General features: G+C 41.9%; 123 protein-coding genes, 1 pseudogene and 1 riboswitch (1 of these 125 cut by a window edge). Of the genes and pseudogenes, 22 read left to right on the top strand and 102 right to left on the bottom strand.

The window, feature by feature from the left end:
* The 51 genes and pseudogenes from HMPREF9184_RS08170 to HMPREF9184_RS07925 form a co-directional block, all read right to left on the bottom strand.
* Positions 1-291, bottom strand: partial view of a DNA-directed RNA polymerase subunit alpha gene (locus HMPREF9184_RS08170; RefSeq protein WP_000568995.1) — the start only. The gene continues 645 nt to the left of window position 1, outside the view; only the first 291 of its 936 coding nucleotides appear in the window; its start codon is at positions 289-291; its stop codon lies beyond the left edge, outside the window.
* A gap of 42 nt (positions 292-333) precedes the next feature.
* Positions 334-717, bottom strand: coding sequence for a 30S ribosomal protein S11 (gene rpsK / locus HMPREF9184_RS08165; RefSeq protein ID WP_001118385.1), 384 nt, complete (start codon positions 715-717; stop codon positions 334-336).
* A gap of 17 nt (positions 718-734) precedes the next feature.
* On the bottom strand, positions 735-1,100 hold the full coding sequence (rpsM, locus tag HMPREF9184_RS08160) for a 30S ribosomal protein S13 (protein WP_000090781.1): 366 nt from the start codon (positions 1,098-1,100) through the stop codon (positions 735-737).
* A gap of 17 nt (positions 1,101-1,117) precedes the next feature.
* Positions 1,118-1,234, bottom strand: a complete 117-nt coding sequence (gene rpmJ / locus HMPREF9184_RS08155; RefSeq protein WP_001808836.1) for a 50S ribosomal protein L36 — start codon at positions 1,232-1,234, stop codon at positions 1,118-1,120.
* Positions 1,235-1,258: 24 nt separating this feature from the next.
* Complete coding sequence (gene infA, locus HMPREF9184_RS08150; RefSeq protein ID WP_001029883.1) at positions 1,259-1,477, bottom strand: translation initiation factor IF-1; 219 nt, start codon at positions 1,475-1,477, stop codon at positions 1,259-1,261.
* 116 nt (positions 1,478-1,593) lie between these two features.
* A complete protein-coding gene (locus tag HMPREF9184_RS08145; RefSeq protein ID WP_001050433.1) occupies positions 1,594-2,232 on the bottom strand; it encodes an adenylate kinase in 639 nt (212 codons plus the stop codon).
* A gap of 147 nt (positions 2,233-2,379) precedes the next feature.
* Positions 2,380-3,690, bottom strand: coding sequence for a preprotein translocase subunit SecY (gene secY, locus HMPREF9184_RS08140; RefSeq protein WP_000465382.1), 1,311 nt, complete (start codon positions 3,688-3,690; stop codon positions 2,380-2,382).
* An 11-nt stretch (positions 3,691-3,701) separates the two neighbouring features.
* Positions 3,702-4,142 (bottom strand): 50S ribosomal protein L15, encoded by a 441-nt coding sequence (rplO, locus tag HMPREF9184_RS08135; protein WP_000766092.1) that lies wholly within the window; start codon positions 4,140-4,142, stop codon positions 3,702-3,704.
* A gap of 145 nt (positions 4,143-4,287) precedes the next feature.
* A complete protein-coding gene (gene rpmD, locus HMPREF9184_RS08130; protein WP_000057241.1) occupies positions 4,288-4,470 on the bottom strand; it encodes a 50S ribosomal protein L30 in 183 nt (60 codons plus the stop codon).
* A 13-nt stretch (positions 4,471-4,483) separates the two neighbouring features.
* Positions 4,484-4,978: a 30S ribosomal protein S5 gene (rpsE, locus tag HMPREF9184_RS08125; protein WP_000874204.1), complete on the bottom strand. Its 495-nt coding sequence runs from the start codon at positions 4,976-4,978 to the stop codon at positions 4,484-4,486.
* 17 nt (positions 4,979-4,995) lie between these two features.
* Complete coding sequence (gene rplR / locus HMPREF9184_RS08120; RefSeq protein ID WP_004244055.1) at positions 4,996-5,352, bottom strand: 50S ribosomal protein L18; 357 nt, start codon at positions 5,350-5,352, stop codon at positions 4,996-4,998.
* An 83-nt stretch (positions 5,353-5,435) separates the two neighbouring features.
* The gene (gene rplF / locus HMPREF9184_RS08115) at positions 5,436-5,972 is read right to left on the bottom strand and encodes a 50S ribosomal protein L6 (protein WP_000086638.1); all 537 of its coding nucleotides are present in this window, start codon (positions 5,970-5,972) and stop codon (positions 5,436-5,438) included.
* Between the two features lie 192 nt (positions 5,973-6,164).
* On the bottom strand, positions 6,165-6,563 hold the full coding sequence (gene rpsH, locus HMPREF9184_RS08110; protein ID WP_000245504.1) for a 30S ribosomal protein S8: 399 nt from the start codon (positions 6,561-6,563) through the stop codon (positions 6,165-6,167).
* A 283-nt stretch (positions 6,564-6,846) separates the two neighbouring features.
* Positions 6,847-7,032: a type Z 30S ribosomal protein S14 gene (locus HMPREF9184_RS08105; protein ID WP_001085697.1), complete on the bottom strand. Its 186-nt coding sequence runs from the start codon at positions 7,030-7,032 to the stop codon at positions 6,847-6,849.
* A gap of 17 nt (positions 7,033-7,049) precedes the next feature.
* Entirely contained in the window at positions 7,050-7,592 is a 543-nt protein-coding gene (rplE, locus tag HMPREF9184_RS08100; protein ID WP_000013542.1) for a 50S ribosomal protein L5, read from the bottom strand.
* A 23-nt stretch (positions 7,593-7,615) separates the two neighbouring features.
* Positions 7,616-7,921, bottom strand: coding sequence for a 50S ribosomal protein L24 (rplX, locus tag HMPREF9184_RS08095; RefSeq protein ID WP_000497690.1), 306 nt, complete (start codon positions 7,919-7,921; stop codon positions 7,616-7,618).
* 77 nt (positions 7,922-7,998) lie between these two features.
* Entirely contained in the window at positions 7,999-8,367 is a 369-nt protein-coding gene (rplN, locus tag HMPREF9184_RS08090) for a 50S ribosomal protein L14 (RefSeq protein WP_000616548.1), read from the bottom strand.
* A 25-nt stretch (positions 8,368-8,392) separates the two neighbouring features.
* Positions 8,393-8,653 (bottom strand): 30S ribosomal protein S17, encoded by a 261-nt coding sequence (rpsQ, locus tag HMPREF9184_RS08085; protein ID WP_000440801.1) that lies wholly within the window; start codon positions 8,651-8,653, stop codon positions 8,393-8,395.
* Between the two features lie 24 nt (positions 8,654-8,677).
* Complete coding sequence (gene rpmC / locus HMPREF9184_RS08080; RefSeq protein ID WP_000772918.1) at positions 8,678-8,884, bottom strand: 50S ribosomal protein L29; 207 nt, start codon at positions 8,882-8,884, stop codon at positions 8,678-8,680.
* Between the two features lie 9 nt (positions 8,885-8,893).
* The gene (rplP, locus tag HMPREF9184_RS08075; protein ID WP_000960948.1) at positions 8,894-9,307 is read right to left on the bottom strand and encodes a 50S ribosomal protein L16; all 414 of its coding nucleotides are present in this window, start codon (positions 9,305-9,307) and stop codon (positions 8,894-8,896) included.
* 3 nt (positions 9,308-9,310) lie between these two features.
* On the bottom strand, positions 9,311-9,964 hold the full coding sequence (rpsC, locus tag HMPREF9184_RS08070; protein WP_000529936.1) for a 30S ribosomal protein S3: 654 nt from the start codon (positions 9,962-9,964) through the stop codon (positions 9,311-9,313).
* A gap of 12 nt (positions 9,965-9,976) precedes the next feature.
* The gene (gene rplV, locus HMPREF9184_RS08065) at positions 9,977-10,321 is read right to left on the bottom strand and encodes a 50S ribosomal protein L22 (RefSeq protein ID WP_000818137.1); all 345 of its coding nucleotides are present in this window, start codon (positions 10,319-10,321) and stop codon (positions 9,977-9,979) included.
* 11 nt (positions 10,322-10,332) lie between these two features.
* The gene (gene rpsS / locus HMPREF9184_RS08060; protein ID WP_000533766.1) at positions 10,333-10,614 is read right to left on the bottom strand and encodes a 30S ribosomal protein S19; all 282 of its coding nucleotides are present in this window, start codon (positions 10,612-10,614) and stop codon (positions 10,333-10,335) included.
* 103 nt (positions 10,615-10,717) lie between these two features.
* Positions 10,718-11,551, bottom strand: a complete 834-nt coding sequence (gene rplB, locus HMPREF9184_RS08055; protein ID WP_000512905.1) for a 50S ribosomal protein L2 — start codon at positions 11,549-11,551, stop codon at positions 10,718-10,720.
* 17 nt (positions 11,552-11,568) lie between these two features.
* Entirely contained in the window at positions 11,569-11,865 is a 297-nt protein-coding gene (locus HMPREF9184_RS08050; RefSeq protein WP_001055347.1) for a 50S ribosomal protein L23, read from the bottom strand.
* Positions 11,865-12,488, bottom strand: coding sequence for a 50S ribosomal protein L4 (gene rplD / locus HMPREF9184_RS08045; RefSeq protein WP_000024537.1), 624 nt, complete (start codon positions 12,486-12,488; stop codon positions 11,865-11,867). The genes HMPREF9184_RS08050 and rplD overlap by 1 nt, the downstream gene beginning before the upstream one ends.
* Before the next feature lie 24 nt (positions 12,489-12,512).
* Entirely contained in the window at positions 12,513-13,139 is a 627-nt protein-coding gene (rplC, locus tag HMPREF9184_RS08040; RefSeq protein ID WP_000160197.1) for a 50S ribosomal protein L3, read from the bottom strand.
* 82 nt (positions 13,140-13,221) lie between these two features.
* A complete protein-coding gene (gene rpsJ, locus HMPREF9184_RS08035; protein ID WP_001284513.1) occupies positions 13,222-13,530 on the bottom strand; it encodes a 30S ribosomal protein S10 in 309 nt (102 codons plus the stop codon).
* Between the two features lie 265 nt (positions 13,531-13,795).
* Complete coding sequence (locus HMPREF9184_RS08030) at positions 13,796-14,422, bottom strand: uridine kinase family protein (RefSeq protein ID WP_000823134.1); 627 nt, start codon at positions 14,420-14,422, stop codon at positions 13,796-13,798.
* Complete coding sequence (nrdG, locus tag HMPREF9184_RS08025) at positions 14,419-15,015, bottom strand: anaerobic ribonucleoside-triphosphate reductase activating protein (protein ID WP_000220154.1); 597 nt, start codon at positions 15,013-15,015, stop codon at positions 14,419-14,421. Before nrdG ends, HMPREF9184_RS08030 begins: the two co-directional genes overlap by 4 nt.
* A gap of 4 nt (positions 15,016-15,019) precedes the next feature.
* Positions 15,020-15,520, bottom strand: coding sequence for a GNAT family N-acetyltransferase (locus tag HMPREF9184_RS08020; protein WP_000603390.1), 501 nt, complete (start codon positions 15,518-15,520; stop codon positions 15,020-15,022).
* Between the two features lie 43 nt (positions 15,521-15,563).
* A complete protein-coding gene (locus HMPREF9184_RS09685) occupies positions 15,564-15,704 on the bottom strand; it encodes a hypothetical protein (RefSeq protein WP_000521623.1) in 141 nt (46 codons plus the stop codon).
* Positions 15,705-15,715: 11 nt separating this feature from the next.
* Positions 15,716-17,923 (bottom strand): anaerobic ribonucleoside-triphosphate reductase, encoded by a 2,208-nt coding sequence (gene nrdD / locus HMPREF9184_RS08010; protein ID WP_033586048.1) that lies wholly within the window; start codon positions 17,921-17,923, stop codon positions 15,716-15,718.
* Positions 17,924-18,039: 116 nt separating this feature from the next.
* A complete protein-coding gene (locus HMPREF9184_RS08005; RefSeq protein WP_001103704.1) occupies positions 18,040-19,596 on the bottom strand; it encodes a hypothetical protein in 1,557 nt (518 codons plus the stop codon).
* Positions 19,597-19,632: 36 nt separating this feature from the next.
* On the bottom strand, positions 19,633-19,776 hold the full coding sequence (locus HMPREF9184_RS09770; RefSeq protein ID WP_000934022.1) for a hypothetical protein: 144 nt from the start codon (positions 19,774-19,776) through the stop codon (positions 19,633-19,635).
* A 76-nt stretch (positions 19,777-19,852) separates the two neighbouring features.
* Positions 19,853-21,385, bottom strand: coding sequence for a cardiolipin synthase (cls, locus tag HMPREF9184_RS08000; RefSeq protein WP_000126969.1), 1,533 nt, complete (start codon positions 21,383-21,385; stop codon positions 19,853-19,855).
* 135 nt (positions 21,386-21,520) lie between these two features.
* The gene (locus tag HMPREF9184_RS07995; protein ID WP_000141291.1) at positions 21,521-22,465 is read right to left on the bottom strand and encodes a 3-oxoacyl-[acyl-carrier-protein] synthase III C-terminal domain-containing protein; all 945 of its coding nucleotides are present in this window, start codon (positions 22,463-22,465) and stop codon (positions 21,521-21,523) included.
* Positions 22,466-22,479: 14 nt separating this feature from the next.
* Positions 22,480-23,742 carry a F390 synthetase-related protein gene (locus tag HMPREF9184_RS07990; protein WP_000736946.1) on the bottom strand — a complete coding sequence of 421 codons (1,263 nt, stop codon included), beginning with the start codon at positions 23,740-23,742 and terminating at the stop codon, positions 22,480-22,482.
* On the bottom strand, positions 23,720-24,535 hold the full coding sequence (locus tag HMPREF9184_RS07985) for an MBL fold metallo-hydrolase (RefSeq protein WP_000034637.1): 816 nt from the start codon (positions 24,533-24,535) through the stop codon (positions 23,720-23,722). Before HMPREF9184_RS07985 ends, HMPREF9184_RS07990 begins: the two co-directional genes overlap by 23 nt.
* Positions 24,510-25,490, bottom strand: coding sequence for an NAD-dependent epimerase/dehydratase family protein (locus HMPREF9184_RS07980; protein ID WP_000757299.1), 981 nt, complete (start codon positions 25,488-25,490; stop codon positions 24,510-24,512). Before HMPREF9184_RS07980 ends, HMPREF9184_RS07985 begins: the two co-directional genes overlap by 26 nt.
* Positions 25,491-25,494: 4 nt before the next feature.
* Positions 25,495-26,763: a glycosyltransferase gene (locus HMPREF9184_RS07975; RefSeq protein ID WP_033586047.1), complete on the bottom strand. Its 1,269-nt coding sequence runs from the start codon at positions 26,761-26,763 to the stop codon at positions 25,495-25,497.
* Positions 26,764-26,849: 86 nt separating this feature from the next.
* Positions 26,850-28,000 (bottom strand): annotated as a pseudogene (locus HMPREF9184_RS07970) (iron-containing alcohol dehydrogenase).
* 184 nt (positions 28,001-28,184) lie between these two features.
* A complete protein-coding gene (locus HMPREF9184_RS07965) occupies positions 28,185-28,640 on the bottom strand; it encodes an SP_0198 family lipoprotein (RefSeq protein WP_000853133.1) in 456 nt (151 codons plus the stop codon).
* Between the two features lie 91 nt (positions 28,641-28,731).
* Positions 28,732-29,982, bottom strand: a complete 1,251-nt coding sequence (locus HMPREF9184_RS07960; protein WP_000464347.1) for a bifunctional folylpolyglutamate synthase/dihydrofolate synthase — start codon at positions 29,980-29,982, stop codon at positions 28,732-28,734.
* 256 nt (positions 29,983-30,238) lie between these two features.
* On the bottom strand, positions 30,239-30,544 hold the full coding sequence (locus tag HMPREF9184_RS07955; RefSeq protein WP_000017627.1) for a DUF1292 domain-containing protein: 306 nt from the start codon (positions 30,542-30,544) through the stop codon (positions 30,239-30,241).
* Positions 30,545-30,559: 15 nt separating this feature from the next.
* On the bottom strand, positions 30,560-30,979 hold the full coding sequence (gene ruvX / locus HMPREF9184_RS07950) for a Holliday junction resolvase RuvX (RefSeq protein ID WP_009444369.1): 420 nt from the start codon (positions 30,977-30,979) through the stop codon (positions 30,560-30,562).
* Between the two features lie 3 nt (positions 30,980-30,982).
* The gene (locus tag HMPREF9184_RS07945; RefSeq protein ID WP_000507060.1) at positions 30,983-31,249 is read right to left on the bottom strand and encodes an IreB family regulatory phosphoprotein; all 267 of its coding nucleotides are present in this window, start codon (positions 31,247-31,249) and stop codon (positions 30,983-30,985) included.
* Between the two features lie 87 nt (positions 31,250-31,336).
* A complete protein-coding gene (locus HMPREF9184_RS07940) occupies positions 31,337-31,906 on the bottom strand; it encodes an SP0191 family lipoprotein (RefSeq protein ID WP_000724880.1) in 570 nt (189 codons plus the stop codon).
* Positions 31,907-31,969: 63 nt separating this feature from the next.
* Positions 31,970-32,368, bottom strand: coding sequence for a transcriptional regulator Spx (gene spx, locus HMPREF9184_RS07935; protein ID WP_000591165.1), 399 nt, complete (start codon positions 32,366-32,368; stop codon positions 31,970-31,972).
* Between the two features lie 134 nt (positions 32,369-32,502).
* Entirely contained in the window at positions 32,503-35,163 is a 2,661-nt protein-coding gene (gene mgtA, locus HMPREF9184_RS07930; protein ID WP_000858840.1) for a magnesium-translocating P-type ATPase, read from the bottom strand.
* Positions 35,164-35,358: 195 nt separating this feature from the next.
* Positions 35,359-35,510: riboswitch (M-box (ykoK) riboswitch) on the bottom strand.
* A 55-nt stretch (positions 35,511-35,565) separates the two neighbouring features.
* Entirely contained in the window at positions 35,566-36,630 is a 1,065-nt protein-coding gene (locus HMPREF9184_RS07925) for a M24 family metallopeptidase (protein WP_000952767.1), read from the bottom strand.
* A 146-nt stretch (positions 36,631-36,776) separates the two neighbouring features.
* Between HMPREF9184_RS07925 and HMPREF9184_RS07920 the strand changes: the two genes are divergently transcribed.
* A complete protein-coding gene (locus tag HMPREF9184_RS07920) occupies positions 36,777-37,532 on the top strand; it encodes a hypothetical protein (RefSeq protein WP_001043928.1) in 756 nt (251 codons plus the stop codon).
* Positions 37,533-37,569: 37 nt separating this feature from the next.
* Here the strand turns inward: HMPREF9184_RS07920 and uvrA are convergent, their stop codons facing one another.
* Complete coding sequence (uvrA, locus tag HMPREF9184_RS07915) at positions 37,570-40,395, bottom strand: excinuclease ABC subunit UvrA (RefSeq protein ID WP_001152860.1); 2,826 nt, start codon at positions 40,393-40,395, stop codon at positions 37,570-37,572.
* Between the two features lie 136 nt (positions 40,396-40,531).
* On the opposite strand from uvrA, the gene HMPREF9184_RS07910 reads away from it, so the two are divergent.
* From HMPREF9184_RS07910 to HMPREF9184_RS07900, 3 genes are all read left to right on the top strand, one after another.
* A complete protein-coding gene (locus HMPREF9184_RS07910; RefSeq protein ID WP_000815619.1) occupies positions 40,532-41,476 on the top strand; it encodes a magnesium transporter CorA family protein in 945 nt (314 codons plus the stop codon).
* Between the two features lie 11 nt (positions 41,477-41,487).
* Positions 41,488-42,165: a DUF1129 domain-containing protein gene (locus tag HMPREF9184_RS07905; RefSeq protein ID WP_000078008.1), complete on the top strand. Its 678-nt coding sequence runs from the start codon at positions 41,488-41,490 to the stop codon at positions 42,163-42,165.
* A gap of 133 nt (positions 42,166-42,298) precedes the next feature.
* The gene (locus HMPREF9184_RS07900; protein WP_000255138.1) at positions 42,299-43,336 is read left to right on the top strand and encodes a S66 family peptidase; all 1,038 of its coding nucleotides are present in this window, start codon (positions 42,299-42,301) and stop codon (positions 43,334-43,336) included.
* A gap of 42 nt (positions 43,337-43,378) precedes the next feature.
* Here HMPREF9184_RS07900 and HMPREF9184_RS07895 read toward each other — a convergent pair whose 3' ends face one another.
* Genes HMPREF9184_RS07895 through ruvA form a run of 4 tightly spaced genes read right to left on the bottom strand, consistent with a single transcriptional unit; the run spans position 43,379 to position 45,786 of the window.
* On the bottom strand, positions 43,379-44,062 hold the full coding sequence (locus tag HMPREF9184_RS07895) for a CPBP family intramembrane glutamic endopeptidase (protein ID WP_000625083.1): 684 nt from the start codon (positions 44,060-44,062) through the stop codon (positions 43,379-43,381).
* Entirely contained in the window at positions 44,059-44,622 is a 564-nt protein-coding gene (locus HMPREF9184_RS07890) for a DNA-3-methyladenine glycosylase I (protein ID WP_001126064.1), read from the bottom strand. The genes HMPREF9184_RS07895 and HMPREF9184_RS07890 overlap by 4 nt, the downstream gene beginning before the upstream one ends.
* A 1-nt stretch (position 44,623) precedes the next feature.
* Positions 44,624-45,193, bottom strand: a complete 570-nt coding sequence (locus tag HMPREF9184_RS07885) for a hypothetical protein (protein ID WP_000510437.1) — start codon at positions 45,191-45,193, stop codon at positions 44,624-44,626.
* The gene (ruvA, locus tag HMPREF9184_RS07880) at positions 45,193-45,786 is read right to left on the bottom strand and encodes a Holliday junction branch migration protein RuvA (RefSeq protein ID WP_000273408.1); all 594 of its coding nucleotides are present in this window, start codon (positions 45,784-45,786) and stop codon (positions 45,193-45,195) included. Before ruvA ends, HMPREF9184_RS07885 begins: the two co-directional genes overlap by 1 nt.
* Positions 45,787-45,945: 159 nt before the next feature.
* On the opposite strand from ruvA, the gene HMPREF9184_RS07875 reads away from it, so the two are divergent.
* The gene (locus HMPREF9184_RS07875; RefSeq protein WP_000761366.1) at positions 45,946-46,443 is read left to right on the top strand and encodes a helix-turn-helix domain-containing protein; all 498 of its coding nucleotides are present in this window, start codon (positions 45,946-45,948) and stop codon (positions 46,441-46,443) included.
* A gap of 151 nt (positions 46,444-46,594) precedes the next feature.
* Here HMPREF9184_RS07875 and mutL read toward each other — a convergent pair whose 3' ends face one another.
* On the bottom strand, positions 46,595-48,544 hold the full coding sequence (gene mutL / locus HMPREF9184_RS07870; RefSeq protein ID WP_000018188.1) for a DNA mismatch repair endonuclease MutL: 1,950 nt from the start codon (positions 48,542-48,544) through the stop codon (positions 46,595-46,597).
* A 204-nt stretch (positions 48,545-48,748) separates the two neighbouring features.
* Here mutL and HMPREF9184_RS07865 point away from each other — a divergent pair, with 204 nt between their 5' ends.
* A complete protein-coding gene (locus tag HMPREF9184_RS07865) occupies positions 48,749-49,189 on the top strand; it encodes a LytTR family DNA-binding domain-containing protein (RefSeq protein WP_000861942.1) in 441 nt (146 codons plus the stop codon).
* Complete coding sequence (locus HMPREF9184_RS07860; RefSeq protein WP_000743964.1) at positions 49,186-49,644, top strand: DUF3021 domain-containing protein; 459 nt, start codon at positions 49,186-49,188, stop codon at positions 49,642-49,644. Before HMPREF9184_RS07865 ends, HMPREF9184_RS07860 begins: the two co-directional genes overlap by 4 nt.
* A gap of 41 nt (positions 49,645-49,685) precedes the next feature.
* Here HMPREF9184_RS07860 and mutS read toward each other — a convergent pair whose 3' ends face one another.
* Together mutS and argR are read right to left on the bottom strand one after the other, a co-directional pair.
* Positions 49,686-52,220, bottom strand: a complete 2,535-nt coding sequence (gene mutS, locus HMPREF9184_RS07855; RefSeq protein ID WP_000206071.1) for a DNA mismatch repair protein MutS — start codon at positions 52,218-52,220, stop codon at positions 49,686-49,688.
* Positions 52,221-52,270: 50 nt separating this feature from the next.
* A complete protein-coding gene (gene argR, locus HMPREF9184_RS07850) occupies positions 52,271-52,717 on the bottom strand; it encodes an arginine repressor (protein ID WP_001227368.1) in 447 nt (148 codons plus the stop codon).
* Between the two features lie 147 nt (positions 52,718-52,864).
* Here argR and argS point away from each other — a divergent pair, with 147 nt between their 5' ends.
* The 3 genes from argS (at position 52,865) to HMPREF9184_RS07835 (ending at position 56,597) form a co-directional block, all read left to right on the top strand.
* Positions 52,865-54,553 carry an arginine--tRNA ligase gene (gene argS, locus HMPREF9184_RS07845; protein WP_000104867.1) on the top strand — a complete coding sequence of 563 codons (1,689 nt, stop codon included), beginning with the start codon at positions 52,865-52,867 and terminating at the stop codon, positions 54,551-54,553.
* A 341-nt stretch (positions 54,554-54,894) separates the two neighbouring features.
* Complete coding sequence (locus HMPREF9184_RS07840; protein ID WP_000084855.1) at positions 54,895-55,140, top strand: hypothetical protein; 246 nt, start codon at positions 54,895-54,897, stop codon at positions 55,138-55,140.
* Between the two features lie 194 nt (positions 55,141-55,334).
* Positions 55,335-56,597, top strand: coding sequence for an NRAMP family divalent metal transporter (locus tag HMPREF9184_RS07835; RefSeq protein ID WP_000084741.1), 1,263 nt, complete (start codon positions 55,335-55,337; stop codon positions 56,595-56,597).
* 85 nt (positions 56,598-56,682) lie between these two features.
* Here the strand turns inward: HMPREF9184_RS07835 and nrdI are convergent, their stop codons facing one another.
* From nrdI to HMPREF9184_RS07810, 5 genes are all read right to left on the bottom strand, one after another.
* A complete protein-coding gene (gene nrdI, locus HMPREF9184_RS07830; protein ID WP_000724235.1) occupies positions 56,683-57,153 on the bottom strand; it encodes a class Ib ribonucleoside-diphosphate reductase assembly flavoprotein NrdI in 471 nt (156 codons plus the stop codon).
* A 76-nt stretch (positions 57,154-57,229) separates the two neighbouring features.
* A complete protein-coding gene (locus HMPREF9184_RS07825) occupies positions 57,230-57,763 on the bottom strand; it encodes an ABC transporter permease (protein ID WP_000729043.1) in 534 nt (177 codons plus the stop codon).
* A gap of 58 nt (positions 57,764-57,821) precedes the next feature.
* Entirely contained in the window at positions 57,822-59,108 is a 1,287-nt protein-coding gene (locus HMPREF9184_RS07820) for a response regulator transcription factor (protein WP_000278908.1), read from the bottom strand.
* A gap of 12 nt (positions 59,109-59,120) precedes the next feature.
* The gene (locus HMPREF9184_RS07815; RefSeq protein ID WP_000800548.1) at positions 59,121-60,791 is read right to left on the bottom strand and encodes a sensor histidine kinase; all 1,671 of its coding nucleotides are present in this window, start codon (positions 60,789-60,791) and stop codon (positions 59,121-59,123) included.
* Positions 60,769-61,383, bottom strand: coding sequence for a YesL family protein (locus HMPREF9184_RS07810; protein WP_000514454.1), 615 nt, complete (start codon positions 61,381-61,383; stop codon positions 60,769-60,771). Before HMPREF9184_RS07810 ends, HMPREF9184_RS07815 begins: the two co-directional genes overlap by 23 nt.
* A 133-nt stretch (positions 61,384-61,516) precedes the next feature.
* On the opposite strand from HMPREF9184_RS07810, the gene HMPREF9184_RS07805 reads away from it, so the two are divergent.
* Positions 61,517-62,086 (top strand): MptD family putative ECF transporter S component, encoded by a 570-nt coding sequence (locus HMPREF9184_RS07805; protein ID WP_000739516.1) that lies wholly within the window; start codon positions 61,517-61,519, stop codon positions 62,084-62,086.
* 174 nt (positions 62,087-62,260) lie between these two features.
* Here the strand turns inward: HMPREF9184_RS07805 and dltD are convergent, their stop codons facing one another.
* The 17 genes from dltD to HMPREF9184_RS07720 form a co-directional block, all read right to left on the bottom strand.
* Positions 62,261-63,433 carry a D-alanyl-lipoteichoic acid biosynthesis protein DltD gene (gene dltD, locus HMPREF9184_RS07800; protein WP_000593515.1) on the bottom strand — a complete coding sequence of 391 codons (1,173 nt, stop codon included), beginning with the start codon at positions 63,431-63,433 and terminating at the stop codon, positions 62,261-62,263.
* A 47-nt stretch (positions 63,434-63,480) separates the two neighbouring features.
* Entirely contained in the window at positions 63,481-64,635 is a 1,155-nt protein-coding gene (gene dltB / locus HMPREF9184_RS07795) for a D-alanyl-lipoteichoic acid biosynthesis protein DltB (RefSeq protein ID WP_001105736.1), read from the bottom strand.
* 160 nt (positions 64,636-64,795) lie between these two features.
* Positions 64,796-65,488, bottom strand: a complete 693-nt coding sequence (locus HMPREF9184_RS07790) for a methionine ABC transporter permease (protein WP_000134267.1) — start codon at positions 65,486-65,488, stop codon at positions 64,796-64,798.
* A gap of 1 nt (position 65,489) precedes the next feature.
* Positions 65,490-66,551, bottom strand: a complete 1,062-nt coding sequence (locus tag HMPREF9184_RS07785) for a methionine ABC transporter ATP-binding protein (protein WP_000085644.1) — start codon at positions 66,549-66,551, stop codon at positions 65,490-65,492.
* Positions 66,544-67,917 (bottom strand): M20 family metallopeptidase, encoded by a 1,374-nt coding sequence (locus HMPREF9184_RS07780; protein WP_000231773.1) that lies wholly within the window; start codon positions 67,915-67,917, stop codon positions 66,544-66,546. The genes HMPREF9184_RS07785 and HMPREF9184_RS07780 overlap by 8 nt, the downstream gene beginning before the upstream one ends.
* A gap of 122 nt (positions 67,918-68,039) precedes the next feature.
* Positions 68,040-68,894, bottom strand: a complete 855-nt coding sequence (locus tag HMPREF9184_RS07775; RefSeq protein ID WP_000694518.1) for a MetQ/NlpA family ABC transporter substrate-binding protein — start codon at positions 68,892-68,894, stop codon at positions 68,040-68,042.
* Positions 68,895-69,047: 153 nt separating this feature from the next.
* On the bottom strand, positions 69,048-69,893 hold the full coding sequence (locus HMPREF9184_RS07770) for an amino acid ABC transporter substrate-binding protein (protein ID WP_000724964.1): 846 nt from the start codon (positions 69,891-69,893) through the stop codon (positions 69,048-69,050).
* A gap of 103 nt (positions 69,894-69,996) precedes the next feature.
* Positions 69,997-70,320 carry an AzlD domain-containing protein gene (locus tag HMPREF9184_RS07765; RefSeq protein ID WP_000253928.1) on the bottom strand — a complete coding sequence of 108 codons (324 nt, stop codon included), beginning with the start codon at positions 70,318-70,320 and terminating at the stop codon, positions 69,997-69,999.
* The gene (locus tag HMPREF9184_RS07760) at positions 70,310-71,005 is read right to left on the bottom strand and encodes an AzlC family ABC transporter permease (protein WP_000659748.1); all 696 of its coding nucleotides are present in this window, start codon (positions 71,003-71,005) and stop codon (positions 70,310-70,312) included. The genes HMPREF9184_RS07765 and HMPREF9184_RS07760 overlap by 11 nt, the downstream gene beginning before the upstream one ends.
* 143 nt (positions 71,006-71,148) lie before the next feature.
* The gene (locus HMPREF9184_RS07755) at positions 71,149-71,751 is read right to left on the bottom strand and encodes a hypothetical protein (protein WP_001244655.1); all 603 of its coding nucleotides are present in this window, start codon (positions 71,749-71,751) and stop codon (positions 71,149-71,151) included.
* A gap of 182 nt (positions 71,752-71,933) precedes the next feature.
* A complete protein-coding gene (locus tag HMPREF9184_RS07750) occupies positions 71,934-72,608 on the bottom strand; it encodes a CPBP family intramembrane glutamic endopeptidase (RefSeq protein WP_000768137.1) in 675 nt (224 codons plus the stop codon).
* A 145-nt stretch (positions 72,609-72,753) separates the two neighbouring features.
* A complete protein-coding gene (locus HMPREF9184_RS07745; protein ID WP_000720899.1) occupies positions 72,754-73,422 on the bottom strand; it encodes a CPBP family intramembrane glutamic endopeptidase in 669 nt (222 codons plus the stop codon).
* Between the two features lie 115 nt (positions 73,423-73,537).
* Positions 73,538-74,401, bottom strand: a complete 864-nt coding sequence (locus HMPREF9184_RS07740) for an XRE/MutR family transcriptional regulator (protein WP_000572843.1) — start codon at positions 74,399-74,401, stop codon at positions 73,538-73,540.
* A 104-nt stretch (positions 74,402-74,505) separates the two neighbouring features.
* Complete coding sequence (tsaD, locus tag HMPREF9184_RS07735; protein WP_000655080.1) at positions 74,506-75,516, bottom strand: tRNA (adenosine(37)-N6)-threonylcarbamoyltransferase complex transferase subunit TsaD; 1,011 nt, start codon at positions 75,514-75,516, stop codon at positions 74,506-74,508.
* Positions 75,506-75,943: a ribosomal protein S18-alanine N-acetyltransferase gene (gene rimI / locus HMPREF9184_RS07730; RefSeq protein WP_000569858.1), complete on the bottom strand. Its 438-nt coding sequence runs from the start codon at positions 75,941-75,943 to the stop codon at positions 75,506-75,508. Before rimI ends, tsaD begins: the two co-directional genes overlap by 11 nt.
* Positions 75,940-76,623: a tRNA (adenosine(37)-N6)-threonylcarbamoyltransferase complex dimerization subunit type 1 TsaB gene (gene tsaB / locus HMPREF9184_RS07725; RefSeq protein ID WP_000865718.1), complete on the bottom strand. Its 684-nt coding sequence runs from the start codon at positions 76,621-76,623 to the stop codon at positions 75,940-75,942. Before tsaB ends, rimI begins: the two co-directional genes overlap by 4 nt.
* A gap of 466 nt (positions 76,624-77,089) precedes the next feature.
* Positions 77,090-77,305 (bottom strand): hypothetical protein, encoded by a 216-nt coding sequence (locus HMPREF9184_RS07720; protein ID WP_000492024.1) that lies wholly within the window; start codon positions 77,303-77,305, stop codon positions 77,090-77,092.
* A 289-nt stretch (positions 77,306-77,594) separates the two neighbouring features.
* Here HMPREF9184_RS07720 and HMPREF9184_RS07715 point away from each other — a divergent pair, with 289 nt between their 5' ends.
* On the top strand, positions 77,595-77,828 hold the full coding sequence (locus tag HMPREF9184_RS07715) for a DNA-dependent RNA polymerase subunit epsilon (RefSeq protein ID WP_000639587.1): 234 nt from the start codon (positions 77,595-77,597) through the stop codon (positions 77,826-77,828).
* A 1-nt stretch (position 77,829) separates the two neighbouring features.
* On the top strand, positions 77,830-79,509 hold the full coding sequence (rnjA, locus tag HMPREF9184_RS07710; protein ID WP_000331968.1) for a ribonuclease J1: 1,680 nt from the start codon (positions 77,830-77,832) through the stop codon (positions 79,507-79,509).
* Between the two features lie 143 nt (positions 79,510-79,652).
* On the opposite strand, the gene mnmG is transcribed toward rnjA, so the two are convergent.
* The 8 genes from mnmG to HMPREF9184_RS07670 form a co-directional block, all read right to left on the bottom strand.
* On the bottom strand, positions 79,653-81,566 hold the full coding sequence (gene mnmG, locus HMPREF9184_RS07705; protein WP_000221893.1) for a tRNA uridine-5-carboxymethylaminomethyl(34) synthesis enzyme MnmG: 1,914 nt from the start codon (positions 81,564-81,566) through the stop codon (positions 79,653-79,655).
* Positions 81,556-81,987, bottom strand: coding sequence for an NUDIX hydrolase (locus HMPREF9184_RS07700; protein ID WP_000989468.1), 432 nt, complete (start codon positions 81,985-81,987; stop codon positions 81,556-81,558). The genes mnmG and HMPREF9184_RS07700 overlap by 11 nt, the downstream gene beginning before the upstream one ends.
* 9 nt (positions 81,988-81,996) lie before the next feature.
* Positions 81,997-82,452, bottom strand: coding sequence for an NUDIX hydrolase (locus tag HMPREF9184_RS07695; RefSeq protein WP_000615909.1), 456 nt, complete (start codon positions 82,450-82,452; stop codon positions 81,997-81,999).
* Positions 82,453-82,592: 140 nt separating this feature from the next.
* A complete protein-coding gene (gene mnmA, locus HMPREF9184_RS07690; RefSeq protein WP_001282935.1) occupies positions 82,593-83,714 on the bottom strand; it encodes a tRNA 2-thiouridine(34) synthase MnmA in 1,122 nt (373 codons plus the stop codon).
* 317 nt (positions 83,715-84,031) lie between these two features.
* Positions 84,032-85,423 carry an argininosuccinate lyase gene (argH, locus tag HMPREF9184_RS07685; RefSeq protein ID WP_001125694.1) on the bottom strand — a complete coding sequence of 464 codons (1,392 nt, stop codon included), beginning with the start codon at positions 85,421-85,423 and terminating at the stop codon, positions 84,032-84,034.
* Positions 85,424-85,450: 27 nt separating this feature from the next.
* Positions 85,451-86,647 (bottom strand): argininosuccinate synthase, encoded by a 1,197-nt coding sequence (locus tag HMPREF9184_RS07680; protein ID WP_000031914.1) that lies wholly within the window; start codon positions 86,645-86,647, stop codon positions 85,451-85,453.
* A gap of 15 nt (positions 86,648-86,662) precedes the next feature.
* Positions 86,663-87,469 (bottom strand): ABC transporter substrate-binding protein, encoded by an 807-nt coding sequence (locus HMPREF9184_RS07675; RefSeq protein ID WP_001045241.1) that lies wholly within the window; start codon positions 87,467-87,469, stop codon positions 86,663-86,665.
* A 277-nt stretch (positions 87,470-87,746) separates the two neighbouring features.
* Positions 87,747-88,397: a LysM peptidoglycan-binding domain-containing protein gene (locus tag HMPREF9184_RS07670; RefSeq protein WP_000060308.1), complete on the bottom strand. Its 651-nt coding sequence runs from the start codon at positions 88,395-88,397 to the stop codon at positions 87,747-87,749.
* A 241-nt stretch (positions 88,398-88,638) separates the two neighbouring features.
* Between HMPREF9184_RS07670 and sdaAB the strand changes: the two genes are divergently transcribed.
* From sdaAB to HMPREF9184_RS07655, 3 genes are read left to right on the top strand one after another with little or no spacing between them, the layout of a single operon-like run.
* Positions 88,639-89,310: an L-serine ammonia-lyase, iron-sulfur-dependent subunit beta gene (gene sdaAB / locus HMPREF9184_RS07665; protein WP_000555866.1), complete on the top strand. Its 672-nt coding sequence runs from the start codon at positions 88,639-88,641 to the stop codon at positions 89,308-89,310.
* Positions 89,311-89,318: 8 nt separating this feature from the next.
* A complete protein-coding gene (sdaAA, locus tag HMPREF9184_RS07660; protein WP_000500025.1) occupies positions 89,319-90,191 on the top strand; it encodes an L-serine ammonia-lyase, iron-sulfur-dependent, subunit alpha in 873 nt (290 codons plus the stop codon).
* A 21-nt stretch (positions 90,192-90,212) separates the two neighbouring features.
* Positions 90,213-90,842, top strand: coding sequence for an HAD hydrolase-like protein (locus HMPREF9184_RS07655; protein ID WP_000095108.1), 630 nt, complete (start codon positions 90,213-90,215; stop codon positions 90,840-90,842).
* 96 nt (positions 90,843-90,938) lie between these two features.
* Here the strand turns inward: HMPREF9184_RS07655 and HMPREF9184_RS07650 are convergent, their stop codons facing one another.
* Together HMPREF9184_RS07650 and HMPREF9184_RS07645 are read right to left on the bottom strand one after the other, a co-directional pair.
* A complete protein-coding gene (locus HMPREF9184_RS07650) occupies positions 90,939-92,789 on the bottom strand; it encodes a nucleoside-diphosphate sugar epimerase/dehydratase (RefSeq protein WP_001035734.1) in 1,851 nt (616 codons plus the stop codon).
* A gap of 80 nt (positions 92,790-92,869) precedes the next feature.
* Positions 92,870-93,700: a glycosyltransferase gene (locus tag HMPREF9184_RS07645; protein WP_001291466.1), complete on the bottom strand. Its 831-nt coding sequence runs from the start codon at positions 93,698-93,700 to the stop codon at positions 92,870-92,872.
* Positions 93,701-93,908: 208 nt separating this feature from the next.
* On the opposite strand from HMPREF9184_RS07645, the gene HMPREF9184_RS07640 reads away from it, so the two are divergent.
* The 6 genes from HMPREF9184_RS07640 (at position 93,909) to HMPREF9184_RS07615 (ending at position 100,466) form a co-directional block, all read left to right on the top strand.
* Positions 93,909-95,075 carry a CynX/NimT family MFS transporter gene (locus HMPREF9184_RS07640; RefSeq protein ID WP_000744860.1) on the top strand — a complete coding sequence of 389 codons (1,167 nt, stop codon included), beginning with the start codon at positions 93,909-93,911 and terminating at the stop codon, positions 95,073-95,075.
* Positions 95,076-95,417: 342 nt separating this feature from the next.
* Positions 95,418-97,397: a retron Ec67 family RNA-directed DNA polymerase/endonuclease gene (locus HMPREF9184_RS07635; RefSeq protein ID WP_033586044.1), complete on the top strand. Its 1,980-nt coding sequence runs from the start codon at positions 95,418-95,420 to the stop codon at positions 97,395-97,397.
* Between the two features lie 194 nt (positions 97,398-97,591).
* Positions 97,592-97,918 carry a PadR family transcriptional regulator gene (locus HMPREF9184_RS07630; RefSeq protein ID WP_000273860.1) on the top strand — a complete coding sequence of 109 codons (327 nt, stop codon included), beginning with the start codon at positions 97,592-97,594 and terminating at the stop codon, positions 97,916-97,918.
* The gene (locus HMPREF9184_RS07625) at positions 97,905-98,498 is read left to right on the top strand and encodes a DUF1700 domain-containing protein (RefSeq protein ID WP_000198657.1); all 594 of its coding nucleotides are present in this window, start codon (positions 97,905-97,907) and stop codon (positions 98,496-98,498) included. The genes HMPREF9184_RS07630 and HMPREF9184_RS07625 overlap by 14 nt, the downstream gene beginning before the upstream one ends.
* Positions 98,491-99,441 carry a DUF4097 family beta strand repeat-containing protein gene (locus HMPREF9184_RS07620; RefSeq protein ID WP_001229049.1) on the top strand — a complete coding sequence of 317 codons (951 nt, stop codon included), beginning with the start codon at positions 98,491-98,493 and terminating at the stop codon, positions 99,439-99,441. Before HMPREF9184_RS07625 ends, HMPREF9184_RS07620 begins: the two co-directional genes overlap by 8 nt.
* Before the next feature lie 62 nt (positions 99,442-99,503).
* Positions 99,504-100,466, top strand: a complete 963-nt coding sequence (locus HMPREF9184_RS07615) for a DUF6574 domain-containing protein (protein WP_000191321.1) — start codon at positions 99,504-99,506, stop codon at positions 100,464-100,466.
* Between the two features lie 62 nt (positions 100,467-100,528).
* Here HMPREF9184_RS07615 and HMPREF9184_RS07610 read toward each other — a convergent pair whose 3' ends face one another.
* From HMPREF9184_RS07610 to HMPREF9184_RS07560, 11 genes are all read right to left on the bottom strand, one after another.
* Positions 100,529-101,389: a DUF4299 family protein gene (locus HMPREF9184_RS07610; protein ID WP_001140335.1), complete on the bottom strand. Its 861-nt coding sequence runs from the start codon at positions 101,387-101,389 to the stop codon at positions 100,529-100,531.
* 120 nt (positions 101,390-101,509) lie between these two features.
* Complete coding sequence (trhO, locus tag HMPREF9184_RS07605; RefSeq protein WP_001030023.1) at positions 101,510-102,496, bottom strand: oxygen-dependent tRNA uridine(34) hydroxylase TrhO; 987 nt, start codon at positions 102,494-102,496, stop codon at positions 101,510-101,512.
* 131 nt (positions 102,497-102,627) lie between these two features.
* The gene (locus tag HMPREF9184_RS07600; RefSeq protein ID WP_000188117.1) at positions 102,628-102,924 is read right to left on the bottom strand and encodes a bacteriocin immunity protein; all 297 of its coding nucleotides are present in this window, start codon (positions 102,922-102,924) and stop codon (positions 102,628-102,630) included.
* 57 nt (positions 102,925-102,981) lie between these two features.
* Positions 102,982-103,671, bottom strand: a complete 690-nt coding sequence (locus tag HMPREF9184_RS07595) for a CPBP family intramembrane glutamic endopeptidase (RefSeq protein WP_000759844.1) — start codon at positions 103,669-103,671, stop codon at positions 102,982-102,984.
* 162 nt (positions 103,672-103,833) lie between these two features.
* On the bottom strand, positions 103,834-105,318 hold the full coding sequence (locus HMPREF9184_RS07590; protein ID WP_000800425.1) for an ABC transporter substrate-binding protein: 1,485 nt from the start codon (positions 105,316-105,318) through the stop codon (positions 103,834-103,836).
* Positions 105,319-105,425: 107 nt separating this feature from the next.
* Positions 105,426-106,349, bottom strand: a complete 924-nt coding sequence (locus HMPREF9184_RS07585; RefSeq protein ID WP_000818346.1) for a carbohydrate ABC transporter permease — start codon at positions 106,347-106,349, stop codon at positions 105,426-105,428.
* A gap of 13 nt (positions 106,350-106,362) precedes the next feature.
* On the bottom strand, positions 106,363-107,292 hold the full coding sequence (locus tag HMPREF9184_RS07580) for an ABC transporter permease (protein WP_000714575.1): 930 nt from the start codon (positions 107,290-107,292) through the stop codon (positions 106,363-106,365).
* Positions 107,293-107,503: 211 nt separating this feature from the next.
* Complete coding sequence (locus tag HMPREF9184_RS07575; RefSeq protein WP_000735128.1) at positions 107,504-108,619, bottom strand: DUF4767 domain-containing protein; 1,116 nt, start codon at positions 108,617-108,619, stop codon at positions 107,504-107,506.
* 115 nt (positions 108,620-108,734) lie between these two features.
* Entirely contained in the window at positions 108,735-110,615 is a 1,881-nt protein-coding gene (locus HMPREF9184_RS07570) for a beta-N-acetylhexosaminidase (protein ID WP_000256038.1), read from the bottom strand.
* Positions 110,609-111,478 carry an ROK family protein gene (locus tag HMPREF9184_RS07565; RefSeq protein WP_033586043.1) on the bottom strand — a complete coding sequence of 290 codons (870 nt, stop codon included), beginning with the start codon at positions 111,476-111,478 and terminating at the stop codon, positions 110,609-110,611. The genes HMPREF9184_RS07570 and HMPREF9184_RS07565 overlap by 7 nt, the downstream gene beginning before the upstream one ends.
* A gap of 97 nt (positions 111,479-111,575) precedes the next feature.
* Positions 111,576-114,221, bottom strand: coding sequence for an alpha-mannosidase (locus tag HMPREF9184_RS07560; protein WP_000432741.1), 2,646 nt, complete (start codon positions 114,219-114,221; stop codon positions 111,576-111,578).
* Positions 114,222-114,348 lie beyond the last annotated feature (127 nt).

Below are 114,348 nucleotides of genomic sequence, written 5' to 3'. Positions count from 1 at the left end.
AAGTTCAATGATTTTTTCGTCTTCAACGTATGATTTCACTGCAATCCCTTTAATGTTCAGAATGATTTGCATCACGTCTTCACGAACACCTGGAACTGTGTCAAACTCATGCAAGACACCTTCAATGTTGATAGATGTCACTGCTGCTCCTGGTAGAGAAGCTAGTAGTACACGACGAAGAGAGTTACCAAGAGTTGTACCGTAGCCACGTTCAAGTGGTTCGATTACAAACTTGCCATAATCTTTATTTTCATCAATTTTTGTTATATTTGGTTTTTCAAACTCGATCATTTAGTTACTCCCTCTTAAACGAAAAGCAGTGTAATGCAATGATTATACACGGCGACGTTTTGGAGGACGAGCACCATTGTGTGGCACTGGAGTCACATCACGAATTGCTGTTACTTCAAGACCAGCGGCAGCAAGCGCACGAATAGCTGACTCACGACCAGAACCTGGACCTTTTACAGTAACTTCAACTGATTTAAGACCGTGTTCTTGTGCAGATTTAGCAGCAGCTTCAGAAGCCATTTGAGCAGCGAATGGTGTAGATTTACGAGAACCTTTGAAACCAAGAGCACCAGCTGATGACCAAGCGATTGCATTACCATGCACATCAGTAATCATAACAATAGTGTTATTAAATGTAGCGTGAATATGAGCAATACCAGATTCGATATTCTTTTTCACACGACGTTTACGTGTTGGTTTAGCCAAGACTTTTACCTCCTATATTATTTTTTCTTACCAGCAATCGCAACAGCTTTACCTTTACGAGTGCGAGCATTGTTTTTAGTGTTTTGTCCACGGACAGGAAGTCCACGACGGTGACGAATACCACGGTATGAACCGATTTCCATCAAACGTTTGATGTTCAAGTTTACTTCACGACGAAGGTCACCTTCAACTTTGATTGCATCCACTTCACGACGGATAGCATCTTCTTGATCTGATGTAAGGTCACGTACACGAACATCTTCTGAGATTCCAGCAGCAGCCAAAATTTTCTTAGATGTTGCAAGTCCGATACCATAAACGTAAGTCAATGAGATTACTACGCGTTTGTCATTTGGAATGTCAACTCCAGCAATACGAGCCATGTTTTCTCCTTTCTATCTTATCCTTGACGTTGTTTGTGTTTTGGATTTGCTGGGCAAATTACCATAACACGGCCATTACGACGAATTACTTTACAGTATTCGCAAATTGGTTTGACCGATGGTCTTACTTTCATTTCTTATCCCTCCAAGTTTTTCGATTATTTAAAGCGGTAAGTGATACGTCCACGTGTCAAGTCATATGGACTCATCTCGACAGTAACACGATCTCCCGCTAAAATACGAATATAGTTTTTACGAATTTTACCAGAAACTGTTGCTAAAATCTGATGTCCATTTTCAAGTTCAACCGTAAACATTGCGTTAGGCATTGTATCAACTACTTTGCCTTCAACTTCAATCACATCGTCTTTTGCCACGCAAAAGCACCTCCATAAATTTCGATTCGATGCCTCTAAACACAGAGACAACAATTATAAGTCAGACTATTTCAGTATAACATTTGTAGCGATTTTTTGCAAGTGTGAAAAACGCTTTATTTCAAATTTGTCAATACTTTTTCGATGTCTTTAAACACATCGTTGATATCTTGATTTCCTTCGATATCGTGGACCAAACCTTTGGCACGATAGTGAGCAATGATTGGTTCACCTTGTGCGATATTCACATCCAAACGACGTTTAACAGTCTCAGGTTTGTCATCTTCACGTTGGTAGTAATCTTCTTCTTTGTAGTCAACTGGTGGGTTGAAAACTTTATGGAAGGTTTCGCCTGTTTCGCGGTGGATAATACGACCACTCAAACGTTCCAAGAGACAGTCTGGATTCACTTCGATGTTAATCACACCTTCAAGTTCGATACCAAGTTCAGCCAATGTTTTGTCCAAAGCATGGGCTTGTTCAATGGTACGTGGGTAACCATCCAACAAGAAACCTGTTTCTTTGATATCATCCTGTGAAAGGCGCTCTTTAACGATTCCATTTGTGACCTCATCTGGAACCAACTCACCTTTGTCAATGTATGACTTTGCGAGTACACCCATTTCAGTTTGATTTGCCATAGCAGCACGGAACATATCTCCAGTTGAAATGTGTGCCACGTGGAATTGTTCCACAATTTTAGCTGCTTGCGTTCCCTTACCTGCTCCAGGTAAGCCCATAATCAAAAGATTCATGATCTGATCTCCTTATTTTGTATTTAAATAGAAGCAGAAAGTTTGTTTCAACCCCTATTTAAAAACAAAATAGAAGAGGGGAGATGAAAATCTATCTTTCTAGATAGACCTTCATACTCCACTCCCTAAGCAAAAGTAATCTTGCTTTTATTCTGTTTTGTCCATGAAACCAACATACTTACGTTTCAATAGGTAACCTTCTAGCTGTTTGATGCCTTCAATACCTGTTGAAATAATGATCAAAAGACTAGTTCCCCCAAAAGCAACGGCTTCTGAAAGACCAAAGACATCTTTTGCTACAATCGGCAAGATTGAAATCACACCAAGGAAAAGGGAACCGACGGTTGCAAGGCGACGAAGAAGTTTCGACATAAACTCTTCAGTACCTTTACCTGGACGAACACCATGGATATAGGCCCCACTCTTTTGCAAGTTTTCTGCTGCTTTCTCTGGATTGATCTGCACAAATGTATAGAAGAATGTAAAGAGAATAATCAGCAGGGCATACATAGCAACACCTGTTGGAGATGTTGTCGCAAGCATTTCTTGTGCTGTACGCACCCAAGTCCAATCAAGCCCCATAGCGCTGACAAACTGAAGAATAGCCGCAGGAGCTGCCGTAATCGAACTTGCAAAGATAACTGGGATAACACCAGCAGGATTGACCTTCAAAGGAAGGTATGAACTGGATGGAGCACCTTGAGCAACTTTTGTATATTGGATCGGAATTTTATATTCTGCCTGTTGTACATATGTTGTAAAATAAACAATCAACAAAACAGCAATGATGAGAATAACGACAAAGATAATTGATGATGTCAACCGATCACTCGGGATATTGACAAAATAGTCCACGTAGATGCCATGAATCATCTCTGGAATTGAAGCCACAATCCCTGCAAAGATAATCATAGACACCCCATTACCATATCCCTTATCAGTGATTTGCTCTCCGAGCCAAGTAACGATCATAGTACCTGCAGTCAGGATAATACCAATCGTAACAAAGACTTGCGGGGTCAAATCTGTCGTTAATAATTTTGCACCAGATAGAGTATTAAAACCAGCAGTGATCCCGATTGATTGCACAAATGCAAGAATAAGTGCAATATAGCGAGTTGCTTGGTTTAACTTTCTCCGTCCTACTTCCCCCTGCTTGCCCCACTCTACAAACTTGGGAACAATATCCATTTGTAGCAATTGAACAACGATGGAAGCAGTGATATACGGACTCACACCGAGCGCAAAAACTGAGAAGTTCTTCATGGCATTCCCTGAAACAAGACTAAGCATGTTCAAGAAGGATAATCCACTCAAAGCTTCCAGACTTTTTGCATTCACACCTGGTACAGTAATACTAGTCCCGATACGGAAAACAAGTATGATAAAAATCGTAAAGAGAATTTTTGATCGTACTTTCTTAACCTTGAGGGCCTCTTTTAATAATTTAAAAAACATAGGTCACCTCTCTAGATGACTTCTACTGAACCACCTTTAGCAGTGATAGCTTCTTCAGCTGTTTTAGAGAATTTAGCTGCTTTCACAGTCAATTTCTTAGTCAGCTCACCGTTACCAAGAATTTTAACGCCTGATTTTTCAGCCTTTACAATTCCTGCTTCGATAAGAACAACTGGAGTAACTTCAGTACCATCTTCAAAAACGTTCAATTGATCAAGATTTACAATTGCGTATTCTTTAGCGTTGATGTTAGTGAATCCACGTTTTGGAAGACGACGGAACAATGGAGTTTGTCCACCTTCAAAACCAAGGCGAACTCCGCCACCGCTACGAGCTTTTTGACCTTTTTGACCGCGACCAGATGTTTTACCGTTACCTGATGAAGTACCACGACCAACACGGTTACGTACTTTACGAGAACCTTCTGCAGGTTTCAATTCATGAAGTTTCATTATTATTTTCTCCTCTTTTGTAAAATGCTAGCGCCGATAAGAGAGAAAAGGTTGTCTCCCTTATCAACTCGCCTATACATTCGTCATCTTAGATGACTATATCTAGTTTTAGGGGATGAGTATTGCCACATCCCCTAAAAATTCATTAGTTTACTTCTTCAACTGTTACCAAGTGAGATACTGCAGTGATCATACCACGGATAGCAGCGTTGTCTTCTTTGATAACAGAGCTGTTCAATTTGCCAAGTCCAAGTGCTACAACAGTTTTACGTTGTGATGGAATGCGTCCGATTGGAGACTTAGTCAAAGTAATTTTAATTTGAGCCATTTTATCCCCTTTCTTATGCCAAATCAGAAACTGAAATACCACGAAGGGCAGCAACTTCTTCAGCGCGTTTCAATTGTTTCAAACCTTCAACAGTTGCACGAACAATGTTGATTGGAGTGTTAGAACCAAGTGATTTAGATGTAATATCTGCCACACCTGCCAATTCCACAACGGCACGAACTGCACCACCAGCGGCAACTCCAGAACCTTCTACAGCAGGTTTCAACAATACTTTAGCTCCACCGAATTCTGAAAGAACTTCGTGTGGGATTGTTGTTCCAACCATAGGAACTTCAATCAAGTTTTTCTTAGCATCTTCTACTGCTTTACGGATTGCTTCTGGAACTTCTTGAGCTTTACCAGTACCAAATCCTACGCGACCATTGTGGTCACCAACAACAACAAGAGCTGCGAAACGAAGACGACGTCCACCTTTAACAACTTTTGTAACACGGTTGACAGCAACTACGCGTTCTTCTAATTCAACTGCATTGTCTTTAAATGCCATTTTCTAGTGTCCTCCTATTAGAATTTCAATCCGTTTTCACGAGCTGCATCAGCCAAAGCTTTCACACGTCCGTGATATAGATATCCACCGCGGTCGAACACCACTTCTGAAATACCTTTAGCGTTTGCACGTTCTGCAACGAGTTTACCGACAGTAACGGCTTGTTCAGTTTTAGTTCCTTTTGAAACTTCTTTGTCAAGAGTTGAAGCACTTGCGAGCGTTACACCCGCTACGTCATCAATCACTTGAGCGTAGATGCCTGTATTAGAACGGAATACGTTCAAACGTGGGCGATCAGCAGTTCCAGAGAGTTTTCCGCGAACGCGACGATGGCGTTTTTGGCGGAGTTTGTTTTTATCTGGTTTAGAAATCACAGTTTTCACCTCTTTAGTTTTAAATCGTGTGCTATGCACAAAGTTGGAAAATAGGTCGGTGGTTGAAGATCAACCACTCAATATTATTTACCTGTTTTACCTTCTTTAAGACGAACGTATTCGCCAACGTAACGGATACCTTTACCTTTATATGGTTCTGGTGAGCGAAGGCTACGTACGTAAGCAGCTGTTTGACCAACTACTTCTTTTGAAATTCCGCTGATAACGATTGTTGTTGGGTTTGGAAGTTCAAAAGTAATTCCTTCTGGAGCTTCAACTTCGTCTGGATGAGATTTACCAACAGCCAAAACAAGTTTTTTACCTTGAAGTTGTGCACGGTAACCAACCCCACGCATTTCAAGTTCTTTCTTGAATCCTTCTGATACACCAACAACCATGTTGTTCAAAAGGGCACGAGTAGTTCCGTGGATTGTTTTCATTTCTTTTGAATCGTTTGGACGGTGAAGTGTTACTTCAGTACCTTCCACACGGATTTCAATATCTTTTGAGAACTCACGAGTAAGTTCTCCTTTAGGTCCTTTTACAGTTACAACGTTGTCATTGTTAGTGAGTTCAACACCAGCAGGCAACACGATAACTTTATTACCAATACGTGACATGTTTATTATCTCCTGTTAAATTGTCAGGCCGTGATGGCCAGTTTTCACGGGGTTAAAGATACTTGTTGAGTTCAATAGCTAAATTGAACACGCTCTAAGAACTGTGCAAAATAGATAAGTTGGCTTGTTTGTAAACAAACTTCCCCAACTTCCTAATTTTGCTTTGTTCTTTACGAGCTTTGTATCTTGATTTTACCAAACGTAAGCGATAACTTCCCCACCAACATTCTTTTGGCGAGCTTCTTTATCAGTAAGCAAACCTTCAGATGTTGAAAGGATAGCAATTCCAAGTCCGTTAAGAACTTTTGGAAGGTCTTCACGTTTTTTGTAGACACGAAGTCCTGGTTTAGAAACACGTTTCAAGTTAGTGATAACTTTTTCACCGTTTGGTCCGTATTTAAGGAACACACGGATGATGCCTTGTTTGTCATCTTCGATGATTTCTACGTTCTTAACAAAACCTTCGCGTTTAAGGATTTCAGCAATCCCTTTTTTGATATTTGATGCAGGTACTTCAAGTACTTCGTGTTTCGCTTGGTTAGCGTTACGAATACGAGTTAGGAAGTCTGCGATTGGGTCAGTCATAACCATTTTTTATTCTCCTCTTACTAGTAGTTTGCAAGTTGCACTTGCTAGTTAATACATGATACAAAGAGCGTAACAGTGCGAGCAAAAATAGGCAATTTGATGCAGGAGCGATGCTCCAAAGCAAATTGGTCTTTTTTGCCAAAGCTGTAGCTCGTGTTCAAATTGGCAAACCCAACTGAACCCGGGCTAAACTCTGTGTGAAAAAGATAAACTTTCCTAGAAACTTTAGTTTCTTCGTCAAGTTTCCTATTTTCACTTGGAGTTTTGACGCCCTTGATATCTTAAATTACCAAGATGCTTTTGTTACACCAGGAATTTGTCCTTTGTAAGCTAATTCACGGAAGCAAACACGGCAAAGTTTAAATTTGCGGTAAACTGAATGTGGACGACCACATTTTTCACAACGAGTATAAGCTTGAGTAGAGAACTTCGCTGGACGTTTGTTCTTAGCAATCATTGATTTTTTAGCCATTAGATTTACCTCCTATATTATTTTGCAAAAGGCATTCCAAGGCCTGTAAGCAATGCACGTGACTCTTCGTCAGTGTTAGCAGTTGTTACGATAACGATGTCAAGACCACGAGTTTTGTCAACGTCATCGAAGTTGATTTCTGGGAAGATCAATTGTTCTTTCACACCGAGTGTGTAGTTTCCGCGTCCATCAAATGATTTTGTTGGAACACCGTGGAAGTCACGTACACGTGGAAGTGAAACTGAAACCAATTTGTCCAAGAATTCGTACATACGTTCACCACGAAGGGTAACTTTTGCACCGATCGCTACACCTTCACGAAGACGGAAGCCGGCGATTGATTTTTTAGCTTTAGTGATAAGTGGTTTTTGACCTGAGATAAGTGCCAATTCTTCAGCAGCTTTTTCAAGGCTTTTAGCGTTTGATACAGCTTCACCAACACCCATGTTCAAAACGATCTTATCTACTTTAGGCACAGCCATCACTGATGAGTAGTTAAATTGTTCTGTCAAAGCAGGAACTACTTCATTAAGATATTTTTCTTTTAAACGATTTGCCATTATACTTCTCCTTTCCTTCGTGATTAATCAAGCACTTCGCCTGATTTTTTGTTGTAGCGAACTTTTTTACCGTCTACAAATTTGTAACCAACACGACCAGCTACACCATTTTTATCCAATACTTGAACGTTTGATACGTGGATAGCTGCTTCTTTCTCAATGATACCACCTTGAGGAAGGTCGTTAGTTGGACGTTGGTGTTTCTTAACGATGTTAACACCTTCAACGATAACTTTGTTTACTTTTGGAAGGGCAGTAAGGACAACAGCTTCTGTTCCCTTATCTTTACCAGCAATTACGCGAACTTTGTCGCCTTTTTTTACAAACATTAGATTTCTCCTTGATTTTTCTTACGCCCATAAGGGCACCCTAGCTTGAAGCTAGGGGACTAGTTTGTTTCTAAAAATTAAAGTACTTCTGGAGCAAGTGACACGATCTTCATGAAGCCACCTTCACGCAATTCACGTGCAACTGGGCCAAAGATACGTGTTCCGCGAGGAGTTTTGTCTTCACGGATGATAACTGCTGCGTTTTCGTCAAACTTGATGTATGAACCATCAGCACGACGAGCACCTGATTTAGTACGAACGATAACAGCTTTTACAACGTCACCTTTTTTAACCGCACCACCAGGAGTAGCTTGTTTTACAGATGCCACAATGACATCACCGATGTTCGCAAATTTACGTTTAGAACCACCAAGAACTTTGATAGTCAAGATTTCACGTGCACCGCTGTTGTCTGCGACTTTCAAACGAGTTTCTGTTTGAATCATTTCAGTTTTCTCCTTTCAGGCTTGATTAGATGATGACCGCTTCTTCAACAACTTCTACAAGACGGAAACGTTTTGTAGCTGAAAGCGGACGAGTTTCCATGATACGTACGATATCGCCTTCTTTGGCAACATTGTTTTCATCATGTGCTTTGTATTTTTTAGAGTAGTTAATACGTTTACCATAGACTGGGTGGTTACGTTTTGTTTCAACTACAACTGTGATTGTCTTGTCCATTTTGTCAGATACAACACGTCCAACAAGAACTTTACGATTATTGCGTTCCATTGAAATTTCTCCTTCCCTAGTCTATTATTTCGCTTCAGATTGAACTGTTTTGATACGAGCGATTTGTTTTTTAACTTCTTTCAAGCGAGCTGTTTGTTCCAATTGACCAGTAGCAGCTTGGAAACGAAGTTCAAACAATTCTTTTTTCAATTCGTTTTCGCGCTTCGCGAGTTCTTCTTGAGAAAGACCACGAAGTTCTTTAACAAATTCTTTTACTTCATTAAGTTTCATGCCTTCTCCTTATTCTGCTTCACGTTTTACGAATTTACATTTAACTGGCAATTTATGGCTAGCAAGACGAAGCGCTTCGCGAGCGATCTCTTCAGATACACCAGCAACTTCAAACATCACTTTACCACGTTTAACTGGTGCTACCCAACCTTCAGGTGCCCCTTTACCAGATCCCATACGCACACCGATAGCTTTAGCAGTGTATGATTTGTGTGGGAAGATTTTAATCCAAACTTTACCACCACGTTTCATGTAACGAGTCATGGCGATACGAGCAGCTTCGATTTGGCGGTTAGTGATCCAGTGGCTAGTTGTAGCTTGAAGACCGTATTCACCGAATGCTACTTCTTTTCCACCTTTTGCTTCACCGCGCATTTTTCCACGGAATTCACGACGGTGTTTAACACGTTTAGGTACTAACATTGGTTATTTACCTCCTTTAGTGTTTTTACGAGCTGGAAGAACTTCACCACGGTAGATCCATACTTTAACACCAAGTTTACCGTATGTAGTATCTGCTTCTTCCCAAGCGTAATCGATATCTGCACGAAGTGTGTGAAGCGGAACAGTCCCTTCAGAGTATCCTTCAGCACGGGCGATATCTGCACCGTTCAAACGACCTGATACTTGAGTTTTGATTCCTTTAGCTCCAGCACGCATTGCACGTTGGATTGCTTGTTTTTGTGCACGACGGAAAGCGACACGTTGCTCCAATTGACGAGCAATTCCTTCACCTACAAGGTGAGCATCCAAATCAGGTTGTTTGATTTCGATGATGTTGATGTGTACTTGTTTTCCAGTCAATTTGTTAAGTTTTGCACGAAGTGCATCAACGTTAGCACCACCTTTACCGATAACCATACCTGGTTTAGCAGTGTGAAGTGAAACGTTAACTTTGTTTACTGCGCGTTCGATTTCGATAGTTGAAACTGCTGCGTCAGCAAGTTCTTTTTGAACGAATTTACGGATTGCAAGATCTTCATGAAGGTAATCCGCGTATTCTTTTTCAGCATACCATTTGGCATCCCAATCACGGATGATGCCGACACGCATACCAATTGGATGTACTTTTTGACCCACGATTTTACCTCCTTATTTTTCTGCAACAGCTACAGTGATGTGAGCTGTACGTTTGTTGATTGGTGAAGCTGAACCTTTCGCACGTGGACGGAAACGTTTCATAGTTGGTCCTTCGTTTGCGAATGCTTCAGATACTACCAAGTTAGCTTTATCCAAACCAAAGTTGTTTTCAGCGTTAGCTACAGCTGAGTTCAAAACTTTCAAGATGATTTCAGCAGCTTTGTTTGGAGTGAATGTCAAGATTGCAATAGCATCGGCTACGCTTTTACCACGGATATTGTCAAGAACAAGACGTGATTTACGGGGTGAAACACGTACTGTACGAGCCATTGCTTTAGCTGAAGTAATTTCTGCCATTTATGTTCTCCTTATTTTCTACGTGTTTTCTTGTCGTCTGCAGCGTGACCTTTGTAAGTACGAGTTGGTGCAAATTCACCAAGTTTGTGACCTACCATGTCTTCTTGGATGTAAACAGGTACGTGTTTACGTCCGTCATAAACTGCGATAGTGTAACCAATGAAACTTGGGAAAATCGTTGAACGACGTGACCAAGTTTTGATAACTTTTTTCTTTTCGTCGTTTGCTTGAGCTTCAACTTTTTTCATCAAATGCTCATCGACGAAAGGTCCTTTTTTAAGACTGCGTCCCATTTTTATATTTTCTCCTTTAAATGTTGTACCACAGCGGCTTGCGCTCACATGGAGCGCTACCGAGCTGGCGGATTTCCTAGTTGCTTAAGCGACTAGTTTACTATTATTTTTCGTTGCGACGACGAACGATAAGTTTGTCAGATTTCGCTTTCTTGTTACGAGTTTTAAGACCAAGAGCAGGTTTGCCCCATGGAGTAGATGGCGCTTTACGACCAACTGGTGCTTTACCTTCACCACCACCGTGTGGGTGATCGTTAGGGTTCATTACAGAACCACGAACTGTTGGGCGGATACCTTTCCAACGACTACGTCCTGCTTTACCAAGGTTCACAAGTCCATGTTGTTCGTTTCCGACAACACCAACTGTTGCACGACAAGTTCCAAGAATCATACGTACTTCGCCAGATTGAAGACGAACAAGAACATATTTACCTTCTTGCCCCAATACTTGAGCAGAAGCTCCAGCTGCACGTACCAATTCTCCACCACGACCTGGTTTCAACTCGATGTTGTGGATCAAAGTACCAACTGGGATGTTGGCAAGTGGAAGTGCGTTTCCGACTTTGATATCTGCTTCTGGACCTGAAACGATACGTTGACCAACTTCAAGACCTTTTGGAGCAATGATGTATGCTTTCACACCGTCAGTGTAGTGTACAAGGGCGATGTTTGCAGAACGGTTTGGATCGTACTCGATTGTTTTAACAACTGCTTCAACGTTGTCTTTGTTACGTTTGAAGTCAACCAAACGGTAGAAACGTTTGTGTCCACCACCTTGGTGACGAACAGTGATACGACCGTTGTTGTTACGACCAGCCTTGTTCTTCAAAGCAACAAGCAATGATTTTTCAGGAGTGCTTGTTGTGATTTCAGCGAAATCCAAAGAAGTCATATTACGGCGACCGTTTGTTGTTGGTTTATAAACACGAATTCCCACGATATTTCCTCCTTAGATTATTCAGCTTCAGCAGCAAACAACTCGATTGCTTTTGAATCAGCTGTAAGTGTGATGATAGCTTTTTTAGTTTTGTTAGTAAAACCAGTGTAACGTCCAACACGTTTAGCTTTTGGTTTTACGTTGATTGTGTTAACGTTGGCAACTTTAACACCTTCGAAAGCAGCTTCAACAGCTTGCTTGATCAAAAGTTTGTGTGCACGAGTGTCAACTTCAAATACATATTTGCCTGCTTCAAGTTGAGCCATTGAGCTTTCAGTGATGACAGGTTTTTTGATAACATCATACAAATTCATTATGCAAGAACCTCCTCGATTTTAGAGATAGCTGCTTGTGTGACAAGAAGTTTGTCGCTATTTGCGATGTCAAGAACACTTGCAGTTGTAGCGGTTGCAACTTTCACGTTTGGAAGGTTACGAGCTGAAAGAGCTGCGAATTCATTTCCTTCTTCAAGGATAACAAGAACTTTAGAATCGATGCTCAATGCTGCAAGAACTTTTGCAAATTCAGCAGTTTTTGGAGCTGTAAATGAAAGAGCGTCTACAGCTACGAATTTGTTTTCAGCAACTTTTTCAGAGTAAACTGATTTAAGTGCTAGGCGACGAACTTTTTGTGGAAGTTTGTAGCCGTATGAACGTGGAGTTGGTCCGAAGACAACACCACCACCACGCCATTGTGGTGAGCGGATAGAACCTTGACGAGCACGTCCAGTTCCTTTTTGACGCCATGGTTTGCGTCCACCACCTGATACTGCAGAGCGGTTTTTAACAGCGTGTGTTCCTTGACGAAGGCTTGCGCGTTGGCTGATGATCACATCAAACACAACTGATTCATTTGGTTCGATACCAAATACTGCATCGTTAAGAACAACTTGGCCAGCTTCTTTACCAGTTTGGTCAAATAATGTTACGTTTGCCATTGTGACTGATTTCCCCTTTCTTTATTATTTACCAGCTTTAACTGCTGATTTGATAGTGATAAGAGATTTCTTAGCACCTGGTACGTTACCTTTGATAAGGATAACGTTCTTTTCTGGAACAACTTGTACAACCTCAAGGTTTTGAATTGTTACACGGTCGCCACCCATACGTCCTGCAAGGTTTTTACCTTTGAATACGCGGTTAGGTGCAACAGGTCCCATAGAACCTGGACGACGGTGGTAACGAGAACCGTGAGCCATTGGTCCACGTGATTGTCCGTGGCGTTTGATAACACCTTGGAAACCTTTACCTTTAGAAGTACCAGTTACGTCAACAACGTCTCCAGCTGCGAATGTTTCAACTGTGATTTCAGCACCAACTTCCAAGCCTTCAACGTTTTTGAATTCACGAATGAAGCGCTTAGGAGCCGTGTTAGCTTTCGCTACATGTCCTTTAGCAGGTTTGTTGCTCAATACTTCGCGTTTGTCATCGAAACCAACTTGGATAGCGTTGTATCCGTCTGTTTCAACAGTTTTAACTTGAAGAACAACGTTTGGAGTTGCTTCAATAACTGTTACAGGGATCAATTCGCCAGCTTCAGTGAAGATTTGAGTCATTCCCACTTTTTTCCCTAAGATTCCTTTTGTCATGAGAAAATAGTTCCTTTTCTATATTTTTTATTCAAAAAGTTTTTAACGAGCGTTTTTTATGCTCAAGGTTTCAAACTTTGGATTAAAGCTTGATTTCTACGTTTACACCACTTGGAAGATCCAATTTCATCAAAGCATCAACTGTTTTTTGAGTTGGGTTAACGATATCGATCAAGCGTTTGTGTGTACGCATTTCAAATTGTTCGCGAGAGTCTTTGTATTTGTGAGTCGCACGAATGATTGTGTAGAGGCTACGCTCAGTTGGAAGTGGGATTGGACCCGCAACTTGTGCACCTGTACGAGTAGCTGATTCTACGATTTTTGCAGCCGCTGTGTCAAGCGTACGGTGTTCGTAAGCTTTCAAACGGATACGGATTTTTTTGTTTGCCATCTTTTTCTCCTTTTCGTCTATTTAAGATAATAGGCTAGCTCCACAAGAAAACCGACGCGTGTTGCGTGGCAATGCAACCGAGCGTGTCGCAACCTCTTGCATCAAAGCTAAGGCTGTAATTTACAGCACCATAATAGAATAACACAAAGCCCCTGCGATTGCAAGGGATTTGTTAGGTTTTTTTCGTTTTTTTAGGATGAAACTGTTTTCTCTTTTCATCTTCCTAAGATTACTGATTTACGTCTATAAAAATCAATCTTTTCTTCTATATAATACAAGTCATTTTCACCTTGAATTCATCTTCTGATTGATCCACTAAGATATCTGCTTCGGACTCGGTTTCTCTATAGTATCGCAGATACTGCTCCCGTCTCATCTGATGGCTAGCCAATACAAAAGATGCATCACGATTTCTCATAATCGTATCTCGAGCTAGGCGCCTCTTTAATTCCGTTTCTTCGTCCGTGTAGAAACAGACGGTCTTATCAAAGAGTTCCTTGGGTAGAAAGCCTACAGACATTCCTTCGACTATCAGTATTGGTTTTGAAGCAGATAAGACTTCGCTTGGCTTCCAAGGTTCATCAATCGTCAAGACATCCATACCTGACTGCAAGGCGAGAATATCCCTCTCCAAACTTGCCAGCTCATGCGCCACTGGTAGACAAGCTGTCACTTTTTGATTTGGTGCTTGCTTTGGCACTACTAAATGACGTTCCGAGGTGATATAGGGGTCTGTTTCTAGTAGATTTACTTTTTCAGCATCTAGGGCTTGAAACAATTCTTGAGCAAAGGTTGATTTCCCTGATGCTCCGTGACCGTAGATCCCCAGTGTTTTGACTTTTCCAGTTTCGATCTCTGTGACCAGTTGATCTATTAAGCCTTTTCTTTTCATTCTCTCTTCACCTGTTCATAGCTTTCTTTTCCGTCATTGAGCTTGTCCCAAATCACTATTTGCCCACTTTTAAGAGATTTTTGCACATCGATAATGCGTTGATTGGACGACCCTCGGAACTGGAGCATGAGATTGCGCTTGCTTTTGTCATAACGACCATCGACAAGGATGTCGATCAGCGACAAGAGTTCCAGTTTGTCTGGAGTCTCCAGCATCATTTCTTCCCAAGTATAACCTGTCCAGGACCAGATGTCTTTATCTGGCAATTCCTTACGAATGCGTTTAACTAGAGGCAAGAGGATGCCCGTATTGAGGAATGGCTCTCCTCCCAGCAAGGTCAAGCCTTGAACATAGGGCTGGGCAAGGTCTTCCATAATCTGTTCTTCTAACTCTGCTGTATAAGGAATGCCTGCATTGAATGACCAAGTCGCAACATTATAACAGCCCTCACAATGGAACATACAACCTGCGACATAGAGGGAGTTGCGTACGCCTTCTCCATCTACAAAGTTAAAGGCCTTGTAGTCAATGATTCGCCCCTTACTAAGCTCCTCGCTTTTCCATTCACCTGGTTTTGGTGTATTCCATGTCATCCTTCTACTCCAACTCTATCCAATAGCGCTCCGTTCCGTTTCGAACATCCTCCAACTCCCCACCATTAGCTAAGATAACAGCTCGGCTTGCTGGATTTTCTGTGCTACAAGTCACTAAAGCTCGTTTAATATTCTTTCCCTTAGCAACTTGTAGACCTTGTCGGAGGGATTCTTTCGCATAACCCTTACCTCTTTCAGACGGGCGGATGGAATAACCAATATGACCACCTACCTCCAGCAAATAGTCATTAAGACGCAATCTCAGATTGAGAAACCCTACGGCTTGTCCATCTCTCGAAAAAGCAACTAACTGAATATCAGGCACCCACCCTTCAGGCAAATTAATCCCCATTTCATGATTCTGATTACTTTCCAACCACTCTTCATAAACAAAATTCTCAGCATCCCAAAACCCACCATCGTGGGCTGATTGAGTCTGTTCAAACTCTGCCATCATCTCTAAAACTGTTTCTTTATCTGCCAATGTTGGTCTGCGTAGTATCATTTTTACCTCCAATTAAGAGAAAAGTGAGAGCAGACTCTCACTTTTATTTTTTCTTGTTCTTGTTTAAAAACTGTTCTTTGAGGTTGAGCAAGCGTTCTTTTTTACCTGTTCCACCTTTCGAGTGTTTCTCGTGATAACGGGTCACTTGAGCGCGTCCCTTATCATCTAATTGGTATTTCCCCATTCCATTTCCTTCTAATTTGTTACTTCATGTCCGGCTGTTTTAATGGTTGAACCGTTCATGTGTTTGACACGCGCAGCGATTTCCTTGTGACGTCCATTAACCATTGGACGCGCTTGAGGATTTCCCAGATAACCACACGTACGTTTGACCACGTCTACTGTTTTAGGGTCGCTATTGCCACAGTTGGGACAAGCAAATCCTCTCTCAGTTGGTTCAAAATCCCCTTCAAAGTCACACTTGTAACAGCGATCAATCGGGGTATTGGTTCCTAGATAGCCGACACGGTCATAGGCATAGTCCCAGACAGCTTCCAGGGCCTTAGGATTTTGTTGAAGAACTGGGTATTCACAATAGTGGATAAAGCCTCCTGACGCACCTGCTTCTGGGTAGACTTTTTCAAAGTCTAATTTTTCAAACGGTGTTGGATTTTTACGGACATCATAGTGGAATGAGTTGGTGTAGTATTCCTTGTCCGTGATGTCAGGAATAGAGCCAAACTTCTCTGTATCCAAGCGACAGAAGCGGTCTGTCAGACTTTCAGACGGTGTGGAGTAGATAGAGAAATGGTAACCATATTGGTCAGACCACTCTTCCACACGACGTTTCATATCGCGAATAATATCCAGTGTAAATTCCTTGGCTTCAGGATTGCTTTCCCAGCTGTTTCCAAAGAAGACCGTAGCCACTTCGTACAAACCGATGTAGCCCAGCGAAACTGTCGCACGGCGATTCTTAAAGAGTTGGTCAACACTTTCTTCTTTTCCGAGACGGCGACCGAAGGCTCCGTACTGATAGAGGATAGGGGCATTCGCTGGTGTTGCTTCCTTGGTTCGTTCAACACGGTAAACCAGAGCATCTTCTGCGATGTTCATCCGCTCGTTGAAGATTTCCCAAAACTTATTTAGATCCCCTTCAGACTCGAGGGCGATACGAGGCAGATTGACTGTCACAACACCTAGATTCATTCGGCCTGAGTTGACCTCGACACCATTCTCATCCTTCCATCCTTGGAGGAAAGAGCGGCAACCCATAGGCACCTTGAAAGAACCTGTCAGCTCAATAATCTTATCATAGGACAAGACATCTGGGTACATCCGCTTGGTTGCACACTCGAGGGCCAACTGTTTGATATCGTAGTTAGGTGAACCTTCCTCTAAGTTGAGTCCTCTTTTCAGCGTAAAGATGAGTTTAGGAAAGATGGCTGTGCGATGTTCTGAACCAAGCCCCTTGATACGAATGGTCAAGATAGCTTTTTGAATTTCACGCTCAAAACGATTGGTTCCTAGACCGAAACCTAGTGAAGTAAAAGGTGTTTGTCCATTTGAAGTGAAGAGGGTGTTGATTTCATACTCAAGAGATTGCATGGCATCGTAGATATCTTTTTGCGTTTTCTTCCACGCGTAATCTTCCCGTTTTTCAGGCAAGACCCACTCTTCCGCATCCTTTAGGTGCTTTTGATAATTCTTCTCTGCATACGGCGCCAAAACTTCATCGATACGGTCAGCTGAACAGCCCCCGTACTGGCTAGAAGCAACGTTAGCAATGATTTGGGAAATCTGAGCTGTCGCAGTCTGGATAGACTTAGGACTCTCTACCTCTGCATTTCCAATCTTAAAACCATTTTCCAACATGCCTTTAAAATCAATCAAACAGCAGTTAGTCATCGGCGTGTAGGGGCTGTAGTCCAAGTCATGATAGTGGATATCTCCCTTTTGGTGAGCATTGGCTACGTGCTTAGGAAGCATTTGCAGTCCGATTGATTTCCCCACAATCCCTGCTGTCAAATCACGCTGGGTGTTAAAAATATCACTGTCTTTATTGGCATTTTCATTGACAACTGCCTGATCTTTATTGAGAAGCTTATGAATGCTAAAGTTGATATCTGTCGCTTTTGAGCGCTCAAAATCCCTTTGTGTCCGATAAGTGATATACTCCTCAGCCAGCGCATATTCTTTGGCTTCAAGGAGTTCATGCTCTACGATATTCTGAATCTCGTAAATCTTGACACCTTGAGGGAAACGACTATGAATTTCCGCAACAATACGCTCAAGCAGCCCATTTAGACGTTTTTCGACCAAGGGTGTCACATCCATGACTTTGTCAGCCGCCTTGTGGAGAGCTTTGTCAATCTTGTCTATATCAAACACTACACGTCTACCATCTCGTTTTTCAACGAACAATGTGGGAACGGTTGCAAGCTTTTCTTCTAATACAATCATATCCATGCTCTTTTCTATTTTTCTTCTTAAGTGATATTATACCACTCTAAAAAGAAAAATCAATATCTTGTGTTAAAAATTCTAAAATTTTTAAAAATACACAAGATATTGATTTGTTATTTAGATTTATAAAGCTTGAATTCCTTACTATCCGTCTGAACAAGCTCGTATTTTTCACTAAGTAGGCTCTCTACATCCGACCACAAGGCAACCTTTTGATTGACCAAAATCATCTTCGGTTGATTTTCTTTCAAGTCATTGACTAGTTTCGTTTTATTCTCGTCGCTTGCAGTATAGAGTGTTGGTGTTACTAGAGAGCTTGGCGCCAAGCGTTCACTTGAGCGGTAGAAATCTGGACGATTATCCCAAGCATAGACACGATCCTCGGAACTCGTTTGCTGTTTGACCACGCTAGCAAGCTGCTCGCGTTCCTGATAAGTACTTGGATGCGAAATATAGCGACTCAAAACAGGTAGGAAAAGTAAATAGACTATCGCAACTAATGGTAGATAGAAATTTCCCTTGAGGTAGCGACCAAAGAGTGCTGAAGAGCGAACTCTTCGTCTACTACGACTGATACGATCAGGGCTTCCTTCTTTGATGTTGGTTAACAATAACAATGTCAGAAAGGGCAAAATCGCTACCAAACGTGAACCATGCAAAGGTTCCTTTGAAAGAATTAACAGAGCAAGAGTTATTAATAATCCTAAAATAGCGCCTATTGAGACGGCAGATTGTTTGGCTGGTTTAGATTGAAACAATCCTGAAAAGATCAATGTCAGAATCCCAACACCGATGGATAGCAAGCCATAGAAAGCAGCATTCTCCATAAGATTGGCATTTGAAAATAGACTAAGCGTATCAATTGGATACAAGGTATGGCTAATCGCATCACCAAAAGTTCCTGTTATTACAGTGTAGTAGCCAATTGGATAAAAAAGGAGAGAAAATCCTAGAGCTGATGCGAAAAATTGATACAAACCATGAACAAATTTACGCTTGGCAATATTAAATCCAAACAAACTTAAGGCAAGTGTGGCTGCAAACAAGGCTGTGGGAATAGGTGATAGGAAGAAAGCTAATGCTAAACTCATCCCAACTCGCAAGAAACCTTTATCGTTACTTGGATCATCCAGATAGTCAGCAACTAGACTAAAAGCATAAAACAAGAAAGGTATCGCTACAATCACAGCATAGCTACCACCAAATCCCAGACTGCCTACAAGCAAATAGAAAACCAACAAAAGCTGTCTAGCCTGCTCTCCCTGACCTGTCAAGGTATCTGCGGATTTAAATAGAAAAACACCAGCTCCGAACAAGGCCAACCACTCCACCAAAGCAAAAAGAATACTCCCTTGAGAGAGATAGTTTAGTACGTAATAAAGCAGTCCATTTGAACCATAATAATCCGTGTAAATCTGCCCACTCTGGTGTAGCGCCCAACCAGTATAAAAATCTTGCATCTGTTGAGGGCTCACCAAACCAAAGATCAGAGGCAAAATCACAGAGACAGCTGTAGCAGCTAGACTCCAAATCACTATACTAAAAAATGGAAGTGGAGTGCGTTTCTTCTTACCTCGCTCTAGTCCAAATTCAGACTCTTGATCCAGCCGTTCCCGATACTGGTATCGAAATTCTTCTAGCTGTTCGTCTTTTTCCTCGTATACGTTCATTCAATTTCTCCTAGTAAGTTTATCTGTTTTAGTATATCAAAATCTTACAGGAATGTCAGCTAGGGATTGATATTTCCTTAACTTCTTATCTAGCTCAGCATAGCGTTCAATCTCTCGAAAACGGTGTAAACTGCTTGTTTGAAACTTTAGGATAAAATCATATTCTTCTTGATTTAGCATTTTCATCCTCCTGCTTATCTATTCGCAAAAAGACAAAAAAATAAGATCCAGCCTTGGGCTAGATCTTGATGGATAGTTAGAGCATAGGTGCAAACAACTGGACAATTTCCTTGATCAGGCTTTGATACCAGCTTGTTTTGATCGTGTGGGGATAAATTTCTTGAGAAACTTTAAAAATCTCTTCGAAGTCCCTTTCAATATCGATGATAGACTGCGTTCTATAAAGCAAAACGCCATTTTCATAGTGGTGGAGCAAGCTGCGATAGTCAAAATTGATGGTTCCAACTGTTGCTGCTTCTCCATCGACCAGCATTTGCTTGCTATGAAGAAATCCGGGACTGTACTCGTAAATGCGAACTCCAGCAGATAGCAAATCTGGATAGGCCCCGCGAGTAACTAACTGAATAACCTTCTTATCTGGGATACACGGCGTCACAATTCTCACATCTACCCCTCTCAGAGCTGCATTTTTGATACTTTCGGTGAGATCATAGTCAGTAATCAGATAGGGCGTCGTGATATAGACATAGTCTGTAGCTTGATTGATAAGGTTTTGATAAACCGTTTTCCCAACCTGGGATCGATAGATGGGTTTTGGCCCACTACTATAGGGGATACAAAGTCCCATTCCATCTTTGGGTTGATTTTCGAGATGGTATTGGTCAAAATCACTAATCTCTCCACGGTTGATATACCAGGTGGATAAAAAGAGTCTGGTAAAAGCCTTTACTGCTGGACCATCTAACCGAATACCGCTATCCTTCCAGTAACCAAAGCGTTCGATATGATTGATATACTCGTCTGCTAGATTGGCACCACCTGTATAGCCAATCTGCCCATCGATAATCATGATTTTGCGGTGATCACGGTTGTTATAGGCAACGGTTAAGCGCGGAATCACCTTATTAAATTTATGGGCTTCAATCCCTCGACTACGAAGCTGGATGGTGTAATCTCCAGGCAAGGTTGCCATACAACCAATATCATCATAGAGAAGTTTGACTTCTATTCCTTGAGCAGCCTTTTCTTCCAAAATTTCTAAAATGCTGTTCCACATCAAGCCTTCTTCGATGATATAGTATTCGAGAAAGATAAATTTCTCAGCTTTCTTGAGATCCTCTAGCATCTGGCGCCACATGCTTTCCCCTGAAGGGAAGAAATGGGTATCTGTTCGATTATAGACATCCGCATTCGTATCCATACTGAGGAGAGATTTGATAACGCCGTAAGCCGACTTGTCTTGTTCCTTTAACTCCAAACGGAGAGCTCTGCTATTATCCTCTCTATCAACCATTGATTGAAGCTGCTTTAGCTGCTTCATTTCTTTTTTAGATAAACGACGCTCTCCAAACATGATATAGAGTAAGGGACCAAATACTGGAACAAAGGCTACTAACAGCCATGTCACCTTGCTTTCCGGATTCATGGACCGATTGACAATCGATACAATGGTCGCTAAGCTCACTAAAATGACAAGGATAATCCAGACAATTGGAGCCATTTGCCCTAGATAGATAAATAAACCAAAGACGATAAACAACTCTGCCAACATAATGGTAATACTAAAACCATACTTGGACATGAGTAGCTGCATTTTTCTAGCTGTCATACAGCCCCTTCCTTTTCTAACATTCTCCTTAACCGCTTGATAAACTAATGTTTCTACTAGTATACCTCAGTTCAGGGGGAGATGGCAACCTTTTACCTTTTCTAAAGTTCCAGCCGTTCCGTGTTTAGATGATTGTTACAATTTCAGAGCCAACATATTGACCGTCATACCAGCTGCGGTTCCCATAAGGTAGACGACATCTCCCTCCTTGACCAGCCCATAATCTAAAGAATAAGCCAAGCCAAACGGTACAGAGACTGATACCATATTTCCATAGTCAGTGACGAGATTGAGGTACTGATCCTCGGCCACACCTAGTTTTTCCATGACCAAAGGAAGAGCACGACTTGCTTGGTGAGGAATGATGTAGTCCACATCTGCCAAGGCTAGTTGTGTTATTTCTTGAAACTCTTCAAACATGACTGGGATTTTACGTGCAGACAAGAGGAGGATTTTCTTCCCCTTCATGTCAAACATATAGTTGGTCTTAGTCGCTTCAGAGTACTCTTTGGGTTGATAAGATGTCAAACCTCCACGAATCTCCGTATCGTGAGCTCCTTCGGACCAAGTACGTTGGAGACTAGCAATGACCCCTTTTTCCTGATGACTTTTTTGAAAAACAAAAGCTGCCGCCCCATCACTAAAGAGTTCAAAACTTTCTTTTTGCTTGGGATTAAGCCCCAAACTTCCAACCTCACTGGATACAATCAAAACACGATCGTATTCGCCCGCCTCAATCAAGTGGGACATAGTCGATAGAGCAGAAATAAAGCTGGTACAGGTCGTATTGATGTCCATTGCTGGAATTGAGAGTCCTTTTGCTACGCGTTCATGAATCAAGGCAGCTGTACATGGAATAGGCTGAACACCAACCGCACTTGCCGAAACCAGACAATCAATGTCTTCTATTTTCAAATTTGCATTTTCGAGTGCCTGCTGGATAGCTGCTTCTGCCAAATCTAGTTGGGTTTCTTCGTTTTCAACTACACGATAACGAGTTTGATCTTTAAATTGGACAGTATGCTTTGGAAGGCAAACACCATAACCTGCGATTTCTACATGTCTTGTTACTTCTGTCATTGTCTTTTATCCTTTCATAAACGTTGGATACGTTTGAGTTTACGGCTAGTATCCCAGTGATAATCTGAAAATTGGATTGCTGGGGCTTTGAACTGTTTTTGCTGAGCCAAGAGTTGGAATTGAGCTAGAATAGCTGCCTCTAAATCCTCATCTCGTTGGCTTAGACAAACTTCCACTAACTTCTCGGAATGTTGCTTGACTTGGTAATCTCCTACATTCTCCACAAAGAGGATGCACCTCCTGATAAAGTCAGGATAGATGATCACTTGACCCCCATCCAGTCCATCGAAATAGAAGATGTCGTCAGAGCGTCCTTCGACCTTGTCAATCCGTGTATAGCAGGAGCCACATGGACAAGGCTCCGGATTTTCAACCAAGATATCATTGAGCTGGTAGCGATAAACAGGCTGACTGCTTCGTTTAAAGTCCGTAATCACTGGATAAAAACGGCGGTCGTCTAGATACTGCTTTTCCACAAAGATAATGTCTTCGTTGAGATGCAGATTGCCAGCTGAGCAAGTGCAGGCTAAGAAACCTTCAGTCGCCTGATAAACTTGGTCAATGATGGACAGAGAAAAGGCCTCTGCGATCCGTTCCCTATCACTATCTTCCAAGATTTCTGCCACCGAAACGATTTTTTGTGGGTAAATAGCTAACTCTCCATCCTTGAGACGCTTGCTTAATTCAATCAACATAGAGGCTGGTGCCACCGCAATAGTTGGTTGGTAGCTATTGAGACGCCCGATATGCTCATCTGTATGTTTAAAAATATCAAAATACTCTAAACGAATGAGGGAAGTATTGATAGTCTGATAGAGTTCATTATCAGCTCTCAGGAAAAAGGCGATGCGGTGTCCAAAAAGTTGACCTTTGGGCAACATCTTGGCTAGAATTGCCGCCGCCCACATACTTCGCTCTTTCTCTGTTGTGATAAAGAGGCCCCGATGTCCAGATGTCCCCGAAGACAAACCGACGGCCACCTCACCTTTGAGTTCAGTGAAATCACGGGTCTTCTCACTTTCAATAGCCAAGGCTAAGGCTTCATCACGATCCACTCCTTGGGTGTTGAGCTCATTGAAATGTTCCATCATAAAAGCCTTGTCCATATGGTCAAAGTTACTAGGAACCCCATTTTTAAAGTAGGGCGACTCTCGCTTTAAAAAGTCCATATAGTTAGCTAATTGCTTTTTCTGATAGTTTTCTACAGCTTCTCGAGATTTGAAATGATGAAGCCAGCGAGTTTGGATAAAGGTTTTAAGAAAGGTTAGTTTTTTCATATAAGATTGACTCTATCCTTTCTACAGGATCATGGCTAACAACTACCTCGATACCGGCCTTTAAAACTTCCTCCAGAAACTCTGTCCCCTTGATATAGTCCACCTTGTTATCTTGAACCAAGGAAGGAATCAAGTGCATCTGCTTGGTGTAAGGCAAGAGGTCAATTCCCCAACAGAGGTCTGCTGCAATGAGGAGATTAAGGTCTGGAAAATATAGACAGGCTTGCCCCCTAGCATGCCCGTCAACAGAAGCTACTAGGATACTGCCATCTCCGAAAAGATCACAAATCGGACGATAGGGAAAAGTTGAATCTTGCTGGTCAGCTCTGATAATGGTTAGATTTTCTTCAAAAGAAGCTGGTAAAAACTCCTTGAAAATTAAGTCTTTCAACTTGGGTTTTTGGTATACCTCATATACTTCTTTTGTCAAGATAAAGGTTGCATGAGGAAAGAAACTAGCTCCTCCCAGATGATCTGGATGTAGATGAGATAGGATGACATAGTTTATTTCTTCTGGTTTGATCCCCTTAGCTTTCAGCAAATATGAAATCTGATCCTTCTCCGTCATTTGAACAGGTGTTCCTAGCCGATAGAAGCCATAGCGAAGACGGGTCTTAATATCGTAATGATAACCAGTATCATATAGTAGATAGCCTTTGTCTCTATGCTTAATCAGAAAGACGCCAGCTGGGAAGATCATCTTTTTATTCTTGACTCCTTTAAATAGCAAACCTGTATAGCTAGTACAGTATCCTGCTGGTAAATAATCAATGCTTTCGATAATCTTGGACATATTGTTCAATCCCTTCCGAAATACTGATTTGAGGGCGATAACTCAAGTCTCGCTCCGCCTTGCTGATGTCCAGTGTCTGGCTATATCTCAGCAAGTAATAGGTATAGCGTGTCAGAGCTGGTTCGCCTTTGAGTTTCAAGGTCTTATAAAGAAACTCTAAACTACTGGCAATAACTGACAAAAGAGGAGCCGGTACTCTTCTGTATGTTATCGGATAGCCAAGTCCTCTCAAGGTTTCTTCTATCAGGTCCTTAAAGGCTCTTGGTTCCCCGTTGGTAATATTATAGACTTGGCCACTAGCTTGAGGAGCTTCTAGTGCCAAGCGAATGGCCAGAGCAACATTTTCCACACAGGTCATATCCATCAGTTGGCGACCATCCCCTATCAAGGGAATGCCAATCTTCTGACTGAGTTTGAGAACCCGGGGCAAAATACTGGTATCCCCAATCCCAAAAAGTCCACGAGGTCGTAAGACAATACTCGGAACATCGGGATAATCCTTAAAAAGCTTCTCCGAAGCCAGCTTACTACGAATGTAGTTGTTCAGATTATTTTCCTGAGGTGCATCGCTTTCTTTGATAGCTAACTGGTTTCGAGGCGCAGCATAGATGCTAGGCGACGACACATAAACCAAACGCTGCATCCCTGCCTCCCGGCAAGCCTCTAGAACATACTTGGTCCCTAAGACATTTGTCTGGTAGAAATCTTCCCAAGGTCCCCAGACGGTAGAAAGAGCACCCGCATGCACAACCATATCCATACCCTGACAAGCCTGAGTCAGATCCTCTTGCTTGGTCAAATCTCCCTGGAAAAATACTACTAGGGAGTTCTCCAAAGACTGACCCACCTTGCGATTGCGTCCAAAAGCGCGTACCTGATAGCCATGCTGGCTGAGCTCTTCAACAACATACTTACCTAGAAAGCCCGTAGCACCTGTTACCAATACTTTCTTCATTTTTTTACTTCTCCTTGTCCCCTAAGAGTCGATGTATTTCGCTCTTCAGAATCTCTGTTGGCTGATAGATTTGAGCTGCGCGACTGAGTTTGTTCAAGTCTGACCAGTCATCTCTAGCCAACAACTCATCAAAGGCACGTCCAATCGCTTCCGTATCCTCTCGTTTAGCAGTCAAGGCAATCCCTGCCTCTAATCCACGAACTGCATAGTCATACTGATCATAGTCATGGGGGAGAATCAAGGCAGGCTTACCATAGATGATACACTGGTAAAAAATACCTGCACCACCATGATGAATCACATAATCCATCTGAGGAATGTACTCCTTATAGGGAAGATAGGATACCACAGAAACATTGTCCATGAGCTCTTCACATTGGAAGTCTTGTCCGCCAAACCCCAGAGTCACAAAGAAGTGACAGTCCGGATGTGCTTCTGCCAATTGTTGTGTCTGATAGAGGAGGTTGTCTTTAGCCCATGCTAGCTGAGTGCCGCAGGATACAAGGATCTTCTTATAACCTGCATAAGGAGACAAATCAAGAGGATAATTTTCTGCCCTCTCAATCGAAGAGCCAAAAGGTCCCACCCAAAGATAGTGCTCTGGAAAACCACTTTTCAGCTCCACCTCTTTCATCCCAATCCCCAAGATGGAATAGGGTGAATAGATGGTTTCCTGATCTTTCTTATTGTAGAGCTTAAAATCGTAACGTTTTAAGCGTTCTCTCAATAAAAAGGTTACGATACGTTTTCCTAAACGAGTCCCTTTTCTTCCTAGCCATTGCTGGATAGATTGGAAAGATGTTTTTGGAATGCCCATTCCTCCAAAGAAACAAGGCGGTCCATCTGTCGTTTCAATGGCAAACTGTGTCGCCATCGTGGTAATCCATGGAATATTCAACTGTTCCGCTACAAGTCCTCCAGAGAGGGTTATAAAGTCCGCAATCACAATATCAGGTCTATTCTGCTGCCACTCTTGGACTAGTTGGTCAGACACCACATTGATCAAATCAAGACTAGCTGACAACTGTCGATAAGCAGAAATAAGGTTTAATTGCCCTTCATTGTTGGCTACACGCTCAAACTCATCTACAGAATTTTCTAAAATGGGAAGCACCTGAAATCCCATCTCCTCTGCGACAGCTTTTCGTTGCGGACCTGTAAATAATCGAATCTCATACAAGGGATCCTTCAACAAGGGTGCGAGCAGATTCAGGGTTGGGAAGAGATGCCCACTTAAGGGCACTACAACCACATCGATTTTGATTTTTCTCATATGTCTAGAATAGCAAATTTTTAAAAAAAGAACTACCAAAATGATAGTTCTTTCCAGCATTATTTAGCTTCTTTTCACTTTATGAATTAGAATAGTTCTTTGTAGAGAGCAATTGTTTCTTCCAAGGTTGGCATAAATGGATTGCCTGGCGCACATGCATCAATCAAAGCATTCTTAGAAAGGTAGTCAAAGTCAAAGTCTTTTTCTTGGATACCGAGTTCAGTGAGTTTCTTAGGAATACCAACAGTTTCAGAAAGTTTCTCAATTTCAGTGATAGCATAGGCGGCACATTCTTGGTCTGTTTTCCCTTCAACATGGAGTCCCAAGGCCTTGGCTACATTGCGGAAAGCTTCTGGTACACGTTTGGCATTTTCACGTTCTACAACAGGGAGAAGCATGGCACAGCAGACACCATGCGGCAAGTTATATACCGCACCGAGTTGGTGAGCCATAGAGTGAACGTAGCCCAAACCAGCATTGTTAAAGCTCATACCACCGAGGAAGATGGCATTGACCATAGCCTCACGCGCTTCGATATCTTGTCCATTAGCTACAGCACGAGGAAGGTACTCTTTGATGAGCTCAATAGCTCCGATAGAGAGTTTCTTGGTCACATTATAAGCACCTGGTGTTACCAAGGCTTCGACAGCATGAGTAAGAGCATCCATCCCTGTCGCTGCTGTCAATCCTTTCGGTTTTGAAAGCATAAGTTCTGGATCATTGACAGAGATAAGGGCAAGGCTATTCTTATCTACCATTACCATCTTGACCTTGCGTTCTTCGTCAGTAATGACATAGTTAATGGTGATTTCTGCTGAAGTTCCAGCTGTTGTATTGATCGCAACCACTGGCAACCCTTTTTCAGCAGACTTGTGAAGCCCTTCGTAGTCCTGTGGTTTGCCACCATTGTAGCGATGATAGAAATACAACTAGCCGCATCCTGTGGAGACCCTCCTCCAAGACTGATGATGAAGTCACATCCATGCTCTTTCAGGGCAGCCACTCCGTCTGTGACGTTCTTGCAAGTCGGATTTGGCTCCACATCGCTAAAGATCACATATTCGATCCCTTCAGCATCTAGTGGTTTTAGAACCTTAGGTAAAATATCACTTCCCTCGATGAACTTATCTGTCACCAAAAGGGCTTTCTTATACCCCAGTTCCTTGATATACGGACCTACTTCATTTACAACACCTTTACCGATAAGGTTAACTGATGGAACGTAAAATGTAGCCATATGCTTTTCCTCCTGCGCCTTTGCGCTATTTGATTATTTACTATAAGTATACGACCTTATAAGAAGTTTTACAAATATTTGTAAGCGCTTTAAGTAAAAAGTTAGTAAAGAACAGCCAGCCACTTTTTCACGAAAAAAGCTCCAAAAAGATGGATTTCATCTCACTGGAACTTTTACTTAATCATTACTGCTTAGTTAATACCACTCGGTCCGATGCCTCTCGATCCATATCGTCAATAATCATTTGATTACCATTAACAGTGTAAATTTTGACATCATCACCGATAATGACACGTTGATTTTCTGGCTCAAAGCTAACTTGCTTGATTTCCTTATCTCCATCTGGCTCGACCTCAGTCCATGTACCAGTCTTTCCTGTTACAACAAGAGTAATCTGGTCATTCTCATCTTTTCCAGTATAGGTACCATCGATATTCGTAGGTTGAGCTACAGTAGTGTCCTGACTTGAGGATGCCTGTGGTTGACTAGCACTTGTCGTAGCGCTAGAAGATGATTCTTGTTGAGTAGATGATTGCTGAGCAGATTGCTGGGTAGGTGCTTGTGCCTTAGGTCCACAAGCTGCTAAAAGACTAAGAATTGCTAGGGAAGCAATAGAAAGTGTGAATGTTTTCGTTTTCATAGCGATTTCCTTTCTTTTTGTGCCAATGTTTTGCTGGAATCGTTTCCAGATGTACCTCCTACCTTCAGTATAGCAACTTAAACCTAGAAGGTCAACTAGTCCCATCGCTTCCAACCAAACTCGCTCGAACTTCCGAGATAAAGTAGAGTGACCCCGTCACGAAAAGCAAGTTCTGGTTATTGGCCTTTTCTTCAAATTCGCTGATAAAATCGCCATAGGAAGGAATCAAATCATAACCCGCCACATCCTTTTCATCCAGAGAGCCTTGGTAGTCAAAGCCTGTTACCTTAAGTTCCACCTGAGGCAACTGCTCAGATAGATAGCCTAACATCCCTTGATAATCCTTGCGTTTAAGAGCCCCAAAAAGAATGTGAACTTGATAGCCTTGCTGGATTTTCCCTTGGATAAACTCGACCAGACGGGTTAAGGCTGGAAGATTGTGAGCTCCATCTAGGTAGATTTGCGGACGAACCCGTTCCAATCGACCTGCCCAGTGGGTTTCTTTCAAAGCCTGTCTGACAAGCTCTTCTTCGACACCTTCCTCTCTTGACGCCATAAACAGAAGAAAGGTTTCTAAAGCCAAGGCGGCATTTTCTTGCTGATAAGCACCTTCCAAACTGATTTCAAGTTGTGAAAAACTTGCTAGCTTACTTGAAAAATTACTATCTTTCAAGGTGAAGTCTTGCCCAGCTTGATAAAGGTCAACAGCTAACTCTCTTGCTCTTTTTTGACAGACAAGCTCCTCTTCTGGAGCAAGCTTGGCAATGACTGCCTTCTTGCCAGCCTTGAAAATACCAGCTTTCTGCTCTGCTATTTCCTCCAGACTGTCACCTAAGGTCTCCTGATGATCTAGACCAATCGAAGTAATAACTGCAATCTCTCCTGTTACGACATTAGTAGTATCAAGTAGTCCACCAATCCCCACTTCTAGCAAAACTAAATCCACCTCTTGTTCCCTAAAATAGACCAAAGCAATCAGGGTCAGCAACTCAAAGAAAGACAATTGATCATGTGTCTCCAGAAGATTTTTTTCCATTTCTTGAACTTTATTCGCTAAACGGATAAAAGCTTCGTCTGTTATGGGTTGTCCATTGATACAAATTCGATCATTGATGCTGATAATATGAGGAGAGGTAAAAGTGCCAACTTTTTTCCCATGAGCTACAAACAACTCCCTCATAAAGGCAATAGTTGACCCCTTACCGTTAGTTCCTGTTACATGGATAATGGGATAAGTCTTCTCAGGATTCCCTAGCAAATCCACTGCTCGCTGCATTCTTCCAAGTCCAGATCTAAAGTTTAAACCAATCCGACTATGAAGCCATTCTTCTACTTCAAACATACACATCTCCTTAACAAAAGTACGTTCCACTACCGCATCAAAGTATGATTGCAAATAAAAAGCGAGGTTGGGACAAAAATCCCAACCTCTTACCTGGTTAGCTAATCACTAGCCACTATGAATTTCAATGTGGGCTAAAAACATCCACTGGATGTTCCGACTCTCTCCAATTTCTGGTAGTCGGGCTGATACAGTCTCCCAGACTGCCTGCGTTTCTAATTTCTAGCGCAGGGCTAAAAACGTCCCCCGGACGTTTTTACTCCTCCATAAAGCTGTTGAAGACTTCTTCAATCATGTTCCATTCATCTTCTGAGTCTTCTGGGATTGGTTGTAATTCACCTTCTGTTCCGTCTTCGTTTTCGATGAATGAGTAAGCTTGAATTTCAACTTCACCATTTTCGTCTTCTTCTGCATTAACTGGCACTAGAAGAACATAGTTTTTACCAAATTCTTCTTTTCCGTCGATAGTCAAAAGAATTTCAAACAAGGTTTCATTTCCTTGCTCGTCTACTAGTGTAATCAATTCACGTTCTTCGTGGTCATAGTTGTGATCGTGTGACATAGTTTCTCCTCTGTCTTAAAATTTTCTATCTAAATAATTTTGCAAAATCAGCTGAGCAGCCAATTTATCAATAACTTTTTTTCGCTTGTTGCGACTAATGTCAGCCTGCTCAATCAGCATACGCTCGGCTGCGACCGTCGTCAAACGCTCATCTTGATAGTCTACGGGTAAACCAAAAATTTCTTCTAATTTTGCTCCGTAGGCTTGGCTGGCTTCTACTCGCGGACCGCTGGTATTGTTCATGTTTTTAGGTAAGCCCACTACAAAGCGTTCCACCTTATAGCTGTCAACCAGTTTCCTGATACGGTCAAAACCAAACTGACCCTGATCCTCATCAATCTGGATGATTTCAAGTCCTTGAGCAGTGAATCCTAGTGGGTCGCTAATGGCCACGCCTACCGTTTTTGAACCGACGTCCAATCCCATAATTCTCATAGATTATAGATCGACTCCTTGTCCTTTAAGATAGTAGCGTACCAATTCTTCAACAATTTCATCACGCTCATACTTACGGATTTGATTTCGTGCATTATTGTAACGAGGAACGTAGGCAGGGTCTCCACTCAATACATAACCGACGATCTGATTAATAGGGTTATACCCCTTTTCATTCAGAGAAGCATAGACATCTGTCAACGTTTCACTGATCTCCTTCTTATTGGAATCATCCAATTTAAAACGCACAGTTTCTTCAGTAAATCCCATTCTAGCACCCTCTTTCCTTAGAATAGTACTATTATAGCACATTTCCTTACGTTCTACAATTAAGTCAATCCATTTATTTGGATTTTCTTACTGTTCTGTCGCACCATTTGCCACTCTGTCTGCGATATATTGGCTTGGTTCATTTTTCAAAAGAGTCTCTAAGCCAATATTCTTTAGATATTCTACTTGCGCCGCCTTTTTGACATCTAAAATTTGAAAATCATAAGTCGTAGTAGTTTCCATCTCTGTCTCGCTGATTAACTGAGTCTCAACCGTAAAACCCTCTAACTTACGTGCTTCTTGGAGACTTTCATCTTTCTCCTCGGCTTCCGCGAAGGCTTTCTTTGTAGCTTCAAGACCGTGGTCAGCGATAAAGGATTTCAACTCCTCACTTAAGGGCCGTGTCTGCCGGATAACCAATTTTAGAAATTGTTTCCCTTTATAGGTAATGGTTTGCGTTTGCTTGACGCCATCTCCTGACTCCGGGAAAATCAAAGTCTTGGTCACAACCGTATTCTTTTCCGCATTTTCCAAAACTGGCAGAGTAGATTGGAGTGTTTCGGAGTCACTTTTTGAACTGGATGTCGTTCCCTTCTTTTGACCACAACCTGCAAGTAGCAGGAGGAGAGTAGCTGCGCCAATTACTATCTTTTTCATAATTCCTCACATGATTTTTAGATAAAAAATGAACAAGGCTAGGAGATACCCCAGCCTTGATGTTTATAGAGCTGCACGCAAACGTGCTTCTGCATTTTCTACATTACGGACAGAGCGTGGTAAAAAGGCACGGATATCATCTTCTTTGTAGCCAACCTGCAAACGCTTCTCGTCAACTAGAATAGGACTTTTTAAGATCCGTGGTGTTTCCATGATCAAGTTGAGCACTTCATTCACACTCAAATCTTCGATGTCAACTCCTAAAGCTTTCGCATAGCGGTTTTTTGATGATACAATGCTGGCAATTCCATTATCTGTCTTTGTCAGAATATCAAGTAGTTCTTCTCTCGTAATCCCTTCTTTACCAAGGTTTTGTTCTTTATAACTTAACTGGTGTGCGTTGAGCCAAGTCTTCGCTTTCTTACAGCTTGTGCAACTGGAGACGGTATAAATCTTAATCATGTGCCTACCCCTTTCGCTACATGTTACTATCAGTTTAGTCTATTATACCATAAAAAACATCCGACTTGCGACCTATTTTTAAAAAAATTTAACTTTTTTAGCGATTTTCGTACTTTTTTCTTGACAAATCCAATTTATAACCAACTTTTAAATTTTTTGATATACATTCGTTTCACTACTGTAACACTGATCATATAGAGAACGATTATCAAGAGCAAAAAAAGGAAATAAATTGGTTTCAAAGGGATTAAGCGAAGGACACCAGCGATTGAAGAGTAGGGAAGGAAGGTCACAAAACTGGCTGCTAGCAAGGTCGTTCCAAGAACAAACCATGACGGACGACTTTGTAAGAAAGGAAGTTTTGCTGAACGAAGCATATGAATAACCATGGTTTGGGACCACATGGATTCAATGAACCAACCTGTCTGGAACAAAATGATAAAACTCGTTGCCGACTCTGCTCCATGAACATAGGCTTGACCTGTCGCCATTGGAACAACGACAAAATAGAGCAAAATAAAGGTCAAAATATCAAAGGCAGAAGAAATCGGACCCATCCAAATCATAAAACGAGTAATGGACTGAGCCTCCCACTTATGAGGCTTCTTCAAAAAGTCTTCATCCACATTATCAAATGGCAAGGCAACACAAGAAAGGTCATAAACTAGGTTTAACACAATCAAGTGAATCGGAGCCATAGGAAGGAAAGGTAAAAAGATACCAGACACCAGTAGAGACAGAATGTTCCCGAAATTAGAACTGACCGTCATCTTGATATATTTAGTCATATTAGCATAGACTTTGCGACCTTCAACCAGACCTTTTTCAAGCACCATCAAATCTTTATCTAGCAAAATGACATCAGCGGTTTCTTTGGCAATATCTACTGCCGTGTCGACAGAAATCCCCACATCTGCTACTTTCATAGAAGGGGCATCATTGATTCCATCCCCCATATAGCCGACGCAATGTCCGTTGGATTTGATTTGTAAGATGATTCGTGCTTTTTGATCAGGAGAGAGTTTGGCAAAGACGGTCACCTTCTCAACTGCTTGGGCTAACTCTTCGTCCGTCATGGCGTCAATATCCGAACCCAACAAGATTTGATCAACATCTAAACCAACTTTTTCGCATACTGCTTGGGTTACCTTCTCATTGTCCCCAGTCAGGATCTTGGTTTGAACACCATGCTCCAACAAAGCTTGAATAGCAGGTGCTGCTGATGGTTTTGGTGGATCTAGAAAGGCAAGATATCCTGTTAGAATCATCTCCTTTTCATCTTCAACGGAGTAAGCAAAGCCTTCTTTGAGGCCTGTTTTATAGGCGACTCCCAAGACTCGCAAGCCCTGTTGATTGAGTTGGTCTACTTCTTTTAAAATTTCCACTCGGATATCATCCGTCAGAGGACTAATATGGCCTTGATATTCCACACAGCTTGAAATCGCAAGCATTTCCTCTAGGGCACCCTTGGTTACCAAACTAACAACTTCGTTTTCATCCTTGACGATGACACTCATCCGTCTGCGTTCAAAGTCAAATGGAAGCTCATCGATTTTTTGGAAGCTAGTATCCAAATTTTGTAGAATAGCGTGTTCTTTAGCTTCTTTCTCAGTTCTACTGATAATGGCACGGTCCATCAAGTTTTTTAATCCCGTTTGAAAATAGGAATTGAGATAGGCACGTCTCAACACAGACAAATCCAAATCTCCATGTATATCCAAAGGATATTCAAGGACAATTTCGTCTTGGGTAAGGGTTCCGGTTTTATCTGTGCATAGGATATCAATAGCACCTAGATCTTGTATGGCATTGAGTTTTTTGATAACCACTTTTTCCTTAGCCATGATAATGGAGCCTTTTGCTAGACTGGCCGTGATGATCATAGGAAGCATCTCAGGTGTCAATCCAACACCAACACTCAGTGCAAACACACCTGCTTCCAACCAATCTCCATCTGTCAAACCATTGGAGAGAAACACGACGGGAACCATGACTAACATCAAACGGATCAAGAGCCAAGAGATACTGTTCATCTCCCGCTCAAAAGAGGTTGGTTCGTCATAGGTATTGAGAGTTTGCTCGATTTCTCCCATCATGGTGTCATCGCCGACCGCTAGAATCAAAGCCTTGGCACTTCCTGATATCACGTTGGTTCCCATAAAGGCGAGCGCTTCTGCTTCTAGCAGACTATCAAAGTTTGACTGACTCATTTTTGACAAGGCCAGTTTTTCAACCGAATCACTTTCGCCTGTCAAACCTGACTGTTGGACAAAGAAATCGCGTGATTCAATTAAAAGGAGATCTGCTGGAATCATATCCCCAGCACTCAACTTGACAATATCTCCAACGACCAAATCTTCAATCGCAACCTCTAAACTCTGGCCTTCGCGAATAACCGTAGCTGTATTCACAATCATTTTTGACAGATTTGTCGCAGCTTTGTCGCTCCGTAATTCTTGGACAAAGCGTATGCCACCAGAGATCAATACGAGAACGACGATGATGATAGAGGTCGTCGGATCCTCTTGCCCTGGCTTCGCCAACCAGACATTGGTCACCATGGAGATCATAGCGATGACCAGCAGGATGATTGTAAATGGATTGATAATAGATTCGTAAATCTTTTTGAGGATACCGTCTTCTTGACCCTTGGTGATGGTATTTTCACCATATAGGTCACGATTTTTCTCCACCTGCTCCTCAGTCAAGCCTGTTAGACCTGTCTTATAAAAAGATAGAGTTTCTTTTAGAGGTGTGTGAATAGCTGCTGCTAATCTTTCTTTTGTAGTTTTCATTGGTTTCTCCTATCTGTATGAATGATGTGTTTCATACACAGAGACCAATCACTTTATAAGGGCAGAACGACACAAATCAGCGATTGGCTGTGTATGTGCGGTTCTGGATGATCGTCAATTTGCATCGTCTGTCTCCTTTCCTTGTTCTAAAACAGTAGAAAATCCCACCATAAAATGGCAGGATTAAAAAACTCATTATCTGTTTTTTCGTTCAAGCTTTAACTCCATAGGGCAATGAAATGAGCTTAGTCTTGGCCTTCGCGACCAGGACTGTTGACCAACGAGTAGTGTCTCCACTGCTTTGCGGTAGTCATCCGTATCCCTATGGTAGCCTCACCTACCGTTTTCGTCTATCAGTATAAACCTTTAAAATATAAAAGTCAACGATTTATCTTAATTTTCTTAAATAACAATTAATTCTTTCGGAGCAAGGGTCAATAATTCGCAACCTGTATCTGTAATGAGGATATCATCTTCGATACGGACTCCATATTTGCCTTCGATATAGATGCCTGGTTCATCAGTCAAGACCATACCAGATTTAATGACTTCTTTGGAAGTTTGGCTAAAGTAGGGTTCTTCGTGGATATCGAGGCCGATACCGTGTCCGATACCGTGAGTAAAGTAGTCGCCATAGCCTGCTTCTACGATAATATCACGAGGAATTTTGTCAAAGTCGCGGAAACCTAGCCCCGCCTTAGCCTGGTCAATCAGGGCTTGATTGCTGCGCAGGACAATATCATAAATCTCCCGCTCTTCATCTGTCACCTGCCCCACATGAACAGTCCGCGTCATATCGCTGACATAGTGGTTGTAGTAGCAACCAAAGTCCATGGTCAGGGTTTCACCCTTTTGGATGACCTTGTCACTAGCCACGCCATGTGGCATAGCAGAGCGGTAACCCGAAGCGATGATAAAGTCAAAGGAGGCTCCTGAAGCACCTAGCTGGCGCATACGGGCATCTAAAAAGTTCATGACAGCCTGCTCTGTCGTCTGACCAGGCTTAATAAAGTCCAGTACGTCTAGGAAGGCTTGGTCAGAAATCTGGCAGGCCTTGCGAATAGTCGCGATTTCTTGCTCATCCTTGATCATGCGCAGATTTTCGATAAAGCCTGTCATCGGAACCAACTCATGACCAGCAAACACACTTTCCAGCATCTTGAAGTAAGCATAGGAAATTTCATCGTCAAAACCGATTTTTTGGAGATTATCGTCCGCTATAATTTTAGCAATCTCACCAACTGCATCACGCGTTTCAACAATATCAAATCCTTGAACTACGCCCTTGGCAATCAAGGTATAACGAGAATCCGTCAGAAAAATCCGACGCGACTTGCTGATAAAAACTGTCGCTTCTGTCCCACTGAAACCAGTCAGATAGTAAATATTCTTCAGATTAGTTACTAAGACAGCATCACACTCTGTCTGTTTTAAAGCTACTTCAAATTTTTCAACTCTTGATAACATGAGAGAACCTCCGTAAATGATTTAATTTATTATAGCAAAAAAATATCGAAAATAATACAATCTATATAGTTAGGATTAGATAAAATTGACTTTTGAAAGCGCTTAATTTATAATTTTTGTTAACCAAGAAAGAATGAGGTAACGATATGAATAAAACTGAATTACTGTTACAAAGACTAGATGAGATTGGTCAGTCTCTAAAAGATTCGAAACAAGCACTAGCTTTGCTGGCACTTGGTTCTTGCGGAACAGAAAGAGAACGATTGGATCAGTACTCAGATTTAGACTTCTTTGTTATTGTAAAAGATGGCTACAAGCAGACCTATATCCAAGACCTAACCTGGTTAAGTAAGCTCGAACCAATTGCATTTCACTACCAAAATACAGTGGACGGACATAAAGTTCTATTTGAAGATGATGTTTTTTGTGAATTTGCTGTCTTTGAAGCTCATGAACTAGTAAACATTCCCTTCTCTGAAGGCAAGATTATCTGGAAGGAGATCGGTTTTGATGAAACAATCTGTCAGCCACAAAGACTGCCATCAAAAGAAAACAGAGACCGTGAATGGCTGTTGGGAGAAATTTCATGTAATCTATATTTAGGGCTAGGTCGCTATCAGCGAGGCGAAAAATTAGCTGCTTATGATTTGATCCAAAACAGATCCGTCAAGCTTTGGACTGAACTAATCAGTTTGGAAACAACTTCTAAATCTAATTTTATAGATATCTTTAATACCAACAGACGATTTGAAGAAGGTTATCCAAAGGAAGCCAAGCAATTGCCTCACTTTTTGCAAGGTTACGAACGCATTTCTGAGTCTGCTCAAGCACTCCTAGAATATCTGGATAAATACTATTCTCTTAACCCATTTATAAAAGAAAAAATTCGTAATTTATTATAAAAAAGACTCTGCCTAAAAAAGCAGAGCCTTTTAAATCTTATTTTAACTTTCCTTTCAAATACTGTCCTGTGTAGCTGGCTTCATTGGCCGCTACTTCTTCTGGAGTTCCTGTTGCGATGATGGTTCCACCACCGACACCGCCTTCCGGTCCTAAGTCGATGATATGGTCTGCAGTCTTAATCACATCTAAATTGTGCTCGATGACGAGGACTGTATTACCATCGTCTACAAAGCGAGCCAAGACTTTAAGCAAGCGAGCGATGTCCTCCGTATGAAGTCCTGTCGTCGGCTCATCCAGAATGTAGAATGACTTGCCTGTCGAGCGTTTGTGGAGTTCACTAGCCAACTTCATACGCTGGGCTTCTCCACCTGAAAGGGTCGTAGCTGGTTGTCCTAGCGTTACATAGCCTAGTCCTACATCCTTGATGGTCTGGAGTTTGCGTTGAATCTTGGGAATGTGTTGGAAGAATTCCACGGCATCGTTGACAGTCATATCCAAGACTTGCGAGATATTCTTTTCCTTGTAGTGAACTTCTAAGGTTTCACTGTTGTAGCGAGTCCCGTGGCAGACTTCACAAGCCACGTATACATCTGGCAAGAAGTGCATCTCGATCTTGATAATCCCGTCACCTGAGCAGGCTTCACAACGACCACCCTTGACGTTGAAACTGAAACGGCCCTTCTTGTAGCCTCGAATCTTGGCCTCATTTGTCTGAGCAAAGAGGTCACGGATGTCGTCAAAAACTCCCGTATAGGTAGCAGGGTTAGACCTCGGCGTCCGTCCGATTGGGCTTTGGTCAATATCAATCAGACGATCGACATGCTCAATCCCTGTGATGGTCTTGAATTTACCAGGCTTGTCTGAATTGCGGTTTAGCTTCTGCGCAATGGCTTTTTTGAGAATACTGTTGATTAAGGTCGATTTCCCAGAACCTGATACACCAGTCACAGCGATAAATTTTCCTAACGGGAAGCGGGCAGTGACATTTTGTAGGTTATTTTCACGCGCACCCGTCACCTCGATAAAACGACCATTTCCGGAACGACGCTCTTCTGGCACTGGAATCGCTCTTTTTCCTGACAAATACTGGCCTGTGATAGACTTACTGTTGCGAGCCACTTGCTTAGGTGTTCCTGCAGCGACGATTTCCCCACCAAAAACACCAGCACCGGGACCAACGTCAATCAGATAATCCGCCTCGCGCATGGTATCTTCGTCATGTTCTACCACGATGAGAGTATTGCCCAAGTCACGCATTTTTTTCAAGCTGGCAATGAGGCGGTCATTATCCCTCTGGTGAAGACCGATGGACGGCTCATCCAGAATATAGAGAACACCTGATAGGTTGGATCCAATCTGGGTCGCCAAACGAATCCGCTGGCTCTCACCACCTGAAAGGGTTCCTGCCGAACGCGACAGAGTTAGATAGTTGAGACCTACGTTATTGAGGAAGGTCAAGCGATCCTTGATTTCCTTGAGAATGGGACGGGCGATGATGGCTTCATTTTCAGAAAGAGTCAACTGGCTGACTAGTTCCAAGTGATCTGCGATAGACAGGTCCGAAATCTCCCCGATATGTGGCCCTTGCTCCCCACCTACCCGAACAGACAAGGCCTGGTCATTGAGACGGTAACCGTGACAAGTTCCGCAGGTCAGTTCATTCATATAGAGACGCATCTGGGTGCGGGTGTAATCACTGTTAGTCTCATGGTAACGACGCTTAATATTAGTGACAACTCCTTCAAAAGGAATGTCGATATCGCGCACACCACCAAATTCATTCTCATAGTGGAAATGGAATTCCTTGCCATCTGAACCGTAAAGAATCAAGTTCTTATCTTCTTCTGACAAGTCCTCAAAAGGCTTGTCCATATCCACTCCAAAGGCTGTCATAGCCTGTTCTAGCATGTTAGGATAGTAGTTAGAGGAAATAGGATTCCAAGGCGCAAGCGCTCCCTCACGTAAAGTTTTGCTGGCATCTGGCACCACTAGGTCGATGTCCACCTCCAGCTTGATACCCAAACCGTCACACTCACTACAAGAACCAAAAGGCGCATTGAAGGAGAAGAGACGAGGCTCTAACTCTGGTACAGTAAAGCCACAGACCGGACAGGCATAGTGCTCAGAAAAGAGCAACTCAGAGTCGTCCATGGTATCGATAATCACATAACCTTCTGCAATACGAAGGGCCGCCTCAACGGAGTCGAAGAGACGGCTGCGGATGCCCTCCTTAATGACAATACGGTCGACCACGACATCGATATTATGTTGCTTGCTCTTAGACAGCTCAGGTACTTCGGTCACATCATAGACTTCCCCGTCCACACGGACACGAACATAGCCATCTTTCTGAATCTTTTCAATGACGCTCTTGTGTTGACCTTTTTTCTTGCGGATGACAGGGGCCAAGATCTGCAGACGTTGGCGTTCTGGCAACTCCAAGACCTTATCAACGATTTGCTCAACAGAAGAAGCCTTGATAGCCCCGTGTCCATTGATACAGTAAGGCGTCCCCACACGTGCGTAGAGGAGACGCAGATAGTCATTGATTTCAGTTGTTGTCCCGACGGTCGAACGAGGATTTTTACTGGTCGTTTTTTGGTCGATGGAAATAGCTGGGCTGAGGCCATCAATGGCATCCACATCTGGTTTTTCCATGTTGCCCAAGAACTGACGAGCGTAGGCTGACAAGCTCTCTACATAGCGGCGTTGCCCCTCCGCATAGAGGGTATCGAAAGCTAGACTGGATTTTCCCGAACCTGACAAGCCTGTTACGACAACCAGCTTGTCTCGCGGAATCTCCACATCGATATTTTTTAAGTTATGGGCACGCGCCCCATGAATAACAATTTTATCTTGCATCTTTGTTCTTTCTAGTCCATTATTGCTTTCCATTATACCAAAAAATGTGAAATTCTATTACCCAAAAAGCTGTTTTTATAGTATAATAGTACGGTGCAAAAAATCAAACACTGAATAGTAGGAAAGGATAGGGGATATGAAACAAGTTTTTCTCTCAACAACAACTGAATTTAAAGAGATCGACACGCTTGAACCGGGTACTTGGATCAACCTCGTCAATCCTACACAAAATGAATCACTGGAAATCGCCAACGCCTTCGACATTGACATTGCCGACCTTCGAGCACCGCTCGATGCGGAAGAAATGTCCCGTATTACCATTGAAGATGAGTATACTTTGATCATCGTTGACGTTCCCATCACAGAGGAAAGAAACAATCGCACCTACTACGTAACGATTCCGCTAGGGATTATCATCACAGAAGAAACCATTATCACTACCTGCTTGGAATCCCTCCCTGTTCTCGATGTCTTTATCAACCGTAGACTGCGCAACTTCTACACCTTTATGCGCTCACGTTTTATCTTCCAGATTCTCTACCGCAACGCTGAACTTTACCTGACAGCCCTCCGTTCGATTGACCGAAAAAGCGAACAAATCGAAAGTCAACTTCACAAATCTACTCGAAACGAAGAGTTGATCGAGCTTATGGAGCTGGAAAAGACCATCGTCTATTTCAAAGCCTCACTTAAGACAAATGAGCGTGTGATTAAGAAACTGACCAGCGCAACCAGCAATATCAAAAAATACTTAGAGGACGAAGACCTACTTGAGGACACCCTGATTGAAACCCAACAGGCCATTGAGATGGCAGATATTTATGGAAACGTCCTTCACTCTATGACAGAGACCTTTGCCTCCATCATTTCTAACAACCAGAACAACATCATGAAGACCCTGGCTCTCGTGACCATCGTCATGTCTATCCCAACCATGATCTTCTCAGCCTACGGGATGAACTTTAAGGATAATGAAATCCCTCTAAACGGCGAGCCTCACGCCTTCTGGTTAATCGTCTTTATCGCCTTTGCTATGAGTGTTTCACTCACTCTCTATCTCATCCATAAAAAATGGTTCTAAGAGGAATCCCTATGTCTCAGATTGATCTACAAAAATTAACTAAGAAAAACCAAGAGTTTATCCATATTGCTACTCAACAATTTCTCAAAGATGGCAAAACAGATGCTGAAATCAAGGCTGTTTTTGAGGAAGTCATTCCTAAAATCCTTGAAGAGCAAGTCAAAGGAACGACGGCTCGTTCCCTCTACGGCGCTCCAACCCACTGGGCTCATAGCTTTACAGTCAAGGAACAGTACGAAAAAGAGCATCCTAAGGAAAATGATGATCCAAAACTCATGATCATGGACTCAGCCCTTTTTATCACCAGTCTCTTTGCACTGGTTAGCGCTCTGACCAACTTCTTCTCTACAGATCAGGCCATTGGCTATGGTTTAATTACCCTCTTGTTGGTTGGACTTGTAGGAGGAGTGGCCTTCTACTTGATGTACTACTTTGTCTACCAGTACTATGGACCAGACACAGATCGTAGCCAGCGCCCTCCTTTCTGGAAATCAATCCTAGTCATCCTAGCTGCTATGGTTCTCTGGTTGGCTGTCTTCTTCGCAACAAGCTTCCTACCGACTAGCCTCAATCCGGTCCTTGCTCCACTGCCTTTGGCTATCCTAGGAGCAGCCCTTCTCGCCCTTCGCTTCTATCTCAAGAAACGCTTCAATATCCGAAGTGCAAGCGCGGGCCCATCACGTTACTAAGAAAATGAATAAGCAACTGCATAGGCGGTTGCTTTTTTCTTGATATACAATAGAACTTCTAACTCTAATCCCTATAGTTTTCTCTCACCTTTTGTGATAAAATAGGCTCAATCAATTTCTAGGAGGATGAGATATGGTTTCTACTATTGGTATCGTTAGTTTGTCTAGTGGTGTTATCGGAGAGGATTTTGTCAAACACGAAGTCGATTTGGGCGTCCAACGTCTTAAGGATTTGGGACTCAATCCTATCTTTTTGCCCCATTCGCTAAAAGGTTTAGACTTTATCAAGGACCATCCTGAGGCGCGTGCAGAGGATTTGATGCAGGCCTTTTCGGACGATAGCATTGACATGATCCTCTGCGCCATCGGTGGAGATGATACCTATCGCTTGCTTCCCTACCTTTTTGAAAACGACCAGCTCCAAAAGGTTATCAAACAAAAGATTTTTCTTGGCTTCTCGGATACAACCATGAACCACCTTATGTTGCATAAACTAGGGATCAAGACTTTTTATGGGCAATCCTTTCTAGCAGACATTTGTGAATTAGACAAGGAGATGTTACCCTATACCCTCCACTACTTTAAAGAATTAATCGAGACGGGAAGAATCTCAGAAATCCGCCCTAGCGACCTTTGGTATGAGGAACGGACTGATTTTAGTCCCAAGGCCCTGGGAACAACTCGTGTCAGTCATGTAAATACAGGTTTTGACTTGTTACAAGGAAATGCTCAGTTTGAGGGAGAAATCCTCGGTGGTTGCATCGAGTCCCTCTATGATATCTTTGACAACTCTCGATACGCAGACAGTACAGAACTCTGCCAAAACTACAAACTCTTCCCTGACTTATCCGACTGGGAAGGAAAGATCCTCTTGCTAGAAACAAGTGAAGAAAAACCTGAACCTGATGATTTCAAAAAAATGTTGCAGGCTTTGAAAGAAACGGGGATATTTGGGGTCATCAGTGGACTCTTGGTCGGGAAACCTATGGATGAAACCTTCTATGATGACTATAAAGAGGCGCTAATGAACATCATTGACAGCAATATCCCGATTGTCTATAATCTAAACGTTGGCCATGCTACACCAAGAGCCATTGTGCCCTTTGGCGTCTATGCTTATGTGGATGCAAAAGAGCAAGTCATTCGCTTTGACTATAACAAAAAAAGCTGAGATGAGTTTCTCAGCTTTTTCTCTTGTATAACTACTAAAATGTCACATACTACTGATAACTAAAATAATAAAGGAGAGACTGTTGCTTAACATGTGAACAACTAGGGGATAGTAGATATTCTCTTTTTCTTTCATATAAATAATAGAAAAGGCAATGCCTCCACCTAGATAACCGACTGCACTGACCCACTCTGATAGAGCCAAACTGTGCATATGAGTCAGAGCAAAAACAAGTCCTACCAGAATAATGCTTAGTAAACCTGGCAACCGTTTTTGCAAGTGATGCAATAGAAGCTGACGGAAAAAGAGTTCTTCCACAAATGGTCCGATAACACAAGCAAAAACAGCTATCAGTAATGGTTGTTCTTGAAATGTACTTTGAATATTAGACTGGTTTAAACCTTGTCCGTCTAACCCTAAAAACTGTCTCAATATTCCTGATATAAAGCCAAAGAAAACAGTCACCAGAATGAGAAAGAGCCAGCCTTTTAAAACGCCAAAGAAGAATTTTCTTTTAGAATATCTAATCTCATTCCATTGTTGAATCAATCTATCCTTGAACAAGAAAGAGCCATACAGAGCTAGTACTACATAGACTAGATATTTTAGATAATTCGCAATGGCAAATGGCATCAAAGAAGCCAGCAATTTAACGCCATCAAACACAAAGAGAACTGTATAGAGAATCGCAAAAATAAGGACTCTCTTATATTTGTTAGATATCATTTATCTCCCTTCCACTCGCAATCATTCTCATGATCATCAACCAGACCTGCAGCCTGTAGAAAAGATAAAACGGCAACTGGGCCTGTGAACTTGAAACCTCTTTTTTTGAGATCTTTGGCTAATTTTTCAGACAAGGCTGTTTTAGCAGGTGCCTGGCGATAGTCAGGAACATCATTGATGATGGTTTGTCCATCGACAAAAGACCAGAGATAGGCATCAAAGGAACCGTAGGTTTTCTGGACTTGTAAAAATGCTTGGGCGTTAGTACGTGTAGCAAAAATCTTGGCCCGATTTCGGATGATAGCTGGATTGTCTAACAAGGCCTCCAACTCTGCATCCGTCATCTCTGCAACACCCTGGACTTGGTAGTTGTAAAATGCTTCTCTGAAAGCTTGACGCTTGTTTAGCACCGTTTCCCAAGACAGACCAGCCTGATAGGTCTCCAAACAAAGTAACTCAAAAAGGGCGCGGTCATCATGAAGAGCCTGTCCCCACTCTTCATCATGGTAGGCGATGTAGAGCGGATTGCTCATCTTGACCCACGAACAACGTTTTGGCATATTATTCTCCTATCTTTAAAACGTAGTCAGGCAAGGGAACAGTAGACTTATCCAATAGATTAATCCAACGATTAATATCTGGTGGTAGAGGGTTAAATTTCTCATCCGTTTGATACCTTACACCATCATCTGTCTCTATTCCAGTTAATGTTTCAATCTGTTCTCGAAGTTGGTCTACAGACATCCAATCAGTCCAACCTTCAAAAAAGCTTTCGGGAGCCAATGTTATCCCGTACCATTCTTGAAACCATTCAATGTAGTCTGCACTTAAGAGATAGAGTTGTTGAAAGTGACAGGGCTCACCACTCACCTCTATTTCATCTACATAAGTATCACAATCAACAACCGTTATATCGCGATTGCAAAATTCACAGGGAATCGGTCCTACTTGACCATATCGGGACGACATATGTAAAAATAATTCCGTTTGGGTTTGTTCACAATATTTACAATATAAAGGAAAAGTTTTACAGTCAAGCCAGACATCTTCTATCTTACCATTCTTAAATCCTAGGTCTATATTATTGTAAACATTTTTGCTTTTAGCGTAACTAATTCGAGCAATACCCATTATTTCACCAACATTTTAAGTGCAGATTTGATATAGTTCTCAGCTGTATCCGTCGTTCCTTCAAAGAACTTCTTGATTTTCTTGAGCTCAGTTGCCTTGTAGCCCAGTGCCAACATGGCTTCCATAGCTTCTTCCAGTTCTTGGTTCTCAGTGCTGGCTTGTACTGAGACCTTGGCAGGAAGGGCATCACTAGCCACGACTACCTTTCCTTCCAAGTCCAGCACCATCTGCTGGGCTGTTTTCTTACCGATTTTAGGGAATTTGGTCAAGTAGGTGATGTTCCTGGTTTCGATGGCTTGAACCAAGCCAGCATTGTCATCGGCAGCGATAATAGCCAAAGCTGATACAGGACCAATCCCTGAGACCGAAATCAGACTGAGAAAAAGCTTCTTCTCATCTTCTGAGCGAAAACCATAAAGCAGATGGGCATCCTCACGGATGACTTGATGCACATAAATCTGAGTTTCTTGATTCACCTGACCTGAGTAAGCATAAGGATTGGCTACATGCAAGATATAACCGATACCATTTGCCTCAAGAACGATATATTTAGCAGTGATTTTGGTAATGATTCCTTTTAGATATTCGTACATAATTTTTTCTCCATTATTTTGCCTATCTAGTATACCATATTTCCCCAAGACAGACTGCAACAAAAGGTGCAACCTCTGGTTGACAAATAGTACAAGAGATTGTATTCTCATTATAAGTAAAAATTGTTAGGATAGAAGTAGAAAAAGGAGGATAGAATAATGAAACTCGCAGAAAAACTATTTGAGCTCAGAAAGGAAAAAGGTTGGTCCCAGGAAAAGCTAGCAGAACAAATCAATGTTTCTCGGCAAAGCATCTCCAAATGGGAGTCTGGACAAGTACTTCCTGAAATCGAAAAAATCATTGAATTAAGCAAGACTTTTCAAGTGACAACTGACTATCTACTTCTGGATGAAAACTCTGAAAAAGGTTCCACAGCAGTGATCTTGGAAGAAGACAAGGACAAATACTATAAAGAGGTTAAATCCTTTGGCCTCTGGCAAGTGATTTATATTTTCGTATTGGCTCTGGCTATCTATCTCTTTTTAGCCGGTTCTAGTTTTCCAGCCGAATTCACCGCTTGGATCTGGCTAACCTTCGTTCTCTTAATCGCTTCTGCAATTGCTATCAATAAGGTTCTCAAAACCAAACAACGTTATCTTGATAAGGTAATTGGTCTTGAGAATCCTTTAGAACAAGACGACTCTACAAAAACTTGAATCAACTGATTCAGCATTTTCAAAACTTTTTATAAGGCTGGTCTTGTCAAGCAAGTGTAAACCTCATGTCAAGTTGCCCATGTCCAATCAGGTTCCCACTTTAGAAAAACTAAAAAGCCTTGTTCTAAAAGAACAAAGGCTTTTTGTGTTCTTAATATTTCCCCAACTCACGGAGGCTGGTATGATTCTCCTGAATGCGTCGGAACATCTTTTCCATATCCGACTTGGTGAAATGTACCAAAACAGGGCGTCCGTGGGGACAGTTATAGGGATTGTCACATTGAGAAAGCTGATAGAGGAGCTGTCTGGCCGAATGGTCATCGATACGATGATTGGCCTTGATAGACCGCTTGCAGGACATCATGATAGCCAGCTCTGCTCGGTATTTCTTAATAGAAACTTCCTTGGTCAAGAGCAGCATGTCACACATTTCATAGATACCAGACTCGATTTCCTCCTCTGCCATCCAAATAGGATGTTCACGCAGGATAAATTGATTTTCTCCGTACTCTGCTAGAAAGACGCCTACTTCCTCTAAGAGAGGCATTCTTTCTCTAAGACGAAGGGCATCATCCGCAGGAAATTCAAAGATATAGGGTACTAGGAGTTGCTGCTGACTCTGGTCAACATTGCCAATGCTTTCACGGTACTCCTCGTACTTAACCCTTTCCTGAGCCGCATGCTGGTCTATGATGTAAAGTCCATCTCGCCCTTGTGCAAAGAGATAAGTCCCGTGCATTTGCCCGAAAAATTCCAACTCTGGAAAGCTTGACGATTCTTCTCGCTCCAGCTTGTCATAAGCCTTATCAAGGCTAGCTAGATCTAACTCTGGATGGTCTAGCTGATCATAACTAGCAGGTTTTCTCTCTGCAAAATGCAGTTTTGCGGGCTTAGTCAACTGGTCCAAGGTTTCCTTGGCAAACAAGGTTAAATCCTGCCCTTCCTCAGATAATTCAACCTGATGATCTGCTACCTCAGCTTGACTGGGTCTTGGCGGCTCTGTTTGCTCATAGTAGAGAGTATTTTCTTTGAGTGGGAGAGTGGTCTGCTCCACCTTTTGACGATTACGCACGGTCGATTTGGCAAGATTTTCCAAAGCATCAGGAATCAAGGTTTGTTCCTTGAGACTATTTGCAATAGCTTCTGAGACCAGCGTCATCAGTTCTCTTTCCTTGGAAATCCGCACCTCTTGCTTGGTCGGATGCACATTGACATCCGCTAGATAAGGATCGATATGGATGTGAATGACAGCCAGTGGAAAACGACCTACCATGAGCTTGCTTCCGTAACCATCCAAAATAGCACGGTTGAGCAGGAAGTTTTTGATATAACGCCCATTGATAAAGAGACTGATATAGTTGCGATTTGCCCGAGTCAACTCAGGCAAAGACACAAAACCTGAAATTTCAAAGTCCAGATCCGAGTTCTCAATGGCTATCATCTTCTTGGCACTAGCTAAGCCATAGATCCCTGCAATGGCTTGACGTAATTGCCCAGTCCCTGCTGTTCGTGTCATTTCCTTACCATCACTAACCAAACTAAAAGAAATCTCAGGATGAGCAAGGCCCAGACGATTGACGATATCGATGATATGAGACAACTCCGCTTGCTGGCTCTTCATATACTTGAGACGGGCTGGCGTGTTGAAAAAGAGGTCCTCTACACAAACCTTGGTTCCCACAGGACTAGTCGCTGGGATGACTTCCTCAACTTGCCCTCCACGCGCGACTAACTTAGTTCCATGACTAGCACCATCCATCGCGGTCAACAGAGTTAAGACACTGACAGAAGCGATAGAGGGCAGGGCTTCGCCACGAAAACCAAGCGTCCGAATCCGAAAAAGATCCGCTTGATTTTTGATCTTGCTAGTCGCATGGCGACGCAGGGCCAATTCCACCTCATCGTGGGCAATTCCATGACCATTATCTGTGATTTGAATCTTCTTAAGACCAGCTTCCTCAATCTCGATGATAATCTGGCTAGAGCCAGCGTCAATGGCGTTTTCTACCAATTCTTTAACCACACTGGCAGGACGTTCAATGACCTCTCCTGCCGCGATCTGGTTTGCCAGCACCTCTGGCAATTCAATAATATGAGACATCTTTCAGCCCCTTTCTGTATCTATTTTCCTAGAAATTGATTATATTATACCATATTTCAGATGCTACCAGAAAAAGCAAATACCACATAGACTCCAAATCTCTCCACATAGACAAAAGCTCTTGCCATGGGTCGTAAAATAGTGTTTAATAAAGGTGTACAGGAAGTGATCACAACCTTGTATAACTGAAAAGGAGGGAAATTTATGAAAGTAGAACTACAGATTAAGGAGACTTACGAGGAAGAAAAGCTGATTGTCCAAGCACCTCAGTCAACCGAAAAAGTCCAGAAAGTCATTGAGTTCGCAGAAAATCTTGACCAAAAAGAAACAATCAAAGGAAAGATTGAAGATCAGGTCTATCTAGTTAAGATTGGTAAGATACAACGCTTCTATATCGAGAATCGGAAGGTTCTAGCAGAAACTGCATCTCAGACCTACACCATTGATTTGCGTCTCTATCAAGTTCTTGAAATTCTGCCGACCACTTTTATCCAAATTTCCCAATCAGAAATCATCAATATCGACTCGATCTCTCATCTCAAGCTAACCCCCAACGGTCTGGTAGAAATCTTTCTAAAAAATGAAAGCTTCACCTACTCTTCACGCCGTTACCTAAAAACCATCAAGGAGAAATTAGAACTATGAAAAAACAAATCTTTCACGATGCAGCCGCTGGTGTTCTTATCGGCCTCATCCTCTCTATCATCTTTTCACTCATTTATGCACCAAGTACCTACGCCCCACTGAGTTCCGATTCTCTAATCGGCCAAGTGATGTTCCAACATCAGGTTCACGGTGCCCTGGTCTTGCTCTACTGCACACTTATCTGGGCAGCTATCGGTATTCTCTTCAATTTTGGCAACCGATTATTCAGACGTGACTGGAGCATGCTTCGTGCGACTCTTACTCATTTTTCTCTCATGCTAGTAGGCTTTATCCCATTAGCAACTCTGGCAGGTTGGTTCCCCTTCCACTGGGCCTTCTATCTCCAGCTCATTATCGAGTTTGCGATTGTCTACCTCATCATCTGGACTATCCTCTATAAAAGAGAGGCTAAAAAAGTGGACCACATCAATCAACTCTTGGCCCATAAAAAGTGACAGCAATAATCCCACTCATACATTTGTGAGTGGGATTATTTTTATAACTTTTGTTTGAACTCGACTAAGACATTCATAGCCTGTATAGGTGTCATGTTGTAAACATCCAGTTTAGCTAATTCTGCTAGGATAGGGTGTTCTTCAGGCGTATCAAAGAGAGAAATCTGTTCCGTGACGGCACTTGTTTGCCTCATCGGAGCTGGGCTTTCTTGCCCCTGACTCTCTAACTGAGCCAAAATCTTATCCGCTCTTGCTAAGAGTTCGGCTGGTAAGCCAGCAATCTTAGCAACATGGATACCGTAGGATTTGTCAGCTGGTCCTGGTTCAATCTTGTGAAGGAAGGTGACCTGTCCATCCTGCTCCAAGGTTGCCACGTGGACATTGACCAAGTGTTGTAAACTAGACTCCAGACTAGTCAACTCATGGTAGTGGGTGGCAAAGAGGGTCTTGGCTCCGATATGCTCGTGGATGTATTCGATGATGGACTGAGCAAGAGCCATCCCGTCATAAGTTGCAGTTCCCCGTCCCAATTCATCAAAGAGAATCAAGGAATCCTTGGTCGCATGCGAAATGGCATTGTTGGCCTCCATCATCTCTACCATGAAGGTTGATTGACCTGAAACCAAGTCATCTGCTGCTCCGATACGGGTAAAGATAGCATCAAAAATCGGTAAATGAGCGCTCTCAGCTGGAACATAAGAACCCAGCTGAGCCATAACCGCCGTCATAGCTAGCTGGCGCATATAGGTAGACTTCCCACTCATGTTTGGCCCTGTAATCAGTTGAATACTGGTGTCTTCTGCCATCTGGATACTGTTTGGAATATAGGTCTGCGCTCCCATGACCTTTTCGACGACAGCATGACGCCCTTTCTGAATATCAATTCGTGAATTCTCTCCAAACTCAGGTCGGATTAAATGCTGGGTTTCAGCCACAACTGCTAGACTTTGCAAGACATCAACCGTAGCAATTCCTTGGGCTAGAGCCTGTAAACGCTGGATGTACTTGCTGACTTCCTCACGGATACGCATAAAGATTTCGTACTCTAGTTTGGCTGACTTCTCACGCGCCTCCAACATATCTCCCTCGATACGAGCTAATTCCTCAGTCCCGAAGCGTTCTGAGTTTTTCAGCGTTGCCTTACGGAAAAAGTGGGCTGGAACATTTCCCAGTTGCGAATTGGTCACATGGAAATAGTAGCCATCTTTTTTATTGTAGTCAATCTTGAGCGTGCTGATGCCAGAGTTTTCTCGCTCCTTAGCCTCAATCTCAGCAATCCAGCTAGTCCCTTCTCTGAGCACACGACGGTACTTGTCTAAGGTCTCATCAAATCCCGTACGGATAATGCCACCTTCCGTAATCACATGAGGAGCTTCAGGAGCAATCGCTGCGCTAATCAAGCTCTCCAACTCAGGGATTCCATCCAACTGTGTGATGAGATAGGCCAAAGCAGGTTGCTCCATGCCTTCTAAAATCGCACGAATCCGTGGCACACTAGACAAGGTAGTAGCTAACTGCAAGAGATCCTTGGGATTGGTCTTTCCAAAAGAAACCCGACTAGCCAAACGTTCGATATCATAAACACCTTTGAGACTGTCTGTCAAATCACTACGCTCAAAGAAGTGGTCAAGAAAGACCTGCACCACCTCTTGACGTTGGACAATTCGCTCCTTATCAATTAAAGGACGATGAATCCAAGAACGCAAGAGCCGCATACCCATAGCCGTTTTGGTTTCATCCAAAAGCCAGAAAAGACTGCCTTGCTTCTTGCCTGAACGGGCATTCTCAACCAAATCCAGACTGGCCTTGGTCGCATAATCCATCTGCAAGAAATCTTTGATTTCATAGCGAATTACCGGTTTAAGATGATTCAATTCCCGCATCTGGGTCCGATGAACATACTGGAGGAGCTTACTAGCTGCTGCTTGCTCCACAGCTGCCAGTCGTGAATCCAGTAAATGGATGTCCTCAAAACTTTCTTTTTCATAAGAGAGCACAAGATTCATCTGGCGGCTGAGAATCTGTTCTTCTGCCTCAGACAAGTCATAACCCAGCACCACTTCTCGAGCCTTGAGATTACGGATTTCTCCACAAACCAGCGTGAAATCCAAAAGACCTGTCACATAAAAATCACCCGTCACTAGGTCCAGATAAGCTAGGCCAAACTGACTGCCATCACGGTCTAGGGCAACCAAGAAATTGTTCTGACTGTCCGGCTTAGTGCTATCGACTACTGTCCCGGGTGTAATGACCTGAACAACCTCTCGTTTAACAACCCCAACTGCTTGTTTGGGATCTTCCATCTGCTCAGCAATGGCTACCTTATAGCCCTGCTCAATCAACACATCAATGTACTGTTGGGCAGAATGATAAGGAACTCCCGCCATAGGAATGGGATTGTCCGCATTTTTATTACGACTAGTCAGTGAAATCTCTAAAATCTGCGCCGCATTGACCGCATCCTCATAAAACAATTCATAAAAATCACCCATTCGAAACAGCAAAAAAGCATCTGGATATTGCTTTTTAATATCCACATACTGCTGCATACCAGGTGATAGTTTTTCTGTCGTCATATTGGCTCTCTCCTTGTCAAAAATAAGGCTTGGGAACAAGTCCCAAAACCCTATCTATCCCTCATCAAATCCAGCAAACGCTCTTCCATGACCTTGGCAACATGCTGGTCTCGACAAATAACCAGTAAGGTATTGGCACCAGCAACCGTCCCTAAAATTGACTCGTCCTTATTTTCATCAACAATATTTGCCAAAACAGCCGCTTCTCCAAGCTTGGTGTGTAATACCAAAGTAAACTCTGCTCTCGCAACTCCTTCTAGATGATGCGACAAAAACTCTACCAAATCAATCTTTTCTGTCTCATTTGCTAACACATAGTAGACCATACCATTTTTCTTAACCTTGGTCAGGCCGATCTCGCGCAAGTCGCGAGACAAGGTCGTTTGCGTTACAAAGACATTTCGAACCTCTAGACGATCTTGGATATCTTTCTGTGTAGCTAGTTTTTCCTCAGTGATCATCTTTTTAATCAACTGGTGCCGTTCTTTTTTTCTCATATCAACCTCTTACATGAATATTTATAACCGATTTCGGGTTTATTTTTAGATATAATTATACCAGAAAAACTGAATAATTCAAAAAAATCTTTCTTCTTTCACTAAATTTATGATAGAATAGAATAAAAGTCCAAAAGGAGCCTACTTATGAGTACAAAAAAACTGATTGCTAGTGAATTAGCTAGCGTCATCGATAGCCTGGACCAAGAGGCTATTTTCAATTTACTAGAACAACCAAAAAACTCTGACATGGGGGATATCGCTTTTCCCGCTTTCTCACTTGCAAAAGTCGAACGCAAAGCCCCTCAAATGATTGCTGCTGAAATCGCTGAAAGAATCAACAGTCAAGCTTTTGAAAAAGTTGTTGCAACTGGTCCTTACGTGAACTTCTTCCTTGATAAATCTGCCATTTCTGGAGCAGTTATCAAAGAGATCATCGAAAAAGGATCTGACTACGCTCAACAAACGGAAGGCAAAGGGCAAAATATCACGATTGACCTATCAAGTCCAAACATCGCAAAACCTTTCTCAGTCGGTCACTTGCGTTCAACTGTTATCGGAGATGCTCTTTCTAATATCTTTAAGAAAATGGGCTACAACACTATTAAAATCAACCACCTTGGAGACTGGGGGAAACAGTTTGGTCTTCTCATGGTTGCTTATAAAAAATGGGGAAGTAAGGAAGCTGTCGAAGCTAATCCGATTGACGAATTGTTAAAATTGTACGTTCGCATCAATGCTGAAATCGAAAATGACCCAGCTCTTGATGATGAAGGACGTCTCTGGTTTAAAAAATTGGAAGATGGCGATCCAGAAGCAACTCAACTTTGGCAATGGTTCCGTGATGAAAGTTTGGTTGAGTTCAACCGCATCTACAAACTACTTGGCGTTGAATTTGACAGCTTAAACGGGGAGGCCTTCTATAATGACAAGATGGACGAAGCCGTGCAAATCCTTGAAGAAAAAGGTTTGCTAGAAGAATCACGCGGAGCTAGTATTGTTAACCTCGATGATGTTGAACTTCCACCTGCTATGATTAAGAAATCTGACGGTGCAACCCTCTACATCACACGTGATATTGCTACAGCTATCTACCGTGCTCGTACTTACAATTTTGTTAAAAATGTCTACGCAGTTGGTCAAGAGCAATCCAACCACTTTAAACAATTGAAAGCAGTCTTGAAGAAAATGGGATTTGACTGGAGCGATGATATGATTCACGTGGACTTCGGTCTTGTAACCAAAAATCGTCAAAAGCTCTCTACTCGTAAGGGAAATATCATCCTGCTCGAACCTACCCTTCAGGAAGCTATCAGCCGTGCCAAAGCACAAATCGAAGCAAAAAATCCTGACCTTGAAAACAAGGATCAAATTGCTCAAGCTGTTGGAGTTGGAGCTGTCAAATTCTACGACCTCAAGACTGACCGCAGAAATGGTTACGACTTTGACCTTGAAGCTATGGTTTCCTTTGAAGGAGAGACTGGTCCATACATCCAATACGCTTACGCGCGTATTCAGTCTCTACTTAGAAAAGCAGACTTCCAACCAAATGCTCAAGCAAATTATAGCCTTAATGATGCTGAAAGCTGGGAAATTATCAAACTTCTCCAAGACTTTGCCCGTGTCATCAAACGCGCATCTGTTAACTATGATCCGTCGCTCATCGCTAAATACGCAATCAGCTTGGCTCAAGCTTTCAACAAATACTATGCTCACACTCGTATCTTGGATGAAAGTCCAGAGCGTGACAGCCGCCTAGCCCTTAGCTACGCAACAGCTGTTGTTCTCAAAGAGTCCCTTCGTTTGCTTGGAGTAGAAGCACCAGAGAAGATGTGATTCAGTACTAACAATTGGAACTAAAGTTCCTAATTGCCTAAACGCTTCACTAATACCTCGAAACAAATAATATCGATTTGTTTCAAGATATGTCGTAATCTTTTAAGTCACTTGATTGCAAAGCAATCTAAGTAAAACTAACGCCAAGTCTTATATAGGCTTTGGCTTGGTGCTTTACTAGTCTTCATTTCAACTGGATGGACTTTTCAGTTAAAGGTCAAGACCGTCTGTTTTTATCTGTCAGATACCTATTCTGCCAGTCTAATCACTTAGTTGAAAAGCGAAAATTTCTTTCGCTTTTCTTATGTCATCAACTTTTTTATCAAACCAGGAGAAATTTTATGAGCCAGTATGCTTATATCTTAGTTCTTATCAGTCTTGTCGTTCTTTTTCTCATCAATAAATACGAAAAGGAAAAACTTCAACAACTCCTTCAGGAACAGCTTCTGAGGGACGAAGCTTTCAAAACAGACATACGCGAAAGGATCCAAACAACGGAAAATATCAATGATGTGATTGACTACATCAATAAAAGCTATCGTTTGGGACTCCTGCTTTCTAAGGAAATCACTGAGCAATTAAAATAAGGGAATCCGAGAAGTTTTTTTCTCGGATTTTTTACTCCCATCAATGCCATTTTCCTGTAACAATCATATCTTTCATATTGTTTTTCTGAAATTTTCTAAATTTTTCAAAATTTTCTTGCATTTTTTCTGAGTTTCTTGTAGAATAGAACTTATCTATTCAGATTATTCTGAAAATTCAAAAACGGGAGGTTTTTATGTCACAAGTTACTTCATCACACCAGTCTACCTGGACAAGCAAGCTGAAAGCAATGGGGCCAGGAATCCTAATGGCTTCTGCCGCCGTTGGAGGTTCTCACATTGTATCCTCTACTCAAGCTGGTGGTTCTTATGGTTGGTCTCTACTCCTCTTGGTTATCTTGGCTAATGTTTTCAAATATCCATTTTTCCGTTTCGGTGCCGAATATACTGCCGATACTGGCAAAACCTTGGTCGAGGGCTATGCCGAAAAAGGAAAACTCTATCTCTGGATTTTCTTTATCCTCAATGTCTTTTCTGCCTTAGTCAATACTGCCGGTGTTGCCATCCTTTGTTCAGCTATCATCGCTAGTGCCTTTCCAATGATTGGTCTTAGCATCACTCAATGGTCCCTTATCCTTGTTGCGGTTATTTGGGCCATGCTGCTCTTTGGTGGCTACAAACTATTGGACGGTATGGCAAAATGGATCATGTCTGCCTTGACTATTGCAACTGTTCTTGCGGTTATTATTGCAGCAATTAAGCATCCAGAATACAGCTCTGATTTTGTCGAAAAGACACCTTGGCAAATGGCGGCCCTCCCCTTTATCGTTTCCCTCCTAGGATGGATGCCTGCTCCTATTGAAATCTCAGCTATTAACTCACTTTGGTCAGCCGAAAAGAAAAAAACTGTTGACTTTAATACCGAAGACGCCCTTTTCGACTTTAACGTTGGTTACATTGGAACAGCCATCTTGGCCGTATTCTTTGTGGCTCTCGGAGCACTCATTCAGTATCCTACAGGACAAGCGGTTGAAGCCGCTTCAGCCAAATACATCTCGCAATTTGTGGGTATGTACGCTTCTGTCCTTGGCGAATGGTCTCGATATTTGATTACTTTCATCGCTTTCCTCTGTATCTTTGGGACAGTGATTACTGTCATCGATGGCTATTCACGTGTCAATCAGGCATCCCTTCAACTTTTGGCAAATCAAAAAGAGGACGATAATAAATCCTTAAAAATCTGGATGACCATTACAGCTATCATCGGTATCGTCATCATCAAATTCTTTGCCGGTCAAGTTTCAACCATGCTCCGCTTTGCCATGATTGGATCTTTCCTTACAACACCGTTCTTTGCCCTTTTGAACTATGTCTTGGTCACAGGTGAAAATAAAAATCTTCCTTCTTGGTTGAAACTCCTCGCTATTGCAGGATTGATTTTCCTCTTTGGATTTGCCATCTTCTTTATCTATGCACTTGCGATCGGAAAAGCAGGTTAGTTCACAAAGCAGCACCCTCGTCTGGGGTGCTTTTTTCTGCATTCAAAAAGCAGTTGAGGAAGCCCAACTGCTCTTCAGTACTACTTTATTTTTCTGTCTCCAATCCATACAAGTCCGCGATAATCGCTGCGACCTTTTTAATATCTCCCAGCATCCCCCGCATTTCAAAATCTGCTAGAACAGGGAAACCAAAGCGCTGACTGTACTGCTTGGCTGTCAGGCAGTACTGATTGTTAAAATTGCGATTACCAGATCCCACTACCCCAAAACACTTACTGGCATTGTCCCCATAGGCGATAAAATCACCCACTGGAGTTGTTAAAATCTCAACATCGCCGTTATCGACACCATTTCCACCTTCTAGATAGGTTGGTAAAAAGGCGACATAAGGATGGTCCATCTCAAAGAAATCTTTCCCTTCCTTGACCAAATCCTTGATATGGATCTTTTGGACCTCAATTCCTTCGTGCTGAGACAGGAGATAGTCCTTAAGTCGGGTTACAAAACTCTCTGTATTCCCGCTCAAACTGATATAAACTAAGGATATTTTTTTCATGTTGACCTCGATTTTTATTTTTGGATATTAAAAGAACTACCAAGATTGTAACTTGATAGTTCTCTTTTGTCAATACTTAGGCAACTTCCTCTGCTTCGACTTCCTCAGACAAATCTTTTTGTTGACGCCACATCTTGTAAAAGACAATGGCAAGGAAGAGGACATTGATAACAACAAATAAAATCGTTGTTCCCTTTCCAAGGACTTCTGTCCCTAGTCTCAAAGTTTCATCACGGATGGCTTGTACAGCATCTTGCATACCCATATAAGTATAAATCGAACCAATAATGGCAAGTAAAACATAAGCAATGTAAGCATAATTTGCATATTGCAAATGATTACGAACCAAGAGAACAATACCGGTAACTACCAAGATCGCAGATAAAATAATCAAAACGATGTTAACAGTCGAATGCGATAATTCAGCTGTCTTATGCAGATAATTAATCGTATCTTCCAACTGCTGGGCGCTGAGACCTTGAACCTGAGTTTGACCAGCACGTAGAGCCTCTTTACTAGGCACCGGGCTCAACAAGCCAAACAGGGACATAGCTGAAATCAATGCAGACAGAACTAATAAAACCCATAGGTAGATTGGTTTCTTTTTCATATTTTCCTCCTTAAGGCATTTTGGACATTATAGCATTTTTTGCACGTAAATACAAGTTTTACAGGGAACTTTCGACTTGTTTGCGGTAAGCTTTTGGTGATTTTCCGCACAATTTACGAAAAACCTTGTAGAAATATCCAACATTACTGTAACCAACAGCATAGCAAACATCTTCAATACTATCATTGGTTGAAAGCAAGAGTTGTTGTGCCGCCTTGATCCGCTGTTTGTTGAGCAGTTCCGCAAAGGTCGAGTTGGTTTCTCGCTTGATCAGCTGACCGAGGTAGACTGGGTTAATAAAGAGATCCTTGCTGATATCCTTAAGTGATAACTCTTTTTGATAATCACGGCCGATAACCTCTAGAACACTGACCACATTTTCATTCATGCGGTACTGACCAAAGAACTTGATCAAGGTCTCTTTGATGTAGGCAACCAATTCTTCAAAGGAGTTAATGGCATGGATGGCTTTGACAATCTCGGTCATATCATCTGCTTTTAGGTGTTCAAACAAATGGAAGACATCCATGACAAACTGGGTGAAAAGCTGTTTGGTGATAGCCACACGCGGTGTATTCTCTAAGACAACCTTCTCTAGCAGAGTCAATTCTTCGATAATTTGATTGATATTTCCTTGGATAATCACGCGATAAATCGGCTCGTAATAGGCAAATAGACTCTCGGATTTTTCTAGATTGACAGAACCGTAAAAGAGGGCTTTTTCTGCGTTGATCTTCCATTTTTCAAAGGATTGTTGGTAGGGCGCTCCAAAAGGTGATACTACGATTCCATCTAGTGGTTGATCAGAGATAAAAATCTGCCAGTCTTGACCTAAAACATAGTAAGGAATAGTGAAAGACCCTTGTTTTTCCTTGGAAAGGCCTATCCACCAGTTGTCTTTACCTGCTAAGAAGTTGACAAAGCCTTCTTCATCCAATTCTTGGCTGAGAGTCTGGCTTTGCTCCACCTTTTCCTGAAGTTGGCTCGCAATTTTTTCTAATAAATGACCCAACTCCACCTTATCCACTGGCTTTACCAGATAATCCACGACACTGAGGTTCATGGCTTTCTTGACATAGTCAAACTCCTGATAGCCTGACAGCAAGATATAATAGGTATCTGGGAGAATCTCCTTCATCTCCTTGATCATCTCAAGCCCTGTCTTATCTGGCATGTTGACATCCGAAATAATCACATCAACTGGATTTTCCTTGACGTAGTCCAATGCATCATCTGCGTGATTAGCTGTTGCGACGACTTGCATATCCCATTTTTCAAAGGGGATTAACCGCTTGAGCCCCTCTGTCACCATGTACTCATCGTCTACTAATAAAACTTTATACATTTCCCTTCCTTTCTATTCATTTTGAATAGTAATACGGTAACGAACACCTTCTTGTTCAGCTGACTCTACACTGATTTGGTAGCGATCTCCAAAATAGAGGACAAAGCGTTCGTGTACATTGATTATTCCAATTGATTGTCGCTCTCCGCTATAGCTTGCCTCGTGCTCAAAACTTCTCTGAGTTAGTTTTTCTTGCAAACTAGCTAGTTTCTCAGCAGGCATTCCACGACCATTGTCTACCACTAGGATTTCAACAAAACCTTCACCCTTCAAAACCTTGATACTGATTACATTGTCTGTTCGCCTGTAATCAATACCGTGAGCAAAGTAGTTTTCTACCAATGGTTGGAGCGTAAACTTGGGAATCTTCATATTTTCTAATTCTGGCTCGATCTTAAAACCATAGGCAACTGACTTTGGATAACGCACCATACAGAGATAGCTGTATTTTCGGCAAAATTCCAACTCCTGCTTCAGCGTCGTTTCTCGCTCATCGGAGATATTATTGCGTAGTAAACTGCTAAATTCATAGATAATATCCGCCAGTTCATCTTGGCTTTCCATCACCGCATACATCCGCAAGAACTCCAAGGTATTATACATGAAGTGAGGATTGATTTGAGCTTGCAAGGCTCGCATATTCGCATCTTTTTGGCTCAGTTCCAACTGATAAATATCATGGATATTTTTTTCCAGTCGGTCTAACATATCATTTGTTGTTTCTGAGATGAGGAGCAATTCCTGATCTTTCTCAGAAGTATCGATGCGAAGCCCTTCTTCTCCTTGAGCAGTAACCTGAATAGACTCGACCAAGTCCACCACCTGCTTTTGATATTTTGAAAAGGTCTGTCTCAGAGTGATATACAAGATAATGATAAAGAGAATGCTTAGTCCAATAATGATAGCCGAACTAGTCAAAGTTCCCTTAAGAACAAAATCCTTAGGAACGGCTACACGAACTTGATAGCCATGGGAGGTAACTCCTACAAGCCAGTCCTCCCGCTCGGCAGATACTGTCTCCCCAATCTGAAACATCTCCGTATCAAAAGGCGAAGTTACTGTTACAGCCATCGGGATATGGCCCCTTGTATTGTCAATAGCATCATGGAGAACATCTGGGGAAAGGGAGATATAGATGACTCCTAAATCCTTGTCAGACACAGGATCGGAAACGGGAATGGCAAAACTATTAGGAGCTGGTTTGAAATTTTCTGCTGGAATTTTCTCTCCACTTCGTTTCCCTCTGGTAGAAACAAAGACTTCTTTATAATCTTGAAGGACAATTGCCACACCCGTCACAAAATCATTGCGAACATAGAGATCATCGATATTTTCATACAAGGATACCGAGATATAGGGCGAAGCCTTACGCTCTAATTGCCAATAAAAATAGTCTGGTGTACTGAGACTAAAGTACTTATAAATCCCTTCAATGCGAGCCTGATTTTCAACCAAAGCCTGTGCAATCCGAGTCGACTCTCTATGGTAATATTCAATCTCACTCACTGTCCGAGTCGTCACACGTTGAGCTACTCGTTGAGCTTCTTTTTCACGGGAACTCCAGTCAGCATAGGAGAGCATGATCGCAAAACTTGCAATGATGGCAATCATCACCAAGGTATAGATGCGCAAGAGCGAATGGAGCCAGAACGGCTTCATTTTATTTTGTCGCCAATTTTTCATGGATACTTTCATATACGGGTTCCAACATATCACTGATAAAGAAATGCCACACACCAATCCCTACGAAAAAGAGGAGGGCAGGCATATAGTAACCAATTCCTACAAGCATGACCGTACCAAATAAAACCTTGGCAATTGCCGGCAAATTCATAAAAATCCCGATGAGAGCGAGTTTTACGGTATTTCGATAAGAGAGCTCATAGTGAACTTGTAGTTTCAATGAAACGGTATAAGCCAAAAAAACAAAGGCAACAACAAGGATATTGAGGAAGGTTGCCAAGAGATGGAAGATAGTTTGATGGGGCAATTGAACCAAAAGGTACAAACCATAAACTAAGACTAGATCTACAAGTACAAAACTATAGAAAGCGAGATTGCTCTTGACAAAGTTACTCTTATACAATTCCCAAGCTTCTTTCAAACTATAAGCTCGGTAAGTATAACCGTGCTCCGCATATAAACTCATAAGGGTTGCACTAGCTGGTGCCAAACCAAAGACCACACCTCCTGCTAGTGTCAATAACCAGAAAAAAGCCGTCGCAATCATTCCTAAAAAGAAACGATTAAAGACGAATTCTAGAAACTTTCCCATAATATCCTCCTTAAAACAACTATGTAACTATTATATCATATTTCAAACGTTTTCAAAAATATAGAGCACCCATTTACAATCCTCTAAAAGCGTGCTACAATTGATTTTGACAGATTTATATAAGGAGATTCTCATGAAGAAAAATATCTTAACTACCCTCTTAGCCGTCGTCCTCTACTTCCTCTGTCTAGGGATTGGAGTATTGCTTGGACACCTGGTCGACTCAACGGGCAATATGTTCTATGCGCCTGCCTTTTCTGCCCTTGTTGGAGGGAGCGTCTACATGCTTCTTTTAGCAAAGGTTCCTCGTTTTGGCGCTATCACGATTCTAAGCCTTTTTATGGCACTATTTTTCCTAGCTAGTAAACACGGTGCCGGCGCCTTTCTACCAGCTATCGCTTGTGGTCTTGTAGCAGATGCTATTGCTCGCCTCGGTCACTATCAGGATAAGATTAAAAATCTTCTCTCCTTCCTCGTTTTTGCTTTCAGCACAAGTGGTCCCATCCTCCTCATGTGGATTAGTCCAGAATCCTACGCGGCAACTCTCCTCACTCGTGGGAAATCCCAAGAATACATTGACCGTATCATGGTCGCTCCAGAGCTAGACAAAATTTTTCTCTTTGTAGCAAGCATTCTCCTTGGTGCTGTAATGGGGGCTCTGCTTGGGCAGTTTCTAAGTCAAAAAATCGCTGATAAAATGTAAGGTAAAAGCCCTGAAGACTAGTAACACCTAGCTCCAGGGCCTTTTTGTATACAATCTTAGAATTCACTATAGATAAATTCTTGGATGTTCGAAAAATCGGTCACAAAACAGTAAATCACGATACTTAAGATAACCGTATAGAAAAATAGTGTCCACAAGATTAAACGATGTGTGTTAGTTAGCTTGGTTTGCAAATTTGTAAAGTTCTTTTTCAACTTCCATCCATCCTTTCACTCCAACGTGCATCACGTCAAATAAAAAGTAATCATCATACTCTCTGTTTCCATAGTTTAGTACCGTTGCACCATGGCCTTTTGCAACATCTTCTATTTTTTTATAAGTTTTCTCCCGCACCTCTCTTGAGACACCCGTGTAGTCATTCCATTTCCCGTTTACTGGGAAAATAATGACCTCAACTTCAATGCCCAATTCTTTGGCAACTGTCAAGAAGAGTTCCATATCTGAATACTCTGGCGACTCTAGGTAGCTCAAATCTTTATTAGAATCCTTCAGTGATGCATAGCGATCTTTTAGGTAGGTATTGTAGTAGTTATTATCAACAGCATAATCATTATTGTCTGTTTTCTTTTTGACCTCTTCTACAAACTGATTTGTCATTTTCTCCCAATCGTAGTCTGGGGTTTTATCTCCTAGTGAAGGATAATCTGATTTGGCATGTTTTTGATAAAAAGTCTGTTTGAGCTTAAAGGAATACATCGCCTTATCGAATTCTAATAGTTTTTTGTCAACAATAGTTCCTTTTCCATCTATGAAATAACTTTTATATTTTTTGTAGATATCATTTTGTTGCTTATTCCCCTTGGTAATCTCGATAATGCGATTGATTAGTTTTTCTTTCGTTTCTTTACTAATCTTGTCATTATCTAGCATGTGGAAAATATGTTCCTGAGAAGCCTTGTTCAAAAAGGCATCTTGATGGGTCCCATCTTTTTCAAACCACTGAACCGACTCTACTATAACTACTTTTCGCTTACTCATAGATCCTTCAATAGAGCCCAAGGTCGTAGCCTGAATGATGTTTTGAGAATAACTGGTCCCAATCTGCATGATATTAAAATCGTTGTAATTAAAAATTTTATTTGGATGATAGTCTTCATTTATTGTTGCAACCAACTCTGAAGAACCCATTAGAACCAGTGTATTGGGGGTGATATTGCTTGTTAGAATATCTCTACTTTTATACTTTTCATACGAGGTGCTATAACGAATACTGTTATCCTTGACTTTATAATAATCCTCAATCTTCTTGACATACGTCACATTTAAAAGGGCAAGCGTCGCAATTACGAGCACAAGCGATAGTAAAAATGCTTTTAATTTAATCATTTCGTTTTATCCTATCCCTTCAATCTAGCCGATTTCTTTTCAATCTCTTAGCTCTTTAAAATCGTCAGTAAGATTTTATAGGGTTCACCTGAAAAGATAAAGAAACCAATCATAACCAAATTCATGGTCACAAACCAACTTAGTAGCTTATACCAGTTTTTATTTTTATTTTTCTTATAAAAATTGCTTTTCTTTTGATACACTTCAAATCCAGCCATCAAGACACCATGATAAAAACCATAGACAATGTAACTAACACTAAGACCATGCCAAAAACCCATGACCAACATATTGACCATATAGGCATAGGTTGCATTGTGTAGTCTATTTTTAAACCATTTTTTTCTGATAACCTGCATCAATACTCTTGAAAACACAAAATCTCTCAACCAGGTCGACAAGGTGATATGCCATCTGGTCCAGAAATCCTTGATATCGACACTCAAGAAAGGTTTGTTAAAGTTCATCGGTGTCTGAATACCTAGAATGTTGCTACTTCCAACGGCCATTAGACTATAGCCTGCAAAGTCGAAGAACAGATACAAGGTATAGAGGTACATATACTTGATTGAGTAGACGACTGTACCAGTATTGCTTAGAGCGAGCAACATCTGGTAAACATAGGTTGACAAAACAACCTTATAAAGTAGACCTAAAACGATACGATAAACACCGTCCCCTGCCAACTCTAGATAGTCTTTCCGAGGCATGACCTCGTTTATCTCTTTTAAAAATCTCCTACTCCGATCAATCGGACCAGCACTAACCGTTGGGAAAAAGAGCAAAAACTGTAAGTAATCTTTTACACCAATTTTTTCTTTGATCAAGCCATCCGATATTTCTAGCATGATCTGAATAGTCTTAAAGGACATGTAAGAAATTCCAATAAAGGCCAACAAATGCAGAGAAGTCAGGGCAAAGACTTTATTAATCACCAAAGGAAGAATGGAAAGGAAAACCAATGGTTTCAGTCGCTTTGCTTCTATCCTCTGTGCTAGAAATACCAGAAAATATTGGTAAACGATAAAGGCAAGCAAATAGACTATCATCGCTCGACTCTTGCCATAAATAGCTCCTGCAAATAAGAGGGAGAGCGCCAAAATATAGTAGTCCTTACGTTTTTCAAAAAAGTTTACCACAAAACCAATCAGTAACACTACAAATAAGAGAAGGAAAAACTCATTCCCCTCGAAATAATTCATACCAACCGAACTCCTTTACATTATCATCCCTTCTACAGCAAATTTTATGGTTTGCTAATTGAGGGACCTTTATTTATTATAGCATATTTCCAAAAAGAAGCTCTATCCTTCTTGCATTTCGGTAAGAAAGGAAAAAGGAGTCCCTTTGAACTCCTTCCATTTATTTATGACTCAATTTTTTGGTCAAAAAATCTCCTAGAAACTGGATCGTGAAAATAATCAAGATGATAATAATGGTTGCTAGAACTGTCACATCATGATTGAAACGGTTAAATCCATAAGCGATGGCTACATTACCGATACCACCAGCTCCGACCGCACCAGCCATAGCTGTTTCCCCAACAAGGGAAATCAAGGTCACAGTCGTCACACGGATCAAATCTGGAAGACCTTCTGATAGGTAAACACCCACGATATCCCAGAAGGTTGCTCCGCTTGCTTGGGCCGCCTCAATGACGCCTCCATCTAGCTCAGCCAAGACCACCTGCACCTGACGGGCAAAGAAGGCAAAGACTGCAAAAGAAAGGGGGACAAGGGCTGCATTTGGTCCGATACTAGTCTTAACAATCAAATGAGAAAGTGGAGACAAGATCGCCAAGAGGATGATAAAGGGTACCGCACGGAAAATAGAGGTAATCTTGTCTAAAATCCAGAAGACAACCTTATTTTCCAATACACCACCTGGCGCTGTCAAGACAAGGAAGAGACCTGCCACTAGCCCCAAGAACCCTCCAATGATGAAGGAAAGAACCGTCATATAAAGAGTTAGGTAGATGGCTGTTCCCCAGCCTGCTTGACCAGCCCAGCCCATCTTGTAGACATTTGGTAAGTATGTTTGAATAAACTCTGTCATCTTACTGTCCTCCCTTCAATACTTTTAACTGTACACCCGCTTGACGGATGGCTTCTTGAGCACCTGCTAGCGCTGCTTTTTCACCCGACAAGACCACAACCAATTCTCCAACAGGAGTACCGTCGAGGATCTCGATATTTCCATAAAGGATATTAGCCGTTACTTGGTAATGCTTGTACAATTCATTCAAAAGTGGCTCGTCAGTCGAAGCCCCTGCATACTTGAGCTGCACTAAAATACTGTTCTCAGATAAATGCTCTACGATTTCTTGCTTTTCAATCTTGACCATGGCTTCATCAATACCTGTAGCTGTTGAGATAAAGTCCTGTGTCAAAGGTTGTTTAGGGTCTGAGAAGATTTCAAGAACACTGCCCTCTTCAATCAAACGGCCATCCTGCATAACTGCCACACGGTTGGCAATGTCTTTGACAATCTGCATTTCATGCGTAATCAAGACAACCGTCAAGCCTAATTTTTGGTTCAAATCTTGCAACAAGGCTAGAATTTGCTTGGTTGTCTTAGGGTCTAGGGCAGACGTTGACTCATCTGAAATCAAGATTTTTGGATCATTGGCCAAGGCACGCGCAATGGCCACACGCTGTTTTTGCCCTCCAGAAAGTTGAGAAGGGTAGTTTTCAGCACGGTCCGCCAAGCCAACCAAGTCCAACAACTTAGCCACTTTAGCTTTCTTTTCTTCCTTGCTGAGTCCAGAGTGTTTAAGAGCAAAGGCTACATTCTCCTCTGCTGTCTTTTGGCTCATCAGGTTAAAGTGCTGGAAAATCATCCCGATATCTTGACGCTTACGACGCAACTGCTCTGCAGTCAAGGTCACCTTGCCGTCAAAAATCACATCGTTATCAATGGTAATTTTACCTGCAGATGGTTTTTGCAAGAGGTTAATCACCCGTACAAGGGTTGATTTCCCTGCTCCAGAATATCCAACGATTCCGTAGATATCCCCTTCTTGGATGTGAATGGTCACGTCCTTGACCGCTGTGATGATTCTCTTCTTTTGGTGAAAAGTCACATCGATCTGATCTAACTTGATAATATCTCTACTCATAGCTTCTAATCAGCTCCTCTACTAATTCAATATGGGTGTAGTAATCGGCGATTCGCACGTTTTCATCTCCACCGTGGTCTCGGCTATTGGCATTCCCTAGACCAAAGGCTACCATAGGTACCTCTAGGGCATCAAAGACCGTATGCATAGGTCCTGTCCCCGCCGTTGTCGGCAAGACCGAAACGCCCTGTGGATAGAATTTCTTAGCCAGTTCAATAACATTGAGAATGGCTGGCGCACTCATATCGCTTCGATAGCTCATCTCTCCCAAGGTATAGTATAATTCTACCTTATCAAAACCATTTTTGTCTAGCTGTTTCCGAATTTTTTCCAGAACATCATGCGGTTCTAAGCCAGGAACCAGACGAACCTCTAGCTTGGCACTCGCTTCTGCTGGCAAAATAGTCTTAACACCCTGACCTTGATAACCTGACTGAATCCCTTCGATATTGAGTGCAGGCTCAAAAAAGAAACGCTTGAGAAAGACAGCACGCTCCTCTTGTAAGAGAGGCAATTCCAAGCCGTAAATGCGACTGATTTCCTCTGGACTGCCTTGTGCATAGGTATCCACCAAAGCTAGTTCTCGTTCATTCGGCTCTTGAACATCCTCGTACAAGCCTTCGACCAAGATACGACCATCTGCAGCACGCAGGCTACTTAAAGCCTGGAGGAGATACCACGGAGCTGATTCCACGACACCACCATAACTCGAATGAATGTCCACATCCGCACTTTTCACCTTGGCATCAAAGGTCACGATTCCCTTGTTTCCACCAGAAATTTCTAACTGCTCCAAGGCATTTTTAGTCCCTTGCTCCCAGACTAGCAAATCTGCTCCACGAAGTTTGTCTGCGTGTTTCTCTAAATACTTATCTAAATCCATAGAAGCAGACTCCTCTGCCCCTTCCATGATAAAGCTGATATTGACTGGCAGGTCATCATGGTGCTGCATATACTTTCTCAGAGCACTCAAACGAGCTGTGATATGGCCCTTGTCGTCGTCAACTCCACGCCCATACATAAAGCCATTTCGCACAGAAAGTGTAAAGGGATCCTCTGTCCAAATCTGATCTCCGTCCGCTGGTACGGTGTCATAGTGGTTATAGAAAATCAAGGTCTTAGCATCTGGACGCGAACTCTTGAAATGCGCCATGACAAAAGGCGCCGTGTAGCTCTCATCAATCTCAACTTCAGCTCCCACACGCTTGAAAATCTCACCTAGATAGTTTGCGACTTCCTTGAGCCCGACCTGCTGGGCAAAGACTGATTTCTTGGAAATCAAGGTACGCAAAACTTCAAAATAATGCTGGGCTACATGATCCTTTTCAAATTTTTCAATCTGTTCTTGTTCGCTAGGAAAAACCATTTTTCTCTCACTTTCTACTGAGGACTTGTGTCTATGGACGGACTACAAGATCATCTTCTTCAAAACCAACAATCTAGATAAAAGCAAGAGGTGGAAACTCTCTCCCACCTCCCTGTGTCTTATTACCAAACTGGTTGGTCCAAACCGTCTGATGTTTCTTCGATAACTTTTTTCACTTCATCAGTGTGGTAAGCTGCGATAATTTTCTTGATGGCATCAGCCTTAGGTGATGATTCCCAATCTTTTTTCGCAACAATGATGTTGTACCATTGTTTTGAGTTTTCATCAGCTTGTTCTTTGAAGAGTGCTTTCTTGTAGTCCAATTTTGCTTCTGTAACGAAGGTATTGTTTACAACGGCAGCGTCAACTGATGACAATGAACGAGCTGTTTGAGTAGCATCCAATTCAGTAATCTTCAAGTTCTTTGGATTTTCTTTGATGTTTGCGATTGTAGCAAGTTCAGTTCCTGAAACATCCAACTTGATCAAACCAGCTGATTGAAGAAGGTAAAGAGCACGGCTTTCGTTAGTAGCATCGTTTGGTACTGCGATTTCACCGTTATCTGGGATTTCTTCCACTTTAGTGTACTTGTTTTCTTCTCCATTTTTACCTGAGTAAAGGCGGATTGGTGAGATATAAGTCTCTGCAATCGCTACAAGATCTTTTCCGTTTTCTTTGTTCCAGTTGTTCAAGAAGTTATAGTGTTGGAAAGCGTTCAAGTCTACTTCACCATCAGCAGTTGCCTTGTTTGGTTGTGAGTAATCTGTAAACTCTGTGAATTCCAATTTAATGCCGTCTTTTTCAACTAATTCTTGGACTTTGTCCCAACGTGCTTCTTCTGAGCCACTACGGTTAACAGTCGCAATTTTAACTGTAGTTGTATTGTCTGCTTTCTTGTCTGAATTTCCGCAAGCTGCAAGTGTAAGGCCTGCTACTGTAGCAATAGCTGCTACGCCTAACCATTTTTTAATTTTCATGATTCTTTCTCCTTTAAAAATAATACCGTAATAGTATCTCATACTTTATTTGATTTCGCAAATTGTTATTAGATAGGCAGACATATAGTTTGAAACTATAAGTCTAGAAGTTGCAAAATCATCCACCTACGAGAGAATGGATGATTTACAAACTTATTTAATATCAGCTTCTGCTGGTAGGTAAGAACCACCAAAGAACTGTTGAGATAATTTTTCAAGAGTTCCGTCTTTGTATAGTTCTTGGATGCGTTTATCCACAAATTCCTTCAACTCATCTTGACCTTTTGCAAGAAGTGGGTATACGTAAGGTTGTTGGTCGCTTGGAAGTTCGATGACTTTCAAATTATCCAAACCTTGGTTTTTGATAACTGTCTCTACACCGATTTTGTCAAAAATCTTGTAGTCAAATTGTCCATCACTCAAACGAGACATGATTTGTTGGAAATCTGCCTTAGTATAGTTAAGGATAGTTGGATTATCTGCGTGTTGTTTGTTATATTCTTCCAATTGTTTTGCTGAGGTTGTTCCTTGAACGACTTCAGTAGACTTTCCACCAATATCATCAAGTGACTTAATACTGTTATCATCTTTTTTCACAACAAGAACGTTAGGGTTTTTAGCAGTCGGTGCTGCGTAAAGATATTTTTCTGCACGTTCTTTAGTATAACTAAAATTGTTCACAGCCATTTGATAACGGTCGCTATCAAGTCCTGGGAAAATCCCTGACCACTCTGTCTTTTCAAACTTGACATCATACTTGTCAGAGTCTTTAAAGATGGCACGAACCACTTCAATCTCGTAACCAGTCAACTCACCATTTTCTTCGTAGTTGAATGGTTTTGGTGAAGCATTGGTTGCAACGATAATTTCTTTCTTACCAGATGTTGCTGCTTCACTCGATGCAGTATCTTTCTTATCTCCACCTGAGCAAGCTGCTAGTACACCTGCGGCAACAAGCCCTAGGGCAGCAAGAGATGAATATTTGACGATTTTTTTCATGTCATTTCCTCCAAAATAGAATACTGTACTATCTTAACAGAAAAAAATTTTTTTTGCCATTATATGATACCTATCTCGGTGATAGGTTTTCTTTATGACTGGTTTAAAAGACCAAACGCAAGACTGCAATCAAAACCACTCCAAAAAGAACCGTGCCAACTAGATTACGGTAGCGAAAGGCTACCCAAGCCGTTGGAAAGACTGCCAAGAAGTCCAGCCACTTAATCTGAGGAAGACTCCCAACCTTACCTGACACCACGCTTGAAAGGATCAAGGCAAAGATGATAGAGACAGGCAAGAACTTTAAAAAACGCTCAACAATAGCTGGCAATCCCTTGTACTTAACCAAGATGAAAGGAATCATACGAGGTATCCAAGTCACCAATCCAGAGAAAATAACGGCTAACAAAAGATACTTACTGACCATCTAAGACCACCCCCATGGTACAACCTAGCAAGGTCGCAAACAAAACAGCTAGTGACTGAGATACCACTGTCAAGAGCAAAAAGAAAGACGCCGCAACAACTGCTAAAATCTTCAGCAGATTGCGGACAGGAATCCGTCTTTGCATAATCTGGAACTGCGAAGTAAAAATCCCGATAAACATCCCCGCGAGGGCAAAGTCCAGTCCAAAGATTTCTGGATTTGGCAGTAAACCACCTAGAGCTGTCCCAACAACTGTCCCAACAAACCAGGCTATATAACTATTGAGATTGTTCCCATGCATCCACATAGGATGGACCTTGTCTGTATGGGCTAATTCTCCCATCAAAACCCCGTAGGTCTCATCTGTCAGGAGACTGGACATGCCGATATTTTGCCAGATACTAGTATGACGGAAATAAGTCGACGCATGCAAGCTCAGCAAAAAGAGTCGCAAGTTGATCAAAAAGACCGTCATAGCAATAGCTGCCACAGGCGCCTGTACCGCAATCAGTGCCAACATGGCAAACTGGGCGCTCCCAGCATAAACAAAGAGGCTCATCAAGCCCATCTCAACAGGTGTCACATAGGGCGCACCGATAATCCCACAAGCTAGGCCGATACTAACATAGCCAAGGGCAGTCGGCATGGCCGCCTGAACACCTTCCCAAAATCCTTTTTCTTTCATCCTTCTCCTCATATTTTCTCCAATTGAGGCTGTTCAAGGTCACAGCCACAGCAAGAAATATTATAACACATTCATAGAAGAGAAAAAAGTTTTGAATCTGAAACTTGGAGCCAGTAAAAAATACTGAAATCTCATGAGTGTTATTAATACATCCTAAATTGATCCACCCGAATAGTATACTTTTTAGCTTCAATTTCTTTAGCATCTTCATCTTCTGTCGGATAGACATCAACCCTGAGTTCTTTCCTTTGTCCTTTCAACTTGACTTTATAGCGATAGCCGTCATCGTATAGTCCTACCGTCTCGGTAGTTACAGATTGAAAATTCGGAAGAGCTTCAATTTCTTTTTTTATAGTCTGGGATAGATTGTTGAGCACTACATATTGCTCCCCTTTTGAAGCTACAGGAATATGAACTGTCGCTTTTTCCAAGCGATGTGATTTTGAAAATGTGAATCTTGCTCGACCTGTATAACCATTCAAAGCAATATTTTCGTAATCATAGAAAAGACGCCCTGTTTTATAGAAATAAGGGTCTTCAGCACGCCAAGTATCTCGATAGGCCATCTCTGTTTCCTCCACCACTTCGCTAGCCTCACCAAAAACTTCTTCAAAGGATTTAAGGGGCATATTGAATGAAAGTGTTTCAAACAAGACCAGTTGTGTCTTTTTAAAATTCTGGCAAGCTGTTAAAAGCAGGAAAAGAGCTCCAAGAGCAAGCAGACTGTTTATTATTTTGTTTCTCATATACCTACTATACTAAAAAACTCTCGGACTGACAAACTTTGATAGAGTCGGATTTCGTGATTGGAGTCTAAAATTGCTTCTTTTTATTTTAAATTGAGCAAGAGTCAGTAGCAAGCCGTCATAATTAAGAAAAAGACTGGGAAGCCAGTCTTATCTATACGATGTTAAAAATTCTGCTAAACCTAATACCCAAACACCAATAAGCTGACGGTGATTAAAAAGGTATTCCACAAGATGTGGAGTGCCATTGACCAATAAACTGAACGTGTATAACGAAAGAACATACAGAGTAACAGACCTGCTCCTGCATAAATGATGAAGTCTGTTAACACCCATCCATATTGTAAAACATGAATGAGACTAAAAAGAGTAGAGGAAACTATGACATCAACATAGTATGTTTTAAATTTAACTAGAGCTGTCATCAGAAGCCCACGAAAGACCAATTCTTCAACTATCGGAGCAGTGAGACTACCATAGAGAATGCGCGTTACAAAGTAACTAATTCCTGTTAAATTAGCTGCTTCTTTCACTATTGCACTCCCATTTTGCGTGCTGGGAAAGATCTGACTCGTTATATTTACCCACAAAAACATCAATAGAAAGGAAAGAAAGAAGATAGCTAGATAGGGCCAACGAAACTCGAAGCGACCATATTCTTTCCAGCGTTGACTATTGACAAGAACCACAGTAGCAGCAATTCCCTCAATTACTATCAATAAAATTTGAATCTCATAAAATCCCAAATCAGATAACTGATTTACTGAGTCTAATTTTGCTACAAGATTAAAAATCGAGTAATAGGACACGAGCACCATAATGGTCCCTAGATAAAATTTCGTTTCTTTCAGTTTCATAGTTGATCCTTTTAAGTTTTATTTGCATCTTCTTTCAGCCAATCAAAAGCACCATAATGGTTTAGTCCAGCACTACAAACTGACTCGGGAATTTTTTATGTCACTGCTAGTGCTCTCTTTTGCTAATTAGGTTTATTGAAAAACTCTAAAACAACAAGGGGAGAATCTGACCAATGCCATTGTAGACTATATGCAGTCCAATTGGCCAATAAATGGACTTGGTCACTCTAAACAAGACGGCAAATATGAGACCGCCACCCATATATACGAAAAAGTCTGTCAGGACCCAACCGTGATTACTAATGTGCAAGATTCCAAACAAAGTAGCAGAACCAAGCACATCCAGTCCCCACTTCTTCCCTTTTTCCAGAGCAGTCATCACTAATCCACGATAAATCATCTCTTCAAAAATGGGACCTGCAACCACAGGATAGAAAAAATACATCAAAAATGCCGTAGCTCCTGTAAAAGTAGAAACATCCAGTTGATAAGCAATTTCATTTTTAGTAGATGGGAAAAGATAAAATGTGATGAAATTCCAAATAACAAAAGCAAGAAGAGCTAAAAAGGAATAGAAAAGATAGGAACCTCTAAATTTTCGACTGTTGATTTTCTGCCATTTCCCTGACCAAACCATAACAATAATAGCAAGCAGAACCACAAGAAAGTTCAACATCATATCCGACAGATAAAATGCAAAGTCCGATAGACCAGCAACAAGGTCGCTGTGTAAAACCAAACGAATCAAGAACTGGTCAGCAATGACAAGTAGAATAGCTACAAACAAGTAGTAGCGTGAGATTATCTTTTTCATTCTATTTTCTCCTATACTATGAAATAAAGACAGTATAACACGAAAACTGCCCTATTTTAGAAAATCACATATTTGACATTTTTTCTTATAGAAATTTCATTTTTGCGATTGTTTGTTAATCGATAAGTTCTTTATATTGCTGTAAGCGTAGTTCAAAAAGGGCTATTAATTGGGGATTTTCTAATACTTGCAGAGATTGGACAAAGTGTTCAATCTCTTTTTGATTACTTCCCTTAGTTTGGAGGAAAACACTCATTTTCTTTAAAAATTGCCATGATACTTTCTCAAAAACATCGTATGGTCGTAGCATACTCTCCAGTTCAGCCTCAAATATTGGGATGTAGGAGAAAAGTTTGCGCTCCATGAGTTCTGAGATGATATTGAGATAACCACTCTTCATATACAATCTATTGTGAACCAACTCTTTAAATTCCTTGGATTTTTCAAGTAAAGAGGTTGATAAAAAGATCAGATCTTGGTTGCTCAAGAAGGGCATGGTATTGCAAAAAAGATAAAGTTCAAACCAGGTCCAAGACTCAATAGCATAGAGGTAGGTGGTCAAGAACTCACGATCCTCCTCTTCGAGTAGATAGCTTTTATCCAAGGAATGGATAGCATTTTTAATCACAATAGCATTCAAACGACGATAGATCTGCGCCATCTGTTCTTGCTCGACTTCCTTCAACAATTGCTCTAAACCAGCTATATCCTGATGGGCAAAACGATCCACAACCTTTCGACCAATTCGCATGTGTGGAGATTCTTGGTAGTTGTTGAGTTTATGCTCAAATTCATCGAAGGTCACATTTATCCCTTGGATAGCTAGAATCAACTTATCCGCAGACAGCATAGACTGCCCTAGTTCAAACTTGGATAGCTGGGATGCTGTTAGTCCAGCACAAGCCACATCTGACTGCTTGAGTTTTCTCGCAAGACGCAATTCCTTGTAAAATTCCCCCAATTCCATTCTCTCAATCATCTGACCACCTCCTAATTTTTACATATTATATCACCATTTCTACAGTTGTGTCAAAATATTCTGACATTTAAGGAGGGCAAAAAAGCCAGCCTTAAGCTGACTCTTTATTCCATGGTATCAAAGGCGAGACTTGGTTTGGCGTTGAGGTCCAAGTCTGCAAAGTTTTCTTTGTTCCACTCGCTGACGCTGGCATAGGCAATCATTCCCGCATTGTCTCCACAGAGACGCAGGGGTGGGATGATGACCTTGACATCTGTGATTTCGGCTGCCAAGCGTTCTCTAAGACCTTTATTGGCTGCTACACCACCTGCGACGACAAGGGTTTTAACAGGGTATTTTTCTAAAGCCTTCTTGGTTTTTGCCATGAGAATATCCAGGACAGCTGCTTGGAAGGAAGCACACAGATCCTCTGTAGACAGGCTTTCTCCTTTTTGCTCAGCATTGTGGTGAAGATTGATAAAGGCAGACTTCAAACCTGAGAATGAAAACTCCAGATTGTCTTCCTTGATCATAGCGCGTGGAAAATCATAAACATCCTGCCCCTGATGGGCCAACTCGTCAATCTCACGACCTGCTGGATAAGTCAAGCCCATGACACGGCCGACCTTGTCATAAGCCTCCCCAACCGCATCATCTCGCGTTTCCCCAACAATCTTGTAATCTCCAGCCTCTGACACATAGACCAACTCGGTGTGTCCACCGCTGACCAAGAGAGCTAGCAAAGGAAACTCCAAATGCTCCACACTCTGAGCTGCCATGAGATGGCCAGCCATGTGGTTCACAGGAATCAGCGGAAGGCCATGCGCCCAAGCAAAGGCCTTGGCAGCTGACAAACCAACTAGTAAGGCTCCGACCAAGCCTGGTCCATAGGTAACCGCAACAGCTGTCACATCGTTTTCGGTAATTCCTGCTTCTGCTAGCGCCTCCTCGATACAGGCTGTAATGACCTCGACATGGTGACGACTAGCTACTTCCGGCACTACGCCACCAAAACGTTTGTGACTCTCAATTTGACTAGCAATGACATTGGACAAGAGCTGGTCGTCATTTTTTAAGACGGCAACACTGGTCTCATCACAGGATGTTTCAAATGCTAAAATATATCTATCCTTCATCTATTTCTCTCTTCATGATAATGGCGTCCTCGACTGGGTCATGGTAGTAGCCCTTTCGCTCAGCGATGACCGCCATCTTTTCTTTCTTGTAAAATGCTTGCGCTCGTTGGTTTGACTTTCTGACTTCTAGGAAAATTTCCTTATCTACCGGCAATTGAGTAAACAAGGCTGACGCAATCCCCTGACCCTGATAGGCTTTTTTGACAGCGATTTGTAGGACTTCTGCTTCAAAGAGATTCTCCTGAACGGCTAGAAATCCAATCACTTCTACTCCATCATAAGCCAGAGCATACCAAGTCTGGTCTTGAGACAGATCTGCTTGAATTTGTTCCAGCGTCCAAGGACTGACTGGGTAAACAGCTACCATAACAGCATAGATAGATTGAGCCAGGCCAGGCTGTCTTTGGATTCTTTTGATTTCTATCATAGGCGTTTAATGTAGGACTCGCCAGACTCGGTGTGGTTCTTGAGCCAATTTTCCTCAGCTTCAACACGTTTGAGGTAATTTGGTACAAAGTCGTGCAAGGAGTCTGCTTTCTTGTCCCAAGCCCACAAAGCTAGATTAGCTGCATTTGGCAAGGTTTCCTGGTAACTAGCTTGTGGTAACTGTTCTTGAATCTGCTCCACAAAGGGGTCAACTTCTCCGACAAAGGTCAACTGGTCAGTATCCTTGACTTTTTCTAGCACTTCCGCAAAGGACAGGTGTGCTTCTGGCATGACAGGTTTGGCATTTTCATAAAATCCTGCATAAACATTGTTGCGACGCGCATCCATCAGGGGAACAAATAAGCCTTCTTGTTGGCGTGGCACCAGAGCCAAGAGGCTAGACATGCCAACTAACTCGATGTTCAGAGTGTGAGCCAAGGTCTTAGCAGTTGCTACCGCAATTCGCAAGCCAGTATAACTACCTGGCCCTTCCGCCACCACGATTCGATCCAAATCCTTAGGTGTCCAATCCAAACTTTCCATCAAAAAATCGATGGCAGGCATGAGGGTAATACTGTGATTTTTCTTGATATTAATCGTCGTCTCGGCAAGAACCTGCTTGTCCTCTAAAATAGCGAGAGAAAGAGCCTTGCTGGACGTATCAAAAGCTAATACTTTCATAACACATTCCTATCTTTTTGTCTGTTTACTATTATACTACAAAAGCCAGCACATGGGAATTTTCTTTCTCCCCAAACAAAAAGCCCTACTAGTAGATGAGTAGCAAGGCGCAAAAAGTTCTTTAGATTTTCTTATTTTTTCGAATAGAATAAGTGAAGGATAATAAGGAAGGCTTTTCGTAATAAATTTGGATCAATTATGCTAGATAAAAGACACATTTTTAGAAGGGTAAATTTTATTCTCTTCATCTCTTACAGTTTGCTCAGCATTTTCAATGATTTAAACATAACCAGAATCCCTTTACCGGTTGATTTATCTGTTTGCATTGTTTTCTTTTTATGTTGCAACTCGATTTTCGATGCGAGAAATCATCATCGTAAGAATTAAGATATCATCTAAAAATAGAAAAGTCCGCCCCTTTATCAAGATGAGGTGGATTTCTCTATATTTAGATGAGTACAGGAGCTTAAGCATTTAAACCGAAGTAAAAAACAAACCAGACAACATAGGTTACAAGAAGGAGAAAAATTGAATAGAGTGTCACAAAAGCAAGCTTCCAAAGGAATTTTGTTTTGCGGTGTTCTAGATACGTAAAAATAAGATTTCCACCATATACACAGGCTACAAAAACTATAAACATCAAGAGGCGAACCCCTACTGCAAATTCAAACAAACTAAACATCCTTAATCCTCCTTGTTTTAAAAGCTATAGGGAATATTCCCGTCCATAAACTTCCCTTTCTCTTTTTATTATAACACCTAAGTGCTCTCCAACCAAATCCTATCTATCTTTTTGCCCTCCTTTCCCTCCCGACTTTCTCGTTTCCCGTCTTTTACTAATTTTTCATTTTGTGGTATAATTGAAATAATTGTAACGAATCAAGGTCAATCTAGACACAAAATGGAATGAAATCAAGCAAATCTCTACTAAAAGTTTGGAATAAGCTGACCTGTAAATAGAAAGGAACTATATGATTTACAAAGTTTTTTATCAAGAAACAAAAGAACGTAGCCCACGTCGTGAAACAACACGCTCACTTTACCTAGACATCGATGCCAGCTCAGAACTTGAGGGGCGTATCGCTGCTCGCCAACTTGTCGAAGAAAATCGCCCAGAGTACAATATCGAGTATATCGAACTCTTGTCTGACAAATTGCTAGATTACGAAAAAGAAACTGGCGCTTTCGAAATCACGGAGTTCTAATATGGCCTACACTCTTAAACCTGAAGAAGTCGGCGTTTTTGCCATCGGTGGTCTGGGAGAAATCGGGAAAAACACTTACGGAATTGAATACCAAGACGAGATTATCATCGTCGATGCTGGGATTAAATTCCCGGAAGATGACTTGCTAGGTATCGACTATGTCATTCCTGACTACTCTTACATCGTGGACAATATCGACCGCGTTAAGGCTGTTTTGATTACACACGGACACGAGGACCACATTGGTGGGATTCCTTTCCTGCTCAAGCAAGCAAATGTCCCTATCTACGCTGGACCACTTGCCTTGGCTTTGATCCGTGGAAAACTCGAAGAACACGGCCTCTTGCGCAACGCCAAACTTTACGAAATCAACCACAACACTGAGTTGACCTTTAAAAATCTCAAGGCAACTTTCTTTAGAACCACTCACTCTATTCCAGAGCCTTTGGGGATTGTCATTCATACCCCGCAAGGAAAAATCGTCTGTACGGGTGACTTCAAGTTCGACTTTACTCCAGTTGGAGAACCTGCAGACTTGCACCGTATGGCGGCCCTTGGGGAAGAAGGGGTGCTCTGTCTCCTCTCTGACTCGACAAATGCAGAAGTACCAACCTTTACCAACTCTGAAAAAGTCGTTGGTCAGTCTATTATGAAGATCATTCAAGGCATTGAAGGACGTATCATCTTTGCATCCTTTGCCTCAAATATCTTCCGTCTCCAGCAAGCAACAGATGCTGCTGTTAAGACTGGACGCAAGATTGCGGTCTTTGGTCGTTCTATGGAAAAGGCCATTGTCAACGGGATCGAGCTTGGCTACATTAAAGCTCCTAAGGGAACCTTTATCGAGCCAAATGAAATCAAAGACTACCCTGCTGGCGAGGTTCTTATCCTTTGTACAGGTAGTCAAGGGGAGCCGATGGCAGCCCTCTCTCGTATCGCTAACGGAACTCACCGTCAGGTGCAACTCCAACCCGGTGATACCGTTATCTTCTCTTCTAGCCCAATCCCTGGAAATACCACTAGCGTCAACAAGCTGATTAATATTATCTCAGAAGCTGGTGTCGAAGTCATCCACGGTAAGATTAACAATATCCACACCTCAGGACACGGTGGTCAGCAAGAGCAAAAACTCATGCTCCGCTTGATCAAGCCAAAATACTTCATGCCTGTTCATGGTGAATACCGTATGCAGAAAGTCCATGCTGGACTAGCGGTGGATACTGGGGTCGAGAAGGACAATATCTTTATCATGAGCAATGGTGATGTGCTTGCCCTTACTGCTAACTCTGCTCGTATCGCAGGTCACTTCAATGCCCAAGACATCTATGTCGATGGAAATCGTATCGGTGAAATCGGCGCTGCTGTCCTCAAAGATCGGCGTGATCTATCTGAAGACGGTGTCGTTCTGGCAGTCGCAACTGTTGACTTCAAATCTAAAATGATCTTATCTGGCCCAGACATCCTCAGCCGAGGCTTTGTCTACATGAGAGAGTCTGGAGACTTGATTCGCCAAAGCCAGCGCATCCTCTTCAATGCCATTCGTATCGCGTTGAAAAATAAAGATGCTAGCATCCAATCTGTCAATGGTGCTATTGTCAACGCTATTCGTCCCTTCCTTTATGAAAATACGGAACGTGAACCGATCATCATCCCTATGATCCTCACACCAGATGAAGAATAATACTCTTCGAAAATCAAATTCAAACCACGTCAGCGTCGCCTTACCGTACTCAAGTACAGCCTGCGGCTAGCTTCCTAGTTTGCTCTTTGATTTTCATTGAGTACAAGTCAACAAAACAGCCCCGTCTTCGGAGCTGTTTTTCTCTATGCTTTCTTTTCTTGATTCTTCGAAATACTACGATTTTTACCTTCCAGATAGACCATCAAAATGGAAATATCTGCAGGGTTTACTCCCGAAATACGGCTTGCTTGGCCGATGGTTTCTGGATTGATAAGTTTGAACTTCTGGCGAGCTTCTGTTGCGATGGAGTCAATATCATCCCAATCAATATTGGCTGGAATGCGTTTTTCTTCCATGCGTTTCATCTTGGCAACCTGATCCATGGCTTTGGAAATATAGCCTTCGTACTTGATTTCTGTTTCAATCAATTCGATAATCTTGTCATCCAAGTCCTCAGCAGCTGGTCCGATGAAGGCTACCACATCCTGGTAAGAAACTTCTGGTCTACGGAGAAATTCCTTAGCTGTCACGGCATCTGTTAACGGCTTAAAGCCCATCTCCTCAACCTTGGCATTGGTTTCCTTGACCGGCTTGAGTTTGATACTATCTAGACGCTTCATCTCATTGTCAAATTGATTTTTCTTGATTTCAAAACGAGCCCAGCGTTCATCATCAACGAGGCCAATCTCGCGCCCCATCTCTGTCAAACGCATATCGGCATTGTCATGACGGAGGATGAGACGGTATTCAGCACGACTGGTCAAGAGACGGTAGGGTTCAATGGTTCCTTTGGTCACCAAATCGTCAATCATCACCCCGATATAGCCGTCACTGCGCTTCAAAATCAATTCAGGCTTGCCTTGGATTTTCAGAGCCGCATTGATACCAGCGATAATCCCTTGACCAGCAGCTTCTTCGTAACCTGATGTTCCATTGGTCTGACCAGCGGTGAAAAGACCTGAGATTTTCTTGGTTTCCAGAGTTGCACGCAACTGGTGAGGTAAGACCATGTCGTACTCAATGGCATAACCTGTTCGCATCATCTCTGCATTTTCCAACCCTTTGATAGAATGAACCAACTCACGCTGGACATCCTCAGGCAGACTGGTTGAAAGACCTTGCACATAGACCTCCTCTGTGTTGCGTCCTTCTGGTTCAAGGAAGAGCTGATGGCGTTCCTTATCCGCAAAGCGCACAATCTTATCCTCAATCGACGGACAGTAACGAGGCCCCACTCCCTTGACCACACCTGTAAACATAGGCGCACGGTGGAGGTTATTTTGGATAATTTCATGACTGGTACCGTTGGTATAGGTCAACCAGCATGGCACCTGATCCTTGACATAGTCTTCATCACGTGACGTGTATGAGAAGTGATTAGGCGCTTCATCTCCTGGCTGAATCTCTGTCACGTCGTAGTTGATAGAAGAGGCTTTGACACGTGGAGGGGTTCCTGTCTTGAAACGACCGATTTCGAGGCCCAGTTCCTTGAGATTGTCAGCAAGGTTAATAGAAGCTAGGCTGTGGTTAGGACCTGATGAGTACTTGAGATCTCCGATGATGATTTCCCCACGGAGAGCAGTTCCTGTGGTCACGATAACAGCCTTGGCAGCATACTCTTGATGGGTCGCCGTACGCACACCGACAACCTTGCCATCTTCCACCAAAATCTCATCAATCATGGTTTGACGAAGGGTCAGATTTTCTTGATTTTCAACTGTCTTGCGCATTTCCTTAGAGTAAAGCTCCTTGTCAGCCTGCGCACGAAGGGCGCGAACAGCAGGTCCTTTCCCTGTGTTGAGCATCTTCATCTGGATGTAAGTCTTGTCAATATTCTTGGCCATTTCACCACCGAGAGCATCGACTTCACGCACGACAATCCCCTTGGCAGAACCACCGATCGAAGGGTTACAAGGCATGAAAGCCAGCATTTCGATGTTGATGGTTGCAAGCAAGACCTTACAGCCCATACGGCTAGCAGCCAAGGAAGCCTCAACCCCCGCGTGTCCCGCACCGATTACAATAATATCGTATTCTTCTGTAAAATTATAAGTCATTTCTTAACCTTTCAAAAATTTCTCGTAAATAAGGAACTAACTTCTCCTCCTCTAGAGCTTGAGCCATAGTAACCCATTTAAAGTGTGTATGCTCTTCAGGATCTAATCTGATAATCGGCTTCTCCCCAACCCACTCTGCTTTATAAACTAAGCGAGTAAAGACCGTATCCTTAGAGGTATCCAGTTGACTATCTTCGTGAAGAAGTTTGAGCGAACTGCTATCTAGCCTAACTCCCGCTTCTTCAATGCATTCTCTAAGAGCACCATCTTGCGGAAGTTCACCCTTTTCAACCCCGCCACCAGGAATATCCCAGTAAGTTGGATAAACGTTGGGTTCTCCTCTTTTAATTTCCGAACGCTGAATGAGCAAATAATCACCACCACTATGAACAAGTACATGGGCAATAAGCTTAACCATCATGCTTCTCTCCTATTCCTCAAGATGAATGTGTCTTAGTTGGCCGTCCCAATCTGGTAGGGCTGTTTTTAAAAAGGCTGGGACTAGCTGGAAATCTTCTAACTCATCCAAGTCAATCCACTCACAGGGCTGCATTTTCTCATCTTCCTGCATGGTCAACGGTGCATCCTCAAGCAAATCCACCAGATAATGAAACTCGATGTTGTGATAATAAACACCGTCTTGTTCAAAACGATTTTCAACCACAAAAGCTAGCTGCCCAGCTTGAGCTTTGACACCCAGTTCTTCCTTCACTTCGCGGACTACGGCTTCTTCCGTTCTTTCGTTAACTTGAATCGCACCGCCAATAGTGTAATACTTGCCCTTATCTTTAGTGACTAGAAACTTGCGATTTTGGACAATCAAGGCTGTCGCCCGAACTCCAAAAACTGTGTTTTCTACTTTTGTCCGAAAATCTTGCTGAATCATTTTTATCCCTTCCCTTAAACGACACAAAAACAGTCAAAACTCCAAAGAAGTGCAGGACAAAAAAGCCTGCAACATCCATGAGCTTTGACCATCATTTCTATTGCTTTTATTATTGTAGCAGATTGAGAAAATTTGTCAATCTAAATGTACTGACAAACTTGTCCATCGCGGTAAGCATTGTCAATCAAACCGCCACCGAGACACTCTTCACCGTCGTAAAAGACAACTGCCTGTCCTGGTGTGATAGCCCGTTGTGGCTCCGCAAAGATGACCTCTGCCTTGTCTCCTTTGACATGGACGGTCACCTTAGAATCAGGCTGACGGTAGCGGAATTTAGCCGTACATTCTAGCGTGAATTCCTCTGGCATCTCACGAGTAAAGTGGACTTGGCTAGCCTCTAGGCTGGTTGACATGAGCGAATCATGGTAGAAACCTTGTCCGACATAGAGGATATTCTTGCTGAGGTCTTTTCCGACAACAAACCAAGGGGCGTTGTCACCGCCGTGTTGCCCACCGATACCAAGTCCGCCACGCTGACCGATTGTATAGTACATCAGACCTGCATGCTCGCCCATATCGCGACCATCCACAGTCATCATGCGACCAGGCTGGGCTGGCAGGTAGTTGCTGAGAAAGTTTTTAAAGTTCTTTTCTCCGATAAAGCAAATCCCTGTCGAATCTTTCTTTTTAGCAGTGGCAAGGCCTGCTTCTTCGGCTAGTCTGCGAACTTCAGGCTTTTCCAAATCTCCCAAGGGAAACATAGTCTTTTGGAGTTGTTCTTGTGACAGTTGGCTGAGGAAATAGGTCTGGTCCTTGCCATTGTCCACGCCACGAAGCATGTGAACGATGCCATCCTCATCATGCGCTACACGGGCATAGTGCCCAGTCGCCACATAGTCTGCCCCCAAGGTCATGGCATAGTCCAGAAAGGCCTTGAACTTGATTTCCTTGTTGCACATAACATCTGGATTTGGCGTGCGCCCTGCACGGTATTCCGCTAGGAAATACTCAAAAACGCGATCCCAATACTCTTTTTCAAAATTGACAGAGTAGTAAGGAATGCCGATCTGATCTGCCACCGCAGCCACATCCTTGTAATCTTCGGTCGCCGTACAGACGCCGTTTTCATCTGTGTCATCCCAGTTCTTCATGAAGATACCGATCACATCGTAGCCCTGCTCCTTGAGCAAGAGAGCCGTCACCGACGAATCAACACCACCACTCATCCCCACAACAACACGTGTTTTAGAGTTATCACTCATGGTAAGTCTCCCATCTATTCGTTTATTTATACCCCTCAAAATTCTATTTATTATGACTTTCAATAGAATTTATTTGAGTATAGTCATTTCGTTTGCTTTTAGTACTAGGCAACGAGTCGCAGGCATAACTTGAGTTAGGCAAGACGAGTTAACGACGTAATAAAAGATAAACGAAATGACTAGTTCACGATTGAAGGTCGTGTGTGCTTCACGATTGAAGGTCGCTTGAGCAGTATTCATTATAACACGCTTGGTTAGATAAGACAAGAAAGAGGCTGATAAATCATCTCAACCTCTCTTTCTTCTTTCCAAACGAATCAATTTTCCCCTTCAAGTTCTTTCTTCGCTTGTTCTATCTGGTATTTCACTTGCTCAAAGCCGGTTCCTCCTAAGGAATTCCGTCTCTGAACAGCGGTTTCCGGACGCAAGTAGATATAAATATCCTCTTCAATCAAGGGATTGTAGACTTGCAACTCCTTCAAATCCCAATCTTGGATGTTTTTACCATGCTTGATAGAGTCTAGAACCAATTTTCCTACAATTTCATGTGCTTCTCTAAAGGGGAGGCCTTTTTCAGCCAAATAATCTGCCAGTTCGGTCGCATTCGAAAAATCATTCTCTGTAGATTGCTGCATTTTGGCCTTATTAACCTGCATGCTTGATAGCATACCTGCCAACACATCCAGAGAATTCAAAATCGTTTCTACTGTATCAAACATGCCTTCCTTGTCCTCTTGCAAATCCTTATTGTAGGCCAGAGGCAAAGATTTCATGACGGTTAATAGCCCAAGCAAGTGCCCGTAAACCCGTCCTGTCTTCCCTCGAATCAATTCGGCCATATCAGGATTTTTCTTCTGGGGCATGATAGACGAGCCCGTTGAAAAGCTATCAGACAAGCTAACGTACTGATACTCAAAGCTACACCAATTAATGATTTCTTCGCAAAAACGACTCATATGCATCATTAAAATGCTGGCGTTTGAAAGGAATTCCAAGATAAAATCACGGTCACTAACTGCATCCAAGGAATTGGTATAGGGTTGTTGGAAGCCTAATAAATCGCTCGATAATTGACGATCGATTGGAAAAGTTGTCCCCGCCAAGGCAGCCGCACCCAGTGGAGATAGATCCGTATGTTTCAGGTTAAATGCAAAGCGTTGGCTATCCCTCTGAAACATATTGTAATAAGCCATGAGATGGTGGGCAAAACTAATCGGTTGGGCGTGTTGTAAATGGGTATAGCCTGGCATGATGGTTTCCACATGTTTTTCGGCTAAATCCAGCAAAACACTGTTCAGATTCGCCAACTTATCCAAGACATGGCAAAGTTGCTCCTTTAGATATAAGTGCATATCCGTTGCGACTTGATCATTCCGAGAACGAGCTGTGTGTAGTTTTCCAGCCAGAGGACCGATTTTCTCTGTCAGAAACACTTCCATATTCATATGAATATCTTCATTTGCAATATCAAAATGAAGCTCTCCTGCCTCTAAATCTCGCAACAAAGCTTGCAGACCATCTTGGATCTGCTCTGCCTCTTCCAAACTCAAAATGCCAGTCTGTCCTAGCATTTGAACATGAGCTAGGGAACCCATCAAATCAAATTTTGCCAGCTGGTGGTCAAAGGAAATACTCGCACCGAACTGTTCTACCCACTCTTCCACAGTGCCTTCAAATCGACCACCCCATAATTTTGTATTTTTCGGCATATCCTGTCGTCCCTTTCTATCTCGTCACTACTCAACATTTTTCTGAACTTCTGAATAAACCTTAGTCGGAAGCCCCCAAAGCTTGATAAATCCAACAGCCGCATCTTGGTCAAAGGTATCCGCACTAGTATAAGTCGCCAAATTTTCATCGTAAAGAGAATTTGGAGATTTCCGAGCCACTACCTGAGCATTCCCCTTATATAGTTTAACTTTTGCAGTTCCATTGACAACTTTCTGTGTCTCCTTGATATAGGCAATCAAAGCCTGAGTTGCTGGGCTAAACCACAAGGCATTATAGATGAGATTGGACAACTCATTTTCGATAATAGGTTTGAAATGAGCCACTTCTCTCACAAGAGTCAAGTCTTCAATCTCCTTATGAGCTGCCAATAAAGTCACAGCACCTGGGCACTCATAAATCTCTCTTGACTTAATACCGACTAGGCGATTTTCCACATGGTCAATACGACCAACACCATGCTTGCCTGCAATTTCATTTAGCTTTTGGATCAATTCAGCCACTTTCATCTTCTCACCATTGAGGGAGATGGGCTCCCCGCAACTAAACTCAATGTCAATAAATTCTGGACTGTCTGGTGCCTCTTCTGGTGAAGATGTGATTCCAAACGCTTCTTCTGGCGCTTGGTTCCAAGGATTTTCCAAGATACCACATTCATTTGCACGTCCCCAAAGATTTTGATCAATAGAGTAAGGATTGTCAAGGTCAGCAGGAACTGGAACGCCGTTTTCTTTGGCATATTGGATTTCTTCTTCACGAGACCATTTCCACTCACGAACAGGCGCAACCACCTTTAAATTAGGATCCAAAGCTGCAATAGAGACTTCAAACCGAACTTGGTCGTTTCCCTTACCTGTACAACCATGAGCAATTGTGGTTGCCCCCGTCTGATGAGCTATTTCAACTAGTTTTTTTGAAATAAGAGGGCGACTCAGAGCGGATACCAAGGGATACTTTTGTTCATAGTAGGCATGAGCCTGAAGGGCCACTAAAACATAGTCATTAGCAAATTCTTCCTTAACATCAATGACATAAGACTCTACAGCCCCAACCTTGAGAGCTTTATCACGGATGAACTCCAAATCTTTTCCTTCACCCACATCCATACAAACAGCGATCACATCATAGTCTTTTTTTAACCATGTAATAGCAACTGATGTATCCAATCCACCTGAATAGGCTAAAATAACTTTTTCCTTACTCATTTCTCTTCCTTCTTTCTATTTTTCGATAGAGGCTTTAAAAGCATCGTCAATCAATTTGTCCAATTCCCCAGAATCCTTCAACTTCTGGATGGTTTTATCAACCGCATCTTTTAATTCTTTACTGTCTTTTTTCATCGCAACAGCGTAGGAATCTTCTTTGTCATTGTCAACATCAAACTCAGCGATGGCTAGGTCTGGATTATTCTCTACAAATCCTTTCGCCACCGGTTCCTCAAAGATAAGAACATCCAGTTGCCCTGATTTCAAATCTGTTATCAAATTTCCATTTTTAGGAAGTGAAACGAGAGAAGAATTCTGCAAGGTTTCTTTGACCAAAGTTTCCTGGATAGAACCTTTCTGCGCTCCAACCTTTTTCTGAGCCAAATCCTTCACTGATTGGTAATTTGTTAATTCAGATTTTCTTACGATAACCTTATTTTTCGAAGTGTAGTAGGGAATTGAAAAATCGTAAACTTGACTTCTCTCCTCCGTCTTAGAAACACCTGATATGGCAAGATCTGCCTTGCCCGAATCAAGACTAGCCAGTACATTATCAAAACTCATTGGAGAGAATTCCACTTCCACACCTAGCTCCTTTGCGATGGCTTTGGCTAGCTCAACATCTGAACCTACAATCTGATTTTTCCCATCAACCAATTTCTGGTATTCAAATGGAGCAAACTCTGGATTTAGGGCTACTACCAATTTTCCTTTAGCTTTAATGGCTTCAACACCTTGGGACTGATTATTACTACAAGCAAATAATAAGGGGAACATAAGCAAACCAAACATCGCTATCAACACCTTCTTTACTTTATTCATAGAAAACCTCCTCTTATGTTTATACTCTTGAATTGTATAAATAATACACTTCTTGGCATTGTTTGTCAAGGGAAAACTGCATTTTATTTCATATTTACAAAGAAAAAGCCTGTTATATGATGTTTTTTTACACATTATGAGCTTATTTATACTATTTGAGTTCCAAAACAATTCGAAGCCTTTCATTGAATTTATACAAAAAAACATTCCTGAAAAGATAGTTATACTTTTTTGTTCTAGAAGAACAAAAAAAGAGTCCTAAAGGACTCTTGTATTCTTAATACCAACCGTTGTTAAGCCAGAAGTTTTTAGCAGCAGTCCATGAACCGTAACGTCCTGCAACGTAAGCATCTGCTACACGTTCTTGGTTTTCAGCTGAGTAGTCACCGTTCAAGTATGAATCTGTCAATTGGTAACGTCCGATGTAACGTCCGTTTGTCGCTGTGTAGCTACCGCCTGATTCTTTTTGAGCGATCCATTCTTTGGCTTCTGCTTCAGAACCGCTTACAGTTGAAGCTGTGTAACTTTCTTCCTCATAAGAAGTGCTGGTTGTAGCAGCTGGCGCTTCGTAAGTTGTTGTTTCAGCAACTTCTTCATAAGTTGTAGCTTCACTTGTTTCCTCTGTAGCAGCTGGTGCTTCATAGGTTGTCGCAGAAGCTGCATCTGTTGCAGTTGCTGTCGATGGAGCTGTTCCTTCGATGACCAAAACTTGGTCCACAAAGATCAGATGGATATCCTCTATCTTGTTTTTTTCCGCCAATTTCTCAACAGTAGTGTTGTACTTCTCAGCGATTTCTGAAAGAGTGTCACCTGGTTTCACTGTATAAGTGACTGTTTCGTTTGCAAAAGTAAGTGATGGTGCAAGGAAAGTAAGCAAGGCTGCTGCCCCTGCAAGAGTTGATTTGATTTTTTTAGTTGTTAATGACATATCTAAAAATTCTCCTTCCATTGAATATATCTATGATACCTTTTAAATGTTACCGTTGTTTAACGGTTATATGTAGAAATATTACAAAAATATTTTATATTTACTGAAACATTGATATTTTTGTCATAAAAGACAAGATTTTATACTATTTTTATCCATTTTTTCAGTTTTATAAGGGAAATAAGCACAGAACTTCATTCTTTGATATAATAGAAACAAGAATCTTTGTAAGGGGAAACAGATGCACTCACTTCGTTTTCAATCTGTCTTTGATATTATCGGCCCTGTTATGATTGGCCCATCAAGTAGCCATACAGCTGGTGCCGTTCGAATCGGAAAAATCGTGTCTTCCATCTTTGACGATACGCCAACGGAGGTAGAATTCCAATTATTTAATTCATTTGCCAAGACCTACCGTGGTCATGGAACGGATCTTGCTCTCGTTGCTGGTATTTTAGGTATGGATACGGACGATCCCGACATTCCAAATAGTCTCGAGATTGCCCATAAGCGTGGTATCAAGATTGTCTGGACCATTCAGAAAGACAGCAATGCTCCTCACCCTAACACCACTAAAATCACTGTGAAGAATGACCATAAGTCCATTAGTGTGACAGGGATTTCCATTGGTGGGGGAAATATCCAGGTCACGGAACTCAATGGCTTTGCCGTCTCTCTCAATATGAATACCCCGACCATCATCATCGTGCATCAGGATATTCCGGGGATGATTGCCCATGTCACAGAAGCCCTCTCTCGTTTTGATATTAACATAGCCCAGATGAATGTGACTCGGGAAAAAGCTGGAGAAAAAGCCATTATGATTATCGAAGTCGATAGCCGAAGTTGCGAAGAGGCAATTGAAGAAATCCGAAAAATTCCTTATCTTCATAATGTCAATTTCTTTAAATAGGAGGAAACATGTTTTATTCTATCAAAGAATTGGTCGAGCAGGCGGATCTAGATTTCCAAGGAAATGTTGCAGAGCTCATGATTGCGACAGAATATGAACTGACCGGCCGATGCCGAGATGAAGTTCTCCTCCTCATGGAACGCAATCTAGAAGTCATGAAAGCCTCTGTCGAGCTCGGTCTCAGCGAAAACAAATCCCGTAGTGGTTTGACAGGCGGAGACGCGGCCAAACTAGACCGCCATCTCAAAAGTGGCAAGGCCTTGTCTGACTTTACCATCCTATCAGCAGCCCGAAATGCCATCGCGGTCAACGAACACAACGCTAAAATGGGTTTGGTCTGCGCCACTCCAACCGCAGGAAGTGCTGGTTGTTTGCCAGCCGTTCTCACTGCTGCTATCCAAAAACTAGACCTTAGCCACGAAGAACAGCTCGATTTCCTCTTTGCTGCGGGTGCCTTTGGATTGGTTATCGCAAACAACGCTTCTATCTCAGGTGCTGAAGGTGGCTGTCAGGCCGAAGTCGGATCTGCCTCTGCCATGAGTGCCGCAGCCTTGACCTTGGCTGCAGGTGGGACACCCTATCAGGCTAGCCAAGCCATCGCCTTTGTCATTAAAAATATGCTGGGCCTCATCTGTGACCCTGTTGCTGGTTTGGTTGAAGTTCCCTGTGTCAAACGAAATGCCATGGGAGCCAGCTTTGCCTTTATCGCGGCTGATATGGCCTTGGCAGGTATCGAATCTAAGATCCCTGTCGACGAAGTCATCGATGCCATGTACCAAGTCGGATCCAGCCTTCCAACTGCCTTTCGTGAAACGGCTGAGGGTGGACTCGCTGCCACTCCTACTGGTCGCCGCCTACAAAAAGAAATCTTCGGAGAATAACCTTATCTAATAGGAGAAACTATGTCATCAATCTCAGCTATCTTTTTCGATCTAGACGGAACTCTCGTTGACAGTTCCATCGGGATCCATAATTCCTTTACTCATACCTTTGAACAACTGGGAGTTCCGACTCCTGATGCTAAAACCATTCGTGGTTTCATGGGGCCACCGCTTGAAAGCAGTTTTGCGGCCTGCCTTCCAAAAGAACAAATCTCAGAAGCTGTTCAAACCTATCGTTCTTACTACAAGAAAAAAGGGATCCACGAAGCACAACTTTTCCCCAAAATAACGGAATTACTCCAAAAGCTCTCGCAAACCTATCCTCTCTATATCACTACAACAAAAAATACTCCTACTGCCCATGATATGACCAAAAATCTGGGAATTCATCATTTCTTTGATGGCATTTACGGTTCTAGTCCTGAAACGCCACACAAGGCAGATGTCATCCGCTATGCCTTGCAGACGCATCAACTCCCTGCAGACAAAGTTCTCATTATCGGCGACACCAAGTTTGATATGATAGGAGCCCAAGAAACTGGAATTAAAAAGTTCGCTGTCACTTGGGGATTTGGAGAAGAGGCTGATTTACTCAGCTATCAACCTGACTGGATCGCCCATACCATTGACGATATCATTAAGCAACTATAAATAATACTACAATTTGAAACTACAGAGTAAAAAGACCAAGGTTCTGTCTATACAAAACCTTGGTCTTTGATTTATGATTAATTGCATGAGTCACTCTTACTCAATATGAGTTGTTTCATTTGCAAAGGAAATGATCGCTTCTTTGAGTTCATCTCCACTGAGTGAACGAAATTCTTCAATCTTTTGATTGATGGCTTCTAGAGGCATGACATTTACCTTACCAACGAAAATCTTGTCCATGACTTGGTTATCAACCAATTCGGTCGAAACCAAGAGTTCTTCGTAGAGTTTTTCGCCTGGGCGAATACCGACTTCAACGATTGGAATTTCACTTTCTGTATGTCCACTTAGAAGGACCATTTTCTTAGCCAAATCATAGATCTTGACTGGTTTGCCCATGTCAAGGATAAAGACTTCTCCGTCCTTGGCATAAGCGCCAGCATGGATTACCAGACGACTAGCCTCAGGAATGGTCATGAAGTAACGTGTCATACGGAAGTCTGTCACCGTTACCGGACCGCCTTCAGCAATCTGACGTTCAAAGACAGGAATCACGCTACCACGGCTACCGAGAACATTCCCAAAACGGACTGCACAGTAGGTTGATTTGCTACGTTGGTTAAAGCCAGTGACAATCAACTCTGCCACGCGCTTGGTCGCACCCATAACATTCGGTGGATTGACCGCCTTGTCTGTCGAAATCATGACCATCTTAGGTACCTTGGCTGCATCCACAGCCTTGGCAACATTGTAAGTTCCGAGGATATTGTTCTTGAAGGCTTCTTTGGGATTGCGCTCCATCATCGGAACATGCTTGTGGGCCGCAGCATGGTAAACGATGGCTGGTTTATACTGTTCAAACACCTGCAAGAGGCGATCATAGTCCTGAATATCTGCAATAACAGGAACATAATCAATCCCTTGGAATGTACGGATCAATTCATGATAAACGAGATAGATTGAGTTTTCACCATGTCCAAGCAAGACGATACGCTCTGGATTGAAGCGGCTAACCTGACGACAAATCTCCGAACCAATCGAACCACCAGCTCCTGTCACCAAGATAGTCTTGCCTGTAAGCTCTGCACCCAGACGGGATTCGTCAAGACGGATTTCCTGACGCCCCAAAAGGTCTGTGATGTCAATTTTCTGGAAACCACTGCCTGGTTGGTGCAGTCCCTGAACAACTGTCTCAACCTTGGGCATCTTGTAACATTTGATGCCGAGTTTATTACACATCTGCAAGATGCGTTCATACTCTGATGGGTCAAGCGAAGGGATGGCTACGATGACACGCTCGATTTGGTGACGTTTAGCCAATTCAGGTAGATTATCATAAGAGCCCAAAACTGGGATTCCACCTAGTTTTTGCCCCTTTTTCTTTTCATCGTTGTCCAAAATCCCCACTAACTCGAGGTCACTAGTTGGGTGTTGGTAGCTATTCATAAAGAGAGCACCACCGTCGCCAGCACCAATCAAGAAGGTACGACGGTGTTCGCCATCCCCACTACCCTGCTTGCGCTTAGAATAAATCAACTGCCAAGTGATACGAGGGAGCAAGATCAGGAAGGTACTCAATAAAATAAAGAGTATGATGAACCGGATAGAAAATAGAGGAAGAAAGGCGTAGCAAAGTCCGTAAGAGACAATGCTGCTGACGGTTACGCCAAAAAAGATTTTTAAGAAATCCGTAATTTTGCTGTAACGACTAATACTGGCATTTAGCCCCCAAAATCCAATCATGATTTGATAGAAGAGGAAGGCCAAACCAGTATAGATAACATAGTCCACAGGCGCGGGATTTATTAGGCCATAAAACAAGATATAAGATACGATGATGGAAACCACCATACTAACAATGTCAAATACACCCCAAAACACCTGTTTTTGCTGTTTATTTAAAATTTCAACCAGATCAATCACGTAATCTGTTAGTTTTTTATTCATTGGAATCTACTCTTTCTTAAAAGAATCAAATAAATATATTGTCATTATAACATCTTTTGGATGTTTTATCTTTTACAAGCCTATTTATTTTTTCTTAATAATTTCACAAAAATAAACTGACGTACAAAACCTGGACAAAGTGCCACGATTGCTTGAATGGCAATGCTTTTCGCATATTCTATGTAGGAAATTTGGCCTCTTTCAAGCATGCGTTGACGAGCTTGACGATAGAGTTTGAGGTAACGCAAGCCACCACGACGTTCAAACATCCCTGCACCGACACGAACCTTACACAAGATCTGATCCAGATTTCCAGTCTTAGCTCCTGCAGCAATCATATTGAGCCAGAGAAGGTCATCTTCCATATAAAGCCCGTCTTCGTAGTTACCTGCCTTGAGAACCATATCTTTCTTGAACATGACCGTCATATGGTTAAAAGCGCTTCTCATCCTTTGGTAAGCCACAATATCTGCGTGCTGAGTTGGAACACGACGGTAAGAAACAATCTCGTCAGGGTTGTCAATAAATTCTGCAATATGCCCACCTAAGAGATCGAGGTCTTCTTTCTCCATTAGTTGAAGCTGTTTCTCAAAACGATCCGGAACGGCTAAATCATCCGTATCCATACGAGCGATGATATCATACTGACACTGTAACACACCGTATCGAAGAGCCAAACCTAAACCTTGATTTTCTTCTAAGGGGCAACGCTTAACTGGAATCTCTGACTGAGCTTCCACTTCATCTAGCACCTGATAGAGTTCTGGTGTAAGAGGCCCATCCTCTACGAGAACAATCTCACTTGGTTTCAAGGTCTGGTTTTGAACACTTTTGATGGCATCTCTCAAAAATGTCGGATTTTCCTTTACATAGACCGACATCAAGACGCTGATTTTTTGCTTTTCAGACACAGTTTTTCTCCAATTTATAGATTTCCTTCCACTATTTTATCACAAAATTTCCTAGTTTCCTATTTTTATTTTAATTCTATGAAAAACTTAGTAAAAGAGTCTGTATATTTTCAAGCAAGATGGGCTGGACTTTCTAGTCCTCTCCTTGACATTATATAGAAAAAACCTTAAAATAAGCTGTTATTAAAATCATCTTGTCGAGGTTTTCATGAAAAAACAATCACTCTTTTTTGTTCTAGGAATTGTCTTAATCGGAACTGTTTTGCGCTCTCCTTTTACTGCTCTTCCAACCATTTTAGGAGATATCGCTCAAGGGCTAGGAGTTGAGGTCAACTCTCTCGGTATTTTAACCAGTCTCCCTCTCTTGATGTTCGCTCTTTTCTCTGCTTTTGCAAGTCGCTTGGCGCATAAAACCGGGTTGGAACACCTCTTCACATACTGTCTCCTTCTCTTAACTATTGGCTCTGTCATTCGTATCTTTAACCGCCCCCTTCTCTATCTAGGGACCTTGATTGTCGGAGCGAGCATTGCTATTTTTAATGTTCTTCTCCCTAGTATGATCCAGGCAAATCAGCCTCAAAAAATCAGTCTCCTAACGACACTCTATGTCACTTCTATGGGGATTGCCACAGCTATTGCTTCTTATCTATCCGTCCCTATCACCCAAGCTAGTTCTTGGAAAGGTCTCATCCTTGTACTCAGCTTTCTCTGTCTAATCACTCTCCTAGTCTGGTTGCCAAATCATCGCCACAACCACTATCTAGAAGGGCAGCAAGAAAAGAAATCTAAAGAAAATATTCTAAAAAGCAAATCTGTTTGGGCCATCATTATCTTTGGCGGCCTTCAGTCCTTGCTCTTTTATACGAGCATGACCTGGTTGCCAACTATGGCCATTAGTGCTGGTCTTTCTAATAAGGATGCGGCTCTTCTAGCTTCTATCTTCTCACTGATCAGCATTCCTTTTTCAATGACTGTTCCAAGTCTGACGACTCGTCTGTCTGATGGCCACCGTCGAATCATGCTGGCAATTATCTCTATCGCTGGGATGACAGGAATTGCCATGCTCTTGTATCCAACCAATAATTTCCTCTACTGGTTAGTCGTCCACCTCTTGATTGGAACGGCCTGCAGTGCCCTCTTCCCCTATCTCATGGTTTGCTTTTCTCTTAAAACCAGTTCTCCTGAAAAGACGGCTCAGCTATCAGGACTAGCGCAAACAGGTGGGTACATCTTGGCGGCCTTTGGTCCTACCTTATTTGGTTATAGTTTTGACCTTTTCCAATCTTGGATCCCAGCTGTCCTTGCTCTTCTAGCTGTTGATATCATCATGACCGTCTCGCTCTTTATGGTGGATCGGGCTGATAAGATTCTCTAATTTTCTAAAATCTATCACAACCATAAACAATGCAAAGCTAGACTCTGTCTGGTTTTTTTGTGGTTTTGATAAAAATTTATAGTCTAAGATTTTTTAATTCTAGATTAACAGGTTATTTTGTGATAGAATAAAGTTGCGCATGATCAGATTTTTGACTTGTGTGTTCGCAAGTATTAACAAAAATGTTACTAGAGTGTTCAGCTCACTCCAGTAATCCCAAAACTAAGGCAATTAGGTTTCTTCTGGAAAAAGTTGCAGTATGTTTTATCTCTGCTGAAGGAAGGTTTCTATACTGTCGTTCGCATAAGAGTTTTCATGCGCTTTTTTATTAAGGATAAGATAATGACTAAATTAAATCAATTAAAAACCAAGGATGACTTTGCAAGACTTCTTGGTTTTAAAAACGCCAGATACATTAACCATTTGTTATACAACATAACAACCGATAACCTATATAAACCGCCAATTGTTATTCCTAAAAAGAGTGGTGGAGAGAGAGTTATATATGCTCCCAAAAAAGAGTTGAAGTTCCTTCAGAAAAAACTGTCCAATGTTTTATGGAAATGTTACCTTGAAAGCATAGAATCTAAATCTAAGAACAAGAACTTTAAAACACCTGTTCTGTCTCATGCATTTGAAAAGGGGAAAAGCATTATTACCAACTCTCAGATGCATCGAAACAAGAAATACATTCTGAACATTGACTTGAAAAACTTTTTTGATTCTTTTAATTTTGGAAGAGTAAGAGGCTTCTTTATAAAAGATAGAGATTTTGCTGTTTCACCAGAAATTGCCACAGTAATTGCACAAATTGCATGTTATCAAGGTAAGTTACCACAAGGAGCCCCTTCTTCTCCCATCATCACAAATTTAATTACTAGAATTTTAGATTATCGGATTGTCAAAATTGCTAAAAAATATCGTTTTACATATTCTAGATATGCCGATGATATGACTTTTTCGACAAATCGTGAACTAAACTCTAATAAGCTGAGAGCAAGCAAAGAGTTAGATAACTTTTTAACTGAATTAGAGGAGGTAATCATCTCATCTGGTTTTGAAATCAATCCTAAAAAAACACGGTTAAGTAATAACATGCAACGCCAAGAAGTTACTGGACTAGTTGTCAACAAGAAGATAAATGTAAAAAGAGAGTACGTAAAAAATACTCGTGCAATGGCCTTTCAATTATACAAAGATGGAGCTTTTGAAATAGATAAGAAACCAGGAACGATCAATCAACTAACAGGACGCTTTGCTTTTATTTTTCAAATAGATCAATACAACAACTACTTACTTTATGAAAAGTCCCTGATACAAAATAATCTGGATTCACAAAAATATTTATTAGGCAGAAACTCATCAAAAAAATCTGAATCAAAATATTTTTGGAAGTATATCTTTTATAATAAAGATTTACGAAAAGAATTATTCTATAATAAAAAACATAATACTTATAATTTACCTAAAGAGTTCTATAGTATCTCAGAAAATGAAAAAGAAGTTTATATGTGCTTATTTAATTCTAAAGAAAAAGAATATAAAAAATTTTTATTTTATAGATATTTTTTTGGAAATGATAGACCTATGATTGTTACAGAAGGGAAGACAGATCCTCTATATATTAAAGCAGCCTTAAAAAAACTATATAATAATTATCCAAAACTTATTGAAAAAAATGGTGATGATTTTATATTTAAAATTGAATTTCTAAATCGTAGTAATACTGTGGAATACCTGTTTAATATCCCAGAAGGGGGAGAAGGTCTCAAGTATTGGTATAATTATTTTTCTAATCAAATACCCGCAAATTTTTTTAATCAAAAATTTCCTACAAAAAATGATGGAAAGAAAATCTATAAGGAACTATATCCTAATTATATGGAGTTTTTTTCCCATTTAACTTCAAGAGAACCAAAAAATCCAACTATATTTTTATTTGATAATGAGCCATCAGGTAATCCTCTTTTTAAATTTTTTAATCATGCTACAGATTTAAATGTTAGTAGCAATAATCTTGGTCAAGTTAGAGGTACATCTTTTTATAAGATTACAAAGAAAGATTGTTTGTATGTCATGGCGACACCTTTAATGCCTCACATGAATAACGGTAACTCCTCTGATATCGAAGATCTGCTATTGTCTTGTAATCCATCACCTATTTTAAAAGGAAAGACATTCTCCAAAGGTGGTGGTGCTAATCATTATGGAAAGGATATTTTTTCAAAGTATGTTCTGAAAAATTATAAAGAATTCGATTTTACTGAGTTTATCCCTTTGCTAGACGGCATAAGAGATAATATCCTAGATTATACATCATGATTCTAGCTTATCTTTAAAATATAAATTTCTGTGAAATAGCTGATGTTAGTTCCTCTAAACTTCTAGTTTTTACTAGGAGTTTTTTTATATATAAAATTTTTACACATATTTCTTGACAGGGTTTTCATATTGAGATACAATATATTTGAAAAGAGTATATATAAAATTTTTATATAATATAAAGGAGGTTTCTCATGTACTTCCCAACATCCTCTGCCTTGATCGAGTTTCTCATCTTGGCTGTACTGGAGCAGGGGGATTCTTATGGTTATGAGATTAGTCAAACCATTAAGCTCATCGCCAATATCAAAGAATCTACGCTCTATCCCATTCTCAAAAAATTGGAAGCCAGTGGCTTTCTGACCACCTACTCTAGAGAGTTTCAGGGGCGTATGCGCAAATACTACTCCTTGACTAATCGGGGCGTAGAGCAGCTCGTTACTCTAAAGGAAGAATGGACGCTCTATACCGACACCGTCAACGGCATCATAGAAGGGAGTATCCGCCATGACAAGAACTGACTATCTGACTCAGTTAGAAACCTATCTCCATAAACTGCCTGAAGCTGACCGCATCGAAGCCATGGACTACTTTAAGGAACTATTTGACGATGCAGGTACAGAGGGTGAAGAGGAGCTCATTGCTAGTCTAGGAACACCAAAAGAAGCAGCTCATGATGTCCTCTCTAACCTCCTCGATAAAAAAGTCAATGAAGCCCCTGCTCAAAAGAATGACCGTCAACTGCTACACATTGCCCTACTTGCCTTACTAGCAGCCCCTATCGGAATCCCTGTTGGAATTGCAATTATCTTAACCATTATCGGGCTTTTTATCGCAGCTGCTTCCGTCATTCTAGCCTTTTTCACCGTTTCGGTGACGGGTATCCTACTGGGCGGACTCTTTATCGTAGAGAGCTTTAGTGTCCTAGTCGAAGCCAAATCCGCCTTTATCTTGATTTTCGGGGCTGGTTTGCTTGCTATCGGTGCTTCTTCTCTTGTTCTACTAGGCATCTCCTATGTAGCTCGTTTCTTTGGTCTTCTGGTCGTCCGCTTGGTGCAATGGATTCTTAAAAAAGGAAAGAGAGGTGACAGACATGCGTAAATTGACGAAAGGATTTCTCATTTTTGGTGTGGTTTCTACAATCCTTGGTTTTATCATGATCATTGTTGGCGCCCAGTCCAATGGTATTCAAAGTTTGCTTGCCATGTCAAAAGACCCCGTCTATGACAATCGCACCGAAGAAGTAACCTTTGGAAGTGAAGTGGAAAAACTTGATTTGACCCTTGAGGAACATAGCCTAACCATCACAGAGTCTGTAGATGACAAGGTCCATATCACCTATCATCCTTCGGTGTCTGGTCGTCACGATCTGACTACTGGCATGAGTGACAAAACACTGAGCGTCACTGACAAACAAGTCTCCCAACATCGTTTTCTCGGTTCAGGAATCGAAGGCCTACTCCGTATCGCCAGCAGCTATTCTCATCGTTTTGACGAAGTCATTCTCTCCCTACCTAAAGGAAGAACTCTGAAAGCTATCAATGTCTCAGCCAATCGTGGACAGACCAACATTCGTCAAGCCAATCTTGAAAATGCGACAATCAAAACAAAAGGCTATCTCTTAAGACTAACAGAAAGTTCTATCAAGAACAGCACACTAACGACACCTCATATCATCAATATCTTTGATACCGAATTGACAGATAGTCAGGTCAAGACAGAAGGAGAACATCTCCATGTTGAAAATATCCAAATCCACGGCAAGGTTGAGTTAGAAGCTAGATCAGATCTAAATCTTATTCTCACCAAAGAAGAGCGGCAACGAATCAACCTCAACCTCACAGCTAAACATGGCTCCATTATCCATTTTACAAGAGAGGGACGACACTCTGTCAAAAAAGGGGAGGATAACCAATATGAACGCTTAACCAACCCCTACAAAACTGAAAAAGCCGATGTCAAGAATCAGCTCATTGCACGAACCGACGGGGATATCTTTCTTCTAAAAGATGAGGATCAGTCATCTCCTTCTACGAACCATTGACAAAAACGCTTTCATTTGCTAATCTAAAAATAGAAAACGACCATAAAAAAGGAGGTTCCACCATGACACAAGAATGGTTTGAAAGCGCCGATCTTGAGAAGAAATCAGCTCAGACGAAATCGGAAATCCAACCCGACCAACCAGAGACTTCGGAAACTGTGGAGACTGAACCACAAGCAAGCCAAGAAACTCCTATCTTATCCAAAGAGTCGGAAAGGCATGAGGAGGAAACTCCCCAAATAATTGAGGAAATCCAAACGGAGGGAGAAGGAGAAGGAGAAGGGAAAGAGGAACGCAACCAAGAAAACTCTGTAAAAGAGAAAAGCATCCTCAGCAAAGCTTTAGAGAGTCCCTATATCCCAGACATTGACCCCCGCAAAACTGCTCGATTCAAAGAAGAAATCTCACTATTTTGGACTTGGCTGCTGGATGCTATCCAAGAACCAACTACCAGCAAGACTACGGACCAAAAGCATCGTTATAGTGTCTTTGCCCTACTCACCTTGCTGTCTTCGATTAATCTTTTCTTTAGTATCTATCATATCAAGCACCTCTACTATGGCTATATGATTTCTATTGCTAATGGTTCTCCTAACCAGCTCCCACCTTTAGATCTCTTTACCGGGCTTTCGATTCTGGTCGCTAGCGCTCTATTTTACTTTTCCATCATTTTGGGAGGCTTTACTGTCCGACGTGTGCTGGACCAGGAGAGCGACTTTACATTCCAAGAAGCCTTTGATCGATATAGCAGACTCTTTGCTATCCCACTTATCCTAACAGCTCTAGCAAGTTTCTTTGCACTCTTTGGTGGCTTACGATTTGCTGGTATCCTCACTCTTCTAAGCATGGCCATCTTTGCCCTTGGCAATCTCTTTGTGATTAGCAAGCCAAGTAAGACCAGTAGCCTCGACCCATTTTATCGATTCCTGCTCGCTGTCTTACTTGATGGCGCCATTCTCTTACCCTTCTTCATTGCAGAGCTCGCGCTGACAGTGGACTACCTTCGCATCCTGACATTCTTTTAACCAAAATCCCTGCCATTTATTAATGACAGGGATTTTTATGCTAACTCTTTTTTGAACAATATCTATTCGATGGTTGCCAATCCTTCAAAATCTTGTCCTAGGATGGGTTGTACTTCTAATTGATTGGCATCTAATTGCTGGTAAAATGCTTTTGGTAGTGACTCTAGGAATTTTGTATAATCCAAGCGAGCGATGGCTTCGTAGTCTTCTGCTTTTGAGCCATCACCAGAAATCTTCACTAGGTCAATCTCCCAAACAAGCTCCTTGCCTGCCAGCTGCTCGGTATAAGGCACTGGTACAAAGGGTTCCTTTGGCAAAATCGTCTTGACTCCCTGGGCTAGGTGGTAGATACCGTGTACCTTGCCTTGGGCGTCTGGGTAAAATTTCACACTGGCAAGGTAGGCATCAGAACCTTGGACCTTCTTGACCAGCTCTTCAAAACGTACCAATCCATCCTCTGCTAAAAAATTCTCTAGGTATTCCTTGTTGAGATAGATCGGGGACAAGAGCCCTTGGCAATATACTAAACGAATCGCCTTATCCGCTAGATAATGCTTGACCGTTTGTCGGAAATAAGCTTCAAAGTCAAAGCCTTCTAGCCCTTCTACCGCTTGCCCCAACTTACCAGATAGGGCCTGGAGGAGAGTCTCTACAATCTCCCAGTCCGCTCTAGTAAGAAAATCTGGAATCACCACTTGATAACCTTTTCGACTATCCGCATAGTTGACCTTGAAGAGAAATTGCGACTGGCCTACAATCCCACACTCGATATACTCGAGACGATTGAGGGGCTGGCGGAGATAGACCGCATCATAACTGTGTGACTCCAAGCCCTCTACCAAGACTAAGATGGACTTGGCAGTCAAGACCTCCTGTTGTCCTAGAATGCTTTCTTTATTTGGGATAAAAAATGTTTTCGCCATAACTGGCCTCCTTTGAAATCGTTTACATACAGTATACCCTTTTTTCCTGAAAGATACAGAAACAAACTTTAGATTTTTAGATAAAAAGCATAGAAAAACAGCCCCTGAAGGCTGTTTGCTTTATACTGTAGCAACTTGATCCAAGCTTTCACCGATAGCTGCTAGGCGCTCGATTACTTCTGCTTGTGTCAATTCATTTTCTGAAACATAGCGGTTGCGTGGGTGAACACGACACTCGTGTGAACATCCACGAAGGTACTTGTCTTCATTTTCTTCTGATGTTAGGATACGACGGTTACAGAAGGGATTTCCACAGTTGACATAGCGTTCACATGGTGTTCCATCAAACCAGTCTTTCCCTACGATGGTTGGGTTGACATGGTTAACATCAACTGCGATACGCTCGTCAAAGACGTACATTTTTCCATCCCAAAGCTCACCTTGAACTTCTGGGTCTTTACCGTAAGTTGCGATTCCTCCGTGCAATTGGCCGACATCTTTGTAGCCTTCACGGACCATCCAGCCTGAGAATTTCTCACAGCGAACGCCACCTGTACAGTAAACCACGACACGCTTGTCCATGAATTTTTCCTTGTTGTCACGAACCCATTGTGGCAACTCACGGAAGTTGCGGATGTCAGGGCGAATAGCTCCACGGAAGTGTCCTAGATCGTACTCATAATCGTTACGTGTGTCAAGGACAACGGTATCTTCGTCAAGAAGGGCTTCTTTAAACTCTTTTGGAGACAAGTAAGCACCTGTTGTTTCAAGTGGGTTGATGTCATTATCAAAGTCGTTGTCTTCCAAACCAAGGTGGACAATTTCTTTCTTGTAGCGAACAAACATCTTCTTGAAGGCTTGTTCACTTTCTTCGTCAATCTTGAACCAGAGGTCTTCCATTCCTGGAAGGCTGTGAACGTAGTCCATGTATTTTTGAGTTGTTTCGTAGTCACCAGAAACCGTTCCATTAATTCCCTCGTCAGCAACTAGGATACGGCCTTTAAGGCCGATTGATTTACAGAAAGCCAAGTGGTCTGCCGCAAATTGCTCTGCGTTTTCAATTGGAGTATAAAGGTAGTAAAGTAAGACACGAATATCTTTTGCCATAAGATTTGTTCTCTTTTCTATTCTTAAATTTTCAGAATTTTTCATTCAACTATACTAGTATACCCACTTGGGAAAACGAATGCAATTTATTTGACCGGAAATTATATAAAGAGACCTGCCACTGCACTTTATCAGTAACCATACCGAATAACAGATAATTCTCTCAATTTTTTGATCTGCTCGGCTTGACTTTCTGACAAACTTAGCTTGTTATCAATCAACACACGTGAGATATCAACGTTCATTTGGCTCAGAATAAATGGAGTAGAGGTTCCATCATCCTCTAATCGTTTTTTATAAATCACTAACTGATTTTTCAAGGGAGTCAGTTGAGGCACATCCTTTATATCTTCCAGTAGATGATCTATGATAGCCATCGCTTCACAACGTCTTTCACTTCCTCCTGTAAACCATTTTAATGGTGTCATTCTTATTTTTCCTCCTTAAATTGAAAAACTATCATTCCTAACTCTCGTACCAATATTTTACCCAAATACCCTGTGTAAAAAAGTCAGCAAAAATGGTAAAGTCGCGACAATATTATTGATAACATGCACCGCATAGGATGGATAAATGCTCTTGGTATAGCGTGTCAAACCAGCAAAAATGATTCCAAATGTTGTAAAAACGAAAATATCTAACAGACTAGGCAGACTTGAAAAATGAGGAAGAGCAAACAAAATGGAAGGAAGAAGCAAATCAAGGCCAAATCGCGAATGTTTAAAGAAAGCATGTTGCAACAAACCCCTATAGATCAATTCTTCCATCAGTGGCACTAGAAAGAACAGAGTTATATAGATACCTAGCTCAGCAAAATTGGTTTCACTATAACCAATCAATACGGCCCAACCTTCAGCAGTTGACTGAACATGTTTAGCTGTCTGAACGTTAAAAGAGATATGGACCACTACCACTAATACTGTCAAAATCGAATACCAAAGCCATTTTTTTCTTGGAATGCGAAAAAGATAACCATGGCCTGTCTTAACAAGAATCCAAATCATGACTCCACTAAATAGCAAACTCAAGAGATTTCGAATCCAGAAAAAATTTCCTACCTGAGAAGAAAATTGCCAATAATTTTGGACGATAAGCGTTAGCTGAGAAAGGCCAAATACGAAAAATAGATAGGATAAAATTGCACTACTTTTTAAAATAAGATGGTATTTTTTCATATGTCTGTGTCCAATGTTATATGTAAGAGCAAATATCTAGATACAAATGCAAATAATTATATGCATTTACCCTAAAAAGAATCACTACCTCCCCTAGAGAACTAGGGAAGGCAGTGATTGTATTTTTAGGAATTAGGAATGAATACACGAAATCAGTTTATCTTATGATTTTTTGCTTTTCAAGAATTCGTCGTATTGTTTTTGCATTTCATCCAATACTTTTTGGTATGCACCTTCAGATTTCAATTTTTCCATCAATTCTGGAATCGCTTTATCTGGGTCTACAGTACCAGTGTTGATAGCTGTATCGAATTGTTGCATTGTGTTAGTGATTGCAGAGATTTCAGATTTTACGCTATCAGTGTTAAAGATGAATCCAAGCGCTGGAGATTCTTTAGCTTCTGCCAATTGTTTCTTAGAATCTTCGATTTGTTGGTCTGTAACGTTTTCGTTGATGTAAAGGATCCAGTTGTTACCTGTGTTCCATCCACCCATGTGAGTGTTTCCTTTGTATCCTTCAAGGACACGAACACGGTTTTCTTTACCTTCAATTTTCTCCCAGTTCTTGCCTTCTGGACCGTAAACAAGTCCGTTCAAGAGTTCTGGGTTAGTGTTCAAGAGGTTCAACACTTCCATTGATTTTTCTTTGTTCTTAGAGTTGTTTGAGATAACAAAGTTAGCAACTTGAGTTGTTTGGTTTTTCTTGATGAAGTTAGTGAATGGTTTGATTTGGATATCTTTGTTAGCAACACGAGAGAGCAAGCTGTTACCGTAGTCAGCTGGTCCTACTGTTTCTTCACGAACGAACCAAGTGTCTTGTTGAAGGTCAAATGAAGTGTCGCTTGTTGCTACGTCTTTTGGAATGTATCCTGCTTCGTAGAATTTGTGAAGAGTCTTCAAGTGTTCTTTGAAACGAGGAACGTCGTAACGGTTTACAATCTTAGTAGTATCCCCTTCAAGGTCGATAACGAATGGAAGTCCGTTTGCTACTGGGTAGTCAAAGTTTTCAGATGGGATAAAGTTCTTAGTAACTGCAAATGGTACTACGTCTGGAGCTTTTTCTTTAATTTGTTTCAAGACTGGTTCAAGTGTTTCGTATGAGTTTACACCTGAAATGTCGATACCATATTTAGCAAGAAGAGTTCCGTTGAAGGCAAAGTTTTGTGAAGATGCAACGTTAGCCGCAACTGGAACAGCGTAGATCTTGCCGTTTACAGTGTTCCCTTTGATGTAAGCTGGGTCAAGTGCTTTATAAAGCTCTGCTCCTTCTTTCTTGTACAATTCTGTCAAGTCAGCATAAGCACCTTTCTGCGCGTTTACGATGTAGTTATCTGCAAAAGCGATATCGTAGTTTTCACCTGATGATGTGATAACTGACATTTTCTTACCGTAGTCACCCCATCCAAGGTATTGGATATCCAATTTAGCACCAACTTTTTCTTCGATGATTTTGTTTGCATTTTCTAGCAATTCATCCAAGTTGTCTGGTTTGTCACCGATTTGGTACATTTTGATAACAGGTTTTTCTCCTGATCCTGAGTCTGCAGCTTTTTTGTTGTTTCCTGAAAGGTTTCCACAAGCAGCAAGACTTGCAGCCAAAGCTACTACGCTAGCAGATGCAAAAGCATATTTTTTCCAGTTTTTCATGATAAAAACTCCTTTTTTTATTTTTAAACTTATAAACGATTTAATGATTTTAACTTCAGCCACTAAGATGAAGTTGGGAAGGGAGAAACGATGTTTCTCAGCAAGTCCTATTCTTTCACACCACCGATGGTCAAACCTTTTACAAAGTAGCGTTGGAAGAATGGATACAGAATCGCGATTGGAAGGGTTGCAACCACAACCATGGCCATACGTCCTGTTTCTTTTGGTAGAGCAACTCCCAGTTGACCAGATAGGCCGACTGCTTTGGCAATGTAGTCCATATTTTGTTGGATTTGCATAAGCAAATATTGCAATGGATACAAGTTGTCACTCTTGATATAAAGAAGGGCGTTGAACCAGTCATTCCAAAAACCAAGAGCTGTCAAAAGCGTGATGGTTGCGATACCTGGAAGTGACAATGGCAAACAGATCTGGAAGAAGATCCGGGCTTCACTAGCACCATCGATACGAGCGGACTCCAGAATGGCTTCTGGAATGGTCTTCTTGAAGAAGGAACGCATCAAGATGATGTTGAATGGTGAGAGGAGCATGGGAACAATCAAGGCCCAAACGGTATCACCAAGTTGAAGCAAACGAGTGACCACGATATAACCTGGTACCAAACCAGCATTGAACAACATACTAAGAAGGGCAAAGATCGTAAAGAATCTGCGGTACTTAAAGGTTGTCCGTGAGATGGCGTAGGCATAGGTGGTTGTGATAAAGACGTTGGTCACTGTTCCAACTACTGTTACAAATACTGAGATAAAGAGCGCTTGTAAAATCTTATCTTTAAACTGAGCCAAAAACTCGAAGCCATCTAATCCAAACTGTGATGGGAAAAAGCTATATCCATGTTGAAGGATGCTCTTTTCATCTGTGATAGAAATCATGATGACAAAGATAAAGGGCAAGATACAAGAAAGAGCAATCAAACCAGAGATGATACTAAAGAAGATATCTGCCTTCTTACTAAAGGAGTGAATGCCGACATTATCGATTTTTTCTTTTTTGATTTTCTTTTCTGCCATGCTTTCCTCCTTTCTAGAATAGTGCTGAGTTTGGATCGACTCGTCTTGCAAGCAAGTTTGATAGGATAACCAGTATCAAACCGACAACGGATTGATAAAGACCGGCTGCTGAAGCCATACCGATATCTGCAGTCTGAGTCAAACCATTAAAGACATATACGTCCAAAACGTTGGTTACATTGTAAAGCTGACCAGCATTGTGCGGGATTTGATAAAAGAGACCAAAGTCTGCACGGAAGATATTTCCGACTGCAAGAATGGTCAAAACTGTCACAAGTGGAGTCAACTGAGGAATGGTTACGTTGCGAATTCGTTGCCACTTGCTAGCCCCGTCCACTGTTGCTGCTTCGTAGTAGGTTGGGTCAATTCCCATGATCGTCGCATAGTACATGACACTGCTATATCCAAATCCTTTCCAAATACCTAGGAAAAGGAGAAGATATGGCCAAATGCCTAAGTCAGCGTAGAAGTTGACTTCCTTCATGCCAATGGTTTCCAAGAAACGGTTGATAACCCCTTTGTCAATGTTTAGGAAAGCATCTGTAAAGAAACTGATGATAACCCATGATAAGAAGTAAGGGAATAACATAGATGTTTGGAAGATTTTAACCATTCTCTTAGAACGGAGCTCACTGAGGATGATAGCAATACCCACCGACACAATCAAACCGATAAAGATAAATCCAAGGTTGTAAAGAACGGTATTACGAGTGATAATAAAAGCATCTTTAGAACTAAACAAGAACTTAAAGTTATCGAGGCCGACCCACTTACTATTCATAATACTGTGGATAAATCCTTCACCACTCATATGGTAGTCTTTAAAGGCGACCACATTTCCAAATACTGGGATGTAGAAGAATAGAATCAACCAAAGTGCCCCTGGTAAAACCATCAAGAGAAAAATCCAGTTATCTCTCAAGGTCTTTGAAAACTTTTTCATAATTTCCTCCCTTTTTATTCCTAAAAACTGATTTCATCGAATTTTTAGGTTTGATAACGATTACATTATTAGTATACTCCTATTTGAAGGCTAGGTTAAACTACTAATTATAGAAAAAACTCCACAAATTATTTTATGTGGAGAAATTTTTTATATAAGAAGGATGTTTCACGAGAAACGCTTTGCATACGATAAGTGTATTTCCTCTTCACTAATTGAAAACTTGTTCCAGTACTGGATGATGAAACACAACAAAATGAACCTGAGCATTTATGATAGCCCCTGATTCGTTTTTCTCAATATCCGGCTGTCCTTCTGTGTGTAAAAGAGCAGGATTGCCATCCTTGTAACCAAAGAGAATCACCTCTGTCCCTGCTTCATTCACATAGCAAGCTAGGATATCGAACCGGCTAGAACCTGAACCTGCAATATACCCATACCATTTAAAAGTATAATTCATCCCATCCACTTGCCCAAATTGCATAATCTGATCCGGGACTGCAAGCCCATAGTACTTACCATAGGTGGCCAAATTGGTTGACTTGAATACTTCACCTTTACTATCCGAGTAGGATTCCATAGCTTTTTTTATCTTGTCTCTTAGAGACCTATTATCTGCAACCGGCTTATCCTCTATAGTTACACTCGTTTTGAAAAGGAACTCCTTAAAACGTTGCGCTAAATCTGTGTTCTCAGTCTCTTCAAAGTTTGCAGTACTGATAGTTTCTAGCGTCTTATCTGTATGCAAGACCTGTGCTTGCCCATCCTTCAGTGTAAATAGGTAGAAATGTTTACCCTGATTGTCATAGTAGGCATCCAAAATCAAGTAGTCATAAGCATTGTCACTCGATACTCCAAAAACATTCCATTTGACACTTTTCTGAGAGACTGTTGTAGTTTCTAATTTTTTGATTAGTTCATTTTTTTCATCAAAGTTTGTATGCTCTAGTCTATGATAGGACTGCCCCATAGAAGAAGCCCAGCTTGCAAACTCTTCCTCCCACTTTTCGGCATTGTATTGGATTAGCTTCTGAAAATCCGAGTAGTTCTTCATAATCAAGGCTTGGTCAGTCGGATTAGACAACTGAAGCTCTTCCATGGCTGCAACTGTAGCAGCCATAGGTGATTGGACGGTTGTATCCTTGGATTCTTTTTCGTGGGAAAGAGCCTTTTGATAGGAATCTGCTAGATAGTGAAAATAGTCGGTTGTTTCCTTGGTTTGTTGCTCCTTTGGTATTGACGGACTAGTTGCTCTATCCTCTGTCGTTTTATGGCAAGCAGATAAAACTAGCATACTCGCACCTAGGACTAGTAGTAGCTTTTTCATGGTCAGACCTCCAAACTATTATCTTTATACCTTCATTATACTCCTACCCTATCTCCAAATCAAAAAACATCTCCATGTATTTAAAAGGAGATGTTTAACTATCTGTGATAAATTTCTAGGTCGTATAAATCGTCGAAGCTGTCGCAATGGTATGCCACTGGTTGGCTGTTGTGGCTGAAAAGTCCTTGTCTCCATAAAAATCGTTAAATGGAAGGATTTCGACTTCTAATTCTTCGATGCTATCAATCTGGTCTGCCAGATAAGCCTCGATGCGACTCTCTGCTCGCTTGATTCGTTGCAAGAGTCCGCCCATACGGATATCGACCGTATCCAAACCAAAGACCTTGTTTTCTTTCAACCATTGGTGGCTAAAGAGGGCATGGAAGTGTTCAATCTCACTTCTGAGTTTTGGCAATTCTTGTCTGGCAATTTGCTGCAAGCTGACTTTGTCACCAGCTTTATAAGCTTCACGGATGCGTCGTCCCACATCCACTTTACTGCTTAAAATCTGGTTCAACTGAGCCTGAGTTTCAAAGAGATAGGCATAGTTCCCAGCTTTTTCTTTAATGTCAGAGAGAATCTCAGCTGCCTGAGCGAAATGAGGTTTGTCCTGTTCAGGTGTCATGTGTCGGTCAAGGATCGGACAGAGAACATCCTGATAAAAGACATAGCGGTTAGGGTTGATCCCACTGAGATTGTCTGGTAGGTCTGGCAAGAGGTTGGCTAGGTCAATCTGCATGAAGTCCTCAATTGATAAACCTGTATTGGTCTGGAAATGAGCAGACAAACGGTCTAGGTCATTGCGGTAGCAGAGTTCTGCCCAGATCTGCAAGCTGGGTAGGATAGAAAACTGGGCTGTCTCGCCACCATTGTCCCCCCAACCAGTCACGATGACTTCTTTGATCTGATTAGCACGACAGGCTTTATTGGCCTCGATAGCGATGAGACGGCTGAAATGGTTGTTGGGTGTGAAACCAATCCACTTCCAAGCTCCCCCTGCAAAGGCGATATCTTGGCTAATCTTGTGGTGATTGCGGAAATTACGATTGTACTTTTCTTCGCTATCTTGGTAATAATCCCAATAAACCAAGGTTACACGATCTTTGAGACGGTCTAGGTAGACACGAGTTTCTTCAGGAATTTCCACATCGCGATCGTACTGGCCATCTGCTGACATGAGTTTGAAGAACATATCGCTCCACATTTGGCAGTGGAAACCATACTTATCGGCAATATCCAGCACGCGCTCCAAGTGTTGACACATGAGGAGACTACGGTCCACAACACCATTCAAGATGAGGTAGCGTCCCAAACCAACCAAGTGGGCTTCATCCATCCCGATATTGACCTTGCGTGTCTGCAGCTTAGACAGAGTGGCAAACATCCCGTCAATCAGGTCATAAACCTTTTCTTCGCCGATAAGGAGAATGTCCTCCACATCACGGAGTTCCTGCACTTCTTTGACACCCCATTTAACGAAGGCCGACAAATGAGCCAAGGTCTGGATGCAAGGCACAAAGGTCATGTCAAACTGCTGGGCGTAGGCTTCTATTTCCTGCAACTCCTCAGCCGAATAGGCACCACGGAAATAACCAAAGTAGGGTTGCCCCTCAATCTGGTAGGTGTCTTCCATGTAAAACTCAAAGGTTGAATAACCCATGAGAGCCAAGACCTCAATCATCTGTTTGGCAGAAGCGACATTTAGCACTGCATTTCGGGAACAGTCTGCCATGTAAGCCAAATCTTCATAAGCAGCTTGTTCTTCAATCTCTACCTTATCACCTTCTACTAAAGCTGTTGCCAACAAGGACAAGGCGCGGTATAGTTGGTGCGGTTTGCCATAAGTTAGTTGATAGTGGCTACCCTCACCCTTGATAGAGATAGAGGCTTGGTCAGACTGAGCGACTGCTATCTCTACATCTGCTAGCGAAATATGCTTCTTAAGCAAGTCTAATGCTTGCTCTTGTTTGGGACTAAGTCCTGTAAATGTTACCATTGATTTTCCTCCTGTAGCCAGTTGACAAGGGCACCGTAAAGATTGGCATCTGCGTGATAGGTGCAAGCTTGGATAACTGGTGCGACCGTGTATTCTTCGTAGGTTTCGACAAATTCATCGACAGCTTTTTTGACCCCTTGGATAAAATCTGGATTTTGACTGATAGAGCCTCCCAGACTAATGACATCTGGATCGATAAGATACTGGATATTGAGCAAGCCTTGAGCCAGATTGCGATTCATGCGCTCAATAGCTTCTTGGCAAAGAGCATTCCCAGTTGCAGCCTCTTGGTAAATCTTGCGACCGTCCCAGTCAGTCTGACCAGATTTTTCAATTACGTATCGAACCATGTTTCCTGTAGACGCTAGTTGCGACCAGTTGTTGAGTTTTTCAGCTGGTTCAATGGTTGTCATATAACCAAACTCTCCACCTAAGCCATGGCGACCTCGGTGAAGCTTGCCATTGATAATCATGGCACCGCCGATTCCTGTCCCAATCACGACACAGGCTGCATTTTCAAGCTCTGGATGTGCTAGCAGTTCACTAAGTCCAACGCAGTTGGCATCATTTTCTAGATGGACAGGTAGCTGATGATGGGCAAGCGCCTCATACCAAGAAAAACCATGGATGTAAGGCACGGCACTGATTCCCTCAATCACACCTGTTTCTTGATTGACCGCGCCTGGAACGCTCATAGCAATGCCGTTATAATCCTGCTCTGACAGACGTTGGTCTAGCCAAGCTAGTAAATCCTCCAAGTTTTCTGGTGTCGGTGTACTTGTCTTATCTAGTATTTTTCCATCAGGAGTCAGACTGGCAAACTTAATCCCAGTCCCTCCGATATCAATGGTTGCAATGGTCATTGTTTTTACCATAAAAAGGGGCGAATCAGCAGTTAGTTCTTACCTTTTCGCCCCTCCTTTCTATCTCATAGTATTAGTTATAAAACACTTTCAAATCTTAAATCTCTTCTTTTTTAATCAATTCTGTGCGAATTTCTTGTGGCGCTAATAGTCCTGAATGAACTGGATATGGTCTTTCAAGTAAGTCAAGAATGGTTTGTTGGTGTTCTGAAATACGCACATTTTCTTGACTCATATTGTAGTAACGGAGTACATATCCTTCTTCATTTTCCGCCACTTTAAAGGCTGTTGGGCAAACCTGTGGTAAGCTGAGTGCCGCATGACTCAAGAGGCTACCAGTCGCAGCAACACTTCCTTCTTGTTTAGCAACCTGAAGACTAGTGAATGGTGTTTGGAAGGCTTTGGCACGACGGAAAGCTGAGAAACGTTCTTGGGCTTGGTGGCATTCGAGAGCATACTCGACTTCAAACTCACGCAAGCACTGAGCTTCTGGTGTTGGGAAGTAACCCCAGTCACCTAACTCACCTGAGGCACGAAGAATGGTCACGGCAATGGTATCATCTCCAAGGATTTCATACTCGTGCAATCCTTTATTGGCCACCGTCACTCCTTTTTCATCATCATAAAGGCTGACAAAGGCTTGTTGGTGTTGTGGATTTTCAGGATTTTCCCAAGAAGCAGCTGGTTTGTTTGGTCGTGTTACTACCTCATAGATGCTTTCAGAGTCATTGCTTGGACGCGTGTTATGAGTCTTAACCAAGAGACGGATACGGTGGTCCTTGGCTGTGTTAGTAAAGCGAGTCTTGAAGCGGATTTGTGGATTATCAACAAAGACAGTCATCTCTGTTTCCAGAGGAAGGGTTGTCAACTCTTCTGAGCGCCCAGCTTCACGCGTCATAAACTCGATGATGCCTCTTTGTTCTGCATCCAATTTTTCGTCTGCACTGACTGGAATTGTCAATTCATGCTTGAGCAAGATCTTGGCAAAACGAGCTGTATTTTCCAAGACTTCATAACCTTTGAGTTCTGCATAGATAGGCTCTGTTCCCTTTGGTTGGAAATAAATGTACTCATTTCCAATGTCACCACGGTCTTCAAAGCGAATAACATCTTCATAAGCTTCATGAGTTGTCTTGTCGTAGACCGTGACGTTTTCATCCACACTTACCGTTACAAATGGGGTATCAATCACTCCATTTTGGTAAATACCGTCACGGTGTTCTTGCTCTCCTTCAAGCAATTGGAAGGTTGTCCAAGAAAGTGGTGCTAGATGAACAGGCACTGTCACGCGCACTTGTCGAGCGATACGAGCCTGACGGAACTTGTCTTTTGGCAAATCATACTCAAAGTTAGCTCCCAGGTCTTCGATTTTCGCTTCTACAGCATGTCCTTCTAAGTCTTCGACACGGTAGCTTGGTAAGGTCAAGGCTGCCATTTTCTTATAACCTTCTGTTGGGTGCAATTCCTTGAAATCACAAGTCGCCACATCAATCACTGTGCTGACAGTGTCAACCTTGTCATGCAAGCCTGTATTGATAACCGTAAAGAGATGGTCGCTTTGCGCTTCCTGGGTTGCAATTTTACCCTTCCACTCATTGAGAAGATTAGTTTTCACAAAGTTACCAACTTGGTTGACCTTGGCAAAACGTGTCTCCATCTCGCGGTGAACTTCGTCCACGCTACAGCCACAGATACTATCATGGGGCGCATTTTGTAGAAGGACTTTCCAAGCATAGGTCAACTGGTCCTTGTGGTTATGTCCGCCAGTGATGACCGTCAATGGTTCCACCACTTGTTCTAGCAGGTTGCTATTTTCTTGGAAAGCTTGTTTGAGGTAAATACGGGATGAAGAAGTGTTAGCAAGTGTGTACCAGCCATCTGTTTCCTGGCTCGTCAACTCACCTGTAACCGTAGATAGTTGCTCAGGCAGAGCACTTTCTACTGCGTGGATATAGTCATCAAAGGAACTATGCACAAAGGTCACATCTGGGAAGAGTTCATTTGCCACACGAATGGCTTCACTCAGATTTCGCTGTACAGGCTGGTGGTCACATCCGTTCATCATCAACCATTGGTTGGTCGAAGCGTAGTCACGCACGTCTGCCAATTTTTGTTTCCAGAAGGTCAAGGCCTCGTCTTTATCCACTGGAATTTCATTTCCATTACTATACCAGTTGGCAAAGAGGATTCCGAGAACACGACTTCCGTCTGCACCCTGCCAGTACATTTCTGAAAACTGGGAAGTGAACTGCTCATCTTCGAGGACTTGGTTATCAAATCCAATCGGCTTCACACCGCGACCAAAGGCTGCCACGTGAATGCCTGATTTTTGAAGGATTTGAGGCGCTTGCCCCATATTTCCAAAGGTATCTGGGAAGTAACCAATCTGTGTTGATTTGCCCCATTTTGCACATTCTGCTTGACCAATCAAGGTATTGCGGACATTGGCTTCGCTGGAAATCAAGTAATCATCCTGCAAAATGTAAAAGGGACCAATTTTGAGTTTTCCTTGGTCGATGTAACGTTGGACTTTGTCGCGATTTTCAGGACGAATTTCCAAGTAGTCATCAAGGACAATGGTTTGTCCATCCAAGTGGAAGCTCTTGAACTCAGGATCATTTTCAAAAAGATCAAAAAGATTGTCAAATAACTCCACCAACTGCATACGGTGGCTTTCAAAAGGCAAGTACCACTCACGATCCCAGTGACTGTGTGAGATAATATGTACAACAACATTTTCCATGAAGTAAAACCTCATTCTAACTTAAATTTTTATTTTTAACGTTTTAAATGTAAAATTGTGATTCTTTCCTAGAATCAGTTGAGCAAAAGCGTGCTCCTTATACTCAATGAAAATCAAAGAGCAAACT

It is taken from the genome of Streptococcus sp. oral taxon 058 str. F0407 (assembly GCF_000235485.1).
In the GTDB taxonomy this organism is placed as follows: Bacteria; Bacillota; Bacilli; order Lactobacillales; family Streptococcaceae; genus Streptococcus.
Note: the sequence above shows the minus strand (reverse complement) of the source record. Positions and strands in the feature narration are given on the sequence as shown.

Coding starts and splice junctions, on each gene's coding strand:
- rpsM (WP_000090781.1), bottom strand. CDS start 1,100: ATGGCTCGTATTGCTGGAGTTGACATTCCAAATGACAAACGCGTAGTA.
- rpmJ (WP_001808836.1), bottom strand. CDS start 1,234: ATGAAAGTAAGACCATCGGTCAAACCAATTTGCGAATACTGTAAAGTA.
- HMPREF9184_RS08145 (WP_001050433.1), bottom strand. CDS start 2,232: ATGAATCTTTTGATTATGGGCTTACCTGGAGCAGGTAAGGGAACGCAA.
- secY (WP_000465382.1), bottom strand. CDS start 3,690: ATGTTTTTTAAATTATTAAAAGAGGCCCTCAAGGTTAAGAAAGTACGA.
- rplO (WP_000766092.1), bottom strand. CDS start 4,142: ATGAAACTTCATGAATTGAAACCTGCAGAAGGTTCTCGTAAAGTACGT.
- rpmD (WP_000057241.1), bottom strand. CDS start 4,470: ATGGCTCAAATTAAAATTACTTTGACTAAGTCTCCAATCGGACGCATT.
- rpsE (WP_000874204.1), bottom strand. CDS start 4,978: ATGGCATTTAAAGACAATGCAGTTGAATTAGAAGAACGCGTAGTTGCT.
- rplF (WP_000086638.1), bottom strand. CDS start 5,972: ATGTCACGTATTGGTAATAAAGTTATCGTGTTGCCTGCTGGTGTTGAA.
- rpsH (WP_000245504.1), bottom strand. CDS start 6,563: ATGGTTATGACTGACCCAATCGCAGACTTCCTAACTCGTATTCGTAAC.
- HMPREF9184_RS08105 (WP_001085697.1), bottom strand. CDS start 7,032: ATGGCTAAAAAATCAATGATTGCTAAGAACAAACGTCCAGCGAAGTTC.
- rplE (WP_000013542.1), bottom strand. CDS start 7,592: ATGGCAAATCGTTTAAAAGAAAAATATCTTAATGAAGTAGTTCCTGCT.
- rplX (WP_000497690.1), bottom strand. CDS start 7,921: ATGTTTGTAAAAAAAGGCGACAAAGTTCGCGTAATTGCTGGTAAAGAT.
- rplN (WP_000616548.1), bottom strand. CDS start 8,367: ATGATTCAAACAGAAACTCGTTTGAAAGTCGCAGACAACAGCGGTGCA.
- rpsQ (WP_000440801.1), bottom strand. CDS start 8,653: ATGGAACGCAATAATCGTAAAGTTCTTGTTGGACGTGTTGTATCTGAC.
- rpmC (WP_000772918.1), bottom strand. CDS start 8,884: ATGAAACTTAATGAAGTAAAAGAATTTGTTAAAGAACTTCGTGGTCTT.
- rplP (WP_000960948.1), bottom strand. CDS start 9,307: ATGTTAGTACCTAAACGTGTTAAACACCGTCGTGAATTCCGTGGAAAA.
- rplV (WP_000818137.1), bottom strand. CDS start 10,321: ATGGCAGAAATTACTTCAGCTAAAGCAATGGCTCGTACAGTACGTGTT.
- rpsS (WP_000533766.1), bottom strand. CDS start 10,614: ATGGGACGCAGTCTTAAAAAAGGACCTTTCGTCGATGAGCATTTGATG.
- HMPREF9184_RS08050 (WP_001055347.1), bottom strand. CDS start 11,865: ATGAATTTGTATGATGTTATCAAAAAACCTGTCATCACTGAAAGCTCA.
- rplD (WP_000024537.1), bottom strand. CDS start 12,488: ATGGCAAACGTAACATTATTTGACCAAACTGGTAAAGAAGCTGGCCAA.
- rplC (WP_000160197.1), bottom strand. CDS start 13,139: ATGACAAAAGGAATCTTAGGGAAAAAAGTGGGAATGACTCAAATCTTC.
- rpsJ (WP_001284513.1), bottom strand. CDS start 13,530: ATGGCAAACAAAAAAATCCGTATCCGTTTGAAAGCTTACGAACACCGT.
- HMPREF9184_RS08030 (WP_000823134.1), bottom strand. CDS start 14,422: ATGAAAAGAAAAGGCTTAATAGATCAACTGGTCACAGAGATCGAAACT.
- nrdG (WP_000220154.1), bottom strand. CDS start 15,015: ATGACATGGAATACACCAAAACCAGGTGAATGGAAAAGCGAGGAGCTT.
- HMPREF9184_RS08020 (WP_000603390.1), bottom strand. CDS start 15,520: ATGATACTACGCAGACCAACATTGGCAGATAAAGAAACAGTTTTAGAG.
- HMPREF9184_RS09685 (WP_000521623.1), bottom strand. CDS start 15,704: ATGGGGAAATACCAATTAGATGATAAGGGACGCGCTCAAGTGACCCGT.
- nrdD (WP_033586048.1), bottom strand. CDS start 17,923: ATGATTGTATTAGAAGAAAAGCTTGCAACCGTTCCCACATTGTTCGTT.
- HMPREF9184_RS08005 (WP_001103704.1), bottom strand. CDS start 19,596: ATGAACGTATACGAGGAAAAAGACGAACAGCTAGAAGAATTTCGATAC.
- HMPREF9184_RS09770 (WP_000934022.1), bottom strand. CDS start 19,776: ATGCTAAATCAAGAAGAATATGATTTTATCCTAAAGTTTCAAACAAGC.
- cls (WP_000126969.1), bottom strand. CDS start 21,385: ATGACAGCTAGAAAAATGCAGCTACTCATGTCCAAGTATGGTTTTAGT.
- HMPREF9184_RS07995 (WP_000141291.1), bottom strand. CDS start 22,465: ATGACAGAAGTAACAAGACATGTAGAAATCGCAGGTTATGGTGTTTGC.
- HMPREF9184_RS07990 (WP_000736946.1), bottom strand. CDS start 23,742: ATGAAAAAACTAACCTTTCTTAAAACCTTTATCCAAACTCGCTGGCTT.
- HMPREF9184_RS07985 (WP_000034637.1), bottom strand. CDS start 24,535: ATGTCCAAGATTATCGAAAGCATTGATTATTTACCAGCAGGATACTGT.
- HMPREF9184_RS07980 (WP_000757299.1), bottom strand. CDS start 25,490: ATGAAGAAAGTATTGGTAACAGGTGCTACGGGCTTTCTAGGTAAGTAT.
- HMPREF9184_RS07975 (WP_033586047.1), bottom strand. CDS start 26,763: ATGAGAAAAATCAAAATCGATGTGGTTGTAGTGCCCTTAAGTGGGCAT.
- HMPREF9184_RS07965 (WP_000853133.1), bottom strand. CDS start 28,640: ATGAAAACGAAAACATTCACACTTTCTATTGCTTCCCTAGCAATTCTT.
- HMPREF9184_RS07960 (WP_000464347.1), bottom strand. CDS start 29,982: ATGTTTGAAGTAGAAGAATGGCTTCATAGTCGGATTGGTTTAAACTTT.
- HMPREF9184_RS07955 (WP_000017627.1), bottom strand. CDS start 30,544: ATGTCACACGATCACAACTATGACCACGAAGAACGTGAATTGATTACA.
- ruvX (WP_009444369.1), bottom strand. CDS start 30,979: ATGAGAATTATGGGATTGGACGTCGGTTCAAAAACGGTAGGCGTGGCC.
- HMPREF9184_RS07945 (WP_000507060.1), bottom strand. CDS start 31,249: ATGGGATTTACTGAAGAAACTGTGCGTTTTAAATTGGATGATTCCAAT.
- HMPREF9184_RS07940 (WP_000724880.1), bottom strand. CDS start 31,906: ATGAAAAAGATAGTAATTGGCGCAGCTACTCTCCTCCTGCTACTTGCA.
- spx (WP_000591165.1), bottom strand. CDS start 32,368: ATGATTAAGATTTATACCGTCTCCAGTTGCACAAGCTGTAAGAAAGCG.
- mgtA (WP_000858840.1), bottom strand. CDS start 35,163: ATGAAAACTACAAAAGAAAGATTAGCAGCAGCTATTCACACACCTCTA.
- HMPREF9184_RS07925 (WP_000952767.1), bottom strand. CDS start 36,630: ATGTTATCAAGAGTTGAAAAATTTGAAGTAGCTTTAAAACAGACAGAG.
- HMPREF9184_RS07920 (WP_001043928.1), top strand. CDS start 36,777: ATGAATAAAACTGAATTACTGTTACAAAGACTAGATGAGATTGGTCAG.
- uvrA (WP_001152860.1), bottom strand. CDS start 40,395: ATGCAAGATAAAATTGTTATTCATGGGGCGCGTGCCCATAACTTAAAA.
- HMPREF9184_RS07910 (WP_000815619.1), top strand. CDS start 40,532: ATGAAACAAGTTTTTCTCTCAACAACAACTGAATTTAAAGAGATCGAC.
- HMPREF9184_RS07905 (WP_000078008.1), top strand. CDS start 41,488: ATGTCTCAGATTGATCTACAAAAATTAACTAAGAAAAACCAAGAGTTT.
- HMPREF9184_RS07900 (WP_000255138.1), top strand. CDS start 42,299: ATGGTTTCTACTATTGGTATCGTTAGTTTGTCTAGTGGTGTTATCGGA.
- HMPREF9184_RS07895 (WP_000625083.1), bottom strand. CDS start 44,062: ATGATATCTAACAAATATAAGAGAGTCCTTATTTTTGCGATTCTCTAT.
- HMPREF9184_RS07890 (WP_001126064.1), bottom strand. CDS start 44,622: ATGCCAAAACGTTGTTCGTGGGTCAAGATGAGCAATCCGCTCTACATC.
- HMPREF9184_RS07885 (WP_000510437.1), bottom strand. CDS start 45,193: ATGGGTATTGCTCGAATTAGTTACGCTAAAAGCAAAAATGTTTACAAT.
- ruvA (WP_000273408.1), bottom strand. CDS start 45,786: ATGTACGAATATCTAAAAGGAATCATTACCAAAATCACTGCTAAATAT.
- HMPREF9184_RS07875 (WP_000761366.1), top strand. CDS start 45,946: ATGAAACTCGCAGAAAAACTATTTGAGCTCAGAAAGGAAAAAGGTTGG.
- mutL (WP_000018188.1), bottom strand. CDS start 48,544: ATGTCTCATATTATTGAATTGCCAGAGGTGCTGGCAAACCAGATCGCG.
- HMPREF9184_RS07865 (WP_000861942.1), top strand. CDS start 48,749: ATGAAAGTAGAACTACAGATTAAGGAGACTTACGAGGAAGAAAAGCTG.
- HMPREF9184_RS07860 (WP_000743964.1), top strand. CDS start 49,186: ATGAAAAAACAAATCTTTCACGATGCAGCCGCTGGTGTTCTTATCGGC.
- mutS (WP_000206071.1), bottom strand. CDS start 52,220: ATGACGACAGAAAAACTATCACCTGGTATGCAGCAGTATGTGGATATT.
- argR (WP_001227368.1), bottom strand. CDS start 52,717: ATGAGAAAAAAAGAACGGCACCAGTTGATTAAAAAGATGATCACTGAG.
- argS (WP_000104867.1), top strand. CDS start 52,865: ATGAGTACAAAAAAACTGATTGCTAGTGAATTAGCTAGCGTCATCGAT.
- HMPREF9184_RS07840 (WP_000084855.1), top strand. CDS start 54,895: ATGAGCCAGTATGCTTATATCTTAGTTCTTATCAGTCTTGTCGTTCTT.
- HMPREF9184_RS07835 (WP_000084741.1), top strand. CDS start 55,335: ATGTCACAAGTTACTTCATCACACCAGTCTACCTGGACAAGCAAGCTG.
- nrdI (WP_000724235.1), bottom strand. CDS start 57,153: ATGAAAAAAATATCCTTAGTTTATATCAGTTTGAGCGGGAATACAGAG.
- HMPREF9184_RS07825 (WP_000729043.1), bottom strand. CDS start 57,763: ATGAAAAAGAAACCAATCTACCTATGGGTTTTATTAGTTCTGTCTGCA.
- HMPREF9184_RS07820 (WP_000278908.1), bottom strand. CDS start 59,108: ATGTATAAAGTTTTATTAGTAGACGATGAGTACATGGTGACAGAGGGG.
- HMPREF9184_RS07815 (WP_000800548.1), bottom strand. CDS start 60,791: ATGAAAAATTGGCGACAAAATAAAATGAAGCCGTTCTGGCTCCATTCG.
- HMPREF9184_RS07810 (WP_000514454.1), bottom strand. CDS start 61,383: ATGGGAAAGTTTCTAGAATTCGTCTTTAATCGTTTCTTTTTAGGAATG.
- HMPREF9184_RS07805 (WP_000739516.1), top strand. CDS start 61,517: ATGAAGAAAAATATCTTAACTACCCTCTTAGCCGTCGTCCTCTACTTC.
- dltD (WP_000593515.1), bottom strand. CDS start 63,433: ATGATTAAATTAAAAGCATTTTTACTATCGCTTGTGCTCGTAATTGCG.
- dltB (WP_001105736.1), bottom strand. CDS start 64,635: ATGAATTATTTCGAGGGGAATGAGTTTTTCCTTCTCTTATTTGTAGTG.
- HMPREF9184_RS07790 (WP_000134267.1), bottom strand. CDS start 65,488: ATGACAGAGTTTATTCAAACATACTTACCAAATGTCTACAAGATGGGC.
- HMPREF9184_RS07785 (WP_000085644.1), bottom strand. CDS start 66,551: ATGAGTAGAGATATTATCAAGTTAGATCAGATCGATGTGACTTTTCAC.
- HMPREF9184_RS07780 (WP_000231773.1), bottom strand. CDS start 67,917: ATGGTTTTTCCTAGCGAACAAGAACAGATTGAAAAATTTGAAAAGGAT.
- HMPREF9184_RS07775 (WP_000694518.1), bottom strand. CDS start 68,894: ATGAAAATTAAAAAATGGTTAGGCGTAGCAGCTATTGCTACAGTAGCA.
- HMPREF9184_RS07770 (WP_000724964.1), bottom strand. CDS start 69,893: ATGAAAAAAATCGTCAAATATTCATCTCTTGCTGCCCTAGGGCTTGTT.
- HMPREF9184_RS07765 (WP_000253928.1), bottom strand. CDS start 70,320: ATGGTCAGTAAGTATCTTTTGTTAGCCGTTATTTTCTCTGGATTGGTG.
- HMPREF9184_RS07760 (WP_000659748.1), bottom strand. CDS start 71,005: ATGAAAGAAAAAGGATTTTGGGAAGGTGTTCAGGCGGCCATGCCGACT.
- HMPREF9184_RS07755 (WP_001244655.1), bottom strand. CDS start 71,751: ATGAGAAACAAAATAATAAACAGTCTGCTTGCTCTTGGAGCTCTTTTC.
- HMPREF9184_RS07750 (WP_000768137.1), bottom strand. CDS start 72,608: ATGAAACTGAAAGAAACGAAATTTTATCTAGGGACCATTATGGTGCTC.
- HMPREF9184_RS07745 (WP_000720899.1), bottom strand. CDS start 73,422: ATGAAAAAGATAATCTCACGCTACTACTTGTTTGTAGCTATTCTACTT.
- HMPREF9184_RS07740 (WP_000572843.1), bottom strand. CDS start 74,401: ATGATTGAGAGAATGGAATTGGGGGAATTTTACAAGGAATTGCGTCTT.
- tsaD (WP_000655080.1), bottom strand. CDS start 75,516: ATGAAGGATAGATATATTTTAGCATTTGAAACATCCTGTGATGAGACC.
- rimI (WP_000569858.1), bottom strand. CDS start 75,943: ATGATAGAAATCAAAAGAATCCAAAGACAGCCTGGCCTGGCTCAATCT.
- tsaB (WP_000865718.1), bottom strand. CDS start 76,623: ATGAAAGTATTAGCTTTTGATACGTCCAGCAAGGCTCTTTCTCTCGCT.
- HMPREF9184_RS07720 (WP_000492024.1), bottom strand. CDS start 77,305: ATGTTTAGTTTGTTTGAATTTGCAGTAGGGGTTCGCCTCTTGATGTTT.
- HMPREF9184_RS07715 (WP_000639587.1), top strand. CDS start 77,595: ATGATTTACAAAGTTTTTTATCAAGAAACAAAAGAACGTAGCCCACGT.
- rnjA (WP_000331968.1), top strand. CDS start 77,830: ATGGCCTACACTCTTAAACCTGAAGAAGTCGGCGTTTTTGCCATCGGT.
- mnmG (WP_000221893.1), bottom strand. CDS start 81,566: ATGACTTATAATTTTACAGAAGAATACGATATTATTGTAATCGGTGCG.
- HMPREF9184_RS07700 (WP_000989468.1), bottom strand. CDS start 81,987: ATGATGGTTAAGCTTATTGCCCATGTACTTGTTCATAGTGGTGGTGAT.
- HMPREF9184_RS07695 (WP_000615909.1), bottom strand. CDS start 82,452: ATGATTCAGCAAGATTTTCGGACAAAAGTAGAAAACACAGTTTTTGGA.
- mnmA (WP_001282935.1), bottom strand. CDS start 83,714: ATGAGTGATAACTCTAAAACACGTGTTGTTGTGGGGATGAGTGGTGGT.
- argH (WP_001125694.1), bottom strand. CDS start 85,423: ATGCCGAAAAATACAAAATTATGGGGTGGTCGATTTGAAGGCACTGTG.
- HMPREF9184_RS07680 (WP_000031914.1), bottom strand. CDS start 86,647: ATGAGTAAGGAAAAAGTTATTTTAGCCTATTCAGGTGGATTGGATACA.
- HMPREF9184_RS07675 (WP_001045241.1), bottom strand. CDS start 87,469: ATGAATAAAGTAAAGAAGGTGTTGATAGCGATGTTTGGTTTGCTTATG.
- HMPREF9184_RS07670 (WP_000060308.1), bottom strand. CDS start 88,397: ATGTCATTAACAACTAAAAAAATCAAATCAACTCTTGCAGGGGCAGCA.
- sdaAB (WP_000555866.1), top strand. CDS start 88,639: ATGCACTCACTTCGTTTTCAATCTGTCTTTGATATTATCGGCCCTGTT.
- sdaAA (WP_000500025.1), top strand. CDS start 89,319: ATGTTTTATTCTATCAAAGAATTGGTCGAGCAGGCGGATCTAGATTTC.
- HMPREF9184_RS07655 (WP_000095108.1), top strand. CDS start 90,213: ATGTCATCAATCTCAGCTATCTTTTTCGATCTAGACGGAACTCTCGTT.
- HMPREF9184_RS07650 (WP_001035734.1), bottom strand. CDS start 92,789: ATGAATAAAAAACTAACAGATTACGTGATTGATCTGGTTGAAATTTTA.
- HMPREF9184_RS07640 (WP_000744860.1), top strand. CDS start 93,909: ATGAAAAAACAATCACTCTTTTTTGTTCTAGGAATTGTCTTAATCGGA.
- HMPREF9184_RS07635 (WP_033586044.1), top strand. CDS start 95,418: ATGACTAAATTAAATCAATTAAAAACCAAGGATGACTTTGCAAGACTT.
- HMPREF9184_RS07630 (WP_000273860.1), top strand. CDS start 97,592: ATGTACTTCCCAACATCCTCTGCCTTGATCGAGTTTCTCATCTTGGCT.
- HMPREF9184_RS07625 (WP_000198657.1), top strand. CDS start 97,905: ATGACAAGAACTGACTATCTGACTCAGTTAGAAACCTATCTCCATAAA.
- HMPREF9184_RS07620 (WP_001229049.1), top strand. CDS start 98,491: ATGCGTAAATTGACGAAAGGATTTCTCATTTTTGGTGTGGTTTCTACA.
- HMPREF9184_RS07615 (WP_000191321.1), top strand. CDS start 99,504: ATGACACAAGAATGGTTTGAAAGCGCCGATCTTGAGAAGAAATCAGCT.
- HMPREF9184_RS07610 (WP_001140335.1), bottom strand. CDS start 101,389: ATGGCGAAAACATTTTTTATCCCAAATAAAGAAAGCATTCTAGGACAA.
- trhO (WP_001030023.1), bottom strand. CDS start 102,496: ATGGCAAAAGATATTCGTGTCTTACTTTACTACCTTTATACTCCAATT.
- HMPREF9184_RS07600 (WP_000188117.1), bottom strand. CDS start 102,924: ATGACACCATTAAAATGGTTTACAGGAGGAAGTGAAAGACGTTGTGAA.
- HMPREF9184_RS07595 (WP_000759844.1), bottom strand. CDS start 103,671: ATGAAAAAATACCATCTTATTTTAAAAAGTAGTGCAATTTTATCCTAT.
- HMPREF9184_RS07590 (WP_000800425.1), bottom strand. CDS start 105,318: ATGAAAAACTGGAAAAAATATGCTTTTGCATCTGCTAGCGTAGTAGCT.
- HMPREF9184_RS07585 (WP_000818346.1), bottom strand. CDS start 106,349: ATGGCAGAAAAGAAAATCAAAAAAGAAAAAATCGATAATGTCGGCATT.
- HMPREF9184_RS07580 (WP_000714575.1), bottom strand. CDS start 107,292: ATGAAAAAGTTTTCAAAGACCTTGAGAGATAACTGGATTTTTCTCTTG.
- HMPREF9184_RS07575 (WP_000735128.1), bottom strand. CDS start 108,619: ATGAAAAAGCTACTACTAGTCCTAGGTGCGAGTATGCTAGTTTTATCT.
- HMPREF9184_RS07570 (WP_000256038.1), bottom strand. CDS start 110,615: ATGGTAACATTTACAGGACTTAGTCCCAAACAAGAGCAAGCATTAGAC.
- HMPREF9184_RS07565 (WP_033586043.1), bottom strand. CDS start 111,478: ATGACCATTGCAACCATTGATATCGGAGGGACTGGGATTAAGTTTGCC.
- HMPREF9184_RS07560 (WP_000432741.1), bottom strand. CDS start 114,221: ATGGAAAATGTTGTTGTACATATTATCTCACACAGTCACTGGGATCGT.